The sequence below is a fragment of the Dyadobacter sp. CY351 genome (genome assembly GCF_021502625.1).
Classification (GTDB): Bacteria; Bacteroidota; Bacteroidia; order Cytophagales; family Spirosomataceae; genus Dyadobacter; species Dyadobacter chenhuakuii.
This window is the reverse complement of sequence record NZ_JAKFFU010000016.1, coordinates 1-115,343: the sequence shown is the minus strand read 5'-3', so window position 1 is coordinate 115,343 and position 115,343 is coordinate 1. Positions and strand designations below refer to the sequence as shown.

Below are 115,343 nucleotides of genomic sequence, written 5' to 3'. Positions count from 1 at the left end.
GATTTTATGCGCATCGATGCAGACGGCGAGCCGGAACTAGCAACTATTGAAGATAAGTTGGTAACGATTTTAAATCAATATACAGACAAGCAGACCATCATTACCCAAGGTTTCATTTGCCGGAACCCGCGAGAAGAGGTTGATAACCTGAAAAGGGGAGGCTCTGATTACACAGCTTCTCTTATTGGTGGCGCGATCCGTGCCGATGAAATCCAGATCTGGACCGACATTGACGGAATGCATAATAATGATCCGCGCATTGTAAAAAGAACTTTCCCGATTCGCGAGCTGACATTTGAAGAAGCGGCAGAACTGGCTTATTTCGGAGCGAAAATTTTACACCCAAGCACGATCACACCAGCGAAGCTTCGTGGTGTTCCGGTTAGGTTGAAAAACACCATGCAGCCCGAAGCGCCCGGCACATTAATCGCGAACCAGACTTCGGACCGCGACATTAAGGCAATTGCGGCAAAAGATAACATTACCGCGATTTACATCCATTCAACCCGTATGCTGAACGCCTACGGCTTCCTTCGTAGGGTGTTTGAGATTTTTGAAAAATACAAAACACCTGTCGATATGATCACCACTTCCGAAGTCTCGGTTTCGGTGACGATCGACAATTCTGAAAATCTGGAACAGATCACTGCAGAGCTCCGGGAATTTGCTGATTTGGAGGAGCATGATCGCGATCAGAATATCATTTGTATTGTAGGAAATTTCAGTGCAGATAAAGAAGGAATTGCTTTAAAAGTGCTGGATGCGATGAAAAACATTCCTATACGAATGATTTCGTATGGTGCATCAGAACATAACTTATCGCTGCTCATCCATTCCAAATACAAGGCAGAAGCATTGAATGTGCTTAATGAGCGACTGTTTTACTACGAAGATGCAATGAAGGACATTTTTACAGCACCCTGATATGTTACAAACGAATTTCATCCGCGAAAACCGTGACTTCACAATCGCCGGATTAACAAAAAAGCATTTCAAAGACGCAGCAGAAGCTGTGGACCTGATTATAGAATTGGATAAAAAGCGCAGAGGTCTACAGCAGGACCTGGACGAGACATTGGCCCAGTCCAATGCAAAAGCCAAGGAAATCGGTGGACTCATGAAAGCCGGAGCAACAGCCGAAGCGGAAGCTGCAAAAGCTGAAACTGCAGTATTGAAAGAGCGTTCCAGGTCATTGGACGAATCGCATAAGGAAGTTGAGGCCAGGTTGCTTCAAGAGCTCGTTAAGCTGCCTAATTTGCCGCATGAGAGCGTGCCGGAAGGAAGAACGGCCGAAGACAATGTGAATGTGCTTGAAGCAGGTGAAAAGCCCGTTTTGCCACAAGGCGCATTGCCCCATTGGGAGCTGATTGAAAAGCTTGGAAAAAACCAGGCGCCGATTATTGATTTTAAATTAGGAAACAAAATTTCAGGTGCCGGATTTCCAGTTTATAAAGGAAAAGCAGCCAGGCTCCAAAGAGCAATGATCGCTTTTTTCCTGGACGAAGCCGGAAAGGCGGGTTACACAGAAGTGCAGCCGCCAATTGTAGTCAATGCAGATTCGGGTTTTGCTACGGGCCAGTTGCCGGATAAGGAAGGCCAGATGTATCACGATGCGCAGGACGACCTTTACCTGATTCCAACAGCAGAAGTGCCGGTTACCAACCTGTATCGCGACGTGATCGTTGCGGAAAACGAGCTTCCGGTGAAGAATGTTGCTTATACACCCTGTTTCCGCAGGGAAGCGGGCAGTTGGGGCGCACACGTGCGGGGCTTGAACCGTTTGCACCAGTTTGATAAAGTCGAAATTGTGCAGATTAATAAGCCAGAAGACTCTTATAAAGCACTGGATGAAATGGTGGAGCATGTGAAAGGTCTTTTGACCAAGCTGGAATTGCCTTACCGCATTCTGCGGCTTTGCGGAGGGGATATGGGCTTTACATCGGCTCTTACGTACGACTTTGAAGTCTGGTCCGCCGGGCAGGAGCGCTGGCTGGAATGCAGTTCTGTTTCCAATTTCGAAACTTACCAGGCCAACCGGTTGAAATTGAGATATAAAACTGCCGACAAGAAAACGCAGCTGCTGCACACATTAAACGGCTCTGCACTCGCATTGCCGCGCATTGTAGCCGCATTGCTGGAAAACAATCAGCAAGCCGACGGAACAGTTAAAATCCCCGCCGCGCTGGTACCCTATTGCGGTTTTGATACGATAGAATAGCATTACTATTCTTTCCAATGCAAAAAGCCTTCGTTCATAGTGAAGGCTTTTTTGTAATGTATAAGAAGCTTATGATTTTGAATGATACAATGCCGCCTCTCTCTTGGGGAATGCTAGCCATATAAAATAACCTGTCAGCAACACAATGCAAACCTGCATAGCGTAATCGACAAACAGTTCCAACGACGCAAATGTATCAAACGGCGTCATATAGCAAGGCATACCAAGCCGCCACCAATACGAAGGATGCACCACGCACAGCACATTGAAAATGAGCAATAATGTAACCTGCATCGGGCTTTTCCAATCAATTACATAAAAAACCAGCGGGATCAGAAACAGGAAAATGTAGTTGCTGTAAGCGCTTTGCTGGACGATCATCATGGTTGCATAAAGCACAATCCAGACGCGGGATAACATGACCCGAAAATCAGCTTTTTGAAGCCTTAATGCTGCCAGACAAGCCAATCCAACCGAAATCACAAGCCCGATCCAGTTCCAGAACTTCTCGCCGACACCAATGTGATTGAAAAACCAGGGGTTAATGATGGCCGGAATGTTTGGCGCCCGCAAGGTTTTGGCTTCGTCCAGCGGTTGGGTAAACTCCCAGCCCACCAGCGGATAAAGAATAGCAAGCGAAATCACGCCCACAATGGCCATAGGAATAACCAGCCTTAATTTATGTTTTTCCAAAATAAACAACGGCACCAGAATGAGCACAAAAATGGCCTTCGTCATCAGCAATCCCAATGCTAAGACCAATGCATACCATTCAACCCGCAATGTCCGCTCGCGCACGAGATAAGCCAGGATCACAAACAGCCACATCCAAACATCTTCCTGAGCACCGATAATGCAAAGCACCAGCCCGCCCGGTAAAAGATAATAAAGCAGCGATTTAAAAAGGAAAATGCCGCGCGACTGAAACGGACGGAAAAAATGGTAAGAAGCCCACAACGCAACGCCATCCATGATCGCCATGGTTAACACAATCATTTTGGGATGATACCAGATTTTCAGGAACACGCCCAAAAAGTAGGGATAAAGAGGCGAGTAGGGCGACCAGAAATCGCGGTAAACGATTTGCCCTAATGATGCTTTGCTGCCTTCGTCCCAAAAGCCATTAACGTCGGAAGTAGGTTCGAGGCCGGCGATAAGATAGATTAATATGAAAGGTGCAAGCCGGAAAAGAGCCCAGCCAGCGGCTAACATTACATTAACAGACTTATTTTCCAGCCATTTTGTAAGCGCATCCTTTTTGAAAAGAACAATCCCAACCAGTAAGATACAAATCAGGCTAATGCCTAGTTTTGCCAGGACGATGCTCATGCAGTTGTCAGTTTTTCAGAAACCACTTTGCGGTAAGTTTCTCGCAGGATCCAGAAAAAGCACAGCACATTGAGGATTTGCAGGCAATATTCGAATAAGTAGGAAATGTTGCTGAACATGCCCAGAGACGTGTAGGCAGGCTGTTTAATATAAACCCAAACAAACGGCTGAACCACCGTAAGCCAGTTCACTGCCAATAAAACCACGACGTGGAATGTTTTCCGGACATCAATGATCTCAAAAAGAACGGCCATTAAGTACGCGATCAGATAAGCACCCATGGCACTTGCCTGGAAAATCATCATACACACAAAACAGGCAATGAAAATGCCGGGTAGCACTTCATTAATATGCCGATGCCGCGCTTTATAAGCCATAAATGCAGGAACGAAAACCGTGAACAATAACCCGATCCAGTTGATCATAGTTGATTTTTTCTCGTCAACCGTATAAAACAGCTCAACAAATGGTCTTGTTATTGAAAATAGATTAGGCGTCATTAGCTGCTCCGTATGCTGAATAGGCATTAAAAACAGATCACCGATCTGCCAGTAAAGAAATCCAACGGCCGGCAGCCCAACCGCCGCCATTACCAAAAGCATTTTGATTGGTTTTTTGACTACCAGCAAAAGTGCAGGCAATAAGAAAATAAAGGTTACCTTGATCGTCAGTAGCGCCAAAGCATACAGCAGCCCGATGCCGACTTCGTAATTAACGGGTTTTTTAATGGTAAAGCGCCAAATAATCAATGCAGCGCCCCAAAACCAAACCTCTTCCTGTCCATCCACGAGAATGTACATAAACCCGGCAGGAAGCATATAATAAATGACAGCCAGTTGTAAAGCATTGTTAATCCGGCTTTTATAGGTGCTGTAAGTAAGCCAGAGTATAAAGCTTTCCATAAGGACCATAAACAGCACAATGGCACGGGAATTATGCCAGATCCAAACCGGTATGCTTATAATGTAAGCATACAGCGGCGCATGGTAAGACCAGAAATCGCGATACACGAAGCCGCCTGCCTTTGCAGCTTCCGCTTTGTAAAAAAAGAAAGGAATGTCGCCTCTCGGATCTTCATTAACGATCAGGAAAATGCCTATCCAGGGAATGAGTCTAAGCAAAACAAAAGCAATCCCTAAAACCACTTTTTCGTTCTCTTTTTGCCATTTAGCGAAGAGCCCCGACTTGCTGATCGTCCAGATTATTCCAAACGTGAGCAGAAGGTTAAGAAGGAGTTTTGTATAAAAAACGGTAAGAACAGGCATTTTTTGCAGCAAAATTTGAGCAAACTTAACATAAATAATCACGTCATGCCATATCATGCACAGTTATTTGGAATGGATTTCAACCTCAGTGAAGAGCATGTCGCCGTTCAGGAAGCAGCCCGCGATTTCGCTGTAAATCATTTATTCCCCGGCGTCATTGAGCGGGATGATGAGCAAAAATTTGACAAAGTTCTCCTCCGGCAAATGGGCGAGCTGGGGTTTCTGGGCATGATGGTTTCGCCGGAATATGGCGGCGGAGGCATGGACACGCTTTCCTATGTGATCGCTATGGAGGAAATTTCCAAGGTGGATGCGTCCGCAGGCGTGATTATGTCGGTCAACAATTCGCTGGTTTGTTGGGGACTGCAAATGTTCGGATCGCCTGAACAGAAAGCGAAATATCTCACCAAGCTTGCTACGGGAGAAATGATCGGTGCATTCTGCTTGTCGGAGCCGGAAGCGGGATCCGATGCCACTTCCCAGCACACGACTGCCGTGGATATGGGCGAGTATTATTTATTGAACGGCACTAAAAACTGGATCACGAGCGGCGCCACTTCCGACATTTGCCTCGTTATGGCGCAAACCGATCCTGAAAAGGGGCATAAGGGAATCAATGTGCTGATTGTAGAGAAAGGACTGGAAGGTTTTGTGGTTGGTAAAAAAGAAAACAAGATGGGCATCAGGGCATCCGACACCACTTCGTTGCTTTTTACAGACGTGAAAGTGCCTAAGGAAAACAGAATTGGAGAGGATGGGTTCGGCTTCAAGTTTGCGATGAGCACATTGAATGGTGGCCGGATCGGCATTGCGGCGCAGGCACTTGGCATTGCGGCGGGCGCGTTTGAGTTATCCCTTCAATATTCCAAACAAAGAAAGACTTTCGGCAAACCGATCAGCGAGCACCAAGCCATTCAATTCAAATTGTCGGAAATGGCGACGAGGCTCGAAGCAGCACGCTTACTTGTTTATAAAGCAGCCCGGCTCAAAGACGAAGGCAAAGATTACATTCAAGCTTCGGCAATGGCGAAACTATATGCCTCTGAAACCGCCATGTGGCTGACTACGGAAGCGGTCCAGATTCATGGCGGTTATGGTTATGTGAAAGAATATCATGTTGAGCGCCTGATGCGCGACGCAAAAATCACCCAGATTTATGAGGGTACCTCTGAAATCCAAAAACTTATAATCGCCCGTGAGCTCCTGAAATAATTTGATTTAGGGCATCCTGGCCGATTTATTCGAAATCTTGGATTTAAATGATACAGAAATATCACTTTTTTTTAGTTTTTTGTCAATATATACTTGTATTAGTTTTGTACAATTTATTAGATTTGTACAAAATTTGAAACAACGGTCAAAAGGGCCCTTAATTATAAACAAGTATGGAAGACTATAATAAGATTATTGAGTCGCTGGGGGTAAAGTTTGTGAAAGCGCGTCACATCAGAATTTTGCAACCGATAACCATCAAAAACTTTTACGACGTCCAGAATTCGTTAACAATTTTATACGACGGGGAGGTTTCTTTTGGTTCTGAGGAGTCGCAAAGAGTTGAGGAGGGCGATATGCTTTTCATTCCGGGTGGTAAGCATGCCACGGTGACATATGGCAATGGGCAAACTGCCAAGACCGTTTCGAATGAGGAGTTCATGACCAACCGTGATAATTACATTGAGGCGGGCCACGATCCGGCATTGATCGGAAAATTGCCTAACTCATTTGGTTTGATATCTTTTGAAGCCAAGGTTTTTGATACAGTAAACTTTTTCACTTCTCTGGACGTTCCGCCGTTTTTGATCAAAAGAGACGATCAGATCGCGATCACAATTAACCAGATCCTGACAGAAGATATGCTTGATACACCGGGAAAAGGCCGTATCATCAAAATCAAGACGGAAGAGGTTGTGATCGAGATCATTCGCTACATCTTGAAAAACAAATTGTTTGTTGAGCAACTTGTAACAAACAGCACGTATTTCAAAGATCCTCGTTTGATCGACATTTTCGCTTACATCAAGGATAATCTGGGTGGCGATCTTTCTAATAAGGTTTTGGCTAATGTTGCGAACGTGTCCGAAGATTACGTAGGACAATATTTCAAAATGCTTACCGGAATTAACCCACAGGATTATATCGAATATCAGCGCATGGAAAAAGCCGTTGATTTGCTGCGTACATCCAAGAAAAGCATTCGCGCGATCGGCTCGGATGTGGGTTACAAAGACACCGCTTATTTCTGTCGTCGCTTTAAAATGATGTTCGGGATTCCAGCCGGCAAAATGCGCCGCCGTGAATCATTGATGAACGTATAGTAATCAGAGATTTGATAAAATGAGAAAGAGAACCACACCGGTTCTCTTTTTTGTTTCTATTAGTCACTGAACCGGCGTAAACTGCACAGCAACCACTTTCCAGCGCCCGCCGGACTTCACACAAACCGACATATAGGAAAGCGTTCCCTGGAACCCATTGTTTTCAATGCGTGCGCGCACATCCCACATTCCGTTTACTAGCGTTACATCCCCGTATGAACGCGTGCGTGCACCGGAAAGCATGCCCGACTCCACGACGATCATGCCTTGGGAAACCGCCTGCACCAATGCGCGGCCTTCAATGGGCTGTCCCTGCAAACCCACCACGCTGAAATCGTTTGAGACGAGGCTTTCCAACGCCTTGGCGTCTTCGTCCAGCAATGCCTGGAAAAACAGGTTGGAGCAGTCCATTCCGTCCCGGGGCTGCACAGGGGTCGTCTGGGCTTGTGATAGGAAGGAAAAAGCGAATCCCAGGATGATGAATGCAAATGTTTTCATGCAGCGACGTGTATGGTGTATCGCTAAAAGTATCAAAACAAATTCACCTCCTGAAATTATATGATTAGATTCGTCCTTGTTTTGGAATAAAATCAGGATAGTGTAATGAATAAGTTGATTTCCAGGTATTTGGTGTTTGCAATGCTTTTGGGCTTTGCTGCCTGCTCTTCACCACCCGATAAGCTCGGAAGCCTGGACCTTGTAAAATGGCGCGGCGACAGAGGCGGCTGCAATGATGTGCGCGCAGGACTGGAAAAGGATTTTAAAACCGTTGAACCGCAGCTAAAAGGCAAATTTGCTGACGGTATAGGCGATTTACTGGGCCGTCCGGACATTCACCAACTTGGCGAAAGAAACCAGAAGTTCTACGTTTATTTTCTTTCCAAAGGCGAGCAATGCGATGACATTAAGGCAAAATCAAATGCGCCGAAAGTGATCCTGAAATTCAATGCAGTGGGATTGCTGAGCGAGATTACTTACCAATCGCGTCCTTTGTGATCAGAGATAGAATTTTTTGATCTTAATAAGCTGTTCCACAGGCTCCGGAACGAGATAACGGATAGATCTGCCATTTTGTAAACTGGCGCGAATGTAGGTGGCAGATATGTCCAGCAAAGGCGCTTCGACGAATTTTACAGCCGGATGATTGCCAAATGCATGCGGTTTAGAATTCGGGCGTGGATATACGTAAAGGCCGGTATATTCCAATATTTTATCGTGGTTTTTCCAGTTTGGAAACTGCGCCAGATTGTCTTCTCCCATGATCAGCCTAAATTCATGCTGCTGAAATTTCTCCTGTAAACGGATCAATGTGTCAATGGTGAAACTGGGCCTGGGCATGTGAAATTCCACGTCTGTGGCCCGGAATGCAGCATTATCGGAAATGGCGCGCTGAACAAGATCATAACGGTCAAATTCGTGCAGTAAGCTGCTGTTTTTCTTAAATGGGTTTTGCGGGCTTACTACAAACCAAACCTGCTCCAAATCCGTGGATGTTGCCATGGTGTTGGCAATGATTAGGTGGCCGACATGTATAGGATTAAATGATCCGAAAAAGAGTCCGATTTTCATTGAATAAAATCCAGAACCAATGCTTCCGCTTTTTTGAGTGTTTCGTCAAGATCATCATTCACGAGCACAACATCAAACTTATCTTCGAAGCTCAGCTCATAGCGGACCTTTCCAAGGCGGGTTTCCAGTGATTTTTCGGTTTCTGTGCCGCGTTCGCTGAGACGGCGGATGATTTCGGCTTCGGAAGAGACTTTTACAAAAACGGCCAATGCATTGTCGCGGTAAATTTCTTTCAATTTGAGACCGCCCTTTACATCTACATCAAACAAAACCTGTTTCCCCTCATTCCAAAGCCGCTCAATCTCCGTTTTGAATGTGCCGTAATAATTTCCCGCATAAACCTCTTCCCACTCCGCAAACTCGTTGTTGGCAATGCGCTCCCGAAATTCCTTTTTCGGGATGAAATAATAATCTTTTCCGTTCACCTCATGGTCGCGCTGTTCCCTTGTAGATGCAGAGACAGAGAAAGCCAGAAGGTCGGGATATTTTTTAAGAAGATGCCTTACTATTGTAGTCTTTCCGGAACCGGACGGAGCGGAAAATATGATAAGCTTACCTTTCACACGAACAGCATTAACTGTTTATTTTTGAAATAATTGTCTTTAGAATGCTCTCGGGGCAAGGCTTCTTTTCGATCTTAAAATTAAGGGATTCTTTGATGCATTTTTCCAGTCTGTAAGACTCGATGCAAGGCAAGCATTTATCCATGTTTTCACGAAAATGATCTTTCTCGGCCTCGGTTGCTTCATCGTCAAGAATGGCCTGAATTACCTTCATGCATTCGAGATGATGCTCGCATTTCTGCTTCATGGGTTGTTTTTGCGCTTCTTCACTAATTGAAGGCGTGGTAGGGGATGCATTCATTATTAAAATGAAAAATAAGGAATAATGGAATATATGTACAGTTGTACCCTATAACCGAAGAGGTTACAAAAAAAGTTTCACAACCTATGAATCATATCCCATCGAGCTCGCGTAACTCTTTAATTTTTCTTTCAATAAGTTACGCGCGCGGTGCAGTCTAGACCTTACAGTACCAATCGGAATGTCCAGGATCTTGGCCATTTCTTCGTATGTAAAACCTTCAATATCACATAAAATGATCACCGTCCGGAAGTCCACCGGCAGTGCATTTAGTGCATTTGCAACCTCATCACCTATTAATTCCTGAACTGCATCCGCCCGAAGATCGACCGTGTAAGTTGTATCAGAAGCTTCCTCAGAGTTGTAAGTAGTTTCGACTTCCTGATAATCTACTTTGGAAGGCTCCTTACTTTTCTTGCGGTAATCATTTATAAAACTATTCTTGAGAATCCGGAAAAGCCATGCTTTTGCATTGGTGCCTTGTTCAAAAGAAGAAATAAAACGGAAAGCCTTTAAATATGTGTCCTGAACCAGGTCATTTGCATCGTCTTCGTCCATAGTAAGGCGAAAGGCGAAATTATACATGGAGTCAATGTGTGGCATGAACTCACGGTTAAAAACTTCATAACGAAGGTCATCCGTGTATTCATTAGTCGTGAGCGTTTCTGACATGGCAACTAACATAGGAATGCTGAATTTACAAAGATTAACAACAGCTCCAAATCGTACAAATTAAAATTTGATGAATGGCTTATTGAAGCTACTTAACAGCCATCTTTTCACGATAAAAAATAAATCAACTGGGAACCGCATCCTCAAATATTCCAAATTGAATTGCCTCCTGCCGTATTTAATGTATCAACATCAAATTTCGAGCCACGAAGGTTTCGTGTCAAAATGTCATATTAACGTTTGGAAAAAAGTTCCAGGAGTATGATTAGAAGGGTAGTAAACAGCACACTGGCGCCTATGCGGATCAGTGTGTAAAGGATCATTCCAAAATGATTGATCTCCATTAAAAAGAGCATGGAATGATGTAGCAGGATGAGTGGTAAGACATAACCAAGAAATGCACCCAGACCTTGCGCCCTTATTCCCACCTCTGCACGTTCCGCGCCGCGGGATTTCATCTGGTAATGGATGAGGAAAGGTCTCAGGTAAGCGATCAAAACGGTGGCCGAAGCGTGCATCCCGAATGTGTTGGAAAACACGTCTACGGTGAAGCCAATGCCGAAAGCAATCAGCAAAAGATACATCCTGTCTACATCAGCAGGAAGTAACAAGACACCGGCAATGTATATAAAACAGAAAGCGTAGTTGAACAACACGACATTCCGCATGAAGAAGATCTGCAGGAACAGATACAACAGGATCATCAGGGAATATTGTATTGCCTCTCGTAAACTCATTTGGTATTTATCGTACGTAATTTAAGACTATCCTGCTCCCCAAGTTGTTGATTTTGTACCACATAAACATAAGAGAGGTTCCTGAAATCGGTTGCAAGCCGCAATACAATGTTGTAAAAGGTCTGATTGGGATGCACACTTACCGTTTCCACCCTGCCCACCATAATGCCGGGAGGAAAAACAGAATTTTGATCCGAAGTAACCGCCGAGTCCCCCTTGAAGATCTTGGTATACTTCGAAACATCGATCATATCAATGAAATTAGGATCCTTTCCAGGCCATTTTGCATAACCAATTTCCTTGCTCCTGACAAGCTTGGACGACACCATGAACTGCGAATGCAGGATGGAAGTAACCACAGAAAAGTTCTCTGAACAAAACCTGACCTTCCCAACTACGCCGGTCGCTGAAATTACGCCCATCCCGGGTTTGATCCCGTCAGAGCTACCCTTATCGATTGTCAGCACATTATTGGTCTTGTTGGTCTCATTATCAACCACTTTCGCCACGGTAAATGTAAAGCGTGATGCAAATGATGAGTCCGGAACGTAGCCAGCCGGAGAATCGATGGGTTTTGTTTGCGTTAATGCCGTAACAGTGGCACGAAGCCGCGCATTTTCATTCGCTAATGCGGAGTTCACCTCGTCCAGTTTCGTGTATTCCTTTGCCGAATTAGAAAAAGCCAATGTTTTGGCGACATAATAATTCGAAGTGTTGAAATAAGTTGCGCCCCAGTAAGTGTTACTGCGCACGATTAACCATACACTGAGAACTTCCAGCAAAATAAATACCAAAAAGAAACGATTCCGGACAACGAAATCAACGAGTTGGAGCATGGGCTAAAGTGTTCACATCGTGAACGATCCAATACTACGAAATCAGTACCGGCTTGTACAATTCAAGATTTTTAAGGACTTCGCCTGTTCCTTTCACTACGGCTTTTAAAGGATCATCCGCAATGTGAACGGGAAGCTTGGTTTTCTGAGCAATGCGTCGGTCAAGGCCGTGAATAAGCGCCCCGCCGCCTGTCAGATAAATACCATTCTTAAATATATCCGCAGAAAGTTCAGGAGGAGAAATTTCAAGTGCCTTCATGACACCTTCCTCAATTTTAGAGATTGATTTATCGAGAGAATAAGCGATTTCACTATACGTAACACGGATTTCCTTTGGAATCCCGGTCATTAAGTCACGGCCGCGGATCTGATAATCGTCCAATGGAATTTCGAGTTCAGGAGAAGCGGATCCGATGGCCATTTTAATCAATTCCGCAGAGCGCTCACCGATCAAAAGATTGTGCTCGCGGCGCATATAATCAACAATGTCTCTCGTAAATACATCACCTGCAATGCGAACAGATTGCTCGCAAACAATCCCTGACAACGCTATAACCGCGATTTCCGTAGTTCCACCGCCAATGTCAACGATCATCACACCATTCGGCTGCGTAATATCAATGCCAATACCGATAGCAGCTGCGATCGGCTCGTGCACCATATATACTTCTTTCGCGCCTGCATGCTCGCATGAGTCTTTTACGGCACGTTTTTCAACTTCTGTAATCCCGGAAGGAATGCAAACCACCATGCGGTGGGAAGGTGTAAAAAAACGGCTGCCCGTATCGATCATTTTGATCATCCCGCGGATCATCATTTCGGCAGCAGTAAAGTCAGCAATTACACCATCTTTAAGTGGGCGGATCGTTTTGATATTCTCGTTGGTCTTCTCATGCATTTGCATAGCTGTGTGTCCGATGGCTAAAACTTTGCCTGTGGTTTTGTCCATGGCAATGATAGAAGGCTCGTCAACAACTACTGTATCTTTATGGATGATCAGGGTATTTGCAGTCCCCAAATCGATCGCTATATCGCTCGTCAAAAAATCAAACAATCCCATATATTTTTTTAAAATTTTTGCTCACTTTGATTTCAGGATGGCAAAATTACAGATAAATAACCACAAACAAAGGCATTTAAAAAATTTCGGCTAATGGCCGTTTTGGCCTCAAAAAAGCCTGTTAGGCGGCCTTGTAGAATAGAATTTACAAAACCTGTGTACCTTTGTTTTTACTATGGGAATCAGAGCACTATTGAGTGAGCCGCTGGCTCGATACATTGTACAGCAGCAACAGGATTGGATCTCGCGGAGCGTCGAAGTGCAGGAAAAATGGAGGGGTAATCTGGTCCGTAAAGCGCTTCATACGGAGTTTGGAAAAGATCATTTTTTTAAGGACATCCACAGCTATTCCGACTTCAAAGAAGCGGTCCCCGTCCACGATTATGAAGACCTTCACAAGTATATTGATAAGGTAAAGAACGGGGATGAAGACATTCTCTGGCCCGGCAAGCCCTTATATTTTGCCAAAACGTCAGGCACAACATCCGGAACCAAGTACATTCCGATTTCCCGCGACTCGATTTCCAACCACATTGATTCTGCCCGCAATGCCATTTTGACGTATATAGCAGAAACCAAAAAAGCCCAATTTCTTGATAATAAGCTCATTTTCTTATCCGGAAGCCCAGTCCTGACGGAAACAGGCGGTGTACTGACAGGCCGCTTGTCAGGTATTTCCAATCACCACGTTCCGGGTTACCTCAGATCCAACCAGATGCCGAGCTACGAAACGAACTGCATTGAAGATTGGGAAACGAAGCTGGACAAGATCATCGACGAAACGCTCGACCAGCGCATGTCGCTGATATCAGGCATTCCGCCGTGGGTACAAATGTATTTTGACAAGATTATCGAAAGGACCGGGAAAAAGATCAAAGACGTCTTTCCAGACTTTTCGCTGTTCATATATGGCGGCGTCAATTTCGAGCCTTACCGCGCCAAACTCTTTGAATCCATCGGAAAGAAGATCGATTCGATTGAGCTATATCCCGCTTCGGAAGGCTTTTTCGCCTACCAGGATTCTCAAAATGATGATGGTTTGCTGCTGCTTTTGGACATGGGCATCTTCTATGAGTTCATTCCTGTTGAAAACTACTTCGACGAAAATCCCCGGCGATTATCCATTGGAGAAGTGAAGGTTGGGCAGAATTATGCGGTGATCGTGAATAATAATGCGGGTTTATGGGGCTATTCTTTGGGTGATACGGTGCGGTTTGTCTCTGTAAATCCGTACAAGATCCTGGTAACGGGCCGGATCAAGCATTTTATATCCGCATTCGGCGAACACGTGATCGGGGAGGAGATAGAAAAAGCATTGCGTTATGCCATGGAACGACATCCCGAGGTTGAAGTTGTCGAGTTTACGGTTGCGCCAATGGTAAATTCCGAAAATGGCGGACTTCCTTATCATGAATGGTTGGTGGAATTTGCCGTCGAGCCCAACAATAAGGAACAATTCGTGGCCGACGTCGACAGAAAGCTTACCGAACTCAACATCTATTACAAAGATTTGATCAAAGGCAGCATTTTGAAAACACTGGAACTGGTGCCATTGCGCAAAAACTCGTTTATCGATTACATGCGCGCGAATGGCAAACTAGGGGGCCAGAACAAAGTGCCCCGATTGTCCAACGACCGGAAAATCGCGGATGAACTGATCAAAATCAACCGGCAGTAAATTTAACCTCAGCATCAGAATGAAAAAAAATATAGCAATTCTTGGATCAACAGGTTCGATCGGGACGCAGGCGCTGGAAGTGATCGAGGCGAATCCCGAGATTTTTTCGGTAGCCGTTCTTACCGCGCAGGACAATGCGGATCTGCTGATCGAGCAGGCAGCGAAATTTCTGCCCAAAGAAGTCGTTATCGGAAATGAAAAGCATTTTGATAAGGTTAAATCAGCTCTTTCCTCATTCAATATAAAAGTTTACAGCGGCATCGAAGCACTGGTTTCCGTCGTTGAATCGGAAGAAATTGACACGGTGCTTACGGCGATGGTGGGTTATGCCGGACTTTTGCCTACCATTCACGCCATTAAGGCTGGAAAGGACATTGCATTAGCAAACAAAGAAACACTTGTTGTGGCCGGCGAGCTTATTACCGCACTAGCCAAACAATACGGCGTAAACATTTACCCGGTCGATTCCGAGCATTCTGCCATTTTTCAATGTCTGGTTGGAGAAGAAGAAAACAAGATTGAAAAGATCATACTAACGGCTTCGGGCGGTCCTTTCCGCGGCAAGGATCGGGCGTTTTTGGCTAATGTTACCAAAGCACAAGCATTAAAGCATCCCAATTGGAGCATGGGTGCCAAGATTACGATTGATTCAGCCACGCTCATGAACAAAGGCCTGGAAGTGATCGAGGCCAAATGGTTATTTGATTTGGAAGCTTCACAAATAGACGTCATCGTTCACCCGCAAAGTATTGTGCATTCGCTTGTGCAATTTGAGGATGGCAGCATTAAGGCACAAATGGGCTTGCCCGATATGAAACTGCCAATTCAGTATGCATTGCGTTATCCGGCGCGTCTGAAATCGACTTTTCCGAGGTTTAATTTTATGGATTACCCTTCCTTAACCTTTGAAAAGCCCGATATGGACACTTTCAGGAACCTCTCCATTGCTTATGAAGTTTTGGAAAAAGGCGGAAATGCGGCTTGTATTGTCAATGCGGCCAATGAAATTGCGGTAGAAGCGTTTCTTCAGGATAAGATCGGATTTCTGGATATTTCGGACCTGATCATTGAAAGCCTTGCCAAAATGTCCTACATTTCCGCCCCGACGTATGATGACTACGTTCAAACCAATGAGGCGACAAGGCGTTTTGCTTCAGAACTGATACAGGTAAAAGTTTAAATGAAAACCACCCTACTAAAATATTTATCAGTTGCCCTTGCCAGTACGCTCAAATTTTTCGGAGGGCCCATTGCAGGAGTTGTCCTGAAACTAACGTGGCTTGAAACTGCCATTTGCTCGGCTATCGGCATGATGTTCAGCGTGTTCGTACTTACATATGTAGGCGGCGCGATTCAGGATTTTATCAAAAAACGCAGAAAAACACCGCCGAAAAAATTCAGCCGGACCAATCGCATTGCGGTTAATATCTGGAAACGTTTTGGGATCATCGGCATCGCATTTCTGACGCCACCATTATTTACGCCGCTTTTCGGTCCTATCCTTGCCGTTGCCTTCAAAGTGCCGCGCCCCGCGATTTTCCTATGGATGTCCGCAAGCGCTATCATCTGGGGACTCGCCATTTCCTACATTGCGCATAAAATGACATTCGTCCAGGAATGGATTAAGTAAATGTTCAAGAAAATGATGCTGACGGCCGGCGGATAAAGGTAACTCCCTGTCAATTGGCAAGTAATGATACTATTAGCGGCTGACTTCCTTTTTAGGCGCAGTAGATTTCTTCATAAAATCGCCTTGCGAGAAGTATTTTTCGATGAGGCAATACATTAAGATAAAGAAGTAACGACTTCCCATTTCTTTAATTTTCAGCTTAGATTCCCCGTATTTACGGTTTGTCCAGCTATTTGGGACAACGGCATAATTATAACCGCGCACCATTGCTTTTAAGGGAAGTTCAATAGTCAGGTTGAAATGCGGAGCTAAAAATGGCTTAATGCCTTCAATGGTTTCTCTTTTATAAAGCTTAAATGCGTTGGTCGTATCATTGTATTTGATCCCCATCACCACTTTTACAATAAAATTGGCAACGCGGTTGATCACTTTTTTCAATGCAGGATAGTCAATGACCTTTCCACCCTTTTCCCAACGCGATCCAAAAACGCAGTCGTAATCGCCATCCAGCATTTTGTAATAATATTTTACCAAATCCTCCGGGTCGTCTGACATATCGGCCATGAAAACGGCCACGCAATCACCTTTAAAACGCTCTAAACCATATCTTACCGCATAACCGAAGCCATTCGGGCCGGGATTTGTATAGTAAACCAATGTTGGGATTTGAAGCGAAAGCTCGTCCAGCACACGAAGTGTTCCGTCTTTGGAATTATCGTTTGTGACGCATATTTCGTGAGGAATATTGTATTTATTTAATGTTTGGTGCAGCGATGTAAGAGTGTGTGTAATTGATTCCTCCTCATTATATGCTGGTATTACGACGCTTAGCTTCATGGATTGCTGATGTTGAAAACAGTACAAATTAAAGATTATTAATTTTAACTGCCAATTTTTTCAAATAAGGATAGTTGCTCATCGTAGCGCGCCAATGTCTTTGAGATCACTGCATCATATCTATTGCCCAGCCATTTACCAACATTCTCAAACATATCCCGTCGGTTCTGCCAAAACTTTTGATTCGTATTCGCATGAACATTGCTCAGCCCCGCGCTATGCTTGCGATAAACGCCCATAGGCTCGGGAAAATAGCCAATCTTACCCTGCGCAGCCAATTGAATGATCACAGCCCAGTCGCCCGCAGCGGCTTTTGCGTGCCAGTCGGCAAAGTCATGTTTAACAAAATGATTTCTGTAAACCCAGCTCGCGGTGGCCATAAACCATTTATCTTCCAGGATATCCTCAATGCTGGAAACGGCTTTTTGATCAGGCGCATTAAAAAAATGTTCTGACGACCCGTCCTCGTAGGTCACCAGAACATTATGGTGGGATATAGCAAAATCCGGATTCGCATCCAGGAACTCGACTTGCTTCTGTAATTTCAGCGGATCGGTCCAATAATCATCTCCCTCGCACATCGCCACATATTCGCCCTTGCAAGCTTTCAGCAATTGCAACACATTATTACGACCCGCAAACTCCCGAGGCTCCTTAGGCCCTTGATTCTCCGAATGTAAAAAAGCCCGAATCCGTCCCGGATTTTTCTCCTGATATGCCCTGATAATGTCAGGTGTAGCATCCGTAGAAGCATCATCCCCAATCACAATCTCAAATTCAAAATCCGTAACCTGCATCAAAGCCCCATCAAGCATCTGCCCAATGTATCGCTCATGATTATATGTAGGAACGCAAACGGAAAGTTTCATTATCAGCTAAAAACCTCTTTCAATTGCTCCACGCTTGGGAAATTTGGCGTTACTAGTTCCGTTTCTGGCTTGTAAATGTATGCCATTGGATAGCCTCTTTCGATGAATGTTGGCTCGTCGAGGTTGTTGTAGCGGAGTTGTACGGACCAGCGGATATTGTTGGTGATGTTGTTGCCGGATTGATGTATCAGGAATGCGGAGAAGACGAGAATGTCGCCGACTTTGAATTCGGTTTGGACGAAATCTTCTTCCTTTAATGTGGTTGTAATCCCGCCTTGGTAACCCGATGTATTTGATTCCTGCAAACCGATTTTATGACTGCCTGGAATAACCTGCAAAGCACCAATGTCCGCGCCTGCATCAACCATTGGGAACCAGATTACGGTGCTGTCCAATGAGCCCTGGCCTGTGCGCCAGTCTTGGTGTGCGTCCAGTTTCCAGTGTTTGCTGCCATCTTTTGACAAGAAACGGCTGTTAAACTGCATCGCAGCGCGCGCGCCGATAATTGGGCTGGAAAGACCAACTTGTTTCAGAATGTCTTCAATCTTCGGATCAAGGCCCAGTCTGTGCAGCGAGAATGTGTGCTGAACGGTTTTACCGGTGTTTACAAACGCATTAAAGTCTTTTTCAAAAAACTCAAACATTGCATTTTCAAACTCATCGCGGTTGTCGATATCCGGCGTTTTGCCTGTGACATGCTTGATTTGAGTTGCGAATATTTTTCTGGCGTCCGTGTAAATGTTATTGACAACGTCTTTGTCCAAAAAATCTCTTAAAAGGACATAGCCGTCATTATTGAATTGCTCTTGAAGTGTGCTCATTGGTATGACACTTTATGTGGTTTGAAAAAAATTGAGAACCTAATCAGTCAGATAATGTAACCGGCTCTGAATAAGTTCTCAAATTTATGTTTCTATTGAAATCAAATAAATGACTTTCGCCGCCTTTTAATAAGATCTTAGTCCTCCCAGACCGCGTAAGCAAATCCGGCAGCGCCAAAGCCATTGCCATTATAAAGCAGATATTTCTTGCCGTTATGCTGGTAAAAATTAGCATAATCGATCATTTGGTAATCAAAATCCTCCGGATTATCAGATTTAGCAATCCCTACCAAATTATCCTTCCGCTCCCAGTTCGTTCCATCCACAGATTCCGCATAACCAAGTCTGTAACTCTGGTTGCGATCCGTGCGGTAATCGCGCGTGTGGCGGTAAGAATAGTACATTTTGTAAATCCCATCCTCTTTAAAAACGCTCGGACGGCCTACTGCATGCAGAAAATCGTCAAAATCCAATGCCGGAATGTCGCTGATATCCCAATGAATTCCGTCCTTACTCGTAGCAGACTGACCTCTATAAAAAGGCTCTGGATAATCGTGAATGTATTCGCATTTGTGGCCTGAAATATACCACATCCGCCAAGTGCCGTCGTCATCGATCATCACCGAAGGCTGCGCGGCCCAAAGCGGGTTTTGAATGCTGCGGTCCATGATCGGGCCTACGAACATTTTTTTGAATGATATGCCGCCGTCTGTGCTCACAGCCAGTCCCATGGAAAGTCTGTAAGAGTTCCAGGTGCGGTTCCAGCCTGTGTAATAAAGCCAGATGTCGCCATTCGGACGGTTTACAAACCAGGAAGGCATGGCACCGGTTTCGTCATATTCGCCTGGACCACCCAGTTCCAAAATCGGCTTATCATGGATGTAAAGGATCTTTTTAGGATCGTCGTAATCTACATCGATGAATGTCGGGCGCGATTGGCCGTCTTTGTCTCTGGACGAAAAATATATGCGTAAAAAATCTTCGTGCTTATATGCAAATGGAACCTGTGCGTGCGACAAACTGTGCGGCAATGTTCCGTCCGGCTTATATATAACTCCTTTTTTAACCCACATGAAATGATAATGTTATTGATTAATCAACCGCCTTTTCAGCGCGCAAACGCCAGTTATCCACGAAATCTTTGCCCGGGATCGGCAGGTCAATGTCCACTTCCGGAGCTTTCGCGGTAACCCTGTATTCCATCACATAAAAAGCATTTCCAAACACATAATGTAGCTTGAAATTCTCAATGTTGGCAGGAACGTCTTCCAGAGGCACTTCGGCACGGAAAAGCGGGTTGGCTTTTAATAATGTAGCGTAAGTTGGCGTGTTCCGTAACCAAGGCGCTATGCTCTCGTCACCCACAACCACTTTTCCACCCGGGCGAACCACGCGCGTAAGCTCGTCAAATGCGCGTTTTCTTTCAGAGAATGTATTGATTCCTCCAAAATGGAAAACAGCATCAAAAGTGTCGTCAGGGAATGGCAGATAAGAACCGTTTCCAAGGAAATAATGCACATTAACGTCCTCTGTCGAGAGTTTTTCCTGTGCCAGTTTCAACATATTAGGAGAAAGATCGGACAGAACCGCTGTTCCGCCTGGTCTTACGCGGTCTAAAATCAATGATGAGTCTTTACCTGTTCCGGCGCCCACTTCCAGCGCTTTCATGCCCGGTTTCAATTCCATCAGGTCGATGAAGAATTTTCTTGTCGATGCTTCGTCCGAATGGTTTAATGTTTCAAAAACCCAGGAAACGCCTTTGTCATAACGAAGGAAAGCCTGATCGTATAAATATTGCTCGCGGGCATCTTCTGGCAATAACTCTTTGGGATAAAGCATGTTAACAATGCCCGTATCGCCTACTTCATATATTGTTCCGTCTTCACTTTTCAGTGATTTTCCGTCTTCTGCGATTGTTAGTGCGGTTCCTGTAAGCGGACAAACCAACGATTCTAGAAATTCCTTTTGATTCATTTGTGCTTGGCTGATTGATATATATCTGGTCAAAATTACTTTTTTCTTTGGAACAACATTCAATATCAAGCCGCTTATTAGCAAAAGGGCTGCACAATATTTATTGTTACCTTTGAATGATTTGTATCGATATCAGTCTCTCAGAATAGATTTTAATTGAATTATGTCTCAGCTGCAAGAAAAAATAAAAGCCCTCGCCAAAGATCAATCCGCCGACATTATAGCGCACCGCCGTCATCTGCACAGCAATCCCGAATTGTCTTTTGAAGAATATAAAACGGCGAAATATGTCGCGGCAGAGCTAACAGCAATCGGCTTGCAACCCGAAGAAGGCGTTGCAGGAACAGGCGTTGTAGCGATCATTGAAGGCAGGAATCCTGAAAAACGCGTCGTGGGCTTGCGTGCAGACATGGACGCACTGCCGATATTGGAGGCCAATGATGTTCCTTACAAATCAACCGTTCCAGGCGTAATGCATGCTTGCGGGCACGATGTGCACACTTCTTCTTTGCTAGGAACGGCGAGGATTTTGAATCAATTAAAAGAAGAGTTTGAAGGAACGATCAAGTTGGTTTTCCAGCCTGCCGAGGAAAAAGCGCCGGGTGGAGCTTCCTTAATGATTAAAGAAGGTGTTTTAGAAAATCCAAAACCTGCGAGTATGGTCGGCCAGCACGTTGCGCCGAACATTCCTGTTGGAAAAATTGGCTTTCGCGAAGGCATGTACATGGCCAGCACCGACGAGCTTTACTTAACTGTAAAAGGAAAAGGCGGCCACGCAGCGGCTCCGCATCAGTTGGTGGATCCGGTTTTAATGGCCTCGCATATCATTGTTGCATTGCAGCAGATCATCAGTAGGAATAGAAATCCTGCCAATCCAGCCGTGCTATCATTCGGAAGATTCATTGCGGATGGTGTTACCAACGTAATTCCAAATGAAGTGACCATTCAGGGAACGTGGCGTTGTATGGATGAAGAATGGCGGGCCGATGGTTTGAAAAGAATGAAAAAAATGGCCGAAGGCATCGCCGAAGCGATGGGCGGAAGCTGCGAATTTGAAATTGTGCACGGTTATCCATTCCTGAAAAACCATCCTGAGCTTACCAGACGCGTCAGAAGTTCAGCCACAGATTATATGGGAGCAGAAAACGTTATTGACCTCGACCTTTGGATGGCTGGCGAAGATTTTGCGTTTTATTCACAGGTTGTCGATTCCTGCTTTTACAGACTAGGAACCCGCAATGAAGAACGCGGCATCATTTCCGGCGTTCACACGCCCACATTCGACATTGACGAAAGCGCATTGGAAATTTCAACCGGATTAATGTCCTGGCTGGCTATTTCTGAACTTGGCCATGCGGGATATAGCGCTTAAAAAAGCTGTTGACTTTCAGTGTAATCACCCCAAGGATCGCTTCCTTAAAAATTCCTTTTGACATTTTGGAAGCGCCTTTGGTCCTGTCTGTGAAAATGATGGGCACTTCCACAATGTCGAAACCATATTTCCAGGAATTGAATTTCATTTCAATCTGGAATGCATAACCGATAAAGCGAATGTTATCCAGGTTAATGGTTTTTAAAACTTTGCTCGTGTAGCAGATAAAGCCGGCCGTAGGGTCCATGATCTGCATTCCTGTGATCATTCTCACATAATATCCTGCGAAATAAGACATTAACACCCTATTAATCGGCCAGTTAACTACATTAACCCCCGTAATGTAACGCGAACCTATCGCTACGTCGTGACCTTCCACCGCGCATGCATGATGCAGGCGGATCAAATCTTCCGGCGGGTGGGAGAAGTCTGCATCCATTTCAAAAATATACTCATAACCACGCTCCATGGCCCATTTGAAGCCGTGAATATAGGCTGTTCCTAATCCTAGTTTTCCCTTTCTTTCAACCAGGTGAAGTTGGCCTTCATACGTTTTCATGAGCTCTTTCACCACAGCCGCAGTGCCGTCGGGCGATCCGTCGTCGATGATAAGCACATGAAATGGCTGACTTAAGCTAAATACTTTGCGTATGATTGCCTCGACATTTTCAATCTCGTTGTAGGTAGGGATTACTACAATACTGTTATTCACAACTGGTGATAGGGTTAAATTAAATGTGTGATTTTCAGAGCTTAATATTATTTGTTTTCTCCCGGATCTCCACATTCTTGTTCACTTTTTCATAGATCCGCGTCATCGTTTCCGGACGGGTCATATAATAATCGTAGCTTTTGCGGTAAGCCACGGTATCTACTTTATGTTTTTTCCAAATGTCGCTCTTGAGCTTGTTGAAGATCATCAGCGACGAATCCAGCGATCTTAGCTGCAAGCGGTTGATCCGCGACTCGGCCAGATGGATGTCTGTCAGGATCTTTGCCATTTCCTCCTCGCTCAATGTGTCCTTGGGCGGCTTTTCGTCACTTACACAGCTCGTAAAAAGCAGCATAGCAAGCAAAAAGTGGATCAATCCGTTCGGGAAATTAACTGTCGGACACCTCATAAAACGCAAAATGTATATCTTTGTTTAGATACGCCGGGTAGCAAAGGTGATAATTTTTTCGCAAAACTAATGTTTGAACAGTTTCTTGGAAAGCTAAGAAAGTATGAAATCCGCATGCGGAAAGCGGTGACCAGCGAGCGTTACGGCAATTTTCACTCCGTTTTCAAAGGCTCAGGTCTTGAATTCGACGACCTGCGGCTTTATCAATATGGCGACGACGTGCGCGCCATCGACTGGAACACGTCGGCCAAAGGCCACGGCACATTTGTCAAGATTTTCAAGGAAGACAAAGAGCAGACGGCCTTCTTCATGCTCGATGTAAGTGCCTCACAGCAAGTAGGAGAGCTCAAAAAGCTGAAAATTGACATTGCAAAGGAGATTTGTGGCGTGTTAACATTGTCGGCGATCCAGGAAGCATCGCGGGTCGGTCTGCTTTGTTTTTCTGATAAAAATGAGCGCTATATCCGGCCGTCCGATGGCATGAAACACGGTTACGGCGTGATTTCGGAACTCTACAAGCTTGTGCCGGAATCCACAAAGACGAACATTGCCGAGGCGATTTTGGTAACGTTAAATGTTGTTAAAAGAAGAAGTTTGATCTTTTTGATCTCCGATTTCATTGACAATAATTACCAGCATAACCTCAAAGCATTAGCGCGCAAGCATGATCTGATCGTCATTCATTTGTACGATTCGAGAGAAGTGAATTTGCCAGGCTTGGGCATTATTCCGCTTTATGATGCCGAAAAGCAGAGCACGGTTTGGGTCAACACGTCGTCCAAGCAATATAAGGAGGAAATGGCGAGCCGGTTCAGCAAGCGAAGTTCCGAACTCGAAAGGCTTTGCCACCAAAACCGCGCGGATTATATTTCGATCAACACGCAGGAAGATTATGTGCCCGCGCTGATCCATTTGTTCAAGGTGAGACGTTATACGAAAAGCAGTTCTTCGTCGTAAAATGGTCAGATCCGTCATAGCGTCTTTCACCCTGTTTTTGCTCCTTAACCTCTTGCCAACAGCAGGTTTTGGTCAAAAAATAAAACCGTTGGGCCTTTTCCTGAACGACAGCATTGAAGTAGGCAAGCCCGTTTATTTCTCATTAAGCGTCCGCCACGATCCCAAAACAGAGATTTTTTTCCCGGACACATTATATGATTTCTCGCCTTTTGAAATCATTTCCAAAAGAGCATTCACATCCAGCACAGACGACCGGGGCAGTCTGGACAGCGCGGTTTACCAGCTCATTTCCTTCGACGTAGCGCGTTCGCAATCCTTGAAAATGCCTGTTTATGTTTTTAATAAGAAAGATTGTACGGCTGTTTTTACAAAGCCTGATTCTGTTTTTCTAATCAAAAGCAATGTCGTTGAAGCGATGAAAACGGCAAAGCTCGTGCCCGAAACCTCGCTTTTGCCACTGAGCAGTGAGTTTAACTTTTCTATTTTATTGGGCAGCATTGCACTCATTATTGGCGTTGTAGGCAGCATTTACTGGGTTTTCGGGCAGGATATTTACAAACAATGGCAGCTCATCAAGTTGCAGCGGCGGCATCTGGAATATGTGCGCTCATTCAACCGTCTGATGCGGAATGCCAGGGAAAAAAACAATATTAAGGACGCAGAAAAGGCCATTATCGTTTGGAAAAACTATTTGGAACGATTGGAAAAAAAGCCTTTTGCAACCTATACAACGCGTGAAATCGTGGACAACATGCCTGACGAAGCACTGGCCGAAGCATTGAAAAACATGGACAGCATTATATACGGACAAGTGATTTCCAAAAACATGGCCGAATCGCTCGAAGTGCTGAAAAGCGGTGCGACGCGGATTTACCGCAACAAAAGAAGATTCATCCTCGACAGCCCCATCGCCTGATCTGACTTATGGAAAAGTGGTTTTCATTGAAATGGTTTGGTTATGAGGTCTTTCGGTCTTACGAATGGGTGTATCCGTATTTTTTATATCTGCTACCCTTCGTCCCGATCCTTTTCTGGCTCCGCAATGCGCTGCACCGGAAGCATAAGCAGCGTCTGGTAATCACATACAGCCCGGTAAGAGGCGCGCGGGATTGGCAAACATTGCTGCGCTTTGTGCAGCCCGTTTCTGTAGGACTCGGAATTTGCCTTATTCTGGTCGCATTAGCCCGCCCGCAAGTGATTTCGGAAAGAACAGATCAATATTCAGAAGGGATTGACATTATGCTGTTGCTGGACATTTCGGATTCCATGATGGAAAAAGATTTGAGCCCAAACCGATTAGAAGCCGCCAAGCTTGTTGCGAGGGAATTTATTAAAGGGCGTTTGCAGGATCGCATCGGGTTGATTGTTTTTGCAGGAGAAGCCGTTTCCCTTTGTCCCTTAACAACTGATTATGAGTTGCTTTATGGTTTTTTGGATGAAATAAACCCCGCTATGGTGCCTACTGCCGGAACCGCAATCGGCAGTGCGCTTGCTGTGGCGGTGAACCGGATGCGCGAGACGCCGGGAGAAAGTAAAGTGGCAATTCTGATCAGCGATGGCGATAATACGTCCGGAAACCTTGGACCAGCGACTTCTGCGCAATTAGCGCATGCATTTGGGGTGAAGGTTTACACGATTTCAGTAGGTAAACAAAAAAAATCAACGCGTACAGACAGTGCAGCCGTTTCGAATGCGTTAGTAGATGAAACAGAGCTGAAAAATATTGCAGGTCTGGGAAATGGGAAATATTTTCGTGCTTCCGATAACAGTGCGCTCGCAGGCGTTTTTAAACAAATCGATCAGCTGGAAAAAGTGAAATCCCGCGACGTCGTTTCCCGCGATGTCACTGATTTTTACCGGATATATTTATATTGGGCAGTGTTGTTCCTGCTGATTGCAATCGGGACAAAGAGTACATTTATGGCAAATATCCTTGAAGATTAATGCTGAAAGCATATTACAATTCTGACGCGATTGAGGCTGGGCTGGACGAGGTGGGCAGAGGTTGTCTGGCTGGACCTGTTGTGGCCGCAGCGGTAATTTTACCAAGAGATTTTACGCATTCCTATCTCACCGATTCCAAACAGCTGACCAAAATCCAGCGCCTCGAACTCGAAAAAGACATCATTCGAGAAGCCATTTGCTGGGCAGTTGCAGAAGTGGATAATCTAGAAATTGACAGGATTAATATTTTAAAAGCCAGCTTCTTGGCCATGCATCGCGCCGTGGATAAGATGCACACAAAACCAGAACATTTGCTCGTAGACGGCAACCGCTTCACGCCTTACCCGATGATCCCCCACACCTGCATTATCAAAGGCGACGCACATTACTTTTCCATTGCAGCCGCTTCGGTCTTGGCAAAGAATTACAGAGACGAGCTCATGTCCAGACTTTCCGGCCAGTTCCCGCATTATGGCTGGGAAACAAATGTAGGTTACCCGACCATTCACCACCGCAAAGCGATCGGCCTGCACGGCCCATGCCCTTATCACCGCATGACTTTCAAGTTATTGAAGGCTGATTGCGATCAGGCAATGGAGGAAGAAATGGAAGATTTAGGCTTTTTATAAAGAGGAACCGTGCTGCAGGGCTCACCGAACATCAGGCTTTGAACGATTGTTTTGAGCAACCGGCTGATTTCAACGTAAGCCGAAATCGGAACATTAACCTTGCTGCATCCTTTCACAACCACACGTTTGCCTTCGTATTCGCTTAGATTGATCTTTTGAATGGCATCGGCAAATAATTTGTCTTCCAAAGCATTCAGATCGCCAAAAATAACCGCATTCGCGTAAGGCTCCATTTGCACAGCCAGCAACATATAAGCCCAGGTAGGCACAATAGCATCTTCCGAACAAATGATCGCCACATTCTTACCCTGATATTGGGTCCAGTCATGCGCCTTCAGGAATTCGCGGAAATCCTTTTCTTTCAGGATCATTCCCTGCCACAAATTGTCTTTGATATCGTATAAAACACGCTCGCCGGGATGATATAATTCTTCCAAATCCAGCGAGACAATGCCGCTAACCGCAACCCGGTTTACAATTTCTTCAGTTTCCATCTTAATCTTGCTTTACTTGAATTGCTAACACGAAAAAGGCGCAGTTTGTTTATCAGATCAAACAGAAATCAATCTTCACTAAGCTTGCAAGCTGGATTTTTTCGAAGGTGGCGACATAAAATCCTTCAAATAATACGGCTCAAAACCAGCCACATCTTCAAACTGCGCATTCTCAAAAGCCTTTACCGCCAATTCACCGATTGTTACTGCAGAAGGTCGAATGTCTCTCTTAGGAAAAACAGCATTAGGATGATCTCCCAGCAACGCTTCACATTTAGCCGCACCATCACCAAAAAACACAACCTTATGCTCAGCAAGCAGCTCATGAAATGAATTTTCATCCATAATTATAGCACGCGTTTCTTGTACGAAACTATTCGTCGAGTCAAAAACAGCCGCATAAACTTCCATCCGCCGTGCATCGATCATCGGACAAAGCAAATGTTCCGGATAAAATGCATTTAACTGCAAAGCCATCGCTTCCAATGTGTTAATGGCAATCATCGGCTTGTCCAAGGCATAACAAAGCCCCTTTACGGACGAAACGCCCACGCGCAAGCCGGTATAAGAGCCGGGGCCTTTCGCAACAGCAATAGCGTCGAGATCATTTAATGTAAAACCTGCATGAGTCACGGCACTTTCCATGAGCGTGGTGAGCATGGAAGAGGATGAACGATCTGTATGCAGGTCGGCGCTGGCAAGTAAAACGGAATTCTCGTGAACTGCCACGGAGCAGCCGCGAATGGAGGTGTCGATACTAAGTAGGAGCATAATATTAAAGAAAGGCAGGAGCAGAAATGCTAACAATTCCTGTCACCCTGAGCGGAGTCGAAGGGGGCGTTACACCTAGGAAGCACCGCCCCCTTCGGCTCCGCTCAGGGTGACAGGGTAAGTAGCTTTGCTGATTATTATTACAGGGCAAGCAACTTATTTCTTTTTCAAAAGATCATTGTAACGGGCCGGTTCTTTAAACAATGCCAATGCCGCCTTCACTTCCGGATCTTCTTTGAATGAGGCTTCTCTTAAACCTTTTTCAAGATAATAATGCTTGATGATTTCTTCTTCCAGGATCTTTTTAATTTCTGGTTTGAAGATTTGCAAATCGTTATCCTTGCTATGTGACAGCTTTGATTTCAATGCTTTAAGCTGATCTTCAATTACTTCCAAAGATTTTTCTTTCTTCGCAGAAGCTTCCAGATCATTCAGATCACGCTCAACCTGCGTGGTGTAATCGTATTCTTTATCACCCAGCCATTTGGTAAATGCAGCGTAATCCGCGTCGGAAAGACTGAATTCTTTGGCCGGTTTAATAGTCGGGTGCTCGAAGTGGAATTTTACTGCGTAATCGAAGAAAAGACGATTGCGGCCCAGGGAAGTGGCTAGTGGCGAGTAAGTTTCTTTTTCAGTTAAAATGTCCGGCAAAATGCCGCCGCCGTCGAAAACAGAACGTCCGTTTTTGGTTTTAAACTCAGTCATGAGCGAATCTGCGATTTTACCAACGCTTCCATCGTCATTTCTGTGGCTGTAATCGATCGCTTGAATGCACCGGCCGCTGGGGATGTAATATTTGGCGGTTGTGATCTTCATTTTGGTATTGAAAGAAAGATCACGCGTGGTTTGCACCAAGCCTTTTCCATAAGTCCGCTGGCCGATCAATACACCGCGGTCGTAATCCTGGATCACGCCGGAAACGATCTCCGCGGCCGAAGCGCTGCGGTTGTTGGTGAGCACGATGACTGGTATTTCGGTGTCCAGTGCAGGGTTATAAGCGGTGTAAGTTTTGTTCCATTCGCTTACTTTCCCTTTTGTGGAAACGATCTCTTCGCCTTTGGCAATGAAAATATTTGAGATTTCAATCGCCATATTCAGCAAACCGCCTGGGTTATCGCGCAAATCCAGCACGACTGATTTCATTCCTTTTCCTTTTAATTCCTGAAATGCATTGCGCACTTCGCGGGAAGCTGTTGCTGTAAAATCTTTCAGGTCAATGTAACCCACATCTTCACTGATCATGCCGTAATAAGGCACATTGGTCACCTTTACAATGTCGCGGTTCAGGGAAACTTCGAGGGGCTTGGTGGCGCCGTAACGCTTTAATGTGAGCGTTACATTGGATTGGGTTTGTCCTTTCAGCAATTTTCCTGTGTCAAAATCCTCACGCGTTGAAAGGTCTACGCCATTAATTTTTACGATTTCGTCGCCGAGCTGCAATCCGGCTTTTTGGGCGGGTGTATCTTCATAAACCATCATCACCGTATGCTTGCCTTCCGCCGAACTGATGATCGCGCCGATGCCGTTGTATTTTCCGGTGGTCATCGTCATGTAATCCTCAATGTCATCCTCGGCGTAATATACCGTGTATGGGTCCAGCGAGCGGAGCATATTGTCTATGCTGGTCTTAATGAGCTGGTTGGGATTGATCTCGTCCACATAATAAGCATTCAATTCCTTGAACAATGTGGCGTAAATGTCCAGGTTGCGCGCGATTTCGAATAAGCGGTCGTCTTTTTTAAACGAAAAAAAGGCAATCCCTGCTACCACCGGAATGGCCAGCCAGAAGGAGCGAAAATACTTTTTCATGTATGTTCAGGAATTTTGATTTTTTTGAACGGGCCGGGGCAACTTTTCGAGTTTTTTGAGCGATTGCTTCATGGCCGTTTCAATAACGTCGTAAGATGTTATTTCTTTTGCAAGATACAAAAAAGCAATGTAGGAAGGTCTTGATTCCGTGGATAATGCGAGGAGCGACGCCTTGTTCAGGCGGTAAGCTTCACGGCAGCGGCGACGGATGAGATTCCGGTCGACCGCCCGTTTGAAAGACTTTTTGGAAACAGAAAATAAAACCTGCGGAAGGGGAGTAGGAGCCTCTTTATCAATAATATAAAGCACCCTAAAAGGAAAAAGGTAGAACGTGTTGACCTCCGTGCTACCTCTTTGAAACAGCCGTCCGATTACCCGGGGGCTACATAAGCGTTCATTTTTACCAAATGTATTTTTCAAGTTCTCGAACCTGAATTATTGCTTATGACGTTTTTCGTCTGATACTGTCAGTTTCCAACGGCCTTTCTTGCGGCGGCCAGCTACTACTTTACGCCCATTTGCAGTGGACATTCTTTCACGGAAACCGTGTTTGTTTCTCCTCTTGCGATTCGATGGTTGAAAGGTACGTTTCATCTCATTATCAAATTATTGCGCTATAAATCTCTGTCTACCCCTAATTTGGGCTTGCAAAGGTAAGACAAAAAAATTATATTAGTAAACATTTCATCAAAAACTAAAATTAATGGTTAAGAAAAGGTCACTTTTCCTTCCCGTTTCGGTTCTAATAGTGACTTAGGAATGTCCGTTGCAGCATTTAAATAAACTTTTTTTCAAGTTTGGTGCGTTTATTTGTGCTGATACTGTGTACATTGCGTATATTCAATATGATTTTAATAACCTCACATTCACTATGTATTCGTCTGTTTTAATAGCCGGGCAATTTGTAAACCTTGGCGTAAAGGAAAATAATCCTGTGACGCAGATGAAGTTGCAGAAAATGGTCTTTTTCGCGCATGGGCTGCATTTGGCATTGAATAATGGAGATCCGCTGATCCGGGAGAAATTTCTGGCGTGGAAATTCGGGCCGGTTGTGCCGACGATCTATCAGCTTTACAAAAAATGGGGCAATTCGCCTATAATAGAGAAAACTTCGATCACTGTTAACTCGCAGCCACTGGCCATTTTTTCTGAACTGTCGCCCTCGGCCATTGAAGCGATTAACAACACCTGGGAAATTACAAAAGACGTTGATGCCATCACGTTATCAAACTGGTCCCACGCGACGAATTCGCCCTGGGATGTTACTTATAAGAAGGTTGGAGAGAATGGTGTAATTGACGATAACCTGATTAGAAATTATTTTGAGCAGCAAATCAAATCCCCAATCCCGGCTGTCTGAGTCAAAGCTGTCGGTCGACAGAAATACGTTACGCAACTGGGTAACCGCTGCATCGCCGGAATCAACAGAACAAGATATTAGTGAAAAAACCTTCCTTACGCTGCTTCAACAGGTAAGTCTGGAAGGCTTGTCCCAGAATATCCGGGAGCGGAAAAAATACGCCGAATATATTTTCTGGATGGTTTCCGTGTGGCTGGTGATGGTGATTCTAATCGTGTGGTTAAATGGCCTTGGTGAAGTGTATTGCTACAATTTCCTTGACCCCATCCTGCGCACCGGAGTTAAATACATTAGTTTCAACTTCCAGCTTTCCGATGCTGTCCTTATTGCGTTGATCACGACAGCGACCGTCAACATTACCACATTCTTCCTGGTCGTCACTAAATATCTTTTCCCGAACACGCCCGAAAAAGAAAGCCCGCCCGTGGAGTAACCTTAGATTTCCGCGTCCTGTTTCGCCCTGACCTTATAGTCTGATGAATCTTTATCCGACCATTTGTAAACCACCTTTTTGAAGCGAAGATCCTGGATAATAGGCTTAATGTTATCTAAAAACGCGTCCTTGCTTTTTTCCGAGCCAAACAATGCACCGTTGAAAATCAATGTATCGTTTTTCGGGCCGGACGTTGCAATGGTAATCTGCTGGGTTCCGAGCACTTCTTTTTTGGAATCGGCATAAGCTTTTCGCATCGACGGAAATTCCTTGGTCTGGATCTGAATGATCTTTGTTTCCAATGTATCCACCTTGGGCTTAATAACTTTATCCTTACTGCCTTTCACCTCGTTATAAAGCGAAGTGTTCGATTTATGCCATGAAAGCCGGGTCGCAATATCCGCCTTCGACATGTCGCTTTTCATGTTCCGGTCAATGTCAATAATTTGATTATCAATAAACAAGACCATGTTCTTTCCTTCCGCAGCCGTCAGTTTTTTAGGGGTCAAAAAGTATATTCCAAAACCAACCACAGCAGCAGCAATGAGGGCATAAGCGATATATCTGAATATATTTCCTTTACGAGGGTTCTCTTCCATTTTTGTGTTCATCAAGTTTCAAGACAGAGCTAAAAACCCTGTTCCAGGCTTTAATAAGCGTTACAAGTTACTGCTCGTGCACCTATTTCCCCAGACTGTATACGTTGTGTTTGTGGGAGTTTAGGACAAATAATGTCCATTCGGGTCAAATCCCGCAGGATGAAATACCGACGGCCGTTGCGCGGCGGCAGAGTATTAATCAGCAAACACTAGAATCCCGGAGGGATGCAATATCGGTAGACAACCATTCATCAACGCACATTAAAAATCCCGGAGGGATGTAACGATGCGCATGTCGTTGCATCCCTCCGGGATTTTAATGTCTTTAATAATTTTCCTGCTACCGATATTATATCCCTCCGGGATTTGCTTAGTAACCTTGGATTTGCTTAGTAACCTGGGTTTTGCGGCCCTAAGTTGGGGTTCACCTGCAACTCAACCCTTGGAATAGGCATCAGATAATCCCTTGCTGGGTTGAAGCTCGTATGCGGTTCCAGTGATTTTGGCCCTGAAAACACTGTTTCGCCCATATTACGGCGCTTAATGTCGAACCAGCGTTTGTATTCAAATGCCAGCTCGATGCGCCTTTCTTCCATGATGAGATCGATGAGGGCGGCTTTGGATAGACCTGCTGTGACATTAGCTGGGAAGGCGGTTTGTTTGCCGGCCCAGTTTCTGGCTCTTGCGCGAATTTCGTTGATGTAGGTCAGTGCTTCTGCGTTAGGGCCGTTTACTTCTACGGACGCTTCGGCGGCGATTAGCAGAATTTCGGCGTAGCGCATGGCGGCGTAGTTGTGGTCTGAATAGCGGCCCTCGGAATTGGATGTTCCGGCAAAACGCGCGTATTTGGCAATGTGTGGCCTTTTTGTATTTGGGAATTCGGTGTATGGGACGAGCTTGCCGCCGATGAGGAGTGAATCGTCGAAGCTTACTTCTTTGCGATAATCGCGGTTGTCCCAGGTGTTGAACACATTCATGGAAGGCACAAGTACGCTCCATCCGCTGCGTGGCGCGTCACCGCCGCGCACGCCCGTCATAGGCGCCATAATGTCGTCATTAGCTCCGCCTTCCCCATTTTTTAGACCAAGGAAATCAATATCGAAAATGTGCTCTTTCATGTTAGGTGCTTGCGGCGCAACGAACAATGTCTGGAAATCGGCTTCCAGGGCATAGCGGAATTTGTCCTTATTATCAATCACATATTTCGCTTCTGCGTATGCTTTGGCATAATCCGCCAAAGTCAGATGCACCGAGGCCAGATACGAAGCGGCAGTTCCCTTTGAAGCGCGGCTTCGTACTTCCGAAGGCTGTTTTTCGGGCAGCCATTGTTTGGCAAATTCCAGATCTGCAATAATGCTTGCGTAAACCGTCGCTGCCGGTGTTCTGGAAATTTCCTTGACGGCTTCGGGATTGCTGATAAAATAATCAATGTAAGGAACGTCGCCAAAAACCTGCACCAGATTGAAATATGCAAATGCACGCACGAAACGCGCTTCCGCAATCAGCGGATTGATCTCCGCCTCAGGCAACCCAAGCTGTGCGCCACCCGAAATGGCAGCATTAGCAGCACTGATTGTCTGATACCAATTTGGCCAGAACTGGTTGACCATGTTGTTGTTATCATCCATATTGAAATCATTCACCTGCTGCCGCTCGGCAGGCGTTCCGCGGTCGCCAATGTCGACCATATCACTGCGCAACATCAAGGCGGAAACAAATTGCCGCCCATAAAGCCGCTCTGTTGCAATCCAGCCATAGGCACCAAAAACCGCCGTTTCTACGTCCTTGGCAGTGCGAAACAAGGATTCAGGCGCGAGCAGGCCCACCGGTTTTTCATCCAGGTCGGCGCAGCCCAGCGAGAAGCTTGCGGTAAGGATAAAAAGGAATAATTTATTTGTTAAATGCTTCATTTTAAATCGAATTAAGAGTCAGGAATTAAAAACCAACATTCAAGCCAATCGTGTAAGACTTGGCATTTGGATAACTGCCATAATCCAGTCCCAGGTTACGGTTACTGTCCGTATTCCCATCCGATGAGTAGTTCACCTCCGGATCAAAACCTTTGTATTTCGTGAAAGTCAGGATGTTTTGTGCACTCGCATAAATGCGCAACTTGCTGATATGCAGCTTGTCCGTAACCGATTTAGGAATGTTGTAGCCCAATGCAATGTTTTTCAAACGGACAAAACTTCCATCTTCTACCCAGCGCGTTGACACACGTCTTGTGCGGCCTGCCATGGCTTTTGGAACATTCGTATTCGTGTTTGTTGGTGTCCAGCGGTTCAATGCTTCTGTCGTCGCATTATTAATTCCGGACAAAAGATTCAGCTCCATCAGCGTATAATTAAGCATATCATTGCCCTGCGATGCCTGGAAAAATATGTTAAGATCGATGCCTTTCCAGCTGAAATCGTTGCTTAATCCCCACGTATATTTGGGATGCGGGTTACCGATGATCGTGCGGTCGTCGCTGTTCAGCGTGCCGTCTGGCTGACCGGTCAGCTGGCCATCTTTTTTGCCATCAATATCCCTGAATTTTTCACCACCGGCAGCCGTTTCAAAACCACCACCCGGAACAAAGCTGTCGCCTTCCTGATACACGCCGTCATAAATCCATCCATAAAAAGCGCCCACCGGCTGGCCTTCACGCAGGATTTGTGTTTGACCTAATCCCACCAAATGCCCCGGGCCCGACGCATACAGAATGTCCGTTCCGTTTGGTAAGGACAAAACTTTGTTGCGGTTCAGGGAGAAGTTAATGTCCGTATTCCACTTGAACTCGCCCACCAGATTTCGCGTGTTCACAGTAAGTTCAAATCCTTTGTTTTCCACCGATCCAATGTTCTGCAACTGGTTGCTGTAACCAGAATATTGTGGCAGTTGAACACTGAAAAGCAGATCCTTGGTCACGCGGCGATAGTAATCTGCGGTAATGTTCAGGCGGTTGTTCAGCATACTGAAATCGGTTCCGATGTCGAACTGGTGGGTGGTTTCCCAGGTCAGGTCGTCGTTGGCAACGGTGGTAGGACGCACGGCATTGACCGGCACGCCATTGATAATGGTATACACATTCGAGAACCGAGACATGGTTTGATAGGGCTCAATAGCCTGATTACCAGTTAGTCCATAACTCACACGCCATTTCCACTGACTGATTGCCGTTACATTCTGCATAAACGGCTCGCTGGAAATTTTCCACGCAAATGCACCCGAGGGGAATGTTGCCCATTTATGGTTTTTACTAAAATTGGAAGAGCCGTCCTGACGAATGTTGGCCGTGAAAAGATAACGATCCAGCAAACCATAAGTCAACCGCGCATAATAGGAAGCCAGCTGCCATTCGGTAAGGCTGGAAACCGGACTCTGCCACACCGAAGCGCCGCCCAGGTTCCAGTAAGAAACCGCATCCGTAATGAATGACTGGCCCGTTCCGCCCCATCTTTCGCTCGAAGACGTTTGATAGGAATAGCCGAGCATGGCCGAAAGGTCATGGTTAGTGCCGATTTTTTTGGTGTAGGTCAAATAGTTTTCGTTCAGCAGCAATGTGCTTTTTGTGCCGATAACAGATGCCGACCCGCCTACATTACGACCGTCGTTCAATGTTGTAGGGGTGAATTCTCCTGCTCTGCCACTGTTTGTAGTCGCGCCTAATGTGATTCGGAATTTCAAATCGTCCCAAAAGCTGTATTCTGCATAAAGGTTGCCCTGCACGCGGTCACTGAGTGATTCGTTCTGCAATTGCGTCGCGATGGCGTAAGGGTTATCGATCGGGTCGTTTAAGCGCGCCACCGTAAAACGGCCGTTAGCGCCCATGATCGGCTGATCGGGTTCAAATTTGAATGCAGAGGAAGTTACTCCAGGCGTAAGTCCGCTCGAACCTTCCTGCGTACGCGACTGATTGCGTGAAACACGTTGTGCAAACAAGTTAAGTCCCAGTTTCAAACGCTTGGCAGCCTGAATGTCAATGTTACTTGTGATCGAAAACCGGTTGTAATCCGAATTCAGGATGACGCCTTTCTGATCATAATAGGCCCCAGATACATAATATTTCACAGCCTCGCTTCCACCAGCCACCGAAAGCTGGTGGTTTTGAATCCCGCCGCGACGGAAAACTTCATCCTGCCAATCCGTGTCCGCACCCTGGTCAACCACATTGGGCCGCACTTCTTTTACGTAATCCAGAAACTGGCTCGCATTGAGCAGGTCCAGCCTGTTGATTTCTTTTTGCGTAGAAAATGAAGTGTTAAACTCAATCTTTGGCTTACCCGACTGACCTTTTTTAGTCGTAACCATAATCACCCCATTCGCTCCCCTCGAACCATAAATAGCTGTGGCAGATGCATCTTTTAATATTTCAATAGATTCAATGTCTTCCGGAGGCGGAATGGCGCCTCCTACAAAACCGTCGACCACATAAATAGGATCGCTGCTCGCATTGATAGAAGTCCCGCCCCTGATCCGCACTTTGAAATTAGAACCCGGCTCACCATTATTCGACTGGATCTGAACCCCGGCCGCACGTCCCTGCAATGCCTGAACCGTTCCTAATGCGGGATATGCCGTCAATTCCTGGGATTTTACAGAAGAAACAGAACCCGTAACGTCACTTTTCTTTACTGTTCCATAACCCACGACAAGCACTTCTTCGAGTGATTTCTGGTCTGTTTTCAGCATAATGTCGATCTCCGTGCGGCTGCCAACTTTCACTTCCTGCGGCTCGTAACCCACAAAGCTTAGCACTAAAACTGTGTTGGCATCCGGTACAGACAATGTATAACTTCCCGTAGCGTCCGTCGACGTGCCCGATTGCGTGCCCTTGATCAGAATGTTTACACCCGGCAAAGGCTCCTTCGTTTCCGAATCGGTGATTTTTCCCTTAATAGTGATCTCAGCAGATTTTGAAAATTCCGGTTTCAGCGAAGCCTCCGCATTATCCGTCGCCGGTTTTGGCGCTTCCGAAGGCCGGATCACAATGTTTTTGCCCGAAACTTCATAAGTAAGCCCCAGCGGAACCAGGAAATCATTCAGCACTTTGGAAAGCTCCTGGTTCGATTGCTGAACCGTCACTTTCCTGCTTGACTGGATCACTTTTGAGCTGAAAATAAACCGCACGCCAGCCTGCTTTTCGATGAGGCTGAGCACTTTTTTTACATCCTGCTCCTGCGCTTGCAAACTGATTTTCTTGGTCAGCAACTCCTGGGCGCGCACGTCCACAGCCGTGGCCGTCCCGATGAACCACAGTGAAATCACGAGCTGAACCAAACTTATCCGCATAAGAAACAACAGTTTACGATTGAACTGTACTGGTATTTTCATAGTTTTGAACAGTTTTGTTAATTGATTATTGGCAAAAACTTTCCCCCGCATCTTTCCAAGGATGACAGTCGGCAAAACTTCGGGGGTTACTTACACAGCCGGTAATGTTCCACCATTACCGGCCATTTTTTTAATGATCCTTACAACCTTCTCCTTCAATGATAATGCGGCCGTCGATGAGCTCGTAACGCGCGCCAACTGCCTTGCATACAAGGTCTAATTTTTCGTATAATGTCATTTCCGTAAGCCGCGCCGTGATAGGGCAGCCGTTCATGACGTTTTTGTCAAAAATGATTTCAATGCCATAAGCCTTCTGCAATTCCGCGAAGACATTGGAAACGGGTGTTTCATCAAATTCAAAATTGTGAGGGCTAACATTGCTATCCACCAATTCGGGACTGGGAATGAGGCTTTTGGTGATTTTTACTGACTCACGTACCACCACAATTTGCTGATTAGGCTCGATCACCACGCCCGTCAGTTCCCTGGAATCCTTTTTTTCATTGATTTCCGGATCTTTCCGCGTGAAAACGGCAACGCGCCCGGTTTTCACTGCCACCGAAACTTCCGTCTCGTTTGCATAGGACCGCACAGTAAAGCTAGTGCCCAAAACTTTGGTAATCACTTCATTAGCATATACAAAAAATGGCCGGGATGGATCTTTAGCAATGTCAAAAAACGCTTTTCCGGAAAGGTAAACTTCTCTTTTTCCTGTTTTAAAATCTGCGGGATAACTCACTTTGCTGCCCGGATCAAGTTGCAGGCTGCTACCGTCCGCAAGTGAGATCGACAAAGGCTTTTGGGTCTGATTTGTCTTTTCAATGAGCGGGGCGGCTGCAATCGAGACCAGCTCGTCGTAATTGATTTGTTGCTTGTGGCTGTAAGTCCAGAAAGTGTAACTCAGACCGGCTACGACCATCAGCACGGCGGCAATGCTCATTAGGGGCTGGAATAGGCGTATTTTCCGGGAAGTCTCAACAAATTCGTCTTCGCTTTTGATGTTGCCAATGATCTGTCGAACTGCATTTTCCTTTTCAAAATTTGACAGAAGAGCCGAAGTTGGTGCAATTGCAAGCACCAGATCGCGGGCGCTGCGGACCATTTCCATTTTGTTGGGATGGGCTGCCAACCAGTTTTGCCAGTTTTCCTCATCTTCTCTGGTCGGTTTCAGCACCCAGTTCCGAAAAGCCGGGTCCCAAAGAAAATCCTCCAAAGTAAAATTATGGTATTGATCCATGTCAAAATGTTGTCATTTAAATAGCATTAGACAACACACAGGATCTGATACTGTATTTTTTTATTTTTTTTTAAAAATTTATTGGGAAGGCGAAAGCTTGGGTCTGATTAAACGATAAACCGAAGCAGAAGGAATAGCGATACAACGGACCGCCATTGTGTTTTGAGGAATTTAAAGGCAGTTTGCAGCAGATTAGATACCGACTGCGGGTGAATTTCCATAATGGCAGCGATCTCATCCCGGTCCATATCTTCAAAAAATTTCAGGTAAACCGCCTCTTTTTGCCTTTTGGGCAATCCGTTGAGTATATGCGTGATTTGGGAAGCAAGCTGCTGGTCGTGCTCGGACTCTATAAATGAATGTTCTGCATAAAAACCAATGTCGAAACCTTCGTCAGGCAGCAAATGGTCAAGAAATAGCATCCGGTTTTTCTGAACCATCCGGTGCAGCCGGCGCCTTAATGAAGCCAGCAGATAGGCTTTGGGTGGAATGTCAGGATTAAGACTGCCTTTTTTCTCCCAAATTTCCAGAAACACATCCTGAATGCAATCCTTAATCAGCTCCCTATCCCGGCAGAATTTATTTCCATATTGAAACAAAAGATCATAGGTAACATCGATCAGCATTTCAAAAGCCGCAACATTCCCAGCCAGCATCTCATGCCACAAAGCAATCTCTTTCTGCTCTTTTTGAATATTGCTGGCAACGAACCTCATTGAAAACACCTATTGAAACGTGTACGAAAACGGATCAACCCTCAGGAAATCCGACTTTATCATGGCGTAATGATAAAAGACACGGACGGGCGTTTTCTGCTTATTCGCCTGGTAATGTTTTGATTTAAATTTTGGGAAGTTGGTCTGGGTTACCAGCCTGCTGATTGCTTTGCAATAGTTAATGTTCAGGATGAGCCATTGACCTCAATGTCGCCAGCTGTGTTAATGCAGTCTTTCGCAGCTCTTCAAATCTGGTTTCCTCTGGTATATTATTGCTGTTTAATATAGCATTGTAACTTTCAAGGTTTGATAGTACAGTCAATTGATGCAAATCTGCAATATCTCTTATATTCAGGCCCTTTGAAGCCAGCTGAACATTCTTTTGCTTCCATTCTTTCGACGTGATGCCGAACAACGCAACATTTAAGAGTTCCGCTTCATTTATATACACAAATTTCTCGTTCTCTTTTGATGTGTTCAGAAAAGGAATCAAGTTGTGTTTGATGGAGTCGGTGTGAATTCTGTAATTGACTTTGCTTAGCATTCTTTTAAGGTTCCACTCGTGGTTGTTAGTTGCTGCCTCCTGTTCTTTTAATCGTTGAAATTCTCGGATCAAAAGAAATTTAAACTCAGGACTTAGCCACGCACAAAATTCCAATGCGATATCCTTGTGAGCAAAAGTGCCGCCATATCGTCCGGCATTCGCAGAGATTCCAATTGCATGTGTTTTGTTAATCCATTGTTTGGCAGACATCATGAAACGATTAGTCCCGGCTTCACTTTTAATTCCCTCGAATTCGGGGGAATTAAAATCAGGATTATTAATAGTTTCCCATATTCCCAGGAATTCAATAGTATTCTTATTTCTTATCCATTGTTCTATCAAAGCAGTTCCGCCATCAAAACCTTTGGCCACATCGGAAAGTGAGATAAAGTCGTCGCCATTATCGGCAATATTTAATGTGATAGAAATTCCCTTTACGTTAAGTTTTCTTTTTTGAGATGGTGCCGTGGTCATATCTGCTGATTTGGTAAAAATCAAATCTATGAAACCATTGCGGAGCTTGGTTTAGGGAAAAAATATGCGGTTAGCCTCATTTATTAAGCGGGTTAGCATCGACTAGGGCAAGGTAGCATAACAGAAAGATAGCTTGGTAGGGAAATCCAAATAAGCCCGAAAACGCAAAAAGGCCGCGAACTTTCGTTTGCGACCTTTTTCTTGTAGCGGGAGCTGGACTCAACATGTTCAAATCTCGCTTTTTGGTTAACAATCTTAAAACTATCAAAAATGCCCTTATTTGATGTAAAAACGGCTCTTTTGATATGTGAAGAAGTTAAATTAGATTTGAGTGAATTAAAGTAAATTAAATAATTCCGTCCAATATTCCGTCCAATCCGTTGGACGGATTAAATAGAATAAGTACTTTTGACCGTGTTCAAATTCTTAATCTATGGCAAGGAAAACTACCTCTCAAATTACTTACATCCTGCATGATCCAAAGGCAAAAGCAGAAACCCCTATCTATGGCATTATAAGATTCAACAACGACAGAATAAAAGTGTCAACTGGTTTTAAGGTTCTTCCCGAGCATTGGGACGGTGCTAAGTACGACAAGGCAGGCAAACTTGTAAGTCAGGGACGGCAGCGAGTGAAAAACGTGTTGTCTGCGTCTAATAAAGATCAGGTGAACAAATACCTGTCTGATATGGAGCATGAGGTTTCTAGGCTCTTAAATGAGATGAAGTCTGAGCGGGTGGCAGTCACGAAGGAGGCTGTCAAGCAAGCAATAGACGATTGGAAAAACCCGAAAGAGATCGAGACAGATACCGTTCCAAAGCTTTATAGGTTTATTCAGGAGTTTATTGACAAATCGCCTGAACGAACGAACTCAAAGGGTACTAAGATTACCCATAGGACGATACAAAAGTATAACACGGTTTTTTCAGTACTGAAAGAATTCGCGAGCGGCTATGACCGGGTTGTTGATTTTAGCACGATTGATATTGTTTTTTATACCGACTTCAAGCAGTATTTGGAGCAAAAGGAGTTTTCAGTAAATAACATAGGGAAATACATTCAGACCTTAAAAGTCTGGTTGAATGATGCGGTAACCTATGGTAAAAGTGACAATAAAGCGCACCAGAGCCTTAAATTTAAGGTAACTAATGAGGAGTCAGATTCTATTTACCTCTCTGAAAAGGAGTTGCAAGACATAGCAAAAATCGACTTGTCTAACAATAAAAGGTTAGAGCAAGTGCGGGACTTGTTTTTGGTAGGATGTTATACCGGCTTGCGATTTTCAGACTTAACTACTTTGAAATCAAGCCAAATAAAGAATGGCTTCATTCGAATAGAACAAAACAAGACGTTAGGAAAGGTTGTTATTCCTTGCTTTCCAATCGTCGAAGAAATGTTTAAGAAATATGACGGTAATTTACCCTGTGCCATCTCCAACCAAAAAATGAATGATTATATAAAGGAGGTCTGCAAGCTTGCAAAATGGGAAACACTAGAAAGTATTTCCATTACAAAAGGAGGCAAGAGAATTACCAAAACTGTCCCGAAATGGGAGCTTGTTAAAACGCATACTGCCCGACGGTCATTTGCTACCAATATGTACTTGAGGGGGATACCAGCCAAAACCATTATGGCCGTAACCGGGCATGCTACCGAAAAGTCTTTTAACAAATACATAAAAGTGACGCAAGAAGAGCATGCAATTTTGATGAAAAAGCAATTTGACAGAGGAGTGTTCCGAGAGGCAATGTGATTGGCCTTCACTTTTGACCAATTTTAATTATTACGAAAAAATGAATTCATTAGTAAATGTTGGAAGGTACTTTGATAAGCTTGTTAAGTTTTCGGATAATACAGCGCGTTTTGCGGGAAACTATGTGGGGGTTGAACCTTTTCTTCCTGATGTGAACGAGATATCACTCATAGAGACCATTCGAGAAAACGAATTTAAAGACAAGGTAAGGTCATACATGAATTCTAGCGATCTGGCATACAACGTGTTGGACATGATTGAGGATTGGCTAACAAAAGTCCCAGCATATCATTATCATGCGTATTACATACAAGATGCTTTTGGCCCGATATCGTAGAGTCCCGAAAACCCCTACGGAAGATTAGAGATTATCGATAATCTTGCTTTTGATTTATCGATGTGGGACTTAGTTAACTACCTTCATGAGGAAAAAGCTCAATTTTCGGAACTTGCTGATTTAGACTCTGATAAACTTAAGTTGGATTGGTTGGGTACCCCTTCTCAATTGGGGTTTATTATCAGCGAACTGGCAAAAAAGGGTTTTATAAAAGTACCTCAACGAAAAAATGGAAAGCCAAATATGGCGAGTTTTGAAAGAGCTATTTTAAATTGTTTTGATGGTAACTTTGGCAAAAGCGTCATTTATCAGGCAATAAACCAATATGGTTCTGATTCAAACAAACTTGTTGATTCCAATAGGGCGAAATTTGTGATACCTGAAAGGTCTGACCTTTCATGATATGTTTGTTGTCTGTGGGTCGGCATAGGACTTCATTTTTTTTAACTACCTGGCTTGCAGTAATTTGTGATTGGGTGATAGAATAAAATTCCAAATTCTATGCTATTCTATGCTTGATTTCACTGTCGTTTGATGGTTCCTTTGAGCCATTAAATAATTAAAACACAGTAAAACAGTGATTACAAAAACACAAATTTTGCAGGTAGAAGGATTAACCGCTCAAACACTATTAGAGCTATTCAGTAGCGTAAATAAGCGACTGGATGAATTAGGGGCAAGAGTTAGCCCACCCCATCAAACGGTATTTTTGACGCGTGAGGAAGTAGGAAAGTTTCTAAAAATATCACTTCCTACCGTTTGGGCTTGGTCTAAGCAGGGCATTTTAAAGCCTCATCGCTTAGGAAACCAAGTGAGGTATATTGAGTCGGAGGTTTTGCAGGCAGCGCAAGCCACTAAGAAAGGAGGCGCTTTAAAATGAGCGTTTACGTAATCCCTGCCGTGATTGAAAATAAAAAGTCGTTTGTTATGGCCGCCCTCGATCTATTGCCCGGATTTGAGGCCGATTTAAATCGAAAGGACATCTGTCCCTACTCATTTGCGTTGTTGGCGAATACCTTGGTGGCTTATCCATCTGGTGTTTGCCTCTTTCCAAATAGTACAAAATCTTTGATCCATTGCGCGGATTCGCTGGTGTCGGCTTCCTTAGCTGTTCTATGGCAAGGGGAATTAAAGGTGGCTGATGTTGAGAAAATCAGTGATCTTTTAAAGAGTGCTTTGGATAGTATTTGTACAGTAAAAAACCAATTTGAGCTATGAATGAGGGATTAAAAGGGGTTGGAGCGATACCCTGTATAATAGAAGAAAAGGTAGCATGTTTCTGGGAGTCAATAGCCTACGCCGATTTAGCAATAAGCATATTGAAGAAGGAAGAAATTAAAGGGCTCTATACGTTTGAACGTGGATTTCGTAAGGCATTAGGAGCCTATCCGCTTGGCATACCAAACTCACTTTGTGGGAATGCTAATCGTGCTTGGATAAAGGGAGCTGATAGTTTAGTGTTGCAAGCTTGGACTCTCCTTAGCATGCCTCGGAAAAGCCCGTTTCCGCACTTTGAAGAGTTAATTGATTGCTTGATTCGTGCCGGTAAGCTAATTGCGGACGTATATGGCTTGGAGTTAGATAATTCTGGAATTGTAAAAAGGACAATGATAGTCAAGCCAAGTAATCGGAGAAGGCTGGAATTGGCTAAGGTAGAGCCGTTCCGTCTACGTCATATGTATTAGTGGTAACATCCTCGTTATTAAATAGTCAACTGCTTGCAATTAGGTAGAACGACGAATTGAGGTAAGTTATTTAGGCATAAGTACACACATTTAAAATCATAAATCACTAGTATCATGGCAATTGATGGCGTTAACCTGCGGGTTTTCGGCGTAGACCCTTCTTTGTGGCTTAACTGCGAAGATTTGGCCGGACGGTTTGCTGTTAAGGTTAATCCCAAGACAGGCAAACCAATAAATGAAGTAAAAAAGGCGCTTTACAATGGCCTACGATTTGAGATAAAGCCTTATCCTGACGGAACAACTGGAATGACTATCCGGGGATCGCTTCATAAGTATTTTAACAGCGGTCATCATAATTGCAATCAGTTCACTTTTAGTGATTTGGTAGAGGTAGTGCATGACTTGGAAACACGTTTTGGGGTGTGTCCGGCGAGTACCTACATTGAGAATATGGAAATTGGGGTAAATGTAAACGTGCCCTTTGAGGTCAAGAAAATACTAACGTCTCTGATTTCCTATTCAGACAAAACCTTTGAAGTGATCAATGCTCGTAGGCCCCTATTAGGCAGGCTGTGCCCCTCATTCGACTTCGATATAAAACTCTATGACAAGGCATTGCAGGCCGCTGCGGATGTTTCTGTACAGAAGTTTCAGGAGTTCAGCGACCTAGTACGGTTTGAGATAGCGACCAATCGAATGAGGTGGTTAAGGAGTTGTAATATAAGGACATTGGCAGATCTAACGGTGAGGGAAAAGGTATTTCCCTTGCTCGATTTGATGGCGACAGTGCTTGACAAAATGATCTTTGTGGACATTGACGCTGATGTTTCCCTTCTGTCGGATTCTGATCATGCGCTTTACGGCCTATTACGGGATCGGGATAAATGGCGTCGGTTTGATAAGCGGAAACGGTACAAGATGCGGCACCGGTTGCCTATCCTCTTAGAGAAGTGTAACGCTTTCAACTATGCCGGGATGCTACAAACACTATTGACGGATACTTGGACTGCCTTGTTCGAGGAAGCTGAAAGGGAGGGACTATTGCACCAATTATCGGACTGCGAGAAAATCATTGAAGCAACCGAAGGATGGACTATTGCACAACTTGAATGCAATAGTGCAATAGTCCCTAGTCAAGCGAAAGAACAAAGGGAGATAGATAAAAATCTGTCGGAAACTGAAACCTCAAAAATATGTCGGTGCTGTGGAAAAGACATATCAGAGCAAAAGCAGGGTAGCAGGTTTTGCTCGGAGAAGTATAAAGGACTAGTAGCAAAAAAATGTCGGAATTCGGAAAGTAATAATCGTAGGGATAAAAAACGAGTTGTAATGAAAGCAAAAGAGGCAAATCGATTTCTAATAATTAATTACATGTTCAATGGGGTGCTCTATTCTGACATATTGCATTCGTCGGAAATCAATCCGTGTCGGGAGTGGCTAGACATGGTTATATCAGTAGAAAGTGTCCCACGGATCGCAGATGGAAAAAAATCTAAGCTTTTGGTTTGCAGCGAGGCACGGGAATACTTACAAAAATTGGTTGATTTTAACGAGCTTACTCCGTTAAACAGCATTTAAACGCCGTTTAAAATCGTGCAACGGGCTTGCAGATTGAAAGTTAGCTAGACAATGGGACAAAAATTAAAGTTTAATAGCTGTTTTCAGCATATTGGTGAGGCTCTTCAAAGAGCGGTGCAAAAAGTACGCTTACCTCATCATTTGCCGGGAATTTTGAGGTTAGAAAGGCCCAAATCAGTTGGAAATGGGATGATTTGAGCCGAAAAAGCCAGAGAATAGCATGAGCAACCGACCTTTCCGATACTAGGGGTATCGATTTTCTGATACAAAAAAGAGCTAAAAGATACGCAATCGTGCAAAAGCATGGTACGCAGGGTGCAACTATAATTAAGTGAGATTTGAGTTTAACCAGTATTCAGACTACCAAAAATTACGCAGGATATGGCAAAGAAAACACACACAATCAAAGAACGGGCTTTTAACTATCATGTAAAGGGGCTGACATTTTCAGAAATAGCGAAATTATTGGATTTGTCGCCAAGGACTGTCGAGAGGTATAGTCAAGTGGATGAGTGGAAGGCAAAGGCGAATCCGGCAGCTCTACCTCAACGAGCAAAGGAATTACAAGGAAGGGGATTTTCATGTGCCAGAATTGCACAAATGATTGGCGTAAGCAAAAGCACCGTGTTTAATTATTTGAAAGCGTATAGGTGAACAATTAGAGTCCTAGACAGACAGCGTTTAGGACTATGATTAGTATCTAAACGAGTCATATACTCGGCGATAGGCATTGGATTGTGAAATCAGATGTTGGCATCTATTTCTAATCCATAACGCCCGCAAGTTTTTTTGCGTCGATTTTTTACCTTTACTGCTCACATAAACACTCCCTCTATGGCAATTAACAGAATGCAGAAAAGAAGAATCGAAGATCTTATAAAAGAAATTGCTTCTGGAACTTTTAGTTTGACAGATGTTAGAATGCTATTTATGGATTTGAGAGAGCATACTCAAAATAATCCAGTATTTAGGGAGTATGCGGACTTCGTCGCACATTCGAAACGTGATCGTGGGATCATTTGGGATGCGTTAAACTTTTACAGAAACAGAGCCCAATATCTTAAAGATCATTTTGCTGCCAGGACAGGTTTCGATGTTAAAAAGCCATTTCCGTCCTATGTTAAGGAGATGTTTGGATTTATAATTACAAGACTGGCTCCAACGGTTTTAACTTCGAACAAGCTGAGACAAAGTGATTTCGATAAATTTATTAGAAATGAAATTGTTCCAGTTCCGGGGTCAGATATGTATCAGTTTAGCACTGCAATTCAGCAAAAGCTTGCCGCTAATGAAATAATTCCGGTATTAGATGTATTATATCCATTAGTCAACGGATGTGAAATGCCGGAGGCCATTTCCTTTGATGAACTTTTTGACGGACTCTTGACGGCAATAAAGACGAACGGTATTCCATTCAACGAGCCCTCCTTAGCCAGGCAATTTGAAAAGATCACCTTACTGATCTTAGCGGATCTTCACAAATCTGAATATAAGATGAAAGATAATAGCACGATCGTATGCCGGATAAAAGGAATGGAGTATCGTGAGGAAAGGAACACCGACAGAGTACAGGTTTTTGCTAAGTATCTGCATTTAGCCGCGGAGCTACCTGCGGGTGACCTCAGTGCGGAAGGGGCAACAGTGCCTATAGAGCTTATTCCAACTGTGTTGAGCACCAAACTTCCATCCATAAAATGGTGTACTCCTAATACATTTGTTGATCTGGGCAATGTAAAGGGAGGTGATTCCGATCACGATTTTACCGTGCAAAATTTTAAACTTACCCCTGTTTTACCATATGTTGGGGCCGGAATCGTAGACGTCGAATTTCGGATGTAAAAAGGCCGTATTACAAAAAACATAGGTTTGTAGGGAGATGAAACTTTGTCATCACTACTCAATTTTCTTTGGACAAATGAAAAATCCACATGCCGCAAATCCCGGTGATCCATTGCCTGGCCAGTTGAGTGAATTTATTGAATGGGAAAAAGAGCAGCTTGCCCGAGTATATTTAGAGCATCTACAAACGAAAGACATTGTAGATGACGAAATAGAGGTAAGCTTACATGCAAAACGGTCAGTTCGGAGACGCTGGCAATCCGAGTCAGGGTATGTAAGTATTCGTCATGAGGTGGCCCAATTAGTCACCTTTATTGAAGAGAATTTAAATCCCCATTCAAAGCCGTCTGGAGCGCCGAAAGAGGGCATGCAAGCGGAATGGCTAGTAAAAAATATTGAGAAATGGGAGGAGTATTTGGAAAGGTTACCGCAGTCTAATTGGGAGGTTGAGCAGATGCATCAAGAAATTTACAGTAGATGGCATTCAATAGCAGGTATTAGTCATAAAACTTTTAGCCTTGATAGGTAGGCCGAACTACAACTCTTTGATTAATGATGGCTTTATACAAGTTTCCAGTGTGTAAATATTCTCTGTAAACTTGTGTATAGCAGCTTATTAAGTATTGGTCTGTTTAATCCTGCTACTTAAAAATTTTTAATCGCCTTCCTATATCAAAGTATCTACCCTGTTCTTGGCCGATTTTCATATGGTCGCCACCATACGTCTCTTTGAGAAATTCAAAAAGTAATTTTTGGTATTCGTCATCCCGCCGCTTCAAATTCCTTTCAATGTCATCATAGGTATATTTACTCTCTGAACTAGCTACTAATTGCCATATGAAAAGCACGTTTACGAGAAGGGATATTCCAAGTATAATTTGCATAGCTGGATCCGGATAGGTTATTTAGGTATGTTTGAAGATACGATTAATGCTTTATACATCAGTGTCAAGAAAGCCTCCAACAATCTCTTTCACTGCCTTTGCTTTTATATCGGCTTTCCTTCTCGCCCGGGCCACAATAGGTCTATCTCGTGACGAATTAAATGCTACTCTCCGATCCCAATTTATAATGCCATCATCACAAAACGTTAGAGAAAACTCTAAAGTGAACTTGTTGATCATTTTTGCATAAGACTCTAAGTAAAGCTCATTTTGCCCTTTTGCGAACTGTTTCCCCAATTGAGCCCGCTCTTTATCGTTACTATGTGAATTATATTATCTTTTTCGAACTCAAGATCGATACCATCGGCAGAAGACTTACGATCACCATACACTTTACCACAAATAAAAATTGCCAATCCTTCTAAAAATTCACCGAAAATTCCCTCCTCGCTCGATGAGATGTGTGCGTCAACAACACTTCGCACAACTTCCTCGGCTGTTAAAACATGCTTAGCTTTGAACAAGTATGGATTTGTACGGGACATTACTTTCCCAAGCTTTAAATTATCAATACTCTCAATTCTCTTTGGGGCAATGCTGAAGGATCAGCTACATAAGCGCGATTTATACCTTTTAGAGTAATTGAACGAAGAGTAATAACTTAGTCGGCTTATCATGCTTTTATGTTTTGTTCTTGTCTCCACAGACCGATAGTCTATTAGAAAAGTAAGAGTCAGGACATATCCGTCCAATAATCCGTCCAATGGGTAAAAAGAAAAAAGCCTAACTAGTTAATAACTAACTAATTAGGCTTTTTCTGTGTAGCGGGAGCTGGACTCGAACCAGCGACCTTTGGGTTATGAGCCCAACGAGCTACCAACTGCTCCATCCCGCGGTGTTGTTGAATTGGAGTGCAAACATACGACTATATTGGATATGACGCAACTTTTGACCGGTAAATAATTGAAGTTTTTTTGTAATTACCCTCCTTCACAACCTTTTATAGCATTTCATGGGCGGAAAACCGTACTTTTGTGTGATTTTTAAGTAACACATGGAAGAAAAGACAGAAATAGCAGTTCCTTTCCGCAACCACCGCGCCGGTTTCGTCAGCATTATTGGTAAGCCCAATGTTGGTAAATCCACCTTAATGAACGTTTTGGTGGGCGAAAGGATGTCGATAATCACCTCGAAAGCCCAGACTACGCGGCATCGCATCATGGGCATTCTGAATGGGAAGCATGAAGATATCCCGTTTCAGCTGGTTTACTCGGATACGCCGGGTGTCATCAAGCCGGCTTATAAGCTGCACGATTCGATGATGACTTTTGTAAAAGGTTCATTGGAGGATGCAGACGTGGTTTTGTTCGTGGCGGAAATAGGAGAGAAGGTGGCGGATCATGAAGTTTTGCCTTTGCTGAAACGCGCCGATGCACCGGTTGTGCTGGTTTTGAATAAAATAGATTTATCGGATCAGGAGCATGTGGATGCGAAAATGGCGGAGTGGGAAGCGGCGATCCAGCCGGATGCCATTGTGCCGATCTCTGCATTGCATCAAGCGAACATTGCCACGCTTTTTGACGCAGTCATCACCAGATTACCATTTCACCCGCCGTATTTTGGTGAAGATGAACTAACCGATAAGCCCGAGCGTTTCTTTGCTTCTGAAATGATCCGCGAAAAGATCTTCCTTAATTATCGCCAGGAAATTCCATACAGCTCCGAAGTTTTAATTACAGAATTTAAAGAACGGGACGACATGATCGTCATCCGCGCGGAAATCCTTGTGGAACGCAAGAGCCAGAAAGGGATCATTATTGGAGAAAAAGGCGAAATGCTGAAAAAAATCGGGACGCAGGCAAGGATTGATATGGAAGCGTTTTTTGGCAAAAAAGTGTTTCTGGAACAACATGTGCGGGTTGAGCCGGATTGGAGAAGCAAGGAAAACAAACTGAGACAGTTTGGCTACGACGAATAATTTATAATAAAAGAAAGAAGGACGGTTGATTGCGAACCGTTTGGACCACATTAATTAATACAAAATGGCAAATATTATTTCAATTGTTGGGCGTCCGAATGTGGGCAAATCCACATTATTTAACCGCCTTACGGAGAGTCGTAAGGCAATTATGGACAATCAGAGCGGCGTTACCCGTGACCGCCATTATGGTTACGGTGAATGGACCGATCAATATTTTACGGTAATCGACACCGGCGGTTATGTCGTTGGTTCAGAAGATATTTTTGAAGGCGCAATTCGCGAGCAGGTTGAGCTTGCATTGGAAGAATCCACGGTCGTTTTGTTCATGGTGGACACAATGACGGGACTTACGGATCTGGACAAAGATTTCGCAAATGTGCTTAGGCGGGTTAAGAAGCCGGTTTATTTGGTTGCTAACAAAGCGGAAACGCAGGAACGTTACCAGTCTGCCGCTGAATTTTACGAGTTAGGGCTTGGTGATCAGATATTTGCTATTTCTGCACAAACAGGCTTTGGAACGGGTGAGTTGTTGGATCAGGTGATCACACATTTTGAGACACCGGGCGTTGAAGATCCCGAGGCTGGAATCCCGCGTATTGCGATCATGGGGAGACCGAATGTGGGTAAATCTTCGTTCCTGAATGTGCTTACAGGCACCGACAGAAGCATTGTAACAGACATTGCAGGCACAACGCGCGACGCCATCCACACGCATTATAATGCTTTTGGAATGGAGTTCATCTTAACGGATACTGCCGGACTTCGCCGCAAATCACGCGTTAACGAAGACATTGAATATTACTCCACGTTGCGTTCGGTGAAGGCGATGGAAGAATCGGATGTTTGTATCATTCTTTTGGATGCGACATTAGGCCTCGAAGGGCAGGATATGAACATTATCGGTCAGGCTGATAAGGCGAAAAAGGGCATTGTGATCATGGTCAACAAGTGGGACTTGGTTGAAAAGGATTCCAAAACGGCTGATACATTCAAAAAAGCGCTTTTGGAAAGACTTGCTCCGATGAATTACATGCCGATCATTTTTGCTTCCGTGGTTGAAAAACAACGCATTCACCAGGTGATGGAGAAGGCGATGGAGGTTTATAAAAACAAAACCAAGAAAATCACGACTTCAAAATTGAACGAAGTGATGCAGGCTGAAATTGAAAGATATCCGCCGCCGGCTGATAGAGGAAAGTATATCAACATTAAGTATATGATCCAGCTGCCCACGCCGTCGCCGACGTTCGTGTTTTTTAGCAGCAATCCGAAGCACGTGAAAGAACCTTACCTGCGTTACCTGGAAAACAGGATGCGCGAGAACTTCGATTTTTCAGGGGTTCCTATTACAATCTTTTTCAGAGAGAAGTAAGAGAATCAGAATGTTATATGAAAAACGCCGGGCCTTCGAGTCCGGCGTTTTTGTTTTATCGGGTAACTACTACATTTCAGCCGGTAAAATACGCGTTTCGTCTTTTTTTGGTCAGCCGCTGCAACCTTTTGAATTACCTTTACATCTGTTAATACGAAGGATCTGCCGTTCAACATTTTTAGTCTGCAAAAAATATTTGTTAAAAATTGTTAAAAACAAGGTACTATGTATTGCAAGATACCTAGGAAAACATATATATTTGTACAGTCAATTAGTTACATCGAAATCGCATCCTGATTTTTCTTCTGAACGACCGAAACATAGCCATGAAAACACTTAAAATAGTAACACTCCTAGTTTTGTTCAGCTTGCAAGCTGGCGCAACCGGCTACTCGCACAACATGTTTGTAGCCCACAAAAAGTTACAGGCAGGCAAAGAGTGCGTGCAGCCAAGCGAACGCATTGTTGCGAAAAAAGCAAAACCGGCAAATGTTGTAAAGCACCACGCAAGTGTGAAGCGCGTTACGGCAATTACTGCTCAGTTTACAAGCAATTCGGAGCCGATGACATTGAATGAAAGAATCCTGCAAGCAGGTCCTTCTTCGTTCTTTTCAAGTGAGCAAAACAGTGATGCCGATGATTCAATCGTTACCAAACTGATCTCATTCGTTCGCTGCACAATTTACGCATTCATCGGATTGCCAAGCTGATCCGACCTAATATTCACCATGAATTAAAAAGCTGCAACTGGTAAGGTTGCAGCTTTTCTCGTTTTCAGCCGACCACATTGGTCAATGTGCCGATGGGCTCAATAGAAATGTGAATAATATCGCCTTGTTGTAATGTAAAATCGGATGGGGGGATGATGCCGGTGCCGGTCATAAGGTAAGCGCCGTGCGGGAAAGCCATTTCGAGGAAAAGATAACGGAGTAGTTCGTCGGGCTTGCGTTTCATCTGGGATAATGTCACTTCGCCGCTGAAAACTTCTTCGCCTGAGCGGACAATGGCAATGTCGATCACCGTGTTCTCGCCAAGCGGAAATTCCGGCACGTACAGGCACGGACCAATGGCTGCGCTTCCCGTATAAGACTTAGCCTGAGGCAAATATAACGGGTTTTCACCTTCAATGCTTCTGGAACTCATATCATTTCCAATGGTGTAACCCACTAATGTTCCGGATGAGGAGGCGAATAATGTGAGTTCTGGCTCGGGCACGTCCCAGGTGGAGTCGCGGCGGATGCGGACGGTTCCGTGGTTGCCTACAACCCGCCAGGCGGTCGATTTGAAGAAAAGCTCGGGTCTTTCGGCTTCGTAGACGCGATCGTAAAAGCTTCCACCGCCTGCTTTTTCGGATTCTTCCATGCGGGCCGTGCGGCTTCTGAAATAGGTTACGCCCGAAGCCCAAACTTCCTGCGAACCAATTGGCGCCAGGATTTCGGGCATGGGAAGATCGTCTGTAAAAGTGATCGGAATGAGGCTTTCAATTTGTATTTCAAGCCAATCGTACAGATCGTCCCGGTTCACCGCAACGTCCCAGTCGGTTTCATGCAAACGATAAAAAAGATCGTCCCTTTCCAGCAGGATGCCATTTTCTGTTTTATATAACTTCATAAGAATCGCATTTTGGTTTCGGTTCAATAAGGCTTTTCCCTATTGTCTTTACTGCATAATCTACGATTCTTCGCTGTAATCAGGCTATTTGATCAGATTTTGTCTTTCAGGAATGTGGCTGTGTAATTGTCGTCGATCTTGGCCATTTCCTCCGGCGTTCCGGCAAATGTAAGGTAACCGCCACCATCGCCGCCTTCGGGACCGAGATCCAGGATCCAGTCGGCGCTTTTGATCACTTCCATATTGTGCTCGATGATGATCACGCTATCACCCTGGTCTACCAATGCATTAATGGCTTTCAGAAGCTTCTTAATGTCATGAAAATGCAGACCGGTTGTGGGTTCGTCAAAGATGAAAAGGGTTTTTCCTTTGTTGGAAGAGCCTTTTCCCAGGAACGACGCCAGCTTTACACGCTGCGCTTCCCCACCCGACAATGTGTTCGAAGATTGTCCTAAGCCTACATAACCAAGCCCCACTTCCTGCAAAGGCATCAGCTTTTCAACCAGCTTTGGTTCAGTGGGTTTGAAAAACTCGATGGCCTCATCCACGGTCATATCCAGGATTTCGGCCACGTCTTTATCATGGTAACGCACTTCCTGGATTTCCTGCTTGAATCTTTTGCCATTACAGCCTTCACATTTAAGGTAAATGTCGGCCATAAACTGCATTTCAATCTTCACCTGGCCTTCGCCCTGGCAAATTTCACAGCGCCCGCCATCCACATTAAAAGAGAAATGGGAAGGTTTATAGCTGCGTGCTTTCGACAATGGCAGATCGGCCATCATCTGGCGGATGTAATCGTAAGCTTTAATGTATGTAACGGGGTTAGAACGGGATGATTTTCCAATTGGATTCTGGTCAATCATTTCCACGGCTTCAATGCGGTCAATGCTGCCCGTGAGCTCGTCGAACTTCCCAACTTCCTCGCTGAATTCTCCCTTCATACGCATTAGCGCAGGATAAAGGATTTTACGGATCAATGTTGATTTCCCCGAGCCGCTGACACCCGTAACGACCGTTAACGTGTTCAGTGGAATGGTAACATCGAGTTCTTTCAGGTTATTTTCCCGTGCGCCTTTGATTTGTAAATGGTGAAGCGACTGACGTCTAATTTTCGGAACCGGAATCGAATCGTTTTCCAGCAGGAAATCCAATGTGTGGGATTGAATGCCGTTTTCGCTGTTTTCGATATAACCATTGTTTTTTAACTCAGAAATATCTTCCCAATTGCCCTGAAAAACAACGTGTCCGCCGCCCGTTCCGGCTTCCGGGCCAATGTCAATGATCTGATCGGCGGCGTGCATAACCTCTTCCTCATGCTCTACAACAATCACGGTATTACCAAGATCGCGCAAAGATTCGAGCACGCCAACCAAACGTTGCGTGTCTCTCGGATGCAAGCCAATGCTCGGCTCATCCAGAATGTACATCGAGCCCACCAATGCGCTTCCAAGTGAAGTCGCCAGCTTAATCCGCTGGAATTCACCGCCGGATAATGTGCTCGTAAGCCGGTTTAATGTCAGATAACCCAAGCCTACGCGGATCATATAATCCAGACGCGTTTCAATTTCGGTCAAAACCCGCCTTGCAATCTGCCGGTCGTGATCGCTGATTTCCAGGTTTTTGAAGAAGGCAGAAACATCCTTGATCGGCATTAAAACAAGATCCGTAATCGAAGCGCCGCCCAGTTTTACAAATGATGCATCTTTCCGCAAACGCGATCCGCGGCAATCCGGGCAGGTTGTGCGTCCGCGGAACCGTGAAAGCATGACCCGATATTGAATTTTATAGGTTTGTGTTTCGAGTTCAGCAACGAAGTCATTGAGTCCCTGAAAATATTGGTTACCAGTCCAAAGCAGGTCTTTTTGCTCGTTTGAAAGGTCTTTGTAAGGCCTGTGAATGGGAAAATCAAACTTAGCGGCATTGCGGACAAGCGGCGTAAGCCATTCGCCCATTTTTTCGGTCCGCCAGGGAGCAATCGCCCCTTCATATATAGATAAGCCTTTATCGGGAATGACCAGATCGGGATCAATGCCTAATATTTTACCAAAACCCTCACACCTTTTGCAGGCCCCGTAAGGGTTATTGAAACTAAAAAGATTGACCGTAGGCTCCTCGAAAGACATGCCGTCCAGCTCAAACTTATCCGAAAAAACCCGGCGCTCGCCATTCAGCACCTGCACAATGCAAATTCCTTCTCCTTCGAAAAAAGCCGTTTGAACAGAATCCGAAAGCCGATATTGCGTGTCTTCATCGTCGTGCTTTATGCCGGCGCGGTCTATTAAGATAAAAACCTGGTTTCCGGCCTGCGGATAATTGTCCGGGTTTTCGAGAATGTCTTCAATAGAAACGACCTCATCATTGAGATAAATTCTATTATAACCTTTTGATAATAAAATAGTTAGCTCCTCTTCCTGCGTACGTCCTTCACGAATATGCAATGGCGCCAGGATCATGACGCGCGTTCCCTCCTCATGGCCAAGCATGAAATTGACCACATCCGTAACCGTGTCTTTGCGCACCAGTTCGCCCGAAATCGGCGAATAAGTGTGTCCTATGCGCGCAAAAAGCAATTTGAGATAATCATAAATCTCCGTCGAGGTCCCCACTGTGGAGCGTGGATTTCTTGTGTTCACCTTTTGCTCAATGGCAATGGCGGGTGAAATCCCTTTGATATACTCCACTTCCGGCTTCTCCATCCGGCCCAGAAACTGCCGCGCATAACTGCTCAAACTTTCAACATACATGCGCTGCCCTTCGGCAAACAATGTATCAAAAGCCAGCGAAGACTTGCCCGAACCGGAAAGGCCCGTGATCACCACGAGCTTGTTCCGTGGAATGGCAACATCAAGATTTTTAAGATTATTAACTCGGGCACCTTTGATCAGAATGTATTGTCTCGGATCCAGATCATCGAATTGGGCAGCTTCAATCCGCGGCACAGGTAATTGCATCATAGGAGAAATCAATGGGATAGCCGGCGCATGTTTGGTCACACACCGATCTTTATATTAACCAAAAGTACATTTATTTAGTTTGGCATTTCAGGGCGGAATCTTCCGATGCGGCCCTGTTACAGCTGGACTGCGTTTGCCTTCAAAAAAGTCATTCCCTTTTGCGCCGCTTCCTCATAAATGGGGTCGGCGACATCTTCGAAATTGGTCACGTTGGACATGCAATCCGTCAGAATGGTCACCTTAGGGGCCAATTCAGGGGAATACTTTAAAATTTGATTGATGCTCGTCGCCACACAATGTGAACGCGCTTCGCCCGCTACGAGAATTTGATCAAATGCGGCAAGCTCGTCCAAAAATGCCTGATCCAGTTCTGTTTCGGGCGCATTGGCAACCGGAACCTGTGCACGAAAGACGCCGAAATGCTCAGTTAAGGGGTTTGTTCCTTTGATAGCCGCCTTATAATCCCGCCCCGTCCGGTGTGTCCAGGCGAGCAATGCGTCCATGATCGTATCGTCCAGTGCAGCGCCTTTGGAGCCGATCAGGCAATGTTCCGGCCAGATGAAATGCATGAATTCTCCTTCGGCTTCCAGCGTTTCCAGATATTGAATCACATAATCGCGTTCGTAGCGCGGCGTCCACTTTGCGGCTTTCACATTGGCAGCCGTAATCCGGGTGAAAGGCGCCACCGTATTTCCATTCGCATCTTCCCAAAACAGCGGATGCGCAATGTCCAGGACTTTATGCGTGTCCAACGTAGCGAAAATGGCGTCGATCTTTTCTCCTTCCAATGCGATCAGTTTTGCGATCCTTTCCACGTCCTGCTCGGCACCGGGCACAAATAGTGCACCTTTTGGATCACAAAAATCAAACTGTGCGTCGATGAGCAATAGTGCTGTCTTTTTCATTTGGGACGATATGGGATTGAGGCCGTTTAATGTTCCAGTTCTTTCGGGATTTCCATCTGGCGCGCATACATTTTGGAACAAAGCGTATAAAGCGAGGCGAGCATGCGATTGGTGTCCTTAATGTAGTCCACGCGATAATCTTCGTCGAGCTTGTTATATGCATTCAAAATCACCTGCGCTTTTTTGGCCAGATACAGCGCGCAAGTGTCTGCACGGGAAGAATAGGTTTTCAATATATCCGCATATTGTTCCATGAAAGTGTTCATCAAGAACAAGTTAAGCTCAATGCTGCCGATTTTATCCTTAGTAACCTTCACATGATAAGAAATATCGCCGCTCAGGTTCCGCATATCCATTAAAACCCAGCCGGGCGTATTTTGGTTGGATTTCGAAGTCCTGGTAATGCGGCCGATAATTTCCTCCCGCCGCTCGGGAATGGTGGCGCTGTCTTCGATCAGCTCAAAGTGCAGCCGGTCCGAAAGCGTTTTATCCTTCGTGATCAGCCTTAGCAGCAGCTTATCCTTTTCTTTGGCCGGCATTTGGATAATCGCTTTTTTAAGTTGATCGGGTAATGCCATAAAGTAGGTTTAACATACTTAAATTTACAATCCAGGAATACGCGGTTAACTTTATACAACTCAATATTCCTTCGCTTTTGACAAAAATATCAGATATGCCTAAATATCTTTCTATCAGTTTAAGCATTGCTATCTTTTTGGTCTTCTGTGTGACGCTTTTCTCCAACACGCTCAACATGCCGTCTTTCGACGACTACGACACGACCATCGGATTTATCAAACGCATCTTTTTCGACGACTATACTGCCAAAGGAAAGGTTGAAATCCTGTTTGGAAGACACAATGAGCACCGGATCATCATAACAAGGCTCGCCGCCGCAGCATATTTCAGCGTTTTTCACCAGGTTGATTTTGCCAATCTCGTGTTTTTTCAAAATCTGATGCTGCTTTGCTTTTTCATATTACTGTTGGTGATTATGGACAACAACAGGCTGCTATCTGCTGAAAGCATTCTTTTTGCCTCGGTATTTTTGTTCAGTCTGGGGTTTTGGCAGGTTTCATTTTATTACTGGGCCGGAAGCCAGCATTACGCGGTTTTTCTTTTCTGTTTCCTGAGCCTTTTTTTCCTGAATAAATCACAAACTATTAAAAGCAAGCATTTTTTCCTGGCGGCCCTGTTCGTCATTATCGCGGTTTTTTCTTTTGGAAACGGGTTTCTTGGCTTGCTGCTGGGGGGATTTATGCTGTTGGTTCAAAAGAAATGGGCGCAACTGGTTGCCTGGACGGGCATTTCTGCTGTTTTACTGTGGGTTACATTCGTTCTGGGCGCACAAGTGGTTGTTGAGCGCGACGTTCCTTTCAATTTCAACTGGATGAAAAGCCTGCTCCTGACTTTCCTTGGCAGTTTTGCCTATGTTAACCCGGCTACCAACTCCGATATCAACATTAATTTTTGCATGATCCTGGGTACGACGGTGCTTTTGGTTTGGATATGGTTGTTTTTTAAAGGTTATCCGCGCCGGAATCCGCTGCTATACTGCATGCTTTCCATGCCCATACTCACGGGCTTTGTGATATCCGTTTCAAGGTTTGAGTACCAGGCTTTTGGTGGTGTGGCGCCGCGCTATATGTTTTTCACGGCGACCATTCCGGTGATCCTGATGCTTATTTTTCTTGACCTTAAAATACTGCGCATCCGGCATTTACGGATTCTGGCATGGGCGGGCGTGCTGCTTTGGGGAGTCGTTTATGTCAATAATAGAAAAGCGTTGAAAGAAATGAACAAGGACCTTGCCCAAAGAGTGATTGCCTGGCAGAGCGATCCCGAAACGCGCCTCATTCATTTCAACGAAGCGAAGCCTTCCTCCGAGGCGCTGCAATGGGCGATCGACAATAATGTGGTGAAGATTCCTGATTTAAATGAATTCCAGGACACAGAAACCGTTCAAAACTGAGGTCGCAGTTGTGGATAGTGTAAATTGACTGCTAACTTGCAGCGTTTTTTAAATTCTTTTGCAGATTTTTTATGATTTCAGTGGCTTTGTGTACTTACAACGGGGCAAAATACTTGTCCGAGCAGTTGAAGAGCATTGCTGATCAGACACTGCCGGTTGATGAGTTGGTTGTTTGTGATGACCGGTCGAAAGATAATACCATTGAAATTATCAAGTCATTTGCCGAAGGAAGCGCTTTTCCGGTTTACATTCATATCAACGAAACGAACCTCGGCTCGACCAAAAATTTCGAGAAATGCCTTTCCCTATGCACTGGTGATATCATTTTCCTTTGCGATCAGGACGACAAATGGCGTCCAGACCGCGTTCAGAAACAGGCGGATTATCTGAATGCAAATCCCGATAAAGATGCCGTTTTCTGCGACGCCATGAAAATGGACGACGATTCAAAGCCAGTCGGCAGCACAATCTGGGAGGAAATTGAATTTGATTCAAAAAAGCAGAATAGGTGGAAAAATGGCAAAGCGCATGAGATCCTTTTCACAGGTTTTATCGTGACGGGGGCAACATTAGCGATCAGACAATCGTGTCTGGCGCGGTTGATGCCATTTCCAACCAATGTTCCTGACCTCATTCACGACGCCTGGATGGCGATGGTGCTCAGCCTCGAATGTAAAATTGATTTTATTCCTGAAACACTCATTTACTACCGCATTCACGCCAGCCAGCAGGTTGGGTTTGGAAATAAAGTGGACAAAGTTCAGCTCAAAGACCGGCTGAAACGCGACCGCACCAAGAAATTGATCCCATTAAAGGAAAAAGGGGAAAAGCTGCTCGGAATGTACAGGCTTTTGCAGTCCCTCCCTTTTGTGCCGCAAGAAAAACTGGTCAAGCTGGACCTTGCGCAGAAGCACTTTTTTAAACGCGCCGCATTGCCTGATAACCGGCTTTTACGCCTGCCCACGGTTGCCAGCCACATCATTCAGGGCCATTATCATTTCAGCAGCAAAGATTGGTGGTTGCCTGCCATGGGCGACTTACTCGAATAAATGATCCGGTTATAGTGAAATCAAGCAAATCAAAATCTTCCGTTGCAGTTGTTATCCCGGTTTATAAATCGGTGATGAATGAGAATGAAAAACTGTCATTGAAGCAATGCATGAAGGTTTTGGGAAATTATCCTGTCAAAATCGTCAAACCGGCAAGCCTGGATTTGAATGCTGTTACAGAGGCTTACCCAAACATTGAGCTCGTTAGCTTCAACGACGCATTCTTCAAAGACATTGCAGCCTACAACCGGCTCATGATCTCTATTGATTTTTACAAAACATTTCTTGCCTACGAATACATACTGATCTATCAGCTAGACGCTTACGTTTTCCAGGATTTACTGTTGGCGTGGTGTGCAAAAGGTTTTGATTATGTAGGAGCGCCCTCGCTGCATATGCCTGCGCTTGACGCACTGGGAGCAGGGGCTTACCAGCAATTTGCCGATGCGCTTTCCACGCACCGCGTTGTGTTCAATGGTGGATTATCATTAAGGCGCATTCCGGCTATTATTCGCTATCTGAAAATTTATAATGCAGTTTATCCGGCTTGGGTCGGGAATGAGGATATGCTTTTTTCGCAGGAAGCAACGCGATTGATTCCTATGAAATTGTTTCTTAAACTCCCTTCCTGGCACGAGGCGCTGGGTTTTGCTTTTGAAAAAAGCCCAGCTGCGACATATGAGATCATGCAGCACAAACTGCCTTTCGGATGCCATGCCTGGGAGCGCTATGATCCGCAATTCTGGTCTGCTTTTATCTCTGACAATCAATAAGTTACATTGTTTAACAAATTTTAACAAACTATCAGGAATGTTAGGACGTTCTTGCAGTTAGTTTTAAAAAGTTAAAAATGTAATGTCATGAATTTCAAAGTGCTTTTGGCAGGAGCAGTTGCCATTGTATTTTCATTCAGTCCGGGTTTTGGACAAATCACGAATAACCCCAAGGTTGAGGAGCAGTCTGTGCCATATGTAAAGATCAGGCGTGTAGAACTTACCGATCAGCAGACCATTATCCACTTTCAGTTTGTTGAAAAAAAGGCAGTGCAGGTCCAGCCGCGTAACCTTCCGTTCCCTATTCCCAGGAAACAGCAGCAGCAATTTCAGCAGCCTAATGCCGGCGCCATCTGGCTCGATCCGGAAACCCGCCTTTACAAGCCAGGAGAAATAGATATAAAGTTCAAGTTTATCAAAGCGGACAACATCCCTACTTCGGGATCAAAAGAGATTATGCCCGGCGACACCGTTAATTTCGTGGCTTATTTTGAGCGTCTGGATCCTGGAATTGAGGTTTTTGACTTTTATGAAGGGCGTAGCACGGGTGGAAGCCAGTCGTGGAATTTTTATGGTATCCACATTAAAAACCCGCTGAAAAAGGAAGCGAAAGCCCCGCAGGCAGCCGCAAAAGTAGAAAGGCCAGTTAAAAAGCCCGTTCAGCCCGCACCAAAGCCCAAGGTGGAAGTGAAACAGGAGCCAGCCGAAGAGCCGGTTGCGGTAGAACAGCCAAAAAGTGGTTTGGAAAAAATGAAAGCCGGTAAAATGGCAATAGGCGAGACGATCAGCTTGCCGAATGTATATTTTGAAACATCAAAAGTGGACCTGCTGCCCGAATCATACGAAGAGCTCAACACGCTCGTGGATTTGCTGAAAGAAAGCGAGAGTATGAAGATCCGGGTTGAGGGCCACACGGATAATGTGGGTGACTTTGACAAAAACCTGGACCTGTCCCGAAAAAGAGCAGAATCGGTGCGGAGCTATTTAATTGAAAAAGGCATCGCTGCCGACCGGATCGAGGCGAAAGGCTACGGAGGCACCCGCCCATTGGCAAAAGGCACCTCCGAAGTCGAACGCAGCAAAAACAGACGGGTAGAATTTGTGGTTACCCAAATGTAATATGCTTATCTCGCCTTGATAATGTTTGTAAACTCCCTGGATTTCAAGGATGCGCCACCTACCAGGCCACCATCGATGTCCGGGGAGCTGAATAATTCGGGAGCGCTTGCTGCCGTAACACTTCCACCGTACAGGATAGAAATTTCTTCCGCAACAGCCTCGCCATATTTAGATGCAATGTGCTGACGCAAAGCCGCGTGCATTTCCTGCGCCTGCTCCGCCGAAGCCGTTAAGCCAGTTCCGATCGCCCAGATCGGCTCGTAAGCGATCACAACTGAAAGCAATTGTTCTTCCGAAAGATGGAAAAGACTTTCTGTGATCTGGTTTTTTACAAATCCGATATAATCTTCATTCTGACGCTGATCCAGCGATTCGCCGCAGCAGAAAATCGGTGAAACGCCATTTTCCAAAGCAGTATTTACTTTGCTGGCCAGAAGCGCATTATCTTCATTAAAATACTGACGGCGCTCGCTATGTCCGATCAGCACATATTCCACACCGATCGATTGCAGCATTTGTGCCGAAATCTCTCCCGTATATGCACCCGAGACCTTGTCTGAACAGTTTTGTGCAGCCAGGGCAAAATTCGGGGCGCTTTCCAGATATTTTTTGATAGTAGTAAGATAAATGGAAGGAGGGCAAAGGATCACTTTTACATCACCTTGAACCTCATCGTTCGCCATATTAACGAGTTCGGAAGTCAGCGCAACTGCTTCATCCAGAACTTTGTTCATCTTCCAGTTACCTGCAACAATTTTTTTTCGCATGAGAAAATTTTTATTGTGAAAAACGCCTTTTAACGCAACAAAATTACCATAATTTCCTCATTTACATTATTATCCATAAATGTTCTGAAAAATGTCAGAAACTTTGCACATATAAAGATTTTTTTGTGTTTAATTGAGATAAAATGCATTAATTTTACTTAGATAACCGATCGTGCCGTTTTCGGCACTTACTGTTCACCGAGGATAATAAAGACAGAGTTAAGCCATTTATAATCAACGTGTTCTATAATGTTTCTACCGGAGTTCAGAACTTAGCATTTTAAAGAAAGGAGGCCACGATGAAAACGTCTAAGTGGTTATTTGTAGCGATCATACTTTTTACGAGCAGCATAGCATTTGCTAAATCAGAAGATGTGCCCCCCGTTTCCGAGGAGAAGTATGGCTACTTTTTGGATAAAAATCACAAATCCACCCGCATCCCTTTTGAGCTGCATTCAAACCTGATCCTTTTGTATGCAAAGATTAACGACACCGACTCCCTCCGCTTTATTCTGGACACGGGAGTAAGTTCCATCATTATTACAGACCCCCACATTCTCAAACCCGACAAGCTGCGCCTGACCAGGAAAGTAAACCTGACCGGCGCCGGTGAAGGCAGCAGTATTTCTGCGCATGTGGCAATCGATAACCGGTTTTCTATGGGCCGCCTCAAAGCCAATCACCAGAACATTGTCGTTTTGGAAGATGATTTTTTAAGGCTTTCAGAATATGTCGGTGTGCCGGTTCACGGTATTTTTGGCTACGAAATCTTCAACAACTTTGTGGTTACCATCGATTTTTCGAAGAAAGAACTGATATTAATGCGCCCCGATAAATATCGTTATAAGACAAGAAAAGGCGACAAGCACCCGCTGATCATTGAAGATACCAAGCCATTTACAGATGCGGTAACCCTTTTTGCCGACGGCCGCGAGCACCCGATCCGGGTTCTGATCGATACGGGTGCCGGACACGCATTGTTGCTCAATAACACGCCGAAAGAATCATTCAGACTTCCTGAAAAGGTCATCCGGGCACAGTTGGGACGTGGTTTGAATGGGGTGATTAACGGCAATCTCGGCAGGATAGACCGGCTGCGGCTGGGCCGTTTTACGATGGACAATATTGTGGCGTCGTTTCCGGACAGCATTGCATTTGGTTCCAAATTGCGCGCCGGGCAGTCGCGGCAGGGTAATATTGGCTGTGAGCTGCTGCGCCGTTTCAAGGTAACAATGAATTATTCGCAAAGCTATATGGTGCTCAAACCGGTCAGAAGCCGTTTGCGGGAGAAATTTGAGCATGATATGAGCGGAATGGAGATCCGTGCGGAAGGCATCAACCTGCGTTCATACATTGTCAACCACATTGCCGACGATTCACCGGCTCGTAAAGCGGGGCTTCTGGAAGGAGATCAGCTTTTGTTTATAGATGATCATGCCGCTACGGATTTGAATGTCAGTGAGATTTATAAGCTTTTACAGCGTGGCGACGGGCGGAACATTGATTTGCTGGTAAAACGGAAGGGAGATATTTTCTTTACCCAAATTACCCTCAAAAGAATGATTTAGTTTACTTTTAAGCCAAATTCAATTAAATACGCGGCTTAACTTGGAACGCCTCATCGTAACCGAAGACGGTTCACATTCGCTGTATAGTCCACAGTACAATCAGCAATATCATTCATTACAAGGTGCGCTGGTCGAAGCAGAGCACATTTATGTTAATCTCGGTTTGCGTCCGATCCTTGAACAAGCGGAATCTCCGGTTTATGTTTTTGAAATGGGTTTTGGAACAGGGTTAAATGCTTTCCTGACCTGGAAACTGGCCGACTTGCTTAAAAAGAATATTTATTACGTCGCAGTAGAAGCCTTTCCCGTTACGCGGGACGAGGCTTTTTCTTTGAACTATGCCGCGTTAACCGGCTACTCCGGCTTTATGGACCTGCACGACTGCGCGTGGTCAGCAGAATGTGCGGTTTCTGAAAACTTTATACTGAGGAAAGAACATTCGCGGCTCGAAAATTTTAAGTCAACCGAGAAATTTGATGTTATTTACTACGATGCATTCGATCCCAGAGCGCAACCTGAATTGTGGACAGCAGAAATATTTTCACAAGTAGCAGCCCAAACCCGGCAAGGCGGCGTATTGGTAACATATTCTTCCAAAGGAATTGTGAAACGTGCGTTAAGGGCAGCGGGTTTTGAAGTGCAGCGACACAGAGGACCGGGACGGAAAACCCACGTTTTGAAAGCGATAAAAATTTAAAATCTTACATATAAATGGATTACGCCAGCATTATTAGCCAGGAATTAAAAGAAGCACAAGCGGTTTTAGACCAGTTTTTGAATGACCCCGTCCAAATCGAAAAAATAGAAAAAGCAGCGAGGTTAATGGCCGATGCGATTTTGGCAAACGGAAAGATTATCTCCTGCGGAAACGGCGGCTCACATTGTGACGCCATGCATTTTGCGGAAGAACTGACAGGCCGTTACCGTGATAACCGCCGTTCCTTGCCCGCCATAGCCATTTCCGATGTAAGCCATTTGAGTTGCGTAAGCAATGATTATGGCTACGAATACGTGTTTTCAAGGTTTATTGAAGGTCTCGGACAACCTGGCGATGTGCTATTCGGACTCAGCACCAGCGGAAATTCTGCGAACATTATCAAAGCCACCGAAGCAGCGCGTGCGAAGGGCATGAAGGTGATCATTATGTCAGGAAAAGATGGCGGGAAACTGGCCGGAGCCGCCGACATTGAAATCCGCGTCCCACACTTTGGCTATGCGGATCGCATTCAGGAAATCCACATCAAGGTGATCCATATTTTTATGCTTTTGATTGAAAAAATGGTTTTGCAGCAATAATAGGGCTATATTATCCTGCACACCAACTCCCAGACCCATGAATGTCCGTCCTTCTGCCATTATTTTACAAGATGAGCGCGTGCTCACTTTACGCTATTGCTATGGCGATCAGGAGGTTTATGCATTGCCCGGCGGCAATCCTGATCCCGGCGAAAGTCTGCAAGCCGCACTTGACCGCGAATTGAATGAGGAATTGGGCGTGATGTCGGATATCAATGAGATGGTGATCTGCGGGGAAGTGATCTGGAAAGAGATCGAAAAAGAAACCCTGCACATGATTTTTCATACCAAAATCACAGGAGATCCCAAGTTGAACCCGGTCCATACAACTGCCGAGGAAATGGTTTGGCTTCCTATTCATGAGCTGGATAAGAAATTAATGTATCCCAATGTCGGAAAGCAGATTCAGGACTTTGTTACGATGTTAACCAAATCGGGCCATATCGGCGTTATCGATCAGCCTTATATCAAATAGCGGAAATTCAGATTTTCCATATATTTTCTCTTCATTTCTATAAAAGAGAAACATACCGTACTTTTGCATTTTAAATGGCAGCAGGGTAAATGGAAAACGAAAAGAAGGAGAAATTATCCAACTTCTTATTAAGACGGACGGAGAAGGATGTATTGTCAAGAGGGCGTTCCATTTATAGCAGCGGGGGATTAAAAGTTTCCAAGCTCGACTACAATGGTCCGGGTAATGCCGAATTTAAGGTCAAGAGCGACTATTCTATTCAATTTTACCAAATATATATCCGGGATTTTCTTACGCCGCAGATCACCACCGAGTGTTCTTGCCCGGATAAAAATGGCCTTTGCAAGCACCGCGTGGCCAGCATTCTATACATTCTCGATAAGATGCCGACCATCAAGCAGGTTGTTCATGAAATGAGCAGCACGGTGATCGAGCTGGCAGAGATCAAGGAACTTCAACTAAGAAATCTGGTTCTGGAAGATACCTGGAAAAACAGGGAATCGATTCAGAATGTCATCATTGTTTCGGCCAAAGAAGGTGAAGCTCAATGCATTGTGCGCGAAAATGAACAGGACTTTACGGTTGATTTTCAGCGGATCAAGAGCACTAAGCAGATCCATACTTCCTGCACTTGCAATCAGCAGCTGTGGGTCCCCTTGTGTCAGCACAAGCTGGCTGCGTTGCTCAAACTGCGGGAGGAGCTCGGCGATCGCGCATTCGAAGTCATGCGTGATCTTACAGTTGAAAAAAACAATCTCCTGGCGGAATACGGCTATTCGCTGGAAGACGACATTAAGGGGAAGTTTGAATTCAAACTCGATGAAGACGGCGGTTTATATCTGATCAAAGCCGATCCGGCCTTGCAGAAAGTGGGCCCTTACCAGGATTGGCAAACATTAAGGGACCGCATTTTGCCCGCGCAGAACGTTTCTTTCAGTGTGTCGTCGGATAGTCAGCAGGAGGACGAGGACCGGATCTCTATTTTTGTTTTTTGGCCAAAAGGAAAAAATCATTTGCTGGACATTGGTTTCGGTGTTTTTTCGGTCAAATACAGCTCCAAATCGGAGAAGATTACCAACATTAAGAACATTGCGGGCGGATCGAGCCATTACTATTCCGCGGACGAAATCCCTGTTCTGACGGATGCGGATGCGCGCCTCGTGCGCATTGCGAAGCATTGGGAAGAAGGTTTGCAAAAATTCATCCGCAAGCAGGGCTGGTCTTACAATGCATATCTGCATTTTGATGACGTGAGTTCAGAGCAGCGTTATGAAGCCAGGAACTACGTTGGGAAGAACCTGAACAGGATTTTCAACGACCTGGATGCCGAGCGCATTTATCTTGCGGACGGCGATTATGTAACAAGCAACAACCAGCTTACGCAACTGGAACTGCATCGCGAGCCTGTGAAGCTTTTCTTTGTTCTTACTGAGGATAAGGAGTTTATCACATTAAATCCATACGTTGAACTGAAAGCTGGAAGCCCTCTGGAACTACAAAAAGTGGTATCCCTGGATAGTTTTTGGCTGGGCATTCATAATGAAAAGACACTTTTCCGCTGGGCTGGCATCAGCGAGGCCGAAATGGTCGCTTACCTGGGTCAGACGGGATATAAAATCAGGGTTAGGAAGGAGTTTTCGGAAGAATTTCTGCGGGACTGGATCATTCCGGTTGGTGAGCAGTTCGATGTTATTTTCCAGACGCGGCACGAAGTGCTTTCCCGTCCTTTAACTTTCAGTAAGCCAAGAATTTATCTGAAAGAAGATGATGCTAACCTGTTGATCGTCCCCAATTTTGTTTATCAGGACGAAAACGAGGAAGGCTCCGAGCTTGTCTTCATGCACGACCAGCGTCGGAGCAAAACCGGCTTCGAAGACAATAAAATTACCATGCTGGAACGTGACCTGCCTGCCGAAAATGCAGTCTGGGAATGGTTGAAATCCTTGAATCCGGCTTTTGCGAACCAGACCGGGCAGCCGTTTTTCTATGTTCCCCTGGATCAGGTAATGAAAGGCGGATGGCTTTTCAGCTTTGTAGAGGCCGTCGGCAAAAAGAAATATGAGCTTTTGGGTTTCAAAGACCTGAAAAAAATGCGCTTCAACCCGAACCGCGGAACCGTGAAAGTGAATGCTTCATCGGGGATCGACTGGTTTGATATGACGGTGGAAATCACTTTCGGCGACCAGCGGGTTTCCCTGGCGGATGCGAAAAAAGCATTGTTGAAAAAGCAAAATTACGTTCAGTTACAGGACGGTTCGCTGGGTGTCCTACCCGATGAATGGATCAGCAAGCTGGAACCATTGCTGCAATTCGGTAGGGTGAATGGAGATAAAATCCATTTGTCGAAAATCCACTTCTCACTTATCGACGAACTCGTTTCGGAAACGGATAATGAAGAGGTGTTCCGGGAGCTTCATGAGAAGAAACAAAAACTCCTGAATTTCAAGCAAATCCCTAATGTAGCATTGCCGGGAAATGTGAATGCGACATTGCGGCAATATCAGGAAGAGGGTTACAAGTGGATCCATTTCCTGGATGAATTTGGCTGGGGTGGCTGCCTCGCGGATGATATGGGTTTAGGAAAAACCTTGCAGATGCTTACGTTCCTCCAACAGCAAAAAAACCTGAATCCGCAAAATACGAACCTTGTCGTAGTTCCTACAACGCTGATTTTCAACTGGCAGGCCGAGGCTGCAAAATTTACCCCCGACCTAAGCTTGTATGTGCACCGGGGAATGGCGCGCCGGAAAGACATTGATTTTTTCCGTGAATACGACATTATCCTGACCACATACGGCACCATGCGCAGCGATGTGGAGCTGCTTCGGAAATTCGATTTCAATTACATTGTGCTGGATGAAGCGCAGGCTATCAAAAACCCTGATTCGCTCACCTCAAAAGCTTCCCGACTGCTGCACGCCAAGAATCGCCTGACGATGACGGGAACGCCGGTGGAGAACAATACATTTGACCTTTATTCCCAATTTGAATTCCTGAATCCGGGCATGCTGGGCCACGCGGACTTTTTCCGTAGCGAATATGCGACGCCTATCGACAAATATCAGGATAAAGAGAAAGCTGCTGAACTGCGCAAGCTTGTGTATCCATTCATGCTGAAACGCACGAAGGAGGAAGTTGCGACGGATTTACCGGACAAGACGGAAACCATTCTGTTTTGTGAAATGGGTCAGAAGCAGCGAAAAGTGTACGACACATTCCGCGAGAAATACCGGCTGGAAATTGCCGAGAAACTGGCAACAGAAGGGTTAAACAAAAGCAGTTTCCTGATTCTGGAAGCCTTGTTAAAACTGAGGCAAATTTGCGATTCGCCTTCGATCTTGTCGGGTGATGAGGATTTCGGCAATGAATCGGCTAAGCTTGAAGAAATTGTAAGAGAGATCGAGGAGAATGCTTCGAATCATAAGATTTTGATTTTCAGCCAGTTCCTTGGAATGCTGGATCTGATCCGGCAGCATTTGGAAAAAGTGAACATTCCTTACGAGTATCTGGATGGGCAAACCGTTGATCGCGCAGGCCGTGTGAACCGTTTCCAGAATGACCAGACTTGCCGGGTGTTCCTGATGAGCTTGAAAGCGGGTGGTGTGGGCCTTAACCTCACGGAAGCGGATTATGTTTATCTCGTTGATCCATGGTGGAACCCAGCGGTAGAAAGGCAAGCCATTGACCGGACGCACCGGATAGGGCAGACGCGCAAAGTGTTTGCCTATAAAATGATTTGCAAGGATACGATTGAAGAGAAAATTCTTTTGCTTCAGCAGCGGAAGCAAGATCTGGCGGAAGACCTGGTTGGCGGAGAATCAGGTTTTATCAAAAAACTAAGTCAGGAAGACATTATGGGCCTTTTTAGTTAAGCGCCCATAGTGTCTTTAATTATTAAGCAATTTCGTTCCCGACGAAATGTTAAGCAGGCTGTTGTTCATCAATTTTACCGAACTCACCGACTGCGAAGAACTATCTAAGGAAGTAAAATCAAATAAATCAGATTTTGACAAAATAGTCACTTCCTGCGCTTGGCGTGAGTTGGATAATTCCTGGTTTGCCAATTCACCACTTCTATCTATTGAGGGAATATTGTACATTTTTTCCACATTCCCACCCGTCATTGCTTTGTAACGTGCCTCTTTTTGTAGTACACAAAGTCCTAGTAAAAAGGTGGCTATGAGCAACGTATGTTTATTTTTCATATTTAAGATGTCTATTTTTTAAGGGTCCTTTTCAGACAACTACAACACAAAGAGCAATTTTCGCTCCAGATGGTTGTAACCGTTAAAAAATTATTTTAGTACAAAAAAGTGCCTTATCATTATGTAAAGGGCTTTTTTAACTATTTCAATATATTACGACACAATGGCCGTGAACTCGATTTCAATTAAATATTCCGGCGCAACGAGTTTGCTGATCTCGTAAATCCCCGTAGCAGGCTTGATATCCCTGAAAAAAGCGCCATGCGCTCTTGCTATATCGTCGAACAGGCTGATGTCCGTGGTAAAAATGCGTGTTCTCACAACATCATTTAAACTGGCTCCGGCTTCCTGCAGAACCTTTTCGATTCTTTCAATAATGTTATTCGTCTGAGCAAAAGCATCGTCTGCCTTTACCTTTTCTCCGTCAACGATGGCAACAGTGCCTGCAACTTCTATAATGTTACCGATGCGCACCGCGCGGCAGTATCCCATTTTGTCTTCCCAGGGAGAACCAGATAGTATATTTTGTCTTGACATGGCGTTGATAGTATAATGATGTAAATATAAAACTTAATTCCGTGATTCCTCGAAAAGTGCAAGTGCGAGCCGGATCTGTCCGTAGTCGAATTGCTCGTTAAGCAGCTCGAAAAGGGGTTTGAGTGGATCGTTTTTTCCAACCTGGATTTCCTGTGCGGCTTGAATTATCGTATTATATGCCTGATTATCAATAAGTCCTCGTAAATCAATGTTGTGACCATCTTCTTTCAGCTTAATTAAATGTGAAATAATGGTGACTGTACTGAGATCACGTTTTTCTGCAATTATTTTTAAAGAGTAACCTTCCTGATACAAATCCAGTGTTTCTACATAGGTCATTCCCTTTACCACACGTGTTCCGGGCTTCGTATTTTCCCTTGCAAAGGCCAGAATTTCGTTAATGAATGTTTCACCATAGCGACGGAATTTCTCTGCACCAATCCCTGAAACGGCTTTCATCTGCGCCTCCGAAATTGGCTTTTTCTGCGCCATCTCTGAAAGCGTTGCATCGCTGAAAACGACATAAGGAGGAACGCCCAGCGCGTCGGCCATTTGTTTTCTTAATATGCGCAGGCGTTCGAACAATGCATCGCGAATGATTTCCTGCTTCGGTTTTTCTTTCGGAACCAGCGCTTCTTCCCTGGCTTTGCGTTCGGAAATCGGAATGAATTTCACGAGCTCTACTTTGCGTTCGCCTTTCAAAACCTGCTTGCTCACCGGATTTAGTTTGAATGAATGTGCTTCGTCGTACGCAATATCCATCACGCCGGAGTTCAGCAGCTGGCCAATGTATTCCGCCCATTCTTCCCCGCGAAGCTCGTTACCGACGCCAAAGGTGGGAAGCCGGTCGTAGCCGTGTTGCAGAATGTTGCGGTTACGGCTGCCCCGCAAAATATCGATCAGCATCCCCATCGCTATTTTCTGGTCGGTGCGGGCAATGCCGGAAAGGGCTTTCTGGGCAATAACGGTGGCATCGAACCGCGTTCTTGGGTTTCTGCACACATCGCAGTTTCCGCAGTCGTAATCCACGGCTTCATTGAAATAGCTGAGTAAGATGCGCCTCCGGCAAATGTCCGCTTCCGCATATTGCTTCATCCGGTTCAGTTTGGCGTGCAAAAGCTCTTTCTGCTCGGCAGATTGATCCGAATTGTTGATCATATCTTGCCTGGTAATGATATCCAGGAAGCTGTAAAAAAGCACGGTGTCCGAAGGAGAACCATCACGCCCTGCCCGACCGATTTCCTGGTAAAAGCTTTCTACATTTGAAGGCAAGTTGTAGTGAATAACCCAGCGCACATTGGATTTGTCAATACCCATTCCGAAGGCAATGGTGGCTACAATCACCTGAATGTCATCTTTCAGAAATTGCTCTTGTACGCGAGAGCGTTTATCCGGCGCCAGACCTGCGTGATAATATTCGGCTTTGAAACCGGCATTTTTCAGGCTCGCCGCCACCGTTTCGGTTCCTTTACGGCTCAGACAGTAAATGATGCCGGCCTGTCCCTCGTGTTTTTTCAGAAACTCCTGGATTTGCTGCATGCGTTTTCTACCCGGAAGCACGCTCAGGTTGAGGTTGGGCCGGTCGAAACTAGCGATGAATGTTTCGGCAGATTCAATGTTCAGCTGTTTCAGAATGTCCCGGCGTGTCACGCGGTCGGCGGTTGCTGTTAATGCAATAACCGGAATGTCTGGAAAGCGCATCTTTAACGTGTTCAGCTGGCGATATTCCGGGCGGAAATCGTGGCCCCAGGACGAAATACAGTGCGATTCGTCCACAGCAAACAACTTTACATTCCACTCTCGTAAAAAATCAAATGTATTTCCCGAAAAAAGGCGTTCGGGTGCAATGTATAGCAATTTTAATTCGCCTGTTTTTGCTTGCCACATCACGCTATCCTGCTCAGCGCCAGAAAGGGATGAATTCAAAAACGCCGCATTCACCCCGTTTCCCCGCAATGCTTCCACCTGATCCTTCATCAACGCGATCAAGGGTGAGATAACAACGGTCAGGCCGTCTTTAAGTATGGCGGGAATCTGGAAACAGACTGACTTTCCGCCGCCGGTCGGCATGAGGACGAGGCAATCTTTGCCTGCCATGACGGTGTCGATGATTTCGGCTTGCTGCGGTCGGAAGGAGTCGTAACCAAAATATTTTTTAAGTGCTTCTAGTTTGTTGTCTTGCATTGGATCTTGAAAAAGAGGTCAAATTTTGGGATTAATTACGGGCAATCAAAAACATTTAATCAAAACTGATACATTACCTGGGCCTTTAACTCGCTGCGTTTGTCACCCTGAATTTCATTCAGGCCGGAGCTGATTTTGTCCAGATTTGCATAGCGCGTTTGTGACCACCTGAGCCACAGCTTCATATTTTTGGAAACGGCATAACGCGCCATGAGATAATGCCGGGTGCCGGCGTCGTAATATGCGGGAATGGAGAAGGCGTAAAGCATATCTTTTTCATACACATATTGTCTGCTGTCATAATCATCCGTTTTGAAATAGGCCAGGCGGGCACTCAGTTCCAGCCTGGGAAATTGCCAGCTTACGTCTTGTAAAAGTGTGAAACCATTTGATTTTGAAATCTTTATATAGGCCAGGTTGCCGCTTTGCAAGCGTGTTTTAAGAGAAAATCGGAGCGGCTTTTCATATTCAACATTGATCGTCGCCGTTTTGCGGATTGTGGAAACGAGCCCATCTTCGTTCCCGCTATCTGACGGCGCATTGCGCTGTTTTTTCTTCTGGTGATATAAAGCGTAAGCATTAAATCGCTTGTTAGGCTTCCAGAGAATGTGGAAATAATAATCATAACCTTTCGAAGGCGCATCGACCAGATATTTCAGCCAGGGAAATTTGAAATAATCATAATAGGCACTCAGCTTCCAACGCCGGTCCGGTGCGTAACGAAAACCCGCATAACCGCCCGTTTCATTAATCGGTCTCGTGGCTTCTGCAATGGCATTTCCGTAGAATGTGTGAAAATCGCGGTCGTAATGACGGCCTAACATGCTGATATCAAACTTTTTACCCAATGCTGCTATTAAGCCTGCAATGGCTCCATAACCTCCGCTTTTCGAGCGTGCCGCTTCTCCGAAAAAATGAATGTTTTGCCATCGGTAATCTCCATGCAGGCCAACAACAAGATTGTGTTTTCCGGAAAATTCATAGCGGTTGTAAGCCGCATTCCGCTTCTGTAATTTAATGTCATAACCCGTATTCAGCCATGTGAAGCCAAGCTGGCCAACTTTGGAAGGCGGCTTAAAGAGCAAATGCATCCCGATATTTTGTTCCAAAAGATTATTATGCTTGTCCCGCTCGCCCGCTGTCCGATGGTAACCGGTTACAGGTAAGGAGCTGGCTATGTGCTCACGATCGTCTTTCGCGTCATTGACAGTTGCGTCTCTTTTGGTATAAGAATAAAATGTTGTCAGCTCAAAATGCTTTGACAATGAAAACGTCGCTGCGGCTCCCCGGAAAAAGTTGGATTCCAATGCAGAAGTGTAAGGTTTTAAGCCTAATGTGCTTCTGTATGTGGAGCTGATGACCTCTGCACCTTTGCCCAGCGAAAATCCCGCGGCCATTACGAGTCCTTGCCCAGCCTGCATTTGATAATCCCCAATGATCAGGTTTTTGATCTTTCCCTGGTTCATAATCTGTACATGAAATGAGGAAAAATCCGAGCCGAGAATTTGCCGTTTTGCATTCCAGTTCCACCAAACTTCGCCCGCATCTTTCTCCATAGCGAAGCCGTAACTGTAAACTCCCGCGCGGGAATTCCGGTATTGCAAATATCCGTAAACTGGTTTTCCGTTATATCTTGAAGCCGTAGATCCGGAATCAGCAGGCAGGAAGCCTTTTTGTTTTTCCAGTAATTTTCCGGAGCGGACGATCAGGAAATGTTGCGAAGGGTTTTTCAGGGACTCAGCCAGGGACAATGTGCGCGAATGGGCCGTCACAAAAGGCAGTAACCGATAAATGGCGGCCAGATCAAAATCAGGAATGGCTTGTAGTTCGTAAAGGGAAATGAGCGGACCGAGCAGTTCGCGGTATTTGAAAAAGGAATTTAACTGTTTTTCTGAAAGGAGCATTAAAGCCGCCAATTCGTCACGGGTTGCCTTATTAATGTCTATCGGATCAGCATATAATGCGAAAAGCGATTCGTAGAGTTCGCTGTAATCGGCCTCTTCGGAAGGATCGGCGATCAGGTTTTGGATGAAGGCATCAATGTCAATCTCCCCGCGCGGCGGCTCCTGGGCAAAAAGGTTTTTGGGACTCAATAAAAAAATAAGCGCAAGAACAATGCACGGCAGAACCGCCCGATCCCGGATTTTTGACCTAAAAGCGTATGTTAATGTATTTTGTTTAATCATACGCTTTTGGTTTAGTGAAAGGTTAAAAGGCTTTTAAACTCAAATCCAGACTCCTTGCCTGGTGTGTTAATGCGCCGCTGGAAATGCCATCAATGCCGGTTTCCGCCACCGCGCGCAATGTTTTTTCCGTAATATTTCCCGATGCTTCCGTTTCGTACCGCCCACCAATGCGTTTTACGGCCTCGCGCAGGTCATCGAGTGAAAAATTATCCAGCATAATAATGTCGACCATCCCCACACGCAGCACTTCGTCAACTTCTTTGAGATTTCTGGTTTCTATTTCAATTTTCAGGTTTTTACCCAATTTCTGCCTGTAAGCACTCGCGCGCAAAATGGCCGGTTCAATGCCGCCTGCATAATCCACATGGTTGTCTTTCAACATAATCATGTCGTACAAGCCCATCCTGTGATTTACCGCACCGCCGATTTTTACAGCTAATTTTTCAAAAACACGAAAATTAGGTGTCGTTTTTCTGGTGTCGAGCAGCTTTACGGGCAAGTCTTTGATCAGATCCGACATCTGGCGGGCATAGGTTGCAATGCCGCTCATGCGCTGCATTGTGTTGAGAACCAGCCGTTCAGCTTTCAGGATCAATCGTGCATTCCCTTCAACGGTAAATACCACATCCTTGCTTTTGACGTAAGTTCCGTCAAGAAGTAACACATTTATTTTTAGGGGGGGGTAATTATAGGCTGCGGCCGTCTCGTCAAAAATGATCTGGGCCACCTCAACGCCCGCCAGAATTCCATCCTGTTTCACAAGTAATTGTGCGCGCTTGGTCGCATTTTCTGGCACGCAGGAGAGGGAAGAATGATCGCCGTCGCCAATATCTTCCAGCAAAGCAAGCCGAATCAGATCGCGAAGTTCATGGGGATTGGTTTCCATATTACTTATGGTTTTTGATAAAGGTTATCGGTGTGAAATAAAGGAAGTCGTTGACTACTAGTAAGTGTGCTGGCGAAATGCCATGTTATAGCGCAGTGCCAGGGACCAAACCGTCGACTTGGCGGCTATTGATTCGTCGGGAGAATTAATTCTTCTTTGGAGAAAACGGCCGTCAATAAATAAATTATGTGCCAGCGAATAGCTTGCCCGCAGGTCCGTGTAAGCAGTGGAGGCTTTAATGCCCTGGCCGATCGTCTGGTTCAGATCGCCGTTCCGGTTATCGTAACTTTTTGTAATATCGCTGCCAAAGTTCGTATTTTCATCGGGGTCTTTTCCCTGGTTGGCCATCATAATAGTTCCGTAAAAAGAAAGCCGGGAAGTGGCTTTATAACGGATTATGCCAAGATACTCACGGAAATTCGCGCCTAACGGATGTGTTAATGATTGTCCGTAATGTACGTAATTGGCACCACCGTCCTTATGCGAATAGGTGTAGGGTCGAACCACGTTGTATTCTGCCTGCAAATCCAGGTTAGGCACGCCAAATGCATCCACATACTTTCCGCCAAGCTGAAAACTATATTTATTCGTCCAGGAACCGCTGCCGTTAAAAAGGAATTTTGTCAAAAATTCATCGAGCACAAACTGGCTGTAAATGGAAGCCTTGTTAGCAACCAGCCAACGGAAATCGAAACCTAAGATGGCATTGTCTTTACTTCCCAGATAAGATTCCACATAACGATAGAAAATGATCGGGTTCAGATAATTCAGATCATAACCGCCGCCTACGGAATCCCTGTTAAAAACCTCTGCCTCAAATACACCAATATTGATTTTGTCCGTTAAGTTGACGCTCAAATGGTGAATTGCCGCAAACTTTTTACGTCTCAGGAGCCCGTCGGTTTGATATGAACGGGTATTGGCATTGATCATGCTGGTGTACAAGTTGGTATAGCGGAATTTACCAAGCTGTGTATCAAGTCGTAAGAATAAATAAGGGCTGCTGTTATCCGACAGGATCAATGACCTGAAACCACTTCCGAACACATTATGATCGTGCCCGAACTTCACATTGATGCTCTTTAACGGTCTGAATGTAATGTAGCCTCTTGCCGTAAGATAGTCGATGCCACGGTTCCGGGTTGCTTTGGCCAGTCCTTCACCCGGGAAACTGTAAATATTTTTGAAATCATCAACATAGCGCGGGAAACGGCCCTGCGTATCTGTTACATATGTATAAAATCCCAGCTTCTCATTGATCATCCCACGAATTTCCACACCTCTGCTGGTTCCCCATAATCGGTTTGGTGTTGAATCCTCATTTCTGCCGAACTTTTTACCGTAGCTGTTATCGCTGCCTATGAAGTTGGTTGTAGTAAAGTTAAAATGCAGGTCGAAATCTTGGTTGTGAATGCTGTAAAGGTCGGCGGGGTGATTGAAAAATCTGCGTTTTTTTCCGGGCGGCGGATCCTTAAAAAGGCCTAATCTGGCCAATTTATCGTATTTCAGGGAATCCGTAGCGATCATTCCATTTGTCCACTCCCAGCTATCCTCCCGCAAATAATCAATGGTTTCCCAGTCGCGGTCCGTCAGATTTATTGTTCCTTCCTTTAATATGGAGTCTGTTAACGCAACAATTGCTTTACGCTCAAAGGGCTTGACATTGGAATGAAAACCTTCTGTGAATTTGCCCCTTTTGATCTCTAAACGATCAATTAAATGGTAATAATCGTCATTGAAAGGAACAAAAGAACTTTGTGCATGTACGTATGACAGGGATATCAGTGATAAAATCAATATTTTGAAAAGCCGGATAATTCCTTGATCCATAGGCAAAAAAAATCTACTGTTCACACCATTCACCGTTTGCGGATGATTTTTCAAATAACTCTTCCAAATTACGTCAATGAATTTGTATTATCTTGCATGGAGTAGTTTAAAAAACTGTCCTTCCTATGTTTTTACTTTCCCAAAAACCTTCCATCGCCGATCATTATCTGGCCGAATTGCGTGACGTAAATTTGCAGAAAGACAGGATGCGATTTCGGCGGAATTTGGAGCGGATAGGAGAGTTGCTGGCCTACGAACTTTCTAAAACGCTCACATTCAAAACGGAAAAAGTGGAGACACCTCTCGGACAAGCATCGTCCCGGTCATTGCTCCAACCCGTGGTCCTGGCCACGATTTTGCGTGCCGGACTGCCTCTGCACGAGGGTTTTTTGAATATGTTTGATAAGGCCGACAATGCATTTATCGGCGCTTACCGGGGTCATCATATCAATGCGGAAGAGGAGTTTGAGGTTGAAATGGACTACATTACCAGCCCGGACCTGACGGGTAAAATATTAATATTAATAGATCCGATGCTTGCCACGGGACGGTCGATGGAAAAAGTATATCACGCTTTGCTCCGCTTCGGCATTCCCGCACAAACGCACATTGCATCCGTGATTGCCAGTCCCGAGGGCGTTGAATATCTGCAAAAACGCATTCCGCACTGCCGGTTATGGCTAGGCGCAATCGATCAGAAGCTCAACGAGCACTGGTACATTGTTCCCGGACTCGGCGATGCGGGCGATCTGTCTTACGGCGAAAAGTAAGGCGGTTTCTAATTCAGCAATTCATCGAATGTAATCGAGACGTAATAAGTTGAGCCTACATTAGGGCTTCCGTAAGCCTGAATGTAAGATTTGCCCAGTAAATTGGTGCCGCCCAGCTTAATGATCGATTTTAATGCATTGACCTTATAACTCACTTGCGCATCCAGCACGCTTACCGCAGGCACACGCGTGTTTGAGAATATCGGCACATTCGTAGTGCTGGGCAAAACGAAGCTTGACTCCCACAAAAACGCCTGCTGATATTTATAGGCAATGTTGAATCCAACTGAATTATTGCTGGTAATTCTTCTCCCGAAAGAGAGGTTATAGCGGTATTTTGGCGTATTAAACTGTGAATACTGCACTTCCGGTGACGGTTTGAAGTCACTCAGCTCGTTGTTGGCAACATTACCGCCCACATTGAATCCTTTTGGCAGTGAATAAGTCAGGCCTAATGCAAATCCGCGCGTTGTAATGGTTTCCGTTGTGTTCACCGTTCTGGAATAGCCATTGAAATTCCCAACGCCTATCCCCGATTCGATTGGAAGGCCGGGAGATGCAGCAGCTGTGGGCACGACAATCACCGTTCCGCCGATGAAATTTTTGTATTTACTAATGTAATAATAGGCATCAACGAAAAGCTTTTTGGCAATAACAGCCTTGTAACCAACTTCATAGGAGGCTATGCGTTCAGGTTTCAACTTGGCTGGTTTGTATTTAGGCAGTTTTTCCAGTGCATATGCTTTGGCCAGCGTCGGCACCAGGCCAGGAACTTGCGCGGCCAGAATGCCCGGAAGCTGAGCAGAAAGAACGCCCGGCAAAGTCTGGTTCACACCCGCTGTAATCGCTGCCTGAATGGCATCAGGATTATTAGGAATGGCCCCCGCAGCAACACCCTGGTTTACTGCTGTTGTCACCTGTGCTGTTACGGCTGCCATGATGGACGTAGTAGCTTGTTGCGTAACGGCTGCTTTGGCATAGTTCGTTGCATTTTGCACAATGCTCGGGTCACTGGCAATGACTTGTTTTATAGCATCTTCTGACAAATTCTGCCTTAAAATACCATTGGAAAGATTATACCGGGCATCAAATTCAGGTAAACCGCCGATCAATGTCCCGGATGGTGTTCTGAGGTCAATATATTGGTTCTGGGTGGTAGGGATGCGGAAACCGGTCTGGTAAGATAGCCGAATGTTGTGCTCACCGAATGTGGTTACGGCCGAAATTCTGGGGGTAAACTGTCCATCAAAATTTTCGTTTTTATCATACCGGATCGAAGCTGTCAGTTTCAAATGATCGCTTAGCAAATTCTTGCCGGCCTGTAAAAAAGCACCGAATTCCGAAATCGGGATTTTGCCATTGCGGCCTTCTTTGGTGTCTGCAAATAATGTCCCGGCCGATCTCAGCTCGTAAAGGCGGTAATTGGCGCCCGCCAGCAGCTCGACGAATTTGACCTGGTTTTTAAAATTATAAAATCCTTCAATGTGATAAAGGTTGGTCTTATCAGCAAAACCGCCTCCGCCATTCACGATCGGCAGATTTCTGTATTTATCCAATAACTGATCATACGCTGCGGTTCCCGGCATCGGCATACCTTTGTCTGCCACGCCGCGTGCTGCCAGATGTGCTTGCTCCTCCGGCATTCCGGCACCTCGTGCGGTCGCAAAAGCGCCTACATATTCGCCAAACCAGGTGGCATGCGGCTTGAAATCATTGAGCATGGAAACCGCGGCTAACCCTGCCAGATACGATTTGCCCGAACGTTCCTGCGTGGTGTAGGCCCGAACTGTGAAATTATCGGCTTTCAGTTCGAGCTTGGCTTGCGTCAGGTTGAAGTCGCGGAGCGAATAGCGGCCTGTTCCGGTGTAAACTGTTGTTCCATAGCCATAATTGACCTGTGCAATGGCTTCTATTTTCTCATTGATCCTGTAATGAACAGCCGCATTGGCTTTGAAACTTTTGGTATTGTAATCCACAATGTCTTTTTCCTGGTAACCCGTGCGGCTTACAAATGTATTCGGAACCAGTGCTACGGCGGCTTGCGGGATCAGGCCGTTGGCAGCCAATGTGCCGGCAACAGCATTGATGTTGGTCTGGACCTCATCCCCGTAAATATTCACGCCATCGTAGTCGTTATCGGTTCCTGCACCGCGCCTCGGATCGGATGCGCCGCCTACATTTAGATTATTGTAATTCGTTGCTTCCCAGTCTTTTGCGGTAATGTAGGACAGGTTGACTTTGAATGCTACTTTATTATTAAATGCCTTGGCATAGCGAATGGTGCCGTCTATAAATGGCGTCGTTGCTTTGGAGCGGTTGGACTCGTGCATCACGCCCGACTTCACATTGGCACTTAATCCCTGATATAAAAACGGGCTTTTGCTGTTCATAAGGATCAGCCCGTTAATCGCATTAGGTCCGTAAAGTGCGGAAGCGGCGCCTGGTAAGACTTCGACATTCTCAACATCCAGCTCAGACATACCGATGATATTATCCAGGGGAAAATTTAAACCCGGCGCCTGATTATCCATCCCGTCGATCATCTGGACCGTCCGCGGATTACCCGTGCTGCCAAACCCACGCATGTTTACTGATTTGAACAAAACACCCTGCGTAGTCATATCAATGCCTTTGAGATTGGCCAATGCGTCGTAAAAATTTGCCGACGGCGTTTCCCTGATATTTCTGATGTCCATTTTTTCAATGGCAACAGGCGATTTCATAACGCTTTCTTCTACCCTCGAAGCCGCAACAATAATTTCCTGACCCAAAATCACCTGCTCCACCAGCTTAATGTCCAGTTTGGACATGCCGCCGGTCACTTCTATTTCCTGCGTTTGAAATCCAACAGATGAAACAATTAGTGTAAAAGGCGGACTGGAAGTTGTAGTAAGATTGAACGCGCCTTTATTGTCTGTAATGGTCCCGGTTACTTTTCCTTTAACCTGGATACTCACACCGGCAAGTGGCTCCGCGGTCGTGGATTCGGTGATTATGCCATTGACTGTAATCTGTCCGTACGCATTGGAAACAAGCATTATGACCCAAATAAAAGGGCATAGTCTTAGCATTGTAGACAAGTGTTTCATGGTTTTAAGTGGGTTGATGTTCTACCAGCAAGTTAAAAGAATATTATAGTATCACATAGCATAATTATACTATTTTTTCTTCAAATCATTTTAAATTATACAATCTTGGCATCTTTGAATTTTTAGAGGAACTTGGCCATGTGCGGTTCGGTAACCAATTGAAAAATGTGCTATACGGCGAAAAGAGCGCATTAATCCCATTTTCTGGGCTCATTGGTTCATTTGCATTGGTCATAAGTGGGCGTTTATCCGTAGCTTTGAGTAGTTTTTCATAGTGTGGATAAATAAAATTACCTTTCACAATGCAGGATTCTTATGTAATTATAATGGCCGGTGGAGTTGGTACGAGGTTCTGGCCTTTCAGCAGAACAGACTTCCCTAAACAGTTTCACGATGTGTTGGGAACCGGTAAGACACTTTTGCAGCAGACAGTTGATCGTTTCGACGGCGTTTGCCCGATCGAGAATATTTATATCGTAACAAGTCATGAATACAAGGGCATTGTTAAGGAGCAGATTCCGTCTTTAACGGATGATCAGATCCTTTGCGAGCCCAACAGGCGTAATACTGCACCTTGCATTGCTTACGCTTGTTACAAGATCGCAGCTAAAAATCCGAATGCGAATGTGGTTGTGGCTCCGGCTGACCACATTATTTTGAAGGAGGAAAATTTCAGGGACACTATTAATATCGCCCTGGGTGCTACGCGTAACGAGGACATTTTGGTGACGCTGGGAATTCAGCCGAGCCGTCCCGACACCGGATATGGCTACATTCAATACATTCCGGACAAACTGACGGTTAAGAAAGTAAAGTCGTTCACAGAGAAGCCACATTTGGAATTGGCGCTTCAATTCCTTGATAGTGGTGATTTTGTATGGAATGCGGGGATTTTTGTATGGAACATTAATGCGTTCAAAAAAGCGTTAAAAAAGTTTCAGCCTAACATTGCCGAGATTTTTGAAGGTGGGGACAGTCATTATTATCTTGAAACCGAAGATGCATTTGTTCAGAGGGCTTACCAGCATTGCGGCAGCATTTCTATCGACAACGGAATCATGGAAAAGGCTGATAATGTGCATGTTGTGCTAAGTAATTTTGGATGGTCGGATCTGGGAACCTGGAAGTCGCTTTACGAAGTTTCTGAAAAAGACGCTAATCTGAATGTTACAGACGGCAAGCTGATCCTGCATAACACGACGAATTCTATCATCAAAACGCCAAAAGACAAATTAGTGGTTGTCAACGGCCTGGACGGCTTCATTGTCGCTGAGTACGACGGCGTTTTGCTCATCTGCCGTAAAGAAGACGAGCAGAAAGTGAAAGAATTTGTGGCGGAAGCGAAGGAGATAGATGTAAAGTATGTGTAAGCAAATCCCAAAGGGATAAAAATATTGGTAGCCAACAAATAAATGGTGATATAGCACCATCCCGAAGATTTGATTCAAGCAAATCCCAGCGGGATAAAATATTGGTAGCCAAAAAAAATGTTTTAAGCAAACAATCCCGGAGGGATGTAACGGCGTGCACGCTGTTACATCCCTCCGGGATTGTTCTTATTGGGTGGTGCGTGGTAGGTTACCAATATTGCATCGCTCCGCGATTTTGATAGCACACTTCAAATAGAATCTGCTCGAATTTTTTCAATCTCAAAAAACCTTACATCCGCCTTTACATTCTCTAAAATCTTTTGGGAGCGCTCTGGGCGGGCGTCGGTGATGAAGACCTGGCCCAGGAAGCCGGTGTCTATCAGTTCGATGAGTTTTTGGATGCGGCGGTCGTCGAGTTTGTCGAAGATGTCGTCAAGTAGCAGGATGGGGGTTTTTTCTTTTTCTTCTTTTAGTAATTCAAATTGCGCCAGCTTCAATGCGATCAAAAAAGACTTCTGCTGGCCTTGGGACCCGAATTTTTTGAGCGTAACCCCGTCAATTTCAAAGGTATATTCATCTTTATGAATGCCTTTTCCGGTTCGTTGTGCATGTAAGTCGCGGGCGCGGTTCTTTCGGAATTCGGCGGCAAAATTTTCACTGGAGACTTCGCTTTCATAGATTACTTCCACCTGTTCATGCCCGCTGCTCAGGAAATCATAGCTTTTCAGGAATAATGGCACAAACCGTTCCATGAATTTGCTGCGGTGATTGTAAATCCGCTGGGAAAGGATAATCAGCGGCTCATTATAGGTTTCCAGCAGATCTTCATCCACATAGTTGCGCTCTGCAAAAAGCTTCAAAAGACCATTTCGCTGGCTTAAAATCTTGTTATATTGAAGAAAATCAGTGAGATAACCCGGAGTGGCCTGTGCCAGGACGCCGTCAAAAAAGCGTCTGCGCTCCTCGCTGCCGTCGCGGATCAGGTCGGTGTCGTTGGGCGCGATTAACACGAGCGGGAAAAGGCCAATATGGTCGCTTAGCCGGTCATAATTCTTTTTGTCGGCCATGAAAATCTTGCGCTGGCCGCGCTGCATGCTGCAAGTGATCTGTGTATTTCTGCCAGAATCTTTAAAAACGCCATCAAGCACAAAGAAATCAGCAGTATGGCGGATGCCCAGCGCATCCTGATTATGAAAGGCGCTTTTGGTAAGACTCAGGAAATAAATGGCGTCCAAAAGGTTCGTTTTTCCACTCCCATTCTCCCCAACCAGACAATTTACATGTTCCCCAAAGGTGAAGGCTTTCTCTTCATAGCTTTTAAAGTATGTAAGATGGAGCTTTTCTAGCCACATGAACTTCTTTGTTATTTAGTTTATGCTTATTTTCGCAAATCATATGCGTGAGTACGGCAAAAACAGACTCTGTTCAAACCTCAAACTTTAAGACAAAGTTCTGTCTTTATAAACGAGAACCAAATACATGGCCACCGTTACTGAAAAAAAGAAAAAATCAGACCCAAAGAGTTTACAGCATCCGAAGGAACAATATATGTTCTGGTTCGAGAATATGCTTTTACAGCGTCGTTTTGAAGAAAAAGCCGGCCAGTTATACGGTCAGCAGAAAATCAGAGGATTTTGTCACTTGTACATTGGCCAGGAAGCCTGCTCTTCCGGAGCCGTTACAGCGCTGAAAGAAGGCGACAAATACATTACTGCTTACCGCGATCACGGCATTCCGCTGGCACTGGGAACATCTCCCAATGCGATCATGGCTGAACTTTATGGAAAAAAGACAGGGACAACCAAAGGAAAAGGTGGTTCGATGCACATTTTCGATAAAGAAAAAGGCTTTGTAGGAGGTCACGGAATCGTAGGTGCGCAGATCCCGCTGGGAGCTGGAATCGCCTTTGCTGAGAAATATAACAAAACCGGAAACCTTTGCATTTGCTATTTCGGTGATGGTGCAATTCGCCAGGGAGCTTTTCATGAAGCATTGAATATGGCCATGAGCTGGAAGTTGCCGGTGATTTTCGTTGTGGAAAACAACGGATATGCCATGGGAACTTCGGTGGCAAGGTCTTCCAATGTTACAGAGCTTTATACATTGGGTGAGGCTTACGACATTCCTTCCGAACCAGTTGACGGAATGAGCGTTGAGGCGATCCACGAAGCGGTTGGCCGTGCAGCTGAGCGCGCAAGAAGCGGAGAAGGACCTACTTTCCTGGAATTCAGGACTTACCGTTACAGAGGTCACTCCATGTCCGATCCTCAGAAATATCGTTCAAAAGAGGAAGTGGAAGAATACAAACACCGCGATCCCATCGAGCAAATCCGCGCTGTGATCCTGGAAAACCAGCTGGCAACGGAAGAAGATCTGGAAAACATTGATAAGAAAGTAAAAGATATCGTTGCAGAATCTGTTCAGTTTGCGGAAGATTCAGAATTCCCTGACGCGAAAGAAGCTTACACAGATGTTTATGTAGAGAATGACTATCCTTTTGTAATGGATTAATCAGTCATAAAGCAATTTAAAAAAAACCCGCCGGATTATTTCGACGGGTTTTTTAAGTAAATTCGGCTTTTATAAATACAGAACAATCTTGTTTTTGCTTTTCAACGTAAATAGAATTTTAGTAATAATATAAGAATATGCCCTTAGACCAGGAATTAGAAAGCGAAGAAGAAGAAGTAGGCAAAGAGATGTCGTTTATCGGGCATCTTGAAGAATTAAGATGGCATGTGATTCGGGCAGGTGGATCTATTCTTGTTTTTGCTATTCTGGCCTTTATATATATTAAAGAAATTTACCATTATGTGATCATCGCGCCTTCGCAGCCTGATTTCTGGACTTACCGGATGATGTGTAAGTTGGCAGAAAAAGTACAATACGATGATCTGTGTATCAAAGCATTAAACTTCAAATTGCAGGCCATTGGCGTAGGTGATCAATTCACGATGAGTATGACTTCCGCTGTCATCGCAGGTTTGGTTTTTGCTTTTCCTTATGCTTTCTGGGAGGTTTGGCGGTTCATCAAACCAGGGTTGCGGCCATCAGAAAGGAAGTCGGCGAGAGGAGCCGTATTTTATGTAACATTCCTTTTCTTTTCCGGTGTATTTTTTGGTTATTACATTGTAACACCATTGGCTATCAACTTCTTAGCTAATTTCACGCTGGATCCTTCGATCATTAACGAATTCAGCTTATCCTCATACATTTCACTCGTTGCGACATTAACATTAGCTTGCGGGATTGCTTTCCAGCTTCCGATCGTTGTTTATGTGCTTGCAAAAGTAGGAGTGCTTACGCCTTCATTTATGCGCGAATATCGCAAGCATGCCATGATCGTAATCCTGATTGTCGCAGCCGTTATCACGCCGTCTCCCGACATTTACAGCCAGGTTATCGTGGCTATTCCATTGTTCCTGCTTTATGAATTAAGTATTCTGGTTGCAGGAAAAGTAGAAAGAGAGAAGCTTGCTGAGGAAAAAGCACTGGCTAATTCATCAGGTAACGGAGAAATCTAAAAGGGATTTAAGAAATAAAGTTATTACAGACCTCGGCCAATCGGTCGAGGTCTTCTTTTTGGTGGAGCGTGGTGACGATGATCCTGGTGACGGGCGCATCGTTGATGCTCGGATAGGAAAAGCATGATGCCATAATGCCTTTTGCCAGCAACGCCTCAAACAAAGCGGAGCCTTCGCAGCAGAATACAGGATAGCCTGGGATGCTTTGAAACAGGTCAGGAAACTGTAAGCGATTCGAGAAATGTTCAACATTTGTGATCAGCAGATCACTTTGGGTCTTGTAATGTTCTATTTCCAAAAGCCTTTTCAAAGCGTAGGCATAAGCGGGCGCGGTTGGAGATGCTCCGGAGAACCAGGCGGAACTGCGAATCGTTTCGGCTGTCCGCGCATCACAGGCGATCACGCCAGCAGGAATGCCTAATGCTTTGTTGAGCGAGGAAATCATCACGACATTGGCTTTTCCAAGCGCGAAAATTGATTTATAAAGGCCATTTGCTGATTCTCCACATACGCCTAATGTATGCGACTCGTCCACCACGATCCAGACATTGTCCCGCAATGGCAAGCTTGAAAAAATTGAAAAATCAAATGCTTCAACGAGAGGCGAGCCAACGGCATCTGTACAAATGATGTGATCAGTATCCTCAGGGCTTTCACTGATTTCCTGGATAATGTTTTGTGCCCAGGCCGCCCAGGGACCAGCATATACTTTGTGCTCATTTCCCCATAATGCGGGATGCACTTTGGGTGCGTAATGATATTGAATAGATTGAGAGTTGCCCGATTTATAAATCACCTGCTCAATCATTTTCATCACACATTGCCCTGCCCACATTCCCGATGAAATTAATAATGCAGATTCTGATCCTATCCAATCTGCCAGTTTTTCTTCCGTCTCAGTATAGACAGACAATCGAAGTGTGTTACTCCGCGAGCTTCCGAAATGCATTCCGTATCTTTCCAGACCTTCATATAGGAAGCTACGAAAGGCTTCGTCGTGTCCCATTCCCAGATAATCTGTTCCGCTGAACCAGAGATATGCCTTGCCATCGCTGGTTAGCACAGTACGGCCGGGAAGATGGTTGGTTTGAAAAGTTTTCACTGAAAACTACGGATCAAAATTCAGGCATTAAGCATTGCGCCGGAGCCTGTGCGGTTAGGAAAGATAATGCGTCCGTAGTCAAAGGTTACACCGAATGCCGGATCATTGTTGATCAACAGTGAGCCGTCCATATCCACATAATCCAGCAATGGCAGGAAGTGTGCAATGGAAGAGATCCCAACGCTTGTCTCGGTCATACAGCCGATCATCGTTTTCATTCCTAGACTTTTAGCTTCCGCTATCATGCGTTTTGCGGCAGTAGGTCCGCCGCATTTGGTAAGCTTTACATTTATGCCGTGAAACAAGCCGTGGCAGGATTTTACATCACTTTCAACAATGCAGCTTTCATCGCCAATGACAGGAAGCACACATTCGGCAAAGACTTTTTTCATGCCTTCGATGTCATTTGCAGCCAGCGGTTGTTCGATAAATTCAACGCCAAGCTTCTTCAATTCCGGTGCAAAGGCAATGGTCTGCTCCGCCGTCCAGGCACAATTAGCATCTACGCGGAACAGCGCATTCGTATGTTTACGCAATTCAGATACAATACGAAGGTCTTCGTTGGTTCCTAACTTTATCTTATAGACAGGCCAGGGGAGCTCTTTCATTTTGGATACCATTTTCTCAACCGTATCAATGCCGATCGTGAAATTGGTGAGCGGGATGTTATCAATATTTAACCCCCAACTTTCATAAAGCTTTTGATTTTTCTTTTTGGCGCATAAATCATGAGCGGCTTCATCTAGGGCGCATTGTGCAAAGGAATTATTTTGCAACAGTGGATGCACCAGGTCCCAAAGCTCTTCGGCACTTTGATAGGCGCCATTTTCAATAATCGTTTTCGCAGTTTCTAGCGATTCGATCATATTGGGGATCGTAATGCCGTAGTAGGGGTTGCTGGTTGCTTCTCCCAGGCCGCTCAAATCGCCGTCACGGAGTTCTACAATCAATGTTGGCTGTACATCGCGTGAATCGTGCGCAATGGTGAATGTATGCCTGAGTTGCAGGTCAAATGTGTGATAGATCAGTTGCATCGGTGAATGTGTTAATTCCGCATATCCAATCCCCAGGAAAGCTTGCTTCGCAATGTATTAAGGAAACTGTCGTCATGCATTTTTATTAATCGCGCGATGAACCCGGCTTTTCTAACGGTTAGTAAGGTGTTTTCATCAACAACCCTTGACCTTGCATCCAGAGAGACCAGAAAATTGTTACTGCGGCTTTTTACTTCCAGTCTGATGACCGCAGTATCTTCCAAAACCAAGGGCCGGACATTCAAATTATGCGGGCTGATGGGTGTAATAATAAAATTTTGGGAATGCGGAACAAGAACCGGTCCGCCGCAGCTGAGCGAATAACCTGTTGATCCAGTGGGTGTTGAAATGATCAGGCCGTCGGCCCAGTAGGAGTTCAGAAACTCATCATTAAGATAGGTGTGAACCGTAATCATGGACGAAGTATCGGTTTTTGTGATCGTGAAATCATTTAAACCGAAATTCTGGCCATCAAATAAATCGATATTGGATTCTATTTCTACTAATGTCCTTTCGTCGATCCTGTACTGGCTGTTTTCCAGCGCCTGGATCATATCTGTGATCCGCTCAGGAGGAACGGTGGCCAGGAAACCGAGCCTGCCTACATTGATCCCTATGGCCGGTATCTGCCTTTTTCCAACATGTGAAATGGTTTCAAGCAATGTTCCGTCCCCGCCCATACTCACGATCAGGCGTGCGTCAAAAAGTTCGTCGGGTTTTTCGTAAACAAGCTCTGAGTAGTGCGTGATCCCGTTCTGATCCAGAAAATTCCGAAAGGGTTTGGAGAGCTGGACTTCAACTTTCCGGCGAGACAGCTCATTGAACATGTTTTCAATGAACGGGCGGGCGGACTCATTAAAGTTGCGTCCGTGAATTGCTATTTTCATGGAAGAAAAAGTAGATCATCTTGTTTCTTCCGAAAGATACGCGCAAATATGCCGATTCAAAATACCGGCCGTTGAACTAATGTGAAGAAATCAGGTGGCAAGGTATCTCAAAAGCATATCCAATCGCTCCTGATCTACGCTTTCGATGGGGTCATTGGCATGCGCTTCTTCAATTTCATAACCAAAACGCTCGAGTGTAGCGATAATAGGCGTAATGTGCGTCCGGTTGAGTTTTAATGTAAGCTTCGCTTCGTTCAGCGGATTGTAGCTCTCTCCCGACGAATAATAGCTGCTCAGGACCTTCGTTCCATTGGATTCGATCAAACGGCTGATCTCTGAAAGCGAATAGCTGCGTTCGGCAATTTTAAGCACTATAACAGCTCCTTTTTCCTGAACCCCCAGCTCATTGACGAAATGTTCGATCAGATCATTTACTAAAATACTTCCTGCGAAACTCCGGTCTTCATGCAAAACCGGTATAATCAGTAAACCAAATTGATTTACAAGCCGTAAAAGTTCGTAAGGATGCTGGTCTTCGGAAGCGAAAATATCCTTGTGCTGGATAATGATCTTCGCAAGCGGGTCCGAATTATCCGTAACATCATAAAGAATGTCCTCGGACACGATTCCCTGATAAATGCCGGCATCTGCCACAACAAGCTGCTTTACACCAAATTCATCCATCCAGTCCAATGCCGTGCTAACCGAATCGGTCAGTTTCAGGACTGGGATCATGGGATTAATCAGGGTAGCAGCAAGCATATTCAGATCGTCATTTTTCGAATCTATAGAAAAACTATATATGTAACAACTTTCGTATCAAAAGAAATTCCCTCAGAAAAACGTCAGGCAACAGGCACTGAAATATGTTTTTCCAAAAAGCTTTCCAGTATCACATTAAATTCATGAGGGCGTTCCATCATGGGCGCATGGCAGCAGTGATCAATAAAATGCAGCTCCGAACCCGCAATAAGCCTGTTAAATTCATAGCCCACATGCGGCGGCGTGATCGTATCATTCAATCCCCAGACCAATAACGTAGGAACATTGATTTCATGCAGATCTTTCGCAAGATTATGTCGCTGCGCAGATTTTGCTATGCCCACAATGCTCATGCATTTGGGAATGCTCGACGTGGTTTCGAAAACTTCGTCAACCAGGTCCTTGGTTGCCACTTCCGGATCGTAGAATGTATATGCAACCCGCTCTTTGATGTAGTCATAACTGCCACGCTTAGGGAAAGAGCCGCCCATTGAGTTTTCAAATAAGCCCGAACTTCCCGTTAAAACCAGTTTGTGAACGTTTTCCTGGTTCTTTAAAGTATACAATAGTCCAATGTGGCCGCCCAGAGAGTTCCCTATCACGGTCACATTCGTCAGGTTTTTAAAGGAAACAAAATCTTCCAAGAAGGCTAAAAGCGCTTCCAATCCGGCTTCTCGCGGAGGCAGTTCATAAATAGGAAGCAAAGGAATTATAACGCGGAAGCGACTGGAAAAATGATCTATGATGCCGTCCCAGTTGCTCAACGCACCGAAAAGACCATGCAAAAGCAGTAATGTTTCGCCTTTTCCCTCGTCGATAAACTGAAACCTACCTTCTGCATGTACTGGATATTTCATTCTGTTATTGTGGATTGATTATGATATGGCTCATTTTATAACACTTCAAAGAAACTAGTGCATGATTTCCATAAGCTACAAAACTAGTTAAATTTTTTTATTGGTAACAGACATAAAGTAACAAAGCAAATTCTATTTTCTTGTAAATATTATATTAATAATGTCAAAATTTGAAGCATAACGTAGAATGGTGCAATTTGGTTTACGTTGAATGCAGATGTGCCTGCGATTCTGCCCACTTTCAGGTCCAGGTAAAAAAATGCCATTTCATACTTCGTTTCAGGAAAGATAATGTGTAACCGAAATTTAGTTACATTTTAGACTTATCCTGATTAGAAAAAAATTAAAACACGATTAATTAACATGACGCCCCGAAAAGCATTTTCCACAACTCTCGGATTCTGTATTTTACTCATTTCATCCAGCACTTTTCAGGCGTTTGCCCAGACAGTCATGCCGCTTTATCCCGACAAAATTCCGAACTCCATTCAAGTGCCGGATGAGGAGACGAATGCTGATCAGATCGCTAGGAAAGTGTCCCGGCCGACATTAACGGTTTATCTGCCGCCTCCGTCAGCCGCAACCGGAGCAGCAGTGATCGTTTGTCCGGGCGGTGGTTACGGTGTGCTCGTCATGGAGCGAGAGGGACATCAGGTGGCCAAAGCGCTTAATAAAGTGGGGATTGCGGCGATGGTGCTGAAATACAGGTTACCGGACGACAAAATTATGTCCGATAAGTCGCTGGGGCCGTTACAGGATGCGCAGCAGGCGATCAAGACGGTCCGGGAGCAGGCGGAAAAATGGAAGATTAACCCCGCAAAGATTGGCATTATGGGCTTCTCAGCCGGCGGACATTTAGCCGCGACCGCAGGGACACATTATGACAGTACATTTATCGCTAACCCAATGAAAACCAGCCTCAGGCCGGATTTTATGATCCTGGTATATCCTGTGATCAGTTTGATGGACATTATCGGGCATAAAGGTTCGAGCAGCAATCTGCTCGGAAAAACGCCGACGAACGAGAAGCTTAAATATTTTTCCAATGAATTGCAAGTCACCAAAAGCACGCCACCCACGTTTTTGACGCATGCCGGTGATGACACGGTTGTGCCGGTTTCCAACAGCATTAAGTTTTATGAGGCGCTAAATGCGGTGGGCATTCCAGCCGATATGCACATTTATTCCAAAGGCGAGCACGGGTATCTTAAAACGCCTGCTTTCAGCGAGTGGTTTGGTCGTTGCCTGCATTGGATGAAAGTCAACGAATTTTTGCCTTCAAAATAACCTTATAACAGGCCTTCGAACACGCCGGGAGCAAGTCCGAAGAGGATAGTCAGGAATGTGGCAAGCAATAAAATCACCTGATAAAATGGTGCAACGCGGATTTTGATCAAATCTCCTTCTTTTAAATAAGACGAAATGATCACCCGGAAATAGTAATAAATACCCACTGCAGACATCAACACGGCAATAACGGTGATCCAGATAATCCCTCTGTCTGCCGCGCTGGTGAAGATGAAAAATTTACCCCAGAAACCAGCTGTCAGAGGAATCCCTGCCAATGATAGCATGGAAACCGCGAGCACGAATGCCAGCATAGGATTTTGTTTAGCCAGACCATTGAATGCTTCGTAGCGTTCGTTAGGCTGCCCTTCGAGTGTTTTTTCTCTGGAAACCAACATTAGTACGCCAAACGCACAGATCGTCGACAATGAATAAGCCAGGGAGTAAAATACGATTGCATTTTGGGAAGGCTTGGTCAATGCGGTCAAAGCGATAAGCATATAACCCGCATGCGAAATCCCGGAATAGGCCAGCATTCTTTTGAAGCTGTTCTGACTCGTTGCACCAATGTTCCCCACGAGTAAAGTAAGCACGGCAATGGTTGCGATAATGATCCACCAAAAGCCATATATTTCACTGAATGACGTGTTTAACAAACGGAAAAGAGCAGCAAAACCAGCTGTTTTCACGATTGTAGACATGAATGTGGTAAAGATCGTCGGTGCTCCTTCGTAAACATCCGGCGTCCAGAAGTGGAATGGCGCAGCCGAAACTTTGAACAACATGCCAATCAACAGCAAAAGCAATCCCGCATATAAGATATAAGGCTGTGCATCTGCCTGAATGTTCGAAGCAAAACCGTGAATGTGGCTGAGTTTGAATGAGCCTGTTGCCCCGTAAATCAAGGTCATGCCGAAAAGCATAAAGCCCGTTGCGAAAGCGCCCATTAAGAAGTATTTCAATGCAGCTTCATTGGAACGCAGGTTGCGTTTGTTGCTTCCTGTCAAAATGTACATCGCAACAGACAAGATTTCCACACCGATAAAAAGCATGATCATGTGCTCAAAACCGATCATCATCAACGCACCAACCAGCGAGAAAAGCATTAACCCAAAATATTCTGCCGGCTCGGAATCAGGGTTTTCCTGAAAGCCTCCTGAAATCGCCACGATCATAAAAGCCGAAAGCAGCACGATGCCGTTGAATGCAAGTGTCAGATTATCAACCCGCAGCATATCATAAAAATAAAGCAGCGGTCCTTTGTTCCACTCCACGAAATTGCTCGCAATAGCCAGGACAAGGAAAAATAATACGGCAGGAAGCAAAACATTCTTTGATTTCGAAAAGCCCAAAAACAGGGTTACGACGCCAAGAACAGACAACAATATAATGGGATACATATTTTGACTAGTTATTAACCATTTGTAAAAGTTGACTTACAGCTGGCTCTGTTAATTTCAGAAATGTGTTGGGGTAAATGCCGATCCAGAAAACCATGATCACCAAAGGCAAAAGCACAGCGCGCTCACTCATGGTAAGATCCTGGAATCCTTCAACCCACTTGGAACGCGGGCCGAACATTGATTTTTGAAACATCCGCAGCATATAAACGGACCCGAGAATGATGGTAAGTCCTGCAATTGCGCCCAGCCAGCCATCGTATTGGAAAACGCTGGATAGTAACAGGAATTCGCCTACAAAACCATTTGTTAACGGAAGCGCAACGCTTCCCAGGAGCAGGATCATAAAGTAAACGCTCAAATGCGGTGTGCTCTGCGTGATGCCGCCAAGCTGATCCAGATAACGTGTTTTGGTGCGGCTGTAAATAATATCAATGATGAAAAACAACCCGATCACATTGATTCCGTGCGCAAGCATTTGAATCAATGCGCCTTGCAAGCCATTGATCGAATAAGAGAAAACACCTGCGGCCATCAAACCAACGTGCGCAAAAGACGAATAGGCGATCAAACGCTTCATATCGCTCTGCTGAATGGCAATGATAGAACCGTAGATGATGCCGATCACCGAAAGGACCATCGCCATCGTGCCCCAGGTTTCCATTCCGCCAGGAACGATCGGAAGCAGGAAACGGATCAAACCATAAACCCCCATTTTCAGCATAATACCGGAAAGGAGCATGGTTGCCGGCGTGGGCGATTCTGTATAAGTGTCTGGCTGCCAGGTGTGGAAAGGGAACAAAGGCATTTTAATTGCAAAGGCAATAAAGAACGCCCAGAAGATGAAGCCCTGAACGGGTTTGGCAAGTTGCAATGCGTAAAATGCGGTGATCTCAGAAGTATGCGTGCCGGGTGTTTGGTAATACAGATAAACGAGTCCGACCAGCATTAACAAGCTTCCGAAAATGGTGTACATGAAGAACTTGAATGTTACTTTCAGACGATTTTCTCCACCCCATATCGCTGCCAGGAAGTAAACCGGAATCAGCGCAGCCTCGAAAAACAGATAGAACAAAAATGCATCCGTGGCTGTAAAAACGCCGATTAAGGCGGCTTCCATGAACAAGATCAGCGAATAAAAGGAAGCAGGCTTCCTGTAATCGTGGTTGAAAGCCGAAAGGATGATAAGCGGTGTCAGAAATGTCGTTAGCAGAACCAGAACAAGGCTGATGCCGTCGATGCCTGCGGCGAAGGAAATGCCTCTGGAAGCGAGCCAGGCATATTTAAAGCTGAATTGGGTTCCCGCTGCCGGATCAAATTGCAGCCACGTCGCAATGGCAACGCCAAGCACAGCCAGACCGCTCACCAAAGCAACTTGCTTCGCAAGGCGTTCGCCTGAGAGAAGCGTAAGAACACCTGCGGCAATGGGTAAAAGTATTAACAGAAGAGTAAGCATATTTTCAAGTCAACGGTCAGCAACAAATGGTGAACGGATTTTATAGATCAAAGTAAAAGCTTCCAAAACAGGATAACCACAATGCCCAGAACCATGGCAAACACATAATCGCCCGTGGAACCAGTCTGTGTTTTCTTCAAAAGCCCTGCAAAGAATTGTGTAAGTCTTACGAAAGCATTGACCACCAGATCAATAAAGAACTCTCCAAAACTGTAAAGGATATTAGATAAGGTTTTGATAGGCTTCACAAATACATTATCGTAGAGCTCATCCACATAATATTTGTTGTACACCAAACCTTGCAACGCTGATTTTGGCTGAGAATCCGGTGCTGGAACCGAAGCTTTTTGCACATACATAACATAAGCCACCACTGCCGAAACCAGCGCCACAGCCACCGAAACGCCCATTAACAGATATTCCTCTGAGTGCGAAAGCTCCGTTGGCAAGAAAGCCTCAGGATTCACCTGACGAGACGCGTCATACAACGGACTCATAAATTCAGCCAGATGATGTGTGCCATGCAATGCTTCCGGTACGCCAATAAAACCGCCTAACGCAGACAGAACCGCCAAAATAACCAGCGGAATCGTCATAGAAGCAGGCGATTCGTGCAAATGATGCTCCTGCTCGTGCGTGCCCCGGAATGTTCCGAAGAATGTCAGGAAAAGCAGGCGGAACATATAGAATGAAGTCATTAACGAGCCTAAAACCCCGATTACCCAAAGCAATTTGTTGTGCTCGAAAACGTGCGCCAGGATCTCATCTTTGGAGAAAAATCCTGCAAACGGTGGAATTCCGGATATTGCAATGGTTGCGATCAGGAATGTCAGGAATGTGATCGGAAGCTTTTTCCGCAAACCACCCATTGAACGAATGTCTTGCTCGTCAGACATGGCGTGAATCACGCTTCCTGCTCCAAGGAACAGCAATGCTTTAAAGAATGCGTGCGTAATAACGTGGAACATTGAAGCCGAATAAGCCATCGCACCCAAGCCCATAAACATATAACCAAGCTGACTCACAGTGGAGTAGGCCAGGACTTTCTTAATGTCATTTTGTAAAAGACCAATCGAAGCCGCAAACAACGCCGTCGCCGCACCGATAATGCCGACGATTTCCAATGTGGAAGGCGCCAGTGAATAGAGGACATTGGAACGGATCACCATGTAAATCCCGGCCGTAACCATCGTAGCCGCGTGGATCAGCGCCGAAACAGGCGTAGGGCCCGCCATCGCATCCGGTAACCACGTGTACAGCGGAATTTGAGCCGATTTTCCCATAGCCCCGATAAACAGGAACAATGTAATCATGATGATCACGGGATCACCGATTTCAAAATCCGTTGCCTGGCTGAAAACCTCAAGATACTCAACCGAACCGAATGTGGAGATGATTGTAAAAATCCCCAGTAGGAAACCTAAATCTCCTACCCGGTTCATAATGAATGCCTTGCGGGCAGCATTGTTGTAATTTGTGTTTTTATTCCAAAATCCGATCAGCAGGTAAGAGCACAATCCAACGCCTTCCCAGCCAATGAACATGATCACATAATTGGAACCTAGAACGAGCAGCAGCATGAAGAACAAAAACAGGTTCAGATAAGCGAAAAACTTACCAAAACCTTCGTCGTGATGCATGTAGCCAATGGAATAAATGTGGATCAGCGCACCGACTCCGGTAATGATCATCAGCATTAAAAGCGAAAGCTGATCAACCTGGAAAGAGAATGGAATGTTGAGGTTGCCAACTGTGATCCAATCGAAAAGCGGCACAATAACCGGCTGACTGCCAGCCGCTATAAAAGCTTGAAAAGTCATCACCGACAGCACGAAACTCGCCACAACAGCCAATGTTCCGATAATGCCGACAGCGCCTTTGGGTATAGTCTTAAATCCGATTCCGTTGATCAGGAAACCAATCAGCGGTAACAAAGGAATCAGAATGAGTAATGATGCAGACATGTTAAATATTTAATCTTTACTGGCAAATGCTTACCACTTCAATTTGTTAAGGAATCCAATGTCCGTATTTCTTGTGTTCCGGTAAATCATTACTATAATTGCCAGTCCCACAGCCACTTCCGCAGCGGCGACGGCCATGATGAAAAACACAAAAACCTGCCCGGAAGGGTCAGATCTATAAGAAGAAAACGCGATAAGGAGCAAGTTGGCAGCATTCAGCATCAATTCCACAGACATGAAAATGATGATCGCATTGCGACGTGTAAGTACGCCGATAATGCCGATTACAAAAAGTAAAGTGCTGAGAATTAGATAATGTTGAAGGGGAATATTCTGAATAACCGCCGGTATATTGACCTCTGGAATATTGGGGTTTGGGATCATAGCAGGTTTACCTTGTTGGATATTCGGTTAAAATAGTCAAAAATAGATTTCCGGCAAAAATAGACATAAATACTACTTACTCAAGTGCGTTGGCAACGATTATGTCAGCGCTGGGTCAGTGCGCGCAGTTTAATTTCCGTTAGTTTTCTTTTGGTATCCAAAGGAAAATCGCCCTTCATCATCCAATCGTAAAACGAAGGCTCGGCTTTCAAAACATCCGCAATGCGCTTTCCATTGTGTTTTCCAAAATTGAAAACCTCTTCTCCTTTGTCGTTATAGGTCATCCGGCCTGCAAAATCGATCAGTTTGGAAGCCGTAAGCTCGTGAAGCGCAGCCACATCGTTTTTGATCGGTTCTGTTTCCACGCCATGTGAATCAACCACTTTCACGCCTTCGTAACGGGCAATTTGTCCCTGCAAAACTTCAAAAGTGGCAATCGTGTCGGCTTCCGCGCTATGCGCATTCACAAGCTCTTTTCCGCAATAGAATTTATAAGCAGCGCCCAGGTTACGCGGTTCCATCATGTGGTAAATGCGCTGAGTGTCAACTGTTTTGCGATTTTTTACATCAAATTCAACACCTACCCGCAGGAATTCTTCCACGAGCATGGGAATATCAAAACGATTGGAATTAAAACCAGCCAGATCGCAGCCTTCCAGGAATGTCGCCAGGTTTTTTGCAATGCCTTTGAATGTAGGCGCATCCTTCACATCTTCATCGTAAATGCCGTGTATCAAGCTGCTTTCCAGTGGGATAGGCATTTCCGGGTTGATTTTCCGGGTGCGGATTTCGGTTTCTCCATTCGGAAGCGCTTTCACAACGGACAGCTCGACGATTCGGTCGCGGCAGATATTGACTCCGGTTGTTTCAAGATCAAAAAAAGCAAGCGGCTTCTTCAGACGGAGGGTATGCATAAGGCACTGAAATTTGATTTTCGAGCCGTGAAGTTACGCCTAAACCTAAGATAGCGCAAGAAAGAGGTTAGTTTATATAGATTATAAAAAAGTTAAAATTGCTAATCCCGGCATACTAATAAATCAATGCTAATCCATCCAGCCATACGACTTGGTAACCGCTTTTTGCCAGCCTTTGTAAAATTTATCCCGGGTTTCGTTAGCCATGTCCGGGTTCCAGGTGTGAGCAATGGCCCAGTTAGCGGTGAGTTCGTCCGTGTTTTTCCAGTAACCTACGGCCAGGCCGGCGGCGTAGGCGGCGCCTAATGCCGTGGTTTCAGCCACAGCGGGTGACACAACTTGCGTATTCAGAATGTCCGATTGGAATTGCATGAGCAGTTCGTTCAAAACCATTCCGCCATCCACGCGTAGTGAGGCCAGTTTGATGCCTGAGTCCTGTTCCATGGCACGTACGACGTCAACAGTTTGGTAAGCCGTTGCCTCCAATACTGCTCTGGCAATGTGACCTTTGTTCACATAACCTGTCAATCCGGCAATAACGCCCCGCGCATCATTGCGCCAGTAAGGCGCATATAAGCCAGAAAATGCAGGGACAAAATAAGCTCCGCCATTGTCTTCGACGGTTTTTGCCAGTTTTTCAATGTCACTGCTTTTTTTGATCAAACCCAAATTGTCCCTGACCCATTGCACCAATGCACCGGTGACCGCGACGCTGCCTTCCAATGCATATTGGACCGGATTGTCGCCAAATTTATAGGCAATGGTTGTTAGCAAGCCATTTTCCGATGTTTTAAGCTCGTTACCTGTGTTCATCACCAGGAAGCAGCCGGTTCCGTACGTGTTTTTAGCCATTCCCGGTTTGAAGCAAGTTTGGCCAACCAATGCGGCATGCTGGTCACCCAGATCGCCGGCAACGGGCACGCCCGGCAGGATTTCGTTGTTGACATAGCCGTAAATTTCACTGCTGCTTTTGATTTCTGGCAGCATATTTTCCGGAATGTCGTAAGCTGCGAGCATTTCCTTGTCCCATTGCAATGTTTTGAGGTTCATGAGTTGCGTGCGGCTTGCATTGGTTACGTCCGTTACGTGAATGCCGCCGTCGCCATGCGTTCCGCCTGTCAAATGCCAGATCAGGAAAGTGTCCATGTTGCCGAAAATCGCTTCGCCTTTTTCTGCGTCTTCGCGAATTCCTTCCACATTATCCAAAAGCCATTTCAATTTTAATCCGCTGAAATAGGTGGAAACCGGAAGTCCGGTGATTTCGCGGAATTGGTTGAGGCCGCCTTCGCGTTCGTATTTGGCGACAAGCTCGGTAGTGCGCGTGTCTTGCCACACCAATGCATTATAGTAAGGCTTGCCTGTGCGCTTGTTCCAGACAACCGTCGTTTCCCTTTGATTTGTAATGCCAATAGCCGCAATGTCCGCCGCCGTTGCCGATACATTGATTCGCGCTATTGCGATCACTTCCAATGTATTTTTCCAGATTTCGGTCGGATTATGCTCCACCCAGCCCGGATGCGGGTAAATTTGCTCGTGTTCCTTTTGTCCTACTGAAACGATATTTCCCTGATGATTGAAAAGGATGCAACGCGTACTCGTGGTTCCCTGGTCAATGGCGGCTACGTATTTCGACATGGTGGTATTTTGATTGGCTTTTTTTGCAATAAAGTCAGTAATTAGAGAAAATTACCTGATAGCGACAAATCAGCGCCAAATGAACCCTCACACACATTCCGGAAATGAAGCGTAAATTCAAAATAGCAGGACTGGCCTTGCTGTCTGCCATTATCCTGTTTCTGATCCTCGATTTCGCCTTTCCATTTCAACCCAAAATCCATTACGCCACGCAGGTTACCGATCATAAGGGGAATGTGATTCATGCTTTTTTGAGTAAAGAAGACAAGTGGCGATTGTATTCCAGCGTTTCGGAAATTACGCCGCTGCTGCGTAAGACATTGATATATAAGGAAGACCAATATTTTTACTATCATCCGGGCGTTAATCCTTTCGCCATTGCTCGCGCTGGCGTCCGTAACATTTTTACGGGCCGCAGAACTTCCGGCGCTTCAACCATTACCATGCAGGTTGTGCGGCTGATGGAGCCGCGGAGGCGGACTTATCTGAATAAAATCCTCGAAATCCACCGTGCATTTCAGCTGGAATTGCATTATTCCAAAGCCGAGATCCTGCAAATGTATCTCAATCTGGTCCCTTATGGCGGCAACATTGAAGGCATTAAGGCGGCTTCGCTGCTGTATTTCGGAAAACCGCCTCAGCTGCTCAGTTTGTCGGAAATTACGGCGTTGACCATTGTTCCTAACCGGCCATCGAGCCTGCGGCCGGGGACGCGTAATGATGCATTGGTGGCTGCCCGGAATGTGTGGCTCCGCCGGTTTGAGGAAGAGCAGCTTTTTGATAAAAATATCATTCAGGATGCATTGAACGAGCCTTTGGTGGTGAAGCGCCTGCAAGCGCCGAAGCTGGCGCCGCATTTGGCATTGAGGTTAAAAAAAGAGAATCCGGATGAGCCGGTGATCCATAGTCAGCTTAAAATTCAGTTGCAGAGCCAGATCGAGGAGCAGGTTAAAAATTACATTAACCGACGAAAGATGATGAACATTCACAATGCGTCGGTGCTGGTGGTGAATAATGAGACGATGGAAGTGGAGGCTTATGTGGGCTCGGCGGATTTCAATGATGTGTTCGATGGCGGGCAGGTGGACGGCGTTCGGGCGGTGCGTTCGCCGGGAAGCACCCTGAAACCATTGCTCTACGGGACTGCATTTGATTTGGGATTGATCACTCCGAAAAAAATTGTAAATGACGTTCCGAGCAATTTCAGCGGTTATGAGCCGGAGAATTTTGATCAGCATTTCAATGGTCCGGTTACGGCGGAATTTGCTTTGGCCAATTCTTTGAACATTCCGGCGGTTAAGATTTTGAAGGAAGTCAGCACGCCCGTTTTGATCTCCAAATTGCGGAAAGCAGGATTTAAAACCATTGACAAACAAGCCAAAGATCTGGGCCTTTCTATGATCCTTGGGGGCTGCGGGGTGACATTGGAAGAGCTAACCCGCTTATTTGCAGCATTTTCCAATGAAGGGGAGTTGAAAAAATTGCGCTACACTTCCGAAACGCCTTTGGACAAAAAAGGAACGCCCGTCATTTCCCGGGAAGCATCCTACTTACTAACCGACATTCTGACCCAGATCACCCGTCCCGATTTGCCGACGAACTTTGACAATACCTATCATTTACCCAAAATCGCCTGGAAAACAGGCACTTCGTATGGGAAACGGGATGCTTGGAGCATTGGGTATAATCGCCGATATACTATTGGCGTTTGGGTCGGAAATTTTTCTGGCGAAGGCGTTCCCGAATTGAGCGGCGCAAACACGGCTACGCCTTTGCTGTTTTCCATTTTCAATGCATTGGATTACAATTCGCCCAAAGGCTGGTATGAAACGCCTGCCAATGTTTCATTGCGGAAAGTGTGCGCAGAGAGCGGTGATATTCCATCCGAGTTTTGTACGCATAAGATTTTAGATCAATACATTACGGGTGTGTCGGCTTATAAAAGATGCCAGCATCTGCGGTGGGTTTTTACGGATAAGCCGGGCAAGATTTCTTACTGCACTTACTGCCTTCCTGAAAATGGTTTTGAAAAACGCGCTTACGCCAATCTGGCTCCCGAACTGATCGCCTATAATGAGCTCCAAAAGATCCCTTACCAAAAAATCCCACCACATAACCCTGATTGTGAACGTGTTTTCCATGAAGGGCCGCCATTAATCGTGAGTCCGAATGACGGAAGCGAATATTATTTACGCCCCGACGAGCCGCAGCAGATCCAGCTCGCTTGCCAGACGTCCAATGACGTGCAGGAGGTTTTTTGGTATATTAATGATAAGCTCAACAAAAAATCCGCCCCGCATGAAGGCGTTTTTGTGAGCCTTCCGCTGGGGCGGGTTAAAATTTCGTGCAGTGACGATAAAGGCCGGAACTCCAATATCTGGGTGACCGTCAAAAAAATGTGATTCTACAGAGGCTGATCGGCCGCTTCCTGATAAATCACCTGCATCAATGTCTGCCCAACCGCCTTTAATGTTTTAGGATCAATGTGTTCCATCGTATCATCATTCGTGTGCCATTGGTCAAAGAATGTTTTCGACATGTTATTTGGCTTGGTATGAATGATGTCAATCATCGGGATTTTTGCAATTTTGTTAACCGCCACGTGGTCGTCTGTAATTGCACCGCCTCTTTCGTTGATAAAGAAATTGCTGTATCCAATTCTGCTTGCGGTATTCCAAACCGTATTTACAAAGCGCTCAGCCATTTGTACAGAATAGCCTTCCTTAAAGAATGTGGCACCTTTCGCACCAGCCATATCGAGCAAAATCCCGAAATAAGCGGTGTAATTCGGAATGTGTTTGTTGGCTGCCCAATATTGGGAACCTAAGCAAAAGCCGCTGTATTCATCAGTTGCAGCTTCCGAATTCCCCCAATCTTCGGCATCAAAAAATATAATGTCAACGCCGATTTCAGGAGATGGATTTTGCGTAGAGAGCACGCGGGCAACTTCCAGCAAAATTCCAACGCCGCTTGCGCCATCATTTGCGGCCAGTACGGGTTTGTTTTTAACCAAAGAATCCTGGTCAGAAAAAGGCCGTGAATCCCAGTGCGCGGCCAGCAGAATACGTTTCTGCGCTTTTGGGTTAAAGCTGCCGATAATGTTAGTCGAGTTGAGCGTTTGGTTATCGTAAGTCTTCGCTTTGAATTTTTGTTCAATAACATTCAGACCATAACCTTTAAGTGTTGCCGCCAAATAGGCTGCGCAAGCATCGTGTTGCTTCGTATTAGGAACCCTGGGGCCAAAGTCAACCTGCTTCTGCACAAACTTATAAGCTGAATCTTCACTGAATGCTGGGCTTTTCACAAGGGCGGGCGCTTGCTCGGCGGCTTGTTCGGAACTGTCTTTGGTTTTGCAGCCGTAGGCCAGCACGAAGACAAACAATAACAATGTTAACTTTTTCATATTTACTCTTCGTAGGCCCAATCGATCCGTGTTTTGGAATCGCGGATCACCAGTCCCTGGTTTTTGAAATAAGAACGGATTTCGTCTACTTTTTCGTAGTTCATCGATAATTTATATTCCTTATAAAGCTTCAACATGCCGTCCAGAATGGCATAACCTTCGTTCAGCTCTTCTTTCAATCCCAAAACATCTTCGAAAAAAGTGACGAAGTTGTTTTTCAAAGCATTGAATGTTTCCTCGCCAAGTGCCGCCGATTTCAGCTGGCCCATGTTGAGCATATTAATGTATTTCAACAGATTAAACAGGTTCGCAAATGCAACGGCCGTGTTCAGGTCATCATTCATCGCACCATAAAATCCGTCAATGGCTTTCTCGATCTCAATTTTCTTGATCTCGTCCGGGCTCACGCCTTCTTCCGGCACATAGGAAAGCAATTTTGCGTTTCTGAGTCCGTTAGCGAGCTTTTTGTAACCCTTATGCGCTGCCTTTAGTGCTTCATTGGAAAAATCGAGCGTGCTGCGATATTGGCTTTGCAGCATGAAAAACCGCACGGTCATAGGGCTGTAAGCTTGTTCTAGCAAATCGTGGTTACCGGAGAAAAGCTCGGCAGGCAAAAACGAGTTATTGAGCGACTTGGACATTTTTTGTCCGTTCACCGTCAGCATGTTGGTATGCATCCAGTAACGCACCGGCTCTTCATTGGTAAGCGATTTTCCTTGCGCGATCTCGCATTCGTGGTGCGGGAATTTCAAGTCCATTCCGCCGCCGTGAATGTCAAATTGTTTTCCTAAGTATTTGGCACTCATGCAAGTACATTCCAAATGCCATCCTGGAAAACCCATTCCCCAGGGAGAATCCCATTGCATAATGTGCTCCGGGCTGGCTCTTTTCCATAATGCAAAGTCCAGCGGATTACGTTTTTCAGATTGTCCGTCCAGCTCGCGGGTTTCGTTTAAAAGATCTTCAATAATGCGGCCTGAAAGCTTGCCATATTCATTGCCGTCTGCCTGATATTTATTGATATCAAAATAAACAGAGCCATTCGACTCGTAAGCCGCGCCTTTTTCGATCAAAGTTTTTACCGCCTCAATCTGCTCGATCAAATGTCCCGTTGCAGTAGGCTCAATGCTGGGTGGAATTAAATTAAAAATAGCCGAAACATCGTGAAAATCATTGGTATAGCGTTGCACGATCTCCATCGGTTCAAGCTTTTGTAGCTTGGCCATTTTGCCAATTTTATCTTCACCCGCGTCCCCATCGCCCACCAGGTGGCCGACGTCCGTAATGTTGCGCACATAGCGCACTTTGTAGCCAATATGCGTGAGGTAGCGATACAGGATGTCGAAAGACAAAAACGTGCGGATATTTCCTAAGTGTACATTATTATAAACCGTTGGACCACAGACATACATGCCGACATAGGGAGGGGCAATAGGAACAAATACATCCTTTTTACGGGTCAATGTATTGAATATTCTAAGCGGCTGAAAAGTTTGCGCGGTCATCTATGTTTTTACTTTCTTAAAAACTGATTGTACTCGGGTGAATTTTACAAAAATAGCAAATAACCGATGATTGAGTTAAACAGTTTGGCAGAATAGCGTGGGGCCGGGGCGCTATTCGGGCGTTTTGATTATCTTCGCAGCGTTTTTGTGATTAACACCCAGTTTGAAACTATCTTAAAATCAATACAATACTTATTTATGAGTTTATTAACCGTAGGATCTGTTGCATTCGATGCGCTTGAAACACCTTTTGGAAAAACAGATAAAATTATTGGCGGTGCGGCCACTTACATCACACTAGCAGCATCATATTTCACCAAAGAAAATAATCTCGTGGCCGTTGTTGGCGGCGACTTCCCGGATGAAATGATCTCCCTTTTGCAAGACCACGGCGTTAATACAGAAGGACTTGAAATTGTAAAAGAAGGAAAAACCTTCTTCTGGTCGGGGAAATATCATGAGGATATGAACACGCGTGATACGCTTGTTACGGAACTGAATGTGATGGAACATTTCGATCCGATCATTCCGGAATCTTACCAGGGAACGACATTCTTGATGTTGGGAAACACAGTTCCTGCGACGCAGAAAGTGATTATCGAGCGCATGAAAAGCCGCCCAAAGCTGATTATGCTCGACACGATGAACCTTTGGATGAACATTGCGATGGACGATCTGAAAGCGGTTCTAAAAATGGTGGATCTGATCACGATCAATGATGAGGAAGCGCGCCAGCTTTCGGGCGAATATTCGTTGCGGAAAGCTGCGAAGAAGATCATGGAAATGGGCCCGAAAACATTGATCATCAAAAAAGGCGAGCACGGCGCATTGTTGTTCCAGGGCGACCGCATTTTCTTCGCTCCGGCATTGCCATTGGAAGAAGTTTTTGACCCAACTGGCGCAGGAGATGTGTTTGCAGGTGGATTTATCGGTTATCTGGCAAGCACAGATGACATTTCATTTGAAAACATGAAACGCGCGGTCATTTACGGATCTGCAATGGCATCATTCTGCGTGGAAAAATTTGGGACAGAGCGACTTGTGAACCTGACGCAGGAAGAAATCAATAACCGCGTGCAGGATTTTGTGAACCTGTCGAGTTTCGAAATTCAATAATTACCATTTTGATCATGTACAAGTCTATGAGTTAAGAACTTTTTATTCTTACTTGTAGACTTGTTTTTTGATAAGCCACCATGCCCAGCAAAGCCACAAACCTCTTTTTCCTTTCCATATTCATGTCTTTGGGCGCCATTGCGCAGCAGGTTTTGCCCGAAGCAAAGCATAAGCTCGTCGTAATTGCGCACCGTGGAAACCACATTAATGTTCCCGAAAATACGCTCGCCGCAGCCCGGGAAGCCATCGCAAGCGGAGCGGATTACGTGGAAGTGGATTTGAGGACTACCAAAGACGGACATTTAATCGTGCTGCACGACGCAACAGTGGACAGGACGACGAACGGGGCGGGAAAAGTGCATGCGATGACGCTGGACGAGGTCAAGCATTTGCAGGTTTTTAACAGAAATAAAAAGACAAATAAAATCCCCGAATTCCGCGAAATGCTGGCAGCTTGCAAGGGTAAAATCAACATTTATCTCGATTTCAAAGCCGCAGATGCAGCCGAAACGTGGAAGCAAATTAAGGAAGCGGGAATGGAAAAGCAGGTGATCGTGTATTTAAACAAAGAAAGCGATCATAAAGAATGGAAGAAAGTGGCGCCCGAAGTGCCGCTGATGTCGAGCTTGCCGAAGGACGTTGATAGCAAAGAAAAATTGACGGCTTTTTTGGAAAAATTACCTTTAAAAATCGTCGATAACCTTCCACATCCGCAACTTTTGGATGCATTGAATGACGCAGGGGTGCAGGTTTGGCTGGATGTGCAGAGTGCGACGGAGGGACCGGCTTCCTGGAAAGTGGCTTTGGAAAAGAGCGTTCAGGGCCTGCAAACCGATCAGCCTGCTGGATTAATTAAATATCTGCAAGATAATGGTGTGCGCTGATTACGCTTTTGCCGTTGCTTTAATCAATTTCACCTTCTGATAAATAGGGCAATCCGGGTCGTGTGCGCCGGGCATGTAACCTGTGCTCATAAGGAACTCATTTACGATCTCCCCGCCGGTAAATTTGAATGTCTTCTTAAAAAGCTTGATCCATTCTTCCTTCGTCAGCGGATGATGCGCTTCGATCCAGCCTTTGAACGATCCGAAATCCTTCTTCAATTCCAGGATCTTCTGCGCATTCACAATCGCAGCATTCACTTTCAGCTTGTTACGAACAATCCCTGAATCCAGCAAAAGCCTTTCCCGGTCTGTTTCATCATATTGAGCAATTTTCTCAATGGAGAAATTGTCATAAGCTTTTCTGAAACCGGCCTGCTTTCGCAACATTAACGTCCAACTCAGACCAGCCTGATTAATTTCCAAAATCAAACGCCCGAAAAGCTCATCGTCATCATTGATTTCAAAGCCGTATTGATGGTCGTGATAATGCTTGTGAAGCAGATAGTCTGCCGTTTCGGTAATGTTGTTGTTGATGAAGCTGCAATATGACATGGGACAGGATTTAAAAGAAAACTTAATTTTTAATGCCGATCTGGACTTCGGTAATGTTGTTTTCAGGATTTTGAAAATCCATATTCAGATACATTTCCCGGTTTTCGCCCGACATGATCAGATTTTTTGCCAAAACATCGGAAATCAGCTCGCTATATATTTTTCCCAGCCCTTCCCAACTGCCATAAAGATGCCCGGCCAAACAATTGAAGGGTTCAAGATATTTTAAATTGAATTCAGAATCCGTCAATGGCGCGTCGTAAACACTGACAGGCAATGCAATGGTCAGATTAAACCGGGTTTCGGGATTGCCGTCGGCGCCGTTATAAATCCAGTAAATAGGGCCGGTAATTTCCATTTCCTTGCGAATTGCCTCCCTATACAGGCGATGCGCAACCAGGCGCACATAACCCATGAGTTCATTCAAAGAAGTTTCGGTTTCGAAATAGAGCACGTGGATAGGCGGGATTGTTTTCGTTTGCATGATGACAATGTTTGAATGTTTTATGCAAATGAAATCACCGCTTGTGACAACCCTATGTCAGCTGGTTTTGGAATTTCAAATTTAATGTTTCATCCGGCGAACGGTCTGTTGCAGCCAGGGATAACTAATGTAAAGGGCTTTGGTAGCGCCTATTCCCACGCCAGCGCCCATGAGGACATCAGCGAGCCAATGTTTGTTGTTCAGAATCCGTAGTCCGCCAACTGCTGTGGCCGTTCCATATCCGCCTATGCTGTACAAAACGCTGCGCTGGCCATATTCTTCGTGCAGAATGGTGGCATTGGCAAATGCGGTTGTCGTGTGGCCGGACGGAAAAGAATAATAATCGGACTGGTCTGGTCGGGGATATTTAATGACCCGCTTTAAGCTTTGTGTTACGCCTTGCGCTATAATGTTGGAAAGCAATGCAAGAATAACCTGATCGCCCAGTTTGTGCTTTCCTTTAACACCCGCCGAAGCCAGCCCGAGGCTGATCACTCCCGGCGCATAAGGAAGAAATTCGTCGGCTTTGGAATGAAAATTGGGATATTTGGAGTGCACCTCCCGCTGAAAATGCCTGCTGATCCTGCCCTGCGCCACTAATCCCGCCAAAGCAAGCGTAACCGGCGGAATCACATCGCCAGCTTTAATTTTCCAAAGCGTTGAATCCTTTTCGGTTTTATTTTTCTCCTCAAAACTGCCCTGCGCAATGACTTCCGGAGAAACAATTTGAAAACAGAAAATGACGCAAAACAGCTGCGTTCTCAGGATGCGTGCCACCATTACATTATCGCTTCACGAACCCGCACCAATCTTTCTAAAAGTCCTTCCAGCTGATCCAGCGGCAGCATATTAGCGCCATCCGATTTGGCTTCCGACGGGTTGAAATGCGTTTCAATAAATAGTCCATCCGCACCCACGGCAATCGCAGCTTTCGCAATGGTCTCGATAAGCTTCGGCTTGCCGCCCGTTACGCCCGAAGCCTGGTTGGGCTGTTGCAGTGAATGCGTGCAATCCATCACAACCGGGACACCGAACGAGCTCATTTCCGGGAGGTTACGATAATCGACAATCAGGTCGCCGTAACCAAAACTGTTACCCCGATCGGTCAGGATCACCGGACATTCAGGGTTGACCTCGTTGATTTTTTCAACTGCGAATTTCATGGAAGCACCCGAAAGGAACTGTCCTTTTTTAACATTCACTGCCTTTCCCGTTCTCGCAGCGGCTGCCAGCAATTCAGTTTGACGGCATAAGAAAGCCGGGATTTGCAGCACGTCTACATACTCGGCTGCAAATGCTGCTTCATGCGATTCGTGAATGTCGGTTACCACAGGCACACCAAAAGTATTTCGAACCTCTTCCAAAATCTTTAATGCCTTTTCGTCACCAATTCCGGTGAAGGAATCGATCTTCGTCCGGTTGGCTTTGCGGTAAGAACCTTTGAATATATAAGGGATTTTGAGGCGGTCGGTGAGGCTGGTAATGTGCTCGGCAATACGTAATGCCATGTCCCTGCCTTCAATGGCGCACGGGCCGGCCATGAGGAAAAACAGGTGAGAATCGGCGTTTTTTATATTGGATATGGGAATCATACTATACTTTTTCTGGTGGTCAATAATCAATTTGCGAATGTACGGCTATCCGCTTTGTTCTTTATACAATTGAAAGATTTACTGGGACGCATCCGTGGTAAGCATTTGATTTTCTGGTTTTTTTATTTCAACAACATTAAAAGCAATAAAATGAAAGGACTAAAAAAATTTTGTCAAAGTGAATCGAAATTTCTTTCTTTGTTGCGATTTTAACCAAAAAGTGAATATAAAATGTCAGCAATTGCAGAAAGAGTTAAGCAAATTATCGTCGAAAAACTTGGCGTAGAAGAGTCGGAAGTAACTTCGGAAGCAAACTTCCAGAACGACTTGGGAGCGGACTCTCTAGATACCGTTGAATTGATTATGGAATTTGAAAAAGAATTCAATCTATCTATCCCTGACGATCAGGCAGAGAACATTGGTACAGTTGGTCAGGCTGTTGCATACCTGGAAGAAAACGTGAAGTAATTCGGTTTTTTAGCCAGTATCATTTTATTTCTGTCCCCATTTTATGAGTTTGAAGAGAGTTGTAATTACCGGAATGGGCGCATTAACGCCCGTTGGAAATGATGTTTCTACCTTTTGGAAAAATTTGGTTGCAGGTGTAAGCGGAGCAGCTCCGATTACCCGTTTCGATGCTGAAAAGTTTCGCACCAGGTTTGCCTGTGAAGTTAAAGGTCTGGACGTTACTAGTTACATTCCTCGTCAGGAAGCCCGTAAAATGGACCCATTTACCCAATACGCCGTCATTGCAGCAGATGAAGCAATGAAGGACGCCGGCTTTGACGCAGATACGCTTGATCTCGACAAAGCCGGTGTAATTTGGGGAACCGGAATCGGCGGATTGAAAACCTTTGAAGAAGAGGTGATGAATTTCGCGGAAAACGGCAAAACCCCCAGGTTCAACCCATTTTTTATCCCCAAAATGATCGTGGACAGTGCTTCGGGAGTTCTCTCGATCCGCTATGGTTTCCGCGGTCCCAATTTCATCACCGTTTCAGCCTGTGCTTCGGCCACCAATGCTTTGATTGATGCATTCAATTACATCAAGCTTGGGATGATGAACGTCTGTATTTCCGGCGGTTCAGAAGCAGCGGTTACCATTGCCGGTGTGGGTGGTTTTAATGCATTAAAAGCATTATCCGAAAGAAACGATTCTCCCGAAACGGCATCGCGTCCTTATGATAAGGATCGTGACGGTTTTGTATTGGGAGAAGGCGGCGCGGCGCTGATCCTGGAAGAGCTAGAACACGCGAAAGCACGCGGCGCTAAAATTTACGCTGAAATGATCGGTGCGGGCATGTCTTCGGACGCTTACCACATTACAGCTCCCCATCCGGATGGCCTGGGCGCTCATATTGTCATGAAAAATGCGATTGAGAACGCAGGAATCAAGCCGGAAGATGTGGATTATATCAATACGCACGGCACATCTACGCCGATCGGTGATCCACAGGAAATTAAGGCAATTGAAAAATTCTTTGGCGAACACGCGTATGAACTGAATATCAGTTCAACCAAATCCATGACCGGCCATTTGCTGGGTGGAGCTGGTGCGATCGAAGCTGCGGCTTGCATCCTGGCGATCCGTGACCAGGTTGTTCCGCCTACTATTAACCACTTTACCGACGATCCGGAAATTAATCCGAAACTGAACCTGACATTTAACCACGCTCAAAAACGCGAGATCAACATTGCACTCAGCAATACATTTGGCTTTGGCGGACACAATGCATCAGTCGTTTTCAAAAAGTATGAAGACTGATTAACTAATTACACTTGGCAAAGCGAATTCTTATACCGATACTCTCTCTTTTCAGAACCGGAAGTGCTGAGGATAAAAAATTTAAGGAATCGATTGCACATGTAATTGGCGACCGGCCTTCGAATCTCGGCGTCTATCAACTGGCTTTTCGCCACACTTCTGCTTCCCGGGAAACGGCTATCAAAGGTTTTCGTGAATCCAATGAGCGTTTGGAATATCTGGGCGATGCTGTTTTGGGAATGGTGGTCGCAGAGTTTCTTTTTACCAAATATCCTTACAAAGACGAGGGTTTTCTTACCGAAATCCGCTCCCGTATTGTTAACCGGGAATCGCTCAATCAAATCTCAAAAAAGCTTGGCCTCGATCGCCTGATCGAATATGATGGAAACCGCCGCGGCATGTCGCCCCGCTCATCCATGTATGGGGATGCGCTCGAAGCGTTCGTAGGAGCCATTTATCTGGACAAAGGCTTCCGTTTCACGCGGACATTTATCATTAGCAAGCTGATCACGCACTACGATCTGGATAGCATTATTCAGAACAATGCCAATTTCAAAAGCCTCATTATCGAATGGGCGCAACGCGAAGGCAAAGAAATCCGCTTTGAAATTCTTGAAGAACGCGGCACCCGCCACCACCGCGAATTCATCTCCCAAATTCTGGTCAACGAAGAGCCTTTCGCACAAGGCAACGGTTTTACCAAGAAAAAAGCTGAGCAATCAGCTTCTGAACAAGCCTGCGCAATATTAGAGCTTCGCTAACTATCCTTTAAGCTTCATTAACTTCTTTCAAGCCTCGCTAATAGTAGCGGAGTTGTGATGATTATCTCTCTCATCATTGACTTTTGCGTAGCATCGGCAAAATATGTCCGTTTGTCGTATAGTTTTTAGTCAAAATACGACATTGTGTCTGCTTTTATAAGGTTATAAATTTTTATCGGACATTATGTCTGCTATTTTTTAACTTTTTGCCTCAGGAATGAGTATTGATAATAAGCCATCATACCGCAGAGGTAAACTGAAAAATAAAATAGACCATTAAAACTTTATAACAATGAGCACTCTAGTAAAAACCCATTTCGCAAATCCTTCTTACTTAAACGGATTTTTTGGCAAAGATTTATTCAACGAAATCGCAGCTCCTGCATTCTCAGGAAGTGTTCCTGCGGTGAATGTTATTGAAAACACAGAAGGTTTCAAGATCGAAGTTGCGGCGCCCGGCTTGCAGAAATCTGATTTCAAATTAAACCTTGAAAAAAATCAGTTGACCATTTCTGCTCAGAAAGAGCAGAATGAGGAAGAGAAAAACGAAAAATATACGCGTCGGGAATTCAAATACACTTCTTTCCAACGCACCTTCACATTGCCTAACACCATTGACGGCGACAGGATTGAAGCCACTTACAATGAAGGCGTGCTGAGCATTGCGTTGCCAAAACGCGAAGAAGCAAAAGAAAAGCCAGCTCGTCAGATCGAGATTGCTTAATCAGCATAATATAAGTTCGAAAGGCGTTATTAATTTTGATTAATAGCGCCTTTTGTTGTGAACAAAGATGTGATTAAATTGTTAGTGACATTGGCAGGATATTTTAGTAAAATCGCATTTCGAATGACTGCAGTTAAAATATGTTAAATGCGCGTTGTGTGGGAATAAAATAGTAAATGCTTTGCGTTATTCATTCATAAAAATATAACCCCAACAAATGTATATGAAAACAAATTGGAAAGGTTTAGTGTTGGTTGGGTTGATTTCTAGTGCATCAACTCTTGCCGGCTTCAAACTATTTAGTGATAACGATGGTAAAGATGTAATTTTTAAAGAGGCTCCCGCAGAGTCGATTACGCGTTTCACGTCAACAGGCACACCGGTGGGTGCACCCGGGGACTTTGTTTACGCCGCTGAGGCTACAACGCCCACGGTCGTTCACATTAAGTCAACGATGACGCGTCAGGCCTCGCGCGGCGGCGGTCAGCAGATTCCGGATATTTTCAGGGATTTCTTTGGTGACGAATTTGAAGGCGGATCACGCGGCCCTCAGTCTCAGGAAGCATCCGGTTCGGGTGTGATCATTTCTGCGGACGGATACATTGTAACCAATAACCACGTGGTGGAAGGTGCTCAGGAACTGGAAGTTACATTGCATAATAAAAGCAAGTTCAGAGCAAAAGTAATTGGTACTGACCCATCTACGGATATTGCGGTGATTAAAGTAGAAGCGAAAGACTTGCCAGCAGTAGTTTTAGGCAACTCGGATGCCGTGAAAGTAGGAGAGTGGGTTGTGGCGGTTGGTAACCCTTTTAATTTGGAATCAACTGTAACAGCTGGTATCGTAAGTGCAAAAGGACGCGGATTAGGCATCATTGGCCAATCAAGACGCGGTCGCGGCGTTACTCCTGCTTCGGCATCATCTGTGGATTCTCCGCTTGAATCATTCATTCAAACTGATGCGGTTGTCAACCCTGGAAACAGTGGTGGTGCATTGGTTAACCTGAAAGGTGAGTTGATAGGTATTAACACAGCCATTGCCAGCCCAACGGGAAGCTTTGCAGGTTATGCCTTTGCGGTGCCTTCGAGCATTGTGAAGAAAGTGTCAAGCGATTTGATCAAATTCGGTAATGTGCAACGTGGATATCTGGGTATTGCCCTGGATGATCTGGATAGCAGAAAAGCTGAAGAATATGGTGTGAAAGTGAATGACGGTGTATATGTTCGTGAATTCACAGAAAACAGCGCAGCGAAAGCAGGCGGTGTAGTGAAAGGCGACGTGATCGTGAAAGTGGACGGCGTGAATGTTCACTCGATCCCTGAATTGCAACAATCAATCGGCTTGCACAAGCCTGGCGATAAAGTGGCGATTACTGTAAACCGTGATGGCAAAGAAAAAGAGCTGGATATCACATTGCGTAACCGCACCGGTGGTTCAGATATCCTGAAACGTGACGAATCTGCTGCAATCATGAATGCTCTGGGTGCACAATTCGGCAACCTTAGCGACCAGGAAAAACAACGTTTATCCCGTTACAAGCTGGATGGCGGTGTGAAAGTGGTTTCGATCGACGGCGGCAAGTTTGCCCGTTCGCAGGTGGAGGAAGGCTTCATCATTACCAAAGTAAATGGTAAGCCGGTTCGTTCCGTTAAAGAATTCCAGGCCGCTATTACTGGCAAGGAAGAGTCAATGGTGCAGTTTGAAGGACTTTATCCTGATGCTCCATACGACGTTTATTCATTCGGATTCCGTTTGTAATATATAGGTTCAAAAAAGAAACCGGCTGTTACGTTTATGCACTGCCCCCAAAAAGTTAGACACTTCTTGGGGGCATTTTTATGGGCAGAAACAGAAAACATAGTGCAGAATTCCGGCTAGGTCTTATCAAAGCATACTTACGGGGTAATTCAATCAATGGCTTA

The 115,343-nt window shown here is 45.2% G+C and carries 109 protein-coding genes and 1 tRNA gene (1 of these 110 running past the window's edge); 50 read left to right on the top strand and 60 right to left on the bottom strand.

Features of this window, described 5'->3' with window-relative positions; genetic code table 11:
* Nucleotides 1-924, top strand: partial view of an aspartate kinase gene (locus L0660_RS25220; RefSeq protein WP_235161899.1) — the 3' portion only. It extends 435 nt beyond the left edge of the window; 924 of the gene's 1,359 nt are visible here — the last part of the coding sequence; its start codon lies off the left edge, out of view; the stop codon is at nt 922-924.
* Nucleotide 925: 1 nt separating this feature from the next.
* Nucleotides 926-2,218, top strand: coding sequence for a serine--tRNA ligase (serS, locus tag L0660_RS25215; RefSeq protein WP_235161898.1), 1,293 nt, complete (start codon nt 926-928; stop codon nt 2,216-2,218).
* Nucleotides 2,219-2,287: 69 nt separating this feature from the next.
* Here the strand turns inward: serS and L0660_RS25210 are convergent, their stop codons facing one another.
* A complete protein-coding gene (locus tag L0660_RS25210; RefSeq protein WP_235161897.1) occupies nt 2,288-3,547 on the bottom strand; it encodes a hypothetical protein in 1,260 nt (419 codons plus the stop codon).
* Entirely contained in the window at nt 3,544-4,812 is a 1,269-nt protein-coding gene (locus L0660_RS25205) for a hypothetical protein (protein WP_233794645.1), read from the bottom strand. The genes L0660_RS25210 and L0660_RS25205 overlap by 4 nt, the downstream gene beginning before the upstream one ends.
* Before the next feature lie 72 nt (nt 4,813-4,884).
* Here L0660_RS25205 and L0660_RS25200 point away from each other — a divergent pair, with 72 nt between their 5' ends.
* Nucleotides 4,885-6,024 (top strand): acyl-CoA dehydrogenase, encoded by a 1,140-nt coding sequence (locus tag L0660_RS25200; RefSeq protein WP_235161904.1) that lies wholly within the window; start codon nt 4,885-4,887, stop codon nt 6,022-6,024.
* Nucleotides 6,025-6,197: 173 nt separating this feature from the next.
* A complete protein-coding gene (locus L0660_RS25195) occupies nt 6,198-7,127 on the top strand; it encodes an AraC family transcriptional regulator (protein ID WP_026629643.1) in 930 nt (309 codons plus the stop codon).
* A 63-nt stretch (nt 7,128-7,190) separates the two neighbouring features.
* Here the strand turns inward: L0660_RS25195 and L0660_RS25190 are convergent, their stop codons facing one another.
* Nucleotides 7,191-7,625 carry a nuclear transport factor 2 family protein gene (locus L0660_RS25190; RefSeq protein ID WP_235161896.1) on the bottom strand — a complete coding sequence of 145 codons (435 nt, stop codon included), beginning with the start codon at nt 7,623-7,625 and terminating at the stop codon, nt 7,191-7,193.
* A gap of 105 nt (nt 7,626-7,730) precedes the next feature.
* Between L0660_RS25190 and L0660_RS25185 the strand changes: the two genes are divergently transcribed.
* On the top strand, nt 7,731-8,123 hold the full coding sequence (locus L0660_RS25185) for a hypothetical protein (RefSeq protein ID WP_235161895.1): 393 nt from the start codon (nt 7,731-7,733) through the stop codon (nt 8,121-8,123).
* On the opposite strand, the gene nadD is transcribed toward L0660_RS25185, so the two are convergent.
* The 7 genes from nadD to L0660_RS25150 all read right to left on the bottom strand — a co-directional run bounded on the left by nadD (nt 8,124) and on the right by L0660_RS25150 (nt 12,865).
* Nucleotides 8,124-8,696, bottom strand: coding sequence for a nicotinate (nicotinamide) nucleotide adenylyltransferase (gene nadD / locus L0660_RS25180; RefSeq protein ID WP_235161894.1), 573 nt, complete (start codon nt 8,694-8,696; stop codon nt 8,124-8,126).
* Nucleotides 8,693-9,259 (bottom strand): guanylate kinase, encoded by a 567-nt coding sequence (gmk, locus tag L0660_RS25175; RefSeq protein WP_026629639.1) that lies wholly within the window; start codon nt 9,257-9,259, stop codon nt 8,693-8,695. Before gmk ends, nadD begins: the two co-directional genes overlap by 4 nt.
* Nucleotides 9,260-9,269: 10 nt before the next feature.
* Complete coding sequence (locus L0660_RS25170) at nt 9,270-9,560, bottom strand: phosphohydrolase (protein WP_233794649.1); 291 nt, start codon at nt 9,558-9,560, stop codon at nt 9,270-9,272.
* An 84-nt stretch (nt 9,561-9,644) separates the two neighbouring features.
* A complete protein-coding gene (locus L0660_RS25165; RefSeq protein WP_035360656.1) occupies nt 9,645-10,244 on the bottom strand; it encodes a sigma-70 family RNA polymerase sigma factor in 600 nt (199 codons plus the stop codon).
* 221 nt (nt 10,245-10,465) lie between these two features.
* A complete protein-coding gene (locus L0660_RS25160; protein WP_026629636.1) occupies nt 10,466-10,969 on the bottom strand; it encodes a hypothetical protein in 504 nt (167 codons plus the stop codon).
* Nucleotides 10,966-11,805 (bottom strand): rod shape-determining protein MreC, encoded by an 840-nt coding sequence (gene mreC, locus L0660_RS25155; RefSeq protein ID WP_026629635.1) that lies wholly within the window; start codon nt 11,803-11,805, stop codon nt 10,966-10,968. Before mreC ends, L0660_RS25160 begins: the two co-directional genes overlap by 4 nt.
* A gap of 34 nt (nt 11,806-11,839) precedes the next feature.
* Complete coding sequence (locus L0660_RS25150) at nt 11,840-12,865, bottom strand: rod shape-determining protein (RefSeq protein WP_019946014.1); 1,026 nt, start codon at nt 12,863-12,865, stop codon at nt 11,840-11,842.
* Between the two features lie 175 nt (nt 12,866-13,040).
* On the opposite strand from L0660_RS25150, the gene L0660_RS25145 reads away from it, so the two are divergent.
* From L0660_RS25145 to L0660_RS25135, 3 genes are read left to right on the top strand one after another with little or no spacing between them, the layout of a single operon-like run.
* Nucleotides 13,041-14,543 carry a GH3 auxin-responsive promoter family protein gene (locus L0660_RS25145; protein ID WP_235161893.1) on the top strand — a complete coding sequence of 501 codons (1,503 nt, stop codon included), beginning with the start codon at nt 13,041-13,043 and terminating at the stop codon, nt 14,541-14,543.
* 19 nt (nt 14,544-14,562) lie between these two features.
* A complete protein-coding gene (locus tag L0660_RS25140; protein WP_235161892.1) occupies nt 14,563-15,723 on the top strand; it encodes a 1-deoxy-D-xylulose-5-phosphate reductoisomerase in 1,161 nt (386 codons plus the stop codon).
* Nucleotides 15,724-16,173: a hypothetical protein gene (locus L0660_RS25135; RefSeq protein ID WP_235161891.1), complete on the top strand. Its 450-nt coding sequence runs from the start codon at nt 15,724-15,726 to the stop codon at nt 16,171-16,173.
* 72 nt (nt 16,174-16,245) lie between these two features.
* On the opposite strand, the gene L0660_RS25130 is transcribed toward L0660_RS25135, so the two are convergent.
* The 5 genes from L0660_RS25130 to L0660_RS25110 all read right to left on the bottom strand — a co-directional run bounded on the left by L0660_RS25130 (nt 16,246) and on the right by L0660_RS25110 (nt 20,674).
* A complete protein-coding gene (locus L0660_RS25130) occupies nt 16,246-17,010 on the bottom strand; it encodes a glycosyltransferase family 2 protein (protein ID WP_026629631.1) in 765 nt (254 codons plus the stop codon).
* 44 nt (nt 17,011-17,054) lie between these two features.
* Complete coding sequence (locus L0660_RS25125) at nt 17,055-17,879, bottom strand: glycosyltransferase (RefSeq protein WP_235161890.1); 825 nt, start codon at nt 17,877-17,879, stop codon at nt 17,055-17,057.
* Between the two features lie 2 nt (nt 17,880-17,881).
* Entirely contained in the window at nt 17,882-18,700 is an 819-nt protein-coding gene (locus tag L0660_RS25120; RefSeq protein ID WP_082217464.1) for a phytanoyl-CoA dioxygenase family protein, read from the bottom strand.
* Nucleotides 18,701-18,837: 137 nt separating this feature from the next.
* On the bottom strand, nt 18,838-19,773 hold the full coding sequence (locus L0660_RS25115) for a hypothetical protein (RefSeq protein WP_235161889.1): 936 nt from the start codon (nt 19,771-19,773) through the stop codon (nt 18,838-18,840).
* 19 nt (nt 19,774-19,792) lie between these two features.
* A complete protein-coding gene (locus L0660_RS25110; RefSeq protein ID WP_233794658.1) occupies nt 19,793-20,674 on the bottom strand; it encodes a class I SAM-dependent methyltransferase in 882 nt (293 codons plus the stop codon).
* 163 nt (nt 20,675-20,837) lie between these two features.
* On the opposite strand from L0660_RS25110, the gene L0660_RS25105 reads away from it, so the two are divergent.
* On the top strand, nt 20,838-22,046 hold the full coding sequence (locus L0660_RS25105; protein ID WP_235161888.1) for a M20 family metallopeptidase: 1,209 nt from the start codon (nt 20,838-20,840) through the stop codon (nt 22,044-22,046).
* Here L0660_RS25105 and L0660_RS25100 read toward each other — a convergent pair.
* The gene (locus tag L0660_RS25100; protein WP_233794660.1) at nt 22,009-22,758 is read right to left on the bottom strand and encodes a polyprenol monophosphomannose synthase; all 750 of its coding nucleotides are present in this window, start codon (nt 22,756-22,758) and stop codon (nt 22,009-22,011) included. The genes L0660_RS25105 and L0660_RS25100 overlap by 38 nt on opposite strands.
* Nucleotides 22,759-22,792: 34 nt before the next feature.
* Nucleotides 22,793-23,167, bottom strand: coding sequence for a DUF4296 domain-containing protein (locus L0660_RS25095; protein ID WP_233794661.1), 375 nt, complete (start codon nt 23,165-23,167; stop codon nt 22,793-22,795).
* Between the two features lie 69 nt (nt 23,168-23,236).
* Between L0660_RS25095 and L0660_RS25090 the strand changes: the two genes are divergently transcribed.
* From L0660_RS25090 to L0660_RS25075, 4 genes are read left to right on the top strand one after another with little or no spacing between them, the layout of a single operon-like run.
* The gene (locus tag L0660_RS25090; protein WP_235161887.1) at nt 23,237-24,124 is read left to right on the top strand and encodes a DUF58 domain-containing protein; all 888 of its coding nucleotides are present in this window, start codon (nt 23,237-23,239) and stop codon (nt 24,122-24,124) included.
* 1 nt (nt 24,125) lies between these two features.
* Nucleotides 24,126-25,040, top strand: coding sequence for a hypothetical protein (locus L0660_RS25085; protein WP_233794663.1), 915 nt, complete (start codon nt 24,126-24,128; stop codon nt 25,038-25,040).
* A gap of 8 nt (nt 25,041-25,048) precedes the next feature.
* A complete protein-coding gene (locus tag L0660_RS25080) occupies nt 25,049-26,068 on the top strand; it encodes a VWA domain-containing protein (RefSeq protein ID WP_235161886.1) in 1,020 nt (339 codons plus the stop codon).
* Nucleotides 26,068-26,697 (top strand): ribonuclease HII, encoded by a 630-nt coding sequence (locus tag L0660_RS25075; RefSeq protein ID WP_235161885.1) that lies wholly within the window; start codon nt 26,068-26,070, stop codon nt 26,695-26,697. The genes L0660_RS25080 and L0660_RS25075 overlap by 1 nt, the downstream gene beginning before the upstream one ends.
* Here the strand turns inward: L0660_RS25075 and L0660_RS25070 are convergent.
* From L0660_RS25070 to rpmH, 5 genes are all read right to left on the bottom strand, one after another.
* A complete protein-coding gene (locus L0660_RS25070; RefSeq protein WP_235161884.1) occupies nt 26,655-27,191 on the bottom strand; it encodes a DUF2480 family protein in 537 nt (178 codons plus the stop codon). The genes L0660_RS25075 and L0660_RS25070 overlap by 43 nt on opposite strands.
* A 78-nt stretch (nt 27,192-27,269) precedes the next feature.
* Nucleotides 27,270-27,962: a tRNA (adenosine(37)-N6)-threonylcarbamoyltransferase complex dimerization subunit type 1 TsaB gene (gene tsaB / locus L0660_RS25065; RefSeq protein WP_235161883.1), complete on the bottom strand. Its 693-nt coding sequence runs from the start codon at nt 27,960-27,962 to the stop codon at nt 27,270-27,272.
* Between the two features lie 156 nt (nt 27,963-28,118).
* A complete protein-coding gene (locus L0660_RS25060; protein WP_235161882.1) occupies nt 28,119-29,771 on the bottom strand; it encodes a S41 family peptidase in 1,653 nt (550 codons plus the stop codon).
* A 6-nt stretch (nt 29,772-29,777) separates the two neighbouring features.
* Nucleotides 29,778-30,191 carry a ribonuclease P protein component gene (rnpA, locus tag L0660_RS25055; RefSeq protein ID WP_235161881.1) on the bottom strand — a complete coding sequence of 138 codons (414 nt, stop codon included), beginning with the start codon at nt 30,189-30,191 and terminating at the stop codon, nt 29,778-29,780.
* A 15-nt stretch (nt 30,192-30,206) separates the two neighbouring features.
* On the bottom strand, nt 30,207-30,365 hold the full coding sequence (gene rpmH / locus L0660_RS25050; RefSeq protein WP_015813300.1) for a 50S ribosomal protein L34: 159 nt from the start codon (nt 30,363-30,365) through the stop codon (nt 30,207-30,209).
* 277 nt (nt 30,366-30,642) lie between these two features.
* On the opposite strand from rpmH, the gene L0660_RS25045 reads away from it, so the two are divergent.
* Nucleotides 30,643-31,131 carry a Panacea domain-containing protein gene (locus tag L0660_RS25045; protein ID WP_235161880.1) on the top strand — a complete coding sequence of 163 codons (489 nt, stop codon included), beginning with the start codon at nt 30,643-30,645 and terminating at the stop codon, nt 31,129-31,131.
* Complete coding sequence (locus L0660_RS25040; protein ID WP_235161879.1) at nt 31,094-31,564, top strand: hypothetical protein; 471 nt, start codon at nt 31,094-31,096, stop codon at nt 31,562-31,564. Before L0660_RS25045 ends, L0660_RS25040 begins: the two co-directional genes overlap by 38 nt.
* A gap of 2 nt (nt 31,565-31,566) precedes the next feature.
* Here the strand turns inward: L0660_RS25040 and L0660_RS25035 are convergent, their stop codons facing one another.
* The 6 genes from L0660_RS25035 to L0660_RS25010 all read right to left on the bottom strand — a co-directional run bounded on the left by L0660_RS25035 (nt 31,567) and on the right by L0660_RS25010 (nt 40,450).
* Nucleotides 31,567-32,163: a hypothetical protein gene (locus L0660_RS25035; RefSeq protein ID WP_235161878.1), complete on the bottom strand. Its 597-nt coding sequence runs from the start codon at nt 32,161-32,163 to the stop codon at nt 31,567-31,569.
* 389 nt (nt 32,164-32,552) lie between these two features.
* On the bottom strand, nt 32,553-34,073 hold the full coding sequence (locus L0660_RS25030; RefSeq protein ID WP_235161877.1) for a RagB/SusD family nutrient uptake outer membrane protein: 1,521 nt from the start codon (nt 34,071-34,073) through the stop codon (nt 32,553-32,555).
* 25 nt (nt 34,074-34,098) lie between these two features.
* Nucleotides 34,099-37,437 (bottom strand): TonB-dependent receptor, encoded by a 3,339-nt coding sequence (locus tag L0660_RS25025; RefSeq protein WP_235161876.1) that lies wholly within the window; start codon nt 37,435-37,437, stop codon nt 34,099-34,101.
* A gap of 172 nt (nt 37,438-37,609) precedes the next feature.
* Entirely contained in the window at nt 37,610-38,716 is a 1,107-nt protein-coding gene (locus L0660_RS25020) for a FecR family protein (protein WP_235161875.1), read from the bottom strand.
* Between the two features lie 107 nt (nt 38,717-38,823).
* Complete coding sequence (locus L0660_RS25015; protein WP_235161874.1) at nt 38,824-39,432, bottom strand: RNA polymerase sigma factor; 609 nt, start codon at nt 39,430-39,432, stop codon at nt 38,824-38,826.
* Between the two features lie 178 nt (nt 39,433-39,610).
* On the bottom strand, nt 39,611-40,450 hold the full coding sequence (locus L0660_RS25010) for a KilA-N domain-containing protein (RefSeq protein ID WP_235161873.1): 840 nt from the start codon (nt 40,448-40,450) through the stop codon (nt 39,611-39,613).
* A gap of 433 nt (nt 40,451-40,883) precedes the next feature.
* On the opposite strand from L0660_RS25010, the gene L0660_RS25005 reads away from it, so the two are divergent.
* The 10 genes from L0660_RS25005 to L0660_RS24960 all read left to right on the top strand — a co-directional run bounded on the left by L0660_RS25005 (nt 40,884) and on the right by L0660_RS24960 (nt 48,171).
* Entirely contained in the window at nt 40,884-42,203 is a 1,320-nt protein-coding gene (locus L0660_RS25005; RefSeq protein ID WP_235161872.1) for a site-specific integrase, read from the top strand.
* A gap of 40 nt (nt 42,204-42,243) precedes the next feature.
* Nucleotides 42,244-42,540 carry a hypothetical protein gene (locus L0660_RS25000; RefSeq protein ID WP_235161871.1) on the top strand — a complete coding sequence of 99 codons (297 nt, stop codon included), beginning with the start codon at nt 42,244-42,246 and terminating at the stop codon, nt 42,538-42,540.
* Between the two features lie 60 nt (nt 42,541-42,600).
* Complete coding sequence (locus L0660_RS24995; protein WP_235161870.1) at nt 42,601-42,942, top strand: hypothetical protein; 342 nt, start codon at nt 42,601-42,603, stop codon at nt 42,940-42,942.
* A gap of 175 nt (nt 42,943-43,117) precedes the next feature.
* The gene (locus L0660_RS24990; RefSeq protein WP_235161869.1) at nt 43,118-43,420 is read left to right on the top strand and encodes a helix-turn-helix domain-containing protein; all 303 of its coding nucleotides are present in this window, start codon (nt 43,118-43,120) and stop codon (nt 43,418-43,420) included.
* Nucleotides 43,417-43,758: a hypothetical protein gene (locus L0660_RS24985; RefSeq protein ID WP_235161868.1), complete on the top strand. Its 342-nt coding sequence runs from the start codon at nt 43,417-43,419 to the stop codon at nt 43,756-43,758. The genes L0660_RS24990 and L0660_RS24985 overlap by 4 nt, the downstream gene beginning before the upstream one ends.
* A complete protein-coding gene (locus L0660_RS24980; protein ID WP_235161867.1) occupies nt 43,755-44,225 on the top strand; it encodes a hypothetical protein in 471 nt (156 codons plus the stop codon). Before L0660_RS24985 ends, L0660_RS24980 begins: the two co-directional genes overlap by 4 nt.
* A gap of 114 nt (nt 44,226-44,339) precedes the next feature.
* A complete protein-coding gene (locus tag L0660_RS24975) occupies nt 44,340-45,803 on the top strand; it encodes a hypothetical protein (RefSeq protein ID WP_235161866.1) in 1,464 nt (487 codons plus the stop codon).
* A 381-nt stretch (nt 45,804-46,184) separates the two neighbouring features.
* Nucleotides 46,185-46,457, top strand: a complete 273-nt coding sequence (locus tag L0660_RS24970) for a terminase gpP N-terminus-related DNA-binding protein (RefSeq protein ID WP_235161865.1) — start codon at nt 46,185-46,187, stop codon at nt 46,455-46,457.
* 180 nt (nt 46,458-46,637) lie between these two features.
* On the top strand, nt 46,638-47,642 hold the full coding sequence (locus L0660_RS24965; RefSeq protein WP_235161864.1) for a hypothetical protein: 1,005 nt from the start codon (nt 46,638-46,640) through the stop codon (nt 47,640-47,642).
* 76 nt (nt 47,643-47,718) lie between these two features.
* Complete coding sequence (locus tag L0660_RS24960; RefSeq protein ID WP_235161863.1) at nt 47,719-48,171, top strand: hypothetical protein; 453 nt, start codon at nt 47,719-47,721, stop codon at nt 48,169-48,171.
* Between the two features lie 609 nt (nt 48,172-48,780).
* Here L0660_RS24960 and L0660_RS24955 read toward each other — a convergent pair.
* The gene (locus L0660_RS24955; protein WP_310589647.1) at nt 48,781-49,107 is read right to left on the bottom strand and encodes a PmeII family type II restriction endonuclease; all 327 of its coding nucleotides are present in this window, start codon (nt 49,105-49,107) and stop codon (nt 48,781-48,783) included.
* Between the two features lie 241 nt (nt 49,108-49,348).
* Nucleotides 49,349-49,421 (bottom strand) — tRNA-Met (locus L0660_RS24950).
* Between the two features lie 159 nt (nt 49,422-49,580).
* On the opposite strand from L0660_RS24950, the gene era reads away from it, so the two are divergent.
* The 3 genes from era (at nt 49,581) to L0660_RS24935 (ending at nt 52,589) form a co-directional block, all read left to right on the top strand.
* Nucleotides 49,581-50,504, top strand: a complete 924-nt coding sequence (era, locus tag L0660_RS24945; RefSeq protein ID WP_235161861.1) for a GTPase Era — start codon at nt 49,581-49,583, stop codon at nt 50,502-50,504.
* Nucleotides 50,505-50,568: 64 nt separating this feature from the next.
* Nucleotides 50,569-51,879, top strand: a complete 1,311-nt coding sequence (gene der / locus L0660_RS24940; protein WP_235161860.1) for a ribosome biogenesis GTPase Der — start codon at nt 50,569-50,571, stop codon at nt 51,877-51,879.
* Between the two features lie 326 nt (nt 51,880-52,205).
* Nucleotides 52,206-52,589, top strand: a complete 384-nt coding sequence (locus L0660_RS24935; RefSeq protein WP_235161859.1) for a hypothetical protein — start codon at nt 52,206-52,208, stop codon at nt 52,587-52,589.
* Nucleotides 52,590-52,653: 64 nt separating this feature from the next.
* Here L0660_RS24935 and L0660_RS24930 read toward each other — a convergent pair whose 3' ends face one another.
* The 4 genes from L0660_RS24930 to L0660_RS24915 all read right to left on the bottom strand — a co-directional run bounded on the left by L0660_RS24930 (nt 52,654) and on the right by L0660_RS24915 (nt 57,930).
* Nucleotides 52,654-53,490, bottom strand: coding sequence for a fumarylacetoacetate hydrolase family protein (locus L0660_RS24930; protein WP_233794677.1), 837 nt, complete (start codon nt 53,488-53,490; stop codon nt 52,654-52,656).
* A gap of 92 nt (nt 53,491-53,582) precedes the next feature.
* Nucleotides 53,583-56,447 (bottom strand): excinuclease ABC subunit UvrA, encoded by a 2,865-nt coding sequence (uvrA, locus tag L0660_RS24925; protein WP_235161858.1) that lies wholly within the window; start codon nt 56,445-56,447, stop codon nt 53,583-53,585.
* A gap of 116 nt (nt 56,448-56,563) precedes the next feature.
* Nucleotides 56,564-57,352, bottom strand: coding sequence for a nicotinamidase (locus tag L0660_RS24920; protein WP_235161857.1), 789 nt, complete (start codon nt 57,350-57,352; stop codon nt 56,564-56,566).
* A gap of 26 nt (nt 57,353-57,378) precedes the next feature.
* Complete coding sequence (locus L0660_RS24915; protein ID WP_235161856.1) at nt 57,379-57,930, bottom strand: hypothetical protein; 552 nt, start codon at nt 57,928-57,930, stop codon at nt 57,379-57,381.
* 95 nt (nt 57,931-58,025) lie between these two features.
* Between L0660_RS24915 and L0660_RS24910 the strand changes: the two genes are divergently transcribed.
* The 4 genes from L0660_RS24910 (at nt 58,026) to L0660_RS24895 (ending at nt 62,265) form a co-directional block, all read left to right on the top strand.
* Complete coding sequence (locus tag L0660_RS24910; protein WP_235161855.1) at nt 58,026-59,324, top strand: hypothetical protein; 1,299 nt, start codon at nt 58,026-58,028, stop codon at nt 59,322-59,324.
* Between the two features lie 71 nt (nt 59,325-59,395).
* Entirely contained in the window at nt 59,396-60,373 is a 978-nt protein-coding gene (locus tag L0660_RS24905; RefSeq protein WP_255712418.1) for a glycosyltransferase family 2 protein, read from the top strand.
* A gap of 14 nt (nt 60,374-60,387) precedes the next feature.
* Entirely contained in the window at nt 60,388-61,146 is a 759-nt protein-coding gene (locus L0660_RS24900) for a DUF5672 family protein (protein WP_235161853.1), read from the top strand.
* 87 nt (nt 61,147-61,233) lie between these two features.
* Complete coding sequence (locus tag L0660_RS24895; RefSeq protein ID WP_235161852.1) at nt 61,234-62,265, top strand: OmpA family protein; 1,032 nt, start codon at nt 61,234-61,236, stop codon at nt 62,263-62,265.
* A 5-nt stretch (nt 62,266-62,270) separates the two neighbouring features.
* On the opposite strand, the gene tpiA is transcribed toward L0660_RS24895, so the two are convergent.
* Nucleotides 62,271-63,032 carry a triose-phosphate isomerase gene (gene tpiA, locus L0660_RS24890; protein ID WP_233794685.1) on the bottom strand — a complete coding sequence of 254 codons (762 nt, stop codon included), beginning with the start codon at nt 63,030-63,032 and terminating at the stop codon, nt 62,271-62,273.
* A gap of 299 nt (nt 63,033-63,331) precedes the next feature.
* Between tpiA and L0660_RS24885 the strand changes: the two genes are divergently transcribed.
* The 5 genes from L0660_RS24885 to L0660_RS24865 all read left to right on the top strand — a co-directional run bounded on the left by L0660_RS24885 (nt 63,332) and on the right by L0660_RS24865 (nt 70,243).
* Nucleotides 63,332-64,600, top strand: a complete 1,269-nt coding sequence (locus tag L0660_RS24885) for an aspartyl protease family protein (RefSeq protein WP_235161851.1) — start codon at nt 63,332-63,334, stop codon at nt 64,598-64,600.
* A 40-nt stretch (nt 64,601-64,640) separates the two neighbouring features.
* The gene (gene mnmD, locus L0660_RS24880) at nt 64,641-65,297 is read left to right on the top strand and encodes a tRNA (5-methylaminomethyl-2-thiouridine)(34)-methyltransferase MnmD (protein ID WP_235161850.1); all 657 of its coding nucleotides are present in this window, start codon (nt 64,641-64,643) and stop codon (nt 65,295-65,297) included.
* A gap of 14 nt (nt 65,298-65,311) precedes the next feature.
* The gene (lpcA, locus tag L0660_RS24875) at nt 65,312-65,896 is read left to right on the top strand and encodes a D-sedoheptulose 7-phosphate isomerase (protein ID WP_235161849.1); all 585 of its coding nucleotides are present in this window, start codon (nt 65,312-65,314) and stop codon (nt 65,894-65,896) included.
* Between the two features lie 37 nt (nt 65,897-65,933).
* Nucleotides 65,934-66,371, top strand: coding sequence for an NUDIX domain-containing protein (locus L0660_RS24870; RefSeq protein WP_235161848.1), 438 nt, complete (start codon nt 65,934-65,936; stop codon nt 66,369-66,371).
* A gap of 89 nt (nt 66,372-66,460) precedes the next feature.
* Nucleotides 66,461-70,243 carry an SNF2-related protein gene (locus L0660_RS24865; protein WP_235161847.1) on the top strand — a complete coding sequence of 1,261 codons (3,783 nt, stop codon included), beginning with the start codon at nt 66,461-66,463 and terminating at the stop codon, nt 70,241-70,243.
* 15 nt (nt 70,244-70,258) lie between these two features.
* On the opposite strand, the gene L0660_RS24860 is transcribed toward L0660_RS24865, so the two are convergent.
* The 6 genes from L0660_RS24860 to L0660_RS24835 form a co-directional block, all read right to left on the bottom strand.
* The gene (locus tag L0660_RS24860; RefSeq protein WP_235161846.1) at nt 70,259-70,576 is read right to left on the bottom strand and encodes a hypothetical protein; all 318 of its coding nucleotides are present in this window, start codon (nt 70,574-70,576) and stop codon (nt 70,259-70,261) included.
* Nucleotides 70,577-70,729: 153 nt separating this feature from the next.
* Complete coding sequence (locus L0660_RS24855; RefSeq protein ID WP_235161845.1) at nt 70,730-71,113, bottom strand: RidA family protein; 384 nt, start codon at nt 71,111-71,113, stop codon at nt 70,730-70,732.
* 33 nt (nt 71,114-71,146) lie between these two features.
* On the bottom strand, nt 71,147-73,297 hold the full coding sequence (recQ, locus tag L0660_RS24850; RefSeq protein ID WP_235161844.1) for a DNA helicase RecQ: 2,151 nt from the start codon (nt 73,295-73,297) through the stop codon (nt 71,147-71,149).
* A 59-nt stretch (nt 73,298-73,356) separates the two neighbouring features.
* Entirely contained in the window at nt 73,357-75,483 is a 2,127-nt protein-coding gene (locus L0660_RS24845) for a helix-hairpin-helix domain-containing protein (protein WP_235161843.1), read from the bottom strand.
* Between the two features lie 22 nt (nt 75,484-75,505).
* On the bottom strand, nt 75,506-76,369 hold the full coding sequence (gene nadC, locus L0660_RS24840; RefSeq protein ID WP_235161842.1) for a carboxylating nicotinate-nucleotide diphosphorylase: 864 nt from the start codon (nt 76,367-76,369) through the stop codon (nt 75,506-75,508).
* Nucleotides 76,370-76,426: 57 nt separating this feature from the next.
* Nucleotides 76,427-78,199: a capsule assembly Wzi family protein gene (locus L0660_RS24835; RefSeq protein WP_233794696.1), complete on the bottom strand. Its 1,773-nt coding sequence runs from the start codon at nt 78,197-78,199 to the stop codon at nt 76,427-76,429.
* Between the two features lie 125 nt (nt 78,200-78,324).
* Here L0660_RS24835 and upp point away from each other — a divergent pair, with 125 nt between their 5' ends.
* Nucleotides 78,325-78,969 (top strand): uracil phosphoribosyltransferase, encoded by a 645-nt coding sequence (upp, locus tag L0660_RS24830; RefSeq protein WP_026629584.1) that lies wholly within the window; start codon nt 78,325-78,327, stop codon nt 78,967-78,969.
* A gap of 8 nt (nt 78,970-78,977) precedes the next feature.
* On the opposite strand, the gene L0660_RS24825 is transcribed toward upp, so the two are convergent.
* Nucleotides 78,978-82,007, bottom strand: coding sequence for a carboxypeptidase-like regulatory domain-containing protein (locus tag L0660_RS24825; RefSeq protein WP_235161841.1), 3,030 nt, complete (start codon nt 82,005-82,007; stop codon nt 78,978-78,980).
* 353 nt (nt 82,008-82,360) lie between these two features.
* Between L0660_RS24825 and L0660_RS24820 the strand changes: the two genes are divergently transcribed.
* Nucleotides 82,361-83,428: a mannose-1-phosphate guanylyltransferase gene (locus L0660_RS24820; RefSeq protein WP_235161840.1), complete on the top strand. Its 1,068-nt coding sequence runs from the start codon at nt 82,361-82,363 to the stop codon at nt 83,426-83,428.
* A gap of 248 nt (nt 83,429-83,676) precedes the next feature.
* Here L0660_RS24820 and recF read toward each other — a convergent pair whose 3' ends face one another.
* Nucleotides 83,677-84,780 carry a DNA replication/repair protein RecF gene (recF, locus tag L0660_RS24815; protein WP_235161839.1) on the bottom strand — a complete coding sequence of 368 codons (1,104 nt, stop codon included), beginning with the start codon at nt 84,778-84,780 and terminating at the stop codon, nt 83,677-83,679.
* Nucleotides 84,781-84,907: 127 nt separating this feature from the next.
* On the opposite strand from recF, the gene pdhA reads away from it, so the two are divergent.
* Both pdhA and tatC read left to right on the top strand, forming a co-directional pair.
* Entirely contained in the window at nt 84,908-85,939 is a 1,032-nt protein-coding gene (gene pdhA / locus L0660_RS24810; protein ID WP_026629579.1) for a pyruvate dehydrogenase (acetyl-transferring) E1 component subunit alpha, read from the top strand.
* Between the two features lie 137 nt (nt 85,940-86,076).
* Nucleotides 86,077-86,952: a twin-arginine translocase subunit TatC gene (gene tatC / locus L0660_RS24805; protein WP_026629578.1), complete on the top strand. Its 876-nt coding sequence runs from the start codon at nt 86,077-86,079 to the stop codon at nt 86,950-86,952.
* Between the two features lie 7 nt (nt 86,953-86,959).
* Here the strand turns inward: tatC and L0660_RS24800 are convergent, their stop codons facing one another.
* The 5 genes from L0660_RS24800 to L0660_RS24780 all read right to left on the bottom strand — a co-directional run bounded on the left by L0660_RS24800 (nt 86,960) and on the right by L0660_RS24780 (nt 91,594).
* The gene (locus L0660_RS24800; protein WP_235161838.1) at nt 86,960-88,054 is read right to left on the bottom strand and encodes an aminotransferase class I/II-fold pyridoxal phosphate-dependent enzyme; all 1,095 of its coding nucleotides are present in this window, start codon (nt 88,052-88,054) and stop codon (nt 86,960-86,962) included.
* A gap of 20 nt (nt 88,055-88,074) precedes the next feature.
* The gene (locus L0660_RS24795) at nt 88,075-89,088 is read right to left on the bottom strand and encodes a dipeptide epimerase (RefSeq protein ID WP_235161837.1); all 1,014 of its coding nucleotides are present in this window, start codon (nt 89,086-89,088) and stop codon (nt 88,075-88,077) included.
* 11 nt (nt 89,089-89,099) lie between these two features.
* Nucleotides 89,100-89,975, bottom strand: coding sequence for an NAD kinase (locus L0660_RS24790; RefSeq protein WP_233794705.1), 876 nt, complete (start codon nt 89,973-89,975; stop codon nt 89,100-89,102).
* Between the two features lie 90 nt (nt 89,976-90,065).
* On the bottom strand, nt 90,066-90,737 hold the full coding sequence (locus L0660_RS24785; protein WP_233794706.1) for a CBS domain-containing protein: 672 nt from the start codon (nt 90,735-90,737) through the stop codon (nt 90,066-90,068).
* Between the two features lie 83 nt (nt 90,738-90,820).
* Nucleotides 90,821-91,594, bottom strand: a complete 774-nt coding sequence (locus L0660_RS24780) for an alpha/beta fold hydrolase (protein ID WP_233794707.1) — start codon at nt 91,592-91,594, stop codon at nt 90,821-90,823.
* A 363-nt stretch (nt 91,595-91,957) separates the two neighbouring features.
* Here L0660_RS24780 and L0660_RS24775 point away from each other — a divergent pair, with 363 nt between their 5' ends.
* Nucleotides 91,958-92,881: an alpha/beta hydrolase gene (locus L0660_RS24775; RefSeq protein ID WP_235161836.1), complete on the top strand. Its 924-nt coding sequence runs from the start codon at nt 91,958-91,960 to the stop codon at nt 92,879-92,881.
* A gap of 2 nt (nt 92,882-92,883) precedes the next feature.
* Here the strand turns inward: L0660_RS24775 and L0660_RS24770 are convergent, their stop codons facing one another.
* The 6 genes from L0660_RS24770 to glpK all read right to left on the bottom strand — a co-directional run bounded on the left by L0660_RS24770 (nt 92,884) and on the right by glpK (nt 100,634).
* Nucleotides 92,884-94,281 carry an NADH-quinone oxidoreductase subunit N gene (locus L0660_RS24770; protein WP_235161835.1) on the bottom strand — a complete coding sequence of 466 codons (1,398 nt, stop codon included), beginning with the start codon at nt 94,279-94,281 and terminating at the stop codon, nt 92,884-92,886.
* A 7-nt stretch (nt 94,282-94,288) separates the two neighbouring features.
* A complete protein-coding gene (locus L0660_RS24765) occupies nt 94,289-95,737 on the bottom strand; it encodes a NuoM family protein (RefSeq protein WP_235161834.1) in 1,449 nt (482 codons plus the stop codon).
* A gap of 47 nt (nt 95,738-95,784) precedes the next feature.
* Nucleotides 95,785-97,701 carry an NADH-quinone oxidoreductase subunit L gene (nuoL, locus tag L0660_RS24760; RefSeq protein ID WP_235161833.1) on the bottom strand — a complete coding sequence of 639 codons (1,917 nt, stop codon included), beginning with the start codon at nt 97,699-97,701 and terminating at the stop codon, nt 95,785-95,787.
* A gap of 30 nt (nt 97,702-97,731) precedes the next feature.
* Nucleotides 97,732-98,085, bottom strand: coding sequence for an NADH-quinone oxidoreductase subunit NuoK (nuoK, locus tag L0660_RS24755; RefSeq protein WP_026629568.1), 354 nt, complete (start codon nt 98,083-98,085; stop codon nt 97,732-97,734).
* Nucleotides 98,086-98,189: 104 nt separating this feature from the next.
* Complete coding sequence (locus L0660_RS24750) at nt 98,190-98,999, bottom strand: 3'-5' exonuclease (protein WP_235161832.1); 810 nt, start codon at nt 98,997-98,999, stop codon at nt 98,190-98,192.
* Between the two features lie 129 nt (nt 99,000-99,128).
* On the bottom strand, nt 99,129-100,634 hold the full coding sequence (glpK, locus tag L0660_RS24745) for a glycerol kinase GlpK (protein ID WP_233794713.1): 1,506 nt from the start codon (nt 100,632-100,634) through the stop codon (nt 99,129-99,131).
* Nucleotides 100,635-100,738: 104 nt separating this feature from the next.
* Between glpK and pbpC the strand changes: the two genes are divergently transcribed.
* Entirely contained in the window at nt 100,739-103,036 is a 2,298-nt protein-coding gene (gene pbpC, locus L0660_RS24740) for a penicillin-binding protein 1C (protein ID WP_235161831.1), read from the top strand.
* Nucleotides 103,037-103,038: 2 nt separating this feature from the next.
* Here the strand turns inward: pbpC and L0660_RS24735 are convergent, their stop codons facing one another.
* Both L0660_RS24735 and cysS read right to left on the bottom strand, forming a co-directional pair.
* A complete protein-coding gene (locus L0660_RS24735; protein ID WP_235161830.1) occupies nt 103,039-104,037 on the bottom strand; it encodes a M28 family peptidase in 999 nt (332 codons plus the stop codon).
* Between the two features lie 2 nt (nt 104,038-104,039).
* Nucleotides 104,040-105,542 carry a cysteine--tRNA ligase gene (gene cysS, locus L0660_RS24730; RefSeq protein WP_235161829.1) on the bottom strand — a complete coding sequence of 501 codons (1,503 nt, stop codon included), beginning with the start codon at nt 105,540-105,542 and terminating at the stop codon, nt 104,040-104,042.
* A gap of 198 nt (nt 105,543-105,740) precedes the next feature.
* Between cysS and L0660_RS24725 the strand changes: the two genes are divergently transcribed.
* Together L0660_RS24725 and L0660_RS24720 are read left to right on the top strand one after the other, a co-directional pair.
* Nucleotides 105,741-106,658: a PfkB family carbohydrate kinase gene (locus L0660_RS24725; protein ID WP_235161828.1), complete on the top strand. Its 918-nt coding sequence runs from the start codon at nt 105,741-105,743 to the stop codon at nt 106,656-106,658.
* Between the two features lie 80 nt (nt 106,659-106,738).
* On the top strand, nt 106,739-107,542 hold the full coding sequence (locus L0660_RS24720) for a glycerophosphodiester phosphodiesterase family protein (protein ID WP_235161827.1): 804 nt from the start codon (nt 106,739-106,741) through the stop codon (nt 107,540-107,542).
* Here the strand turns inward: L0660_RS24720 and L0660_RS24715 are convergent, their stop codons facing one another.
* From L0660_RS24715 to kdsA, 4 genes are all read right to left on the bottom strand, one after another.
* Complete coding sequence (locus tag L0660_RS24715; protein WP_235161826.1) at nt 107,543-108,094, bottom strand: DNA-3-methyladenine glycosylase I; 552 nt, start codon at nt 108,092-108,094, stop codon at nt 107,543-107,545.
* Between the two features lie 22 nt (nt 108,095-108,116).
* A complete protein-coding gene (locus L0660_RS24710; protein WP_235161825.1) occupies nt 108,117-108,578 on the bottom strand; it encodes a GyrI-like domain-containing protein in 462 nt (153 codons plus the stop codon).
* An 81-nt stretch (nt 108,579-108,659) separates the two neighbouring features.
* Nucleotides 108,660-109,358 (bottom strand): phosphatase PAP2 family protein, encoded by a 699-nt coding sequence (locus L0660_RS24705; RefSeq protein WP_235161824.1) that lies wholly within the window; start codon nt 109,356-109,358, stop codon nt 108,660-108,662.
* The gene (kdsA, locus tag L0660_RS24700; protein WP_235161823.1) at nt 109,358-110,170 is read right to left on the bottom strand and encodes a 3-deoxy-8-phosphooctulonate synthase; all 813 of its coding nucleotides are present in this window, start codon (nt 110,168-110,170) and stop codon (nt 109,358-109,360) included. The genes L0660_RS24705 and kdsA overlap by 1 nt, the downstream gene beginning before the upstream one ends.
* Before the next feature lie 231 nt (nt 110,171-110,401).
* Between kdsA and L0660_RS24695 the strand changes: the two genes are divergently transcribed.
* The 5 genes from L0660_RS24695 to L0660_RS24675 all read left to right on the top strand — a co-directional run bounded on the left by L0660_RS24695 (nt 110,402) and on the right by L0660_RS24675 (nt 115,179).
* Nucleotides 110,402-110,638 carry an acyl carrier protein gene (locus L0660_RS24695; protein WP_026629555.1) on the top strand — a complete coding sequence of 79 codons (237 nt, stop codon included), beginning with the start codon at nt 110,402-110,404 and terminating at the stop codon, nt 110,636-110,638.
* A gap of 43 nt (nt 110,639-110,681) precedes the next feature.
* Nucleotides 110,682-111,935, top strand: coding sequence for a beta-ketoacyl-ACP synthase II (gene fabF, locus L0660_RS24690; RefSeq protein ID WP_235161822.1), 1,254 nt, complete (start codon nt 110,682-110,684; stop codon nt 111,933-111,935).
* A 14-nt stretch (nt 111,936-111,949) separates the two neighbouring features.
* Nucleotides 111,950-112,696, top strand: coding sequence for a ribonuclease III (gene rnc / locus L0660_RS24685; RefSeq protein WP_235161821.1), 747 nt, complete (start codon nt 111,950-111,952; stop codon nt 112,694-112,696).
* 292 nt (nt 112,697-112,988) lie between these two features.
* Complete coding sequence (locus L0660_RS24680; protein ID WP_233794726.1) at nt 112,989-113,420, top strand: Hsp20/alpha crystallin family protein; 432 nt, start codon at nt 112,989-112,991, stop codon at nt 113,418-113,420.
* 223 nt (nt 113,421-113,643) lie between these two features.
* The gene (locus L0660_RS24675; protein ID WP_026629551.1) at nt 113,644-115,179 is read left to right on the top strand and encodes a Do family serine endopeptidase; all 1,536 of its coding nucleotides are present in this window, start codon (nt 113,644-113,646) and stop codon (nt 115,177-115,179) included.
* Nucleotides 115,180-115,343: the final 164 nt, after the last annotated feature.

Coding starts and splice junctions, on each gene's coding strand:
- serS (WP_235161898.1), top strand. CDS start 926: ATGTTACAAACGAATTTCATCCGCGAAAACCGTGACTTCACAATCGCC.
- L0660_RS25210 (WP_235161897.1), bottom strand. CDS start 3,547: ATGAGCATCGTCCTGGCAAAACTAGGCATTAGCCTGATTTGTATCTTA.
- L0660_RS25205 (WP_233794645.1), bottom strand. CDS start 4,812: ATGCCTGTTCTTACCGTTTTTTATACAAAACTCCTTCTTAACCTTCTG.
- L0660_RS25200 (WP_235161904.1), top strand. CDS start 4,885: ATGGATTTCAACCTCAGTGAAGAGCATGTCGCCGTTCAGGAAGCAGCC.
- L0660_RS25195 (WP_026629643.1), top strand. CDS start 6,198: ATGGAAGACTATAATAAGATTATTGAGTCGCTGGGGGTAAAGTTTGTG.
- L0660_RS25190 (WP_235161896.1), bottom strand. CDS start 7,625: ATGAAAACATTTGCATTCATCATCCTGGGATTCGCTTTTTCCTTCCTA.
- L0660_RS25185 (WP_235161895.1), top strand. CDS start 7,731: ATGAATAAGTTGATTTCCAGGTATTTGGTGTTTGCAATGCTTTTGGGC.
- nadD (WP_235161894.1), bottom strand. CDS start 8,696: ATGAAAATCGGACTCTTTTTCGGATCATTTAATCCTATACATGTCGGC.
- L0660_RS25170 (WP_233794649.1), bottom strand. CDS start 9,560: ATGAATGCATCCCCTACCACGCCTTCAATTAGTGAAGAAGCGCAAAAA.
- L0660_RS25165 (WP_035360656.1), bottom strand. CDS start 10,244: ATGTTAGTTGCCATGTCAGAAACGCTCACGACTAATGAATACACGGAT.
- L0660_RS25160 (WP_026629636.1), bottom strand. CDS start 10,969: ATGAGTTTACGAGAGGCAATACAATATTCCCTGATGATCCTGTTGTAT.
- mreC (WP_026629635.1), bottom strand. CDS start 11,805: ATGCTCCAACTCGTTGATTTCGTTGTCCGGAATCGTTTCTTTTTGGTA.
- L0660_RS25150 (WP_019946014.1), bottom strand. CDS start 12,865: ATGGGATTGTTTGATTTTTTGACGAGCGATATAGCGATCGATTTGGGG.
- L0660_RS25145 (WP_235161893.1), top strand. CDS start 13,041: ATGGGAATCAGAGCACTATTGAGTGAGCCGCTGGCTCGATACATTGTA.
- L0660_RS25140 (WP_235161892.1), top strand. CDS start 14,563: ATGAAAAAAAATATAGCAATTCTTGGATCAACAGGTTCGATCGGGACG.
- L0660_RS25135 (WP_235161891.1), top strand. CDS start 15,724: ATGAAAACCACCCTACTAAAATATTTATCAGTTGCCCTTGCCAGTACG.
- L0660_RS25130 (WP_026629631.1), bottom strand. CDS start 17,010: ATGAAGCTAAGCGTCGTAATACCAGCATATAATGAGGAGGAATCAATT.
- L0660_RS25125 (WP_235161890.1), bottom strand. CDS start 17,879: ATGAAACTTTCCGTTTGCGTTCCTACATATAATCATGAGCGATACATT.
- L0660_RS25120 (WP_082217464.1), bottom strand. CDS start 18,700: ATGAGCACACTTCAAGAGCAATTCAATAATGACGGCTATGTCCTTTTA.
- L0660_RS25115 (WP_235161889.1), bottom strand. CDS start 19,773: ATGTGGGTTAAAAAAGGAGTTATATATAAGCCGGACGGAACATTGCCG.
- L0660_RS25110 (WP_233794658.1), bottom strand. CDS start 20,674: ATGAATCAAAAGGAATTTCTAGAATCGTTGGTTTGTCCGCTTACAGGA.
- L0660_RS25105 (WP_235161888.1), top strand. CDS start 20,838: ATGTCTCAGCTGCAAGAAAAAATAAAAGCCCTCGCCAAAGATCAATCC.
- L0660_RS25095 (WP_233794661.1), bottom strand. CDS start 23,167: ATGAGGTGTCCGACAGTTAATTTCCCGAACGGATTGATCCACTTTTTG.
- L0660_RS25090 (WP_235161887.1), top strand. CDS start 23,237: ATGTTTGAACAGTTTCTTGGAAAGCTAAGAAAGTATGAAATCCGCATG.
- L0660_RS25085 (WP_233794663.1), top strand. CDS start 24,126: ATGGTCAGATCCGTCATAGCGTCTTTCACCCTGTTTTTGCTCCTTAAC.
- L0660_RS25080 (WP_235161886.1), top strand. CDS start 25,049: ATGGAAAAGTGGTTTTCATTGAAATGGTTTGGTTATGAGGTCTTTCGG.
- L0660_RS25075 (WP_235161885.1), top strand. CDS start 26,068: ATGCTGAAAGCATATTACAATTCTGACGCGATTGAGGCTGGGCTGGAC.
- L0660_RS25070 (WP_235161884.1), bottom strand. CDS start 27,191: ATGGAAACTGAAGAAATTGTAAACCGGGTTGCGGTTAGCGGCATTGTC.
- tsaB (WP_235161883.1), bottom strand. CDS start 27,962: ATGCTCCTACTTAGTATCGACACCTCCATTCGCGGCTGCTCCGTGGCA.
- L0660_RS25060 (WP_235161882.1), bottom strand. CDS start 29,771: ATGAAAAAGTATTTTCGCTCCTTCTGGCTGGCCATTCCGGTGGTAGCA.
- rpmH (WP_015813300.1), bottom strand. CDS start 30,365: ATGAAACGTACCTTTCAACCATCGAATCGCAAGAGGAGAAACAAACAC.
- L0660_RS25045 (WP_235161880.1), top strand. CDS start 30,643: ATGTATTCGTCTGTTTTAATAGCCGGGCAATTTGTAAACCTTGGCGTA.
- L0660_RS25035 (WP_235161878.1), bottom strand. CDS start 32,163: ATGGAAGAGAACCCTCGTAAAGGAAATATATTCAGATATATCGCTTAT.
- L0660_RS25030 (WP_235161877.1), bottom strand. CDS start 34,073: ATGAAGCATTTAACAAATAAATTATTCCTTTTTATCCTTACCGCAAGC.
- L0660_RS25025 (WP_235161876.1), bottom strand. CDS start 37,437: ATGCGGATAAGTTTGGTTCAGCTCGTGATTTCACTGTGGTTCATCGGG.
- L0660_RS25020 (WP_235161875.1), bottom strand. CDS start 38,716: ATGGATCAATACCATAATTTTACTTTGGAGGATTTTCTTTGGGACCCG.
- L0660_RS25015 (WP_235161874.1), bottom strand. CDS start 39,432: ATGAGGTTCGTTGCCAGCAATATTCAAAAAGAGCAGAAAGAGATTGCT.
- L0660_RS25010 (WP_235161873.1), bottom strand. CDS start 40,450: ATGACCACGGCACCATCTCAAAAAAGAAAACTTAACGTAAAGGGAATT.
- L0660_RS25005 (WP_235161872.1), top strand. CDS start 40,884: ATGGCAAGGAAAACTACCTCTCAAATTACTTACATCCTGCATGATCCA.
- L0660_RS25000 (WP_235161871.1), top strand. CDS start 42,244: ATGAATTCATTAGTAAATGTTGGAAGGTACTTTGATAAGCTTGTTAAG.
- L0660_RS24995 (WP_235161870.1), top strand. CDS start 42,601: ATGTGGGACTTAGTTAACTACCTTCATGAGGAAAAAGCTCAATTTTCG.
- L0660_RS24985 (WP_235161868.1), top strand. CDS start 43,417: ATGAGCGTTTACGTAATCCCTGCCGTGATTGAAAATAAAAAGTCGTTT.
- L0660_RS24980 (WP_235161867.1), top strand. CDS start 43,755: ATGAATGAGGGATTAAAAGGGGTTGGAGCGATACCCTGTATAATAGAA.
- L0660_RS24975 (WP_235161866.1), top strand. CDS start 44,340: ATGGCAATTGATGGCGTTAACCTGCGGGTTTTCGGCGTAGACCCTTCT.
- L0660_RS24970 (WP_235161865.1), top strand. CDS start 46,185: ATGGCAAAGAAAACACACACAATCAAAGAACGGGCTTTTAACTATCAT.
- L0660_RS24965 (WP_235161864.1), top strand. CDS start 46,638: ATGGCAATTAACAGAATGCAGAAAAGAAGAATCGAAGATCTTATAAAA.
- L0660_RS24960 (WP_235161863.1), top strand. CDS start 47,719: ATGAAAAATCCACATGCCGCAAATCCCGGTGATCCATTGCCTGGCCAG.
- era (WP_235161861.1), top strand. CDS start 49,581: ATGGAAGAAAAGACAGAAATAGCAGTTCCTTTCCGCAACCACCGCGCC.
- der (WP_235161860.1), top strand. CDS start 50,569: ATGGCAAATATTATTTCAATTGTTGGGCGTCCGAATGTGGGCAAATCC.
- L0660_RS24935 (WP_235161859.1), top strand. CDS start 52,206: ATGAAAACACTTAAAATAGTAACACTCCTAGTTTTGTTCAGCTTGCAA.
- L0660_RS24930 (WP_233794677.1), bottom strand. CDS start 53,490: ATGAAGTTATATAAAACAGAAAATGGCATCCTGCTGGAAAGGGACGAT.
- uvrA (WP_235161858.1), bottom strand. CDS start 56,447: ATGATGCAATTACCTGTGCCGCGGATTGAAGCTGCCCAATTCGATGAT.
- L0660_RS24920 (WP_235161857.1), bottom strand. CDS start 57,352: ATGAAAAAGACAGCACTATTGCTCATCGACGCACAGTTTGATTTTTGT.
- L0660_RS24915 (WP_235161856.1), bottom strand. CDS start 57,930: ATGGCATTACCCGATCAACTTAAAAAAGCGATTATCCAAATGCCGGCC.
- L0660_RS24910 (WP_235161855.1), top strand. CDS start 58,026: ATGCCTAAATATCTTTCTATCAGTTTAAGCATTGCTATCTTTTTGGTC.
- L0660_RS24905 (WP_255712418.1), top strand. CDS start 59,396: ATGATTTCAGTGGCTTTGTGTACTTACAACGGGGCAAAATACTTGTCC.
- L0660_RS24895 (WP_235161852.1), top strand. CDS start 61,234: ATGAATTTCAAAGTGCTTTTGGCAGGAGCAGTTGCCATTGTATTTTCA.
- tpiA (WP_233794685.1), bottom strand. CDS start 63,032: ATGCGAAAAAAAATTGTTGCAGGTAACTGGAAGATGAACAAAGTTCTG.
- L0660_RS24885 (WP_235161851.1), top strand. CDS start 63,332: ATGAAAACGTCTAAGTGGTTATTTGTAGCGATCATACTTTTTACGAGC.
- lpcA (WP_235161849.1), top strand. CDS start 65,312: ATGGATTACGCCAGCATTATTAGCCAGGAATTAAAAGAAGCACAAGCG.
- L0660_RS24870 (WP_235161848.1), top strand. CDS start 65,934: ATGAATGTCCGTCCTTCTGCCATTATTTTACAAGATGAGCGCGTGCTC.
- L0660_RS24865 (WP_235161847.1), top strand. CDS start 66,461: ATGGAAAACGAAAAGAAGGAGAAATTATCCAACTTCTTATTAAGACGG.
- L0660_RS24860 (WP_235161846.1), bottom strand. CDS start 70,576: ATGAAAAATAAACATACGTTGCTCATAGCCACCTTTTTACTAGGACTT.
- L0660_RS24855 (WP_235161845.1), bottom strand. CDS start 71,113: ATGTCAAGACAAAATATACTATCTGGTTCTCCCTGGGAAGACAAAATG.
- recQ (WP_235161844.1), bottom strand. CDS start 73,297: ATGCAAGACAACAAACTAGAAGCACTTAAAAAATATTTTGGTTACGAC.
- L0660_RS24845 (WP_235161843.1), bottom strand. CDS start 75,483: ATGATTAAACAAAATACATTAACATACGCTTTTAGGTCAAAAATCCGG.
- nadC (WP_235161842.1), bottom strand. CDS start 76,369: ATGGAAACCAATCCCCATGAACTTCGCGATCTGATTCGGCTTGCTTTG.
- L0660_RS24835 (WP_233794696.1), bottom strand. CDS start 78,199: ATGGATCAAGGAATTATCCGGCTTTTCAAAATATTGATTTTATCACTG.
- upp (WP_026629584.1), top strand. CDS start 78,325: ATGTTTTTACTTTCCCAAAAACCTTCCATCGCCGATCATTATCTGGCC.
- L0660_RS24825 (WP_235161841.1), bottom strand. CDS start 82,007: ATGCTTGTTTCCAATGCGTACGGACAGATTACAGTCAATGGCATAATC.
- L0660_RS24820 (WP_235161840.1), top strand. CDS start 82,361: ATGCAGGATTCTTATGTAATTATAATGGCCGGTGGAGTTGGTACGAGG.
- recF (WP_235161839.1), bottom strand. CDS start 84,780: ATGTGGCTAGAAAAGCTCCATCTTACATACTTTAAAAGCTATGAAGAG.
- pdhA (WP_026629579.1), top strand. CDS start 84,908: ATGGCCACCGTTACTGAAAAAAAGAAAAAATCAGACCCAAAGAGTTTA.
- tatC (WP_026629578.1), top strand. CDS start 86,077: ATGCCCTTAGACCAGGAATTAGAAAGCGAAGAAGAAGAAGTAGGCAAA.
- L0660_RS24795 (WP_235161837.1), bottom strand. CDS start 89,088: ATGCAACTGATCTATCACACATTTGACCTGCAACTCAGGCATACATTC.
- L0660_RS24790 (WP_233794705.1), bottom strand. CDS start 89,975: ATGAAAATAGCAATTCACGGACGCAACTTTAATGAGTCCGCCCGCCCG.
- L0660_RS24785 (WP_233794706.1), bottom strand. CDS start 90,737: ATGCTTGCTGCTACCCTGATTAATCCCATGATCCCAGTCCTGAAACTG.
- L0660_RS24780 (WP_233794707.1), bottom strand. CDS start 91,594: ATGAAATATCCAGTACATGCAGAAGGTAGGTTTCAGTTTATCGACGAG.
- L0660_RS24775 (WP_235161836.1), top strand. CDS start 91,958: ATGACGCCCCGAAAAGCATTTTCCACAACTCTCGGATTCTGTATTTTA.
- L0660_RS24770 (WP_235161835.1), bottom strand. CDS start 94,281: ATGTATCCCATTATATTGTTGTCTGTTCTTGGCGTCGTAACCCTGTTT.
- L0660_RS24765 (WP_235161834.1), bottom strand. CDS start 95,737: ATGCTTACTCTTCTGTTAATACTTTTACCCATTGCCGCAGGTGTTCTT.
- nuoL (WP_235161833.1), bottom strand. CDS start 97,701: ATGTCTGCATCATTACTCATTCTGATTCCTTTGTTACCGCTGATTGGT.
- nuoK (WP_026629568.1), bottom strand. CDS start 98,085: ATGATCCCAAACCCCAATATTCCAGAGGTCAATATACCGGCGGTTATT.
- L0660_RS24750 (WP_235161832.1), bottom strand. CDS start 98,999: ATGCATACCCTCCGTCTGAAGAAGCCGCTTGCTTTTTTTGATCTTGAA.
- glpK (WP_233794713.1), bottom strand. CDS start 100,634: ATGTCGAAATACGTAGCCGCCATTGACCAGGGAACCACGAGTACGCGT.
- pbpC (WP_235161831.1), top strand. CDS start 100,739: ATGAAGCGTAAATTCAAAATAGCAGGACTGGCCTTGCTGTCTGCCATT.
- L0660_RS24735 (WP_235161830.1), bottom strand. CDS start 104,037: ATGAAAAAGTTAACATTGTTATTGTTTGTCTTCGTGCTGGCCTACGGC.
- cysS (WP_235161829.1), bottom strand. CDS start 105,542: ATGACCGCGCAAACTTTTCAGCCGCTTAGAATATTCAATACATTGACC.
- L0660_RS24725 (WP_235161828.1), top strand. CDS start 105,741: ATGAGTTTATTAACCGTAGGATCTGTTGCATTCGATGCGCTTGAAACA.
- L0660_RS24720 (WP_235161827.1), top strand. CDS start 106,739: ATGCCCAGCAAAGCCACAAACCTCTTTTTCCTTTCCATATTCATGTCT.
- L0660_RS24715 (WP_235161826.1), bottom strand. CDS start 108,094: ATGTCATATTGCAGCTTCATCAACAACAACATTACCGAAACGGCAGAC.
- L0660_RS24710 (WP_235161825.1), bottom strand. CDS start 108,578: ATGCAAACGAAAACAATCCCGCCTATCCACGTGCTCTATTTCGAAACC.
- L0660_RS24705 (WP_235161824.1), bottom strand. CDS start 109,358: ATGGTGGCACGCATCCTGAGAACGCAGCTGTTTTGCGTCATTTTCTGT.
- kdsA (WP_235161823.1), bottom strand. CDS start 110,170: ATGATTCCCATATCCAATATAAAAAACGCCGATTCTCACCTGTTTTTC.
- L0660_RS24695 (WP_026629555.1), top strand. CDS start 110,402: ATGTCAGCAATTGCAGAAAGAGTTAAGCAAATTATCGTCGAAAAACTT.
- fabF (WP_235161822.1), top strand. CDS start 110,682: ATGAGTTTGAAGAGAGTTGTAATTACCGGAATGGGCGCATTAACGCCC.
- L0660_RS24680 (WP_233794726.1), top strand. CDS start 112,989: ATGAGCACTCTAGTAAAAACCCATTTCGCAAATCCTTCTTACTTAAAC.
- L0660_RS24675 (WP_026629551.1), top strand. CDS start 113,644: ATGAAAACAAATTGGAAAGGTTTAGTGTTGGTTGGGTTGATTTCTAGT.